Annotated in this window: 87 protein-coding genes, 1 tRNA gene and 1 riboswitch (1 of these 89 only partly in view); of the genes, 47 read left to right on the top strand and 41 right to left on the bottom strand. The window is 35.2% G+C overall.

Going from position 1 to position 115,343, the window contains the following annotated elements; translation table 11 throughout:
* A protein-coding gene (locus BZG02_RS00935; RefSeq protein ID WP_101259532.1) for a Na+/H+ antiporter NhaC family protein crosses the window boundary here: on the bottom strand, window positions 1-580 show its beginning. Its footprint begins 1,367 nt before the window's first position; 580 of the gene's 1,947 nt are visible here — the first part of the coding sequence; it begins with the start codon at window positions 578-580; the stop codon falls past the left edge of the window.
* Window positions 581-730: 150 nt separating this feature from the next.
* Here BZG02_RS00935 and BZG02_RS00930 point away from each other — a divergent pair, with 150 nt between their 5' ends.
* Window positions 731-1,321 (top strand): YqgE/AlgH family protein, encoded by a 591-nt coding sequence (locus BZG02_RS00930; RefSeq protein ID WP_101259531.1) that lies wholly within the window; start codon window positions 731-733, stop codon window positions 1,319-1,321.
* A 16-nt stretch (window positions 1,322-1,337) separates the two neighbouring features.
* On the opposite strand, the gene BZG02_RS00925 is transcribed toward BZG02_RS00930, so the two are convergent.
* The 8 genes from BZG02_RS00925 to BZG02_RS00890 are packed head-to-tail and all read right to left on the bottom strand — an operon-like array spanning window position 1,338 to window position 8,871.
* Window positions 1,338-2,198 (bottom strand): aminotransferase class IV, encoded by an 861-nt coding sequence (locus BZG02_RS00925; RefSeq protein ID WP_101259530.1) that lies wholly within the window; start codon window positions 2,196-2,198, stop codon window positions 1,338-1,340.
* Window positions 2,199-2,200: 2 nt separating this feature from the next.
* Window positions 2,201-2,698 carry a D-glycero-alpha-D-manno-heptose-1,7-bisphosphate 7-phosphatase gene (locus BZG02_RS00920; RefSeq protein WP_101259529.1) on the bottom strand — a complete coding sequence of 166 codons (498 nt, stop codon included), beginning with the start codon at window positions 2,696-2,698 and terminating at the stop codon, window positions 2,201-2,203.
* 3 nt (window positions 2,699-2,701) lie between these two features.
* Complete coding sequence (locus BZG02_RS00915; RefSeq protein ID WP_101259528.1) at window positions 2,702-3,307, bottom strand: rhomboid family intramembrane serine protease; 606 nt, start codon at window positions 3,305-3,307, stop codon at window positions 2,702-2,704.
* Window positions 3,308-3,318: 11 nt separating this feature from the next.
* A complete protein-coding gene (locus BZG02_RS00910) occupies window positions 3,319-5,403 on the bottom strand; it encodes an OmpA family protein (protein ID WP_101259527.1) in 2,085 nt (694 codons plus the stop codon).
* A gap of 4 nt (window positions 5,404-5,407) precedes the next feature.
* Window positions 5,408-6,349 carry a PorP/SprF family type IX secretion system membrane protein gene (locus BZG02_RS00905; RefSeq protein WP_180335585.1) on the bottom strand — a complete coding sequence of 314 codons (942 nt, stop codon included), beginning with the start codon at window positions 6,347-6,349 and terminating at the stop codon, window positions 5,408-5,410.
* Window positions 6,350-6,363: 14 nt separating this feature from the next.
* On the bottom strand, window positions 6,364-7,038 hold the full coding sequence (locus tag BZG02_RS00900; RefSeq protein WP_101259525.1) for a T9SS type B sorting domain-containing protein: 675 nt from the start codon (window positions 7,036-7,038) through the stop codon (window positions 6,364-6,366).
* Window positions 7,039-7,087: 49 nt separating this feature from the next.
* On the bottom strand, window positions 7,088-8,089 hold the full coding sequence (holA, locus tag BZG02_RS00895; protein ID WP_101259524.1) for a DNA polymerase III subunit delta: 1,002 nt from the start codon (window positions 8,087-8,089) through the stop codon (window positions 7,088-7,090).
* Between the two features lie 11 nt (window positions 8,090-8,100).
* Window positions 8,101-8,871, bottom strand: coding sequence for an AMP nucleosidase (locus tag BZG02_RS00890; RefSeq protein ID WP_101259523.1), 771 nt, complete (start codon window positions 8,869-8,871; stop codon window positions 8,101-8,103).
* 63 nt (window positions 8,872-8,934) lie between these two features.
* On the opposite strand from BZG02_RS00890, the gene BZG02_RS00885 reads away from it, so the two are divergent.
* Window positions 8,935-9,399 (top strand): type I restriction enzyme HsdR N-terminal domain-containing protein, encoded by a 465-nt coding sequence (locus tag BZG02_RS00885; protein ID WP_101259522.1) that lies wholly within the window; start codon window positions 8,935-8,937, stop codon window positions 9,397-9,399.
* Here BZG02_RS00885 and BZG02_RS00880 read toward each other — a convergent pair.
* The 4 genes from BZG02_RS00880 to recR form a co-directional block, all read right to left on the bottom strand.
* The gene (locus BZG02_RS00880) at window positions 9,380-9,928 is read right to left on the bottom strand and encodes a GNAT family N-acetyltransferase (protein WP_218972112.1); all 549 of its coding nucleotides are present in this window, start codon (window positions 9,926-9,928) and stop codon (window positions 9,380-9,382) included. The genes BZG02_RS00885 and BZG02_RS00880 overlap by 20 nt on opposite strands.
* Window positions 9,918-12,908 carry a PD40 domain-containing protein gene (locus BZG02_RS00875; protein ID WP_101259521.1) on the bottom strand — a complete coding sequence of 997 codons (2,991 nt, stop codon included), beginning with the start codon at window positions 12,906-12,908 and terminating at the stop codon, window positions 9,918-9,920. The genes BZG02_RS00880 and BZG02_RS00875 overlap by 11 nt, the downstream gene beginning before the upstream one ends.
* Before the next feature lie 327 nt (window positions 12,909-13,235).
* Complete coding sequence (locus tag BZG02_RS00870) at window positions 13,236-14,552, bottom strand: dihydrolipoamide acetyltransferase family protein (protein WP_101259520.1); 1,317 nt, start codon at window positions 14,550-14,552, stop codon at window positions 13,236-13,238.
* Window positions 14,553-14,823: 271 nt separating this feature from the next.
* Window positions 14,824-15,444 carry a recombination mediator RecR gene (gene recR, locus BZG02_RS00865; protein WP_101259519.1) on the bottom strand — a complete coding sequence of 207 codons (621 nt, stop codon included), beginning with the start codon at window positions 15,442-15,444 and terminating at the stop codon, window positions 14,824-14,826.
* A 122-nt stretch (window positions 15,445-15,566) separates the two neighbouring features.
* On the opposite strand from recR, the gene BZG02_RS00860 reads away from it, so the two are divergent.
* The 4 genes from BZG02_RS00860 to BZG02_RS00840 all read left to right on the top strand — a co-directional run bounded on the left by BZG02_RS00860 (window position 15,567) and on the right by BZG02_RS00840 (window position 19,117).
* Window positions 15,567-17,003, top strand: coding sequence for a sodium:solute symporter (locus BZG02_RS00860; RefSeq protein ID WP_101259518.1), 1,437 nt, complete (start codon window positions 15,567-15,569; stop codon window positions 17,001-17,003).
* A 309-nt stretch (window positions 17,004-17,312) separates the two neighbouring features.
* Entirely contained in the window at window positions 17,313-18,146 is an 834-nt protein-coding gene (locus tag BZG02_RS20950) for an FKBP-type peptidyl-prolyl cis-trans isomerase (RefSeq protein WP_218972111.1), read from the top strand.
* Window positions 18,147-18,186: 40 nt separating this feature from the next.
* Complete coding sequence (locus BZG02_RS00845; RefSeq protein ID WP_101259517.1) at window positions 18,187-18,639, top strand: FKBP-type peptidyl-prolyl cis-trans isomerase; 453 nt, start codon at window positions 18,187-18,189, stop codon at window positions 18,637-18,639.
* A gap of 31 nt (window positions 18,640-18,670) precedes the next feature.
* Window positions 18,671-19,117: a cupin domain-containing protein gene (locus tag BZG02_RS00840; RefSeq protein ID WP_101259516.1), complete on the top strand. Its 447-nt coding sequence runs from the start codon at window positions 18,671-18,673 to the stop codon at window positions 19,115-19,117.
* Window positions 19,118-19,665: 548 nt separating this feature from the next.
* Here BZG02_RS00840 and BZG02_RS00835 read toward each other — a convergent pair.
* Window positions 19,666-22,737: a cytochrome c biogenesis protein gene (locus BZG02_RS00835; protein WP_101259515.1), complete on the bottom strand. Its 3,072-nt coding sequence runs from the start codon at window positions 22,735-22,737 to the stop codon at window positions 19,666-19,668.
* Window positions 22,738-23,262: 525 nt separating this feature from the next.
* Between BZG02_RS00835 and BZG02_RS00830 the strand changes: the two genes are divergently transcribed.
* The 5 genes from BZG02_RS00830 to ccsA all read left to right on the top strand — a co-directional run bounded on the left by BZG02_RS00830 (window position 23,263) and on the right by ccsA (window position 28,923).
* Complete coding sequence (locus tag BZG02_RS00830; RefSeq protein ID WP_101259514.1) at window positions 23,263-24,525, top strand: alginate export family protein; 1,263 nt, start codon at window positions 23,263-23,265, stop codon at window positions 24,523-24,525.
* A 36-nt stretch (window positions 24,526-24,561) separates the two neighbouring features.
* Window positions 24,562-25,161 carry a cytochrome c nitrite reductase small subunit gene (gene nrfH / locus BZG02_RS00825; RefSeq protein ID WP_101259513.1) on the top strand — a complete coding sequence of 200 codons (600 nt, stop codon included), beginning with the start codon at window positions 24,562-24,564 and terminating at the stop codon, window positions 25,159-25,161.
* Window positions 25,162-25,180: 19 nt separating this feature from the next.
* Entirely contained in the window at window positions 25,181-26,692 is a 1,512-nt protein-coding gene (nrfA, locus tag BZG02_RS00820) for an ammonia-forming cytochrome c nitrite reductase (RefSeq protein ID WP_101259512.1), read from the top strand.
* A gap of 145 nt (window positions 26,693-26,837) precedes the next feature.
* Window positions 26,838-28,094, top strand: a complete 1,257-nt coding sequence (locus tag BZG02_RS00815; protein ID WP_101259511.1) for a cytochrome c biogenesis ResB family protein — start codon at window positions 26,838-26,840, stop codon at window positions 28,092-28,094.
* Window positions 28,095-28,137: 43 nt separating this feature from the next.
* Window positions 28,138-28,923 (top strand): cytochrome c biogenesis protein CcsA, encoded by a 786-nt coding sequence (gene ccsA, locus BZG02_RS00810; RefSeq protein WP_101259510.1) that lies wholly within the window; start codon window positions 28,138-28,140, stop codon window positions 28,921-28,923.
* Window positions 28,924-29,005: 82 nt separating this feature from the next.
* Here the strand turns inward: ccsA and alaS are convergent, their stop codons facing one another.
* Window positions 29,006-31,639, bottom strand: a complete 2,634-nt coding sequence (alaS, locus tag BZG02_RS00805; protein WP_101259509.1) for an alanine--tRNA ligase — start codon at window positions 31,637-31,639, stop codon at window positions 29,006-29,008.
* A 130-nt stretch (window positions 31,640-31,769) separates the two neighbouring features.
* Here alaS and BZG02_RS00800 point away from each other — a divergent pair, with 130 nt between their 5' ends.
* The 5 genes from BZG02_RS00800 (at window position 31,770) to BZG02_RS00780 (ending at window position 35,638) form a co-directional block, all read left to right on the top strand.
* Entirely contained in the window at window positions 31,770-32,738 is a 969-nt protein-coding gene (locus BZG02_RS00800; RefSeq protein ID WP_101259508.1) for a M23 family metallopeptidase, read from the top strand.
* Window positions 32,739-32,888: 150 nt separating this feature from the next.
* Entirely contained in the window at window positions 32,889-33,224 is a 336-nt protein-coding gene (locus BZG02_RS00795) for a MerR family transcriptional regulator (protein ID WP_101259507.1), read from the top strand.
* Between the two features lie 19 nt (window positions 33,225-33,243).
* A complete protein-coding gene (locus BZG02_RS00790) occupies window positions 33,244-34,338 on the top strand; it encodes a Nif3-like dinuclear metal center hexameric protein (protein WP_101259506.1) in 1,095 nt (364 codons plus the stop codon).
* A 5-nt stretch (window positions 34,339-34,343) separates the two neighbouring features.
* Window positions 34,344-35,180, top strand: coding sequence for a zinc ribbon domain-containing protein (locus BZG02_RS00785; protein WP_101259505.1), 837 nt, complete (start codon window positions 34,344-34,346; stop codon window positions 35,178-35,180).
* Window positions 35,181-35,314: 134 nt separating this feature from the next.
* Window positions 35,315-35,638, top strand: coding sequence for a thioredoxin family protein (locus BZG02_RS00780; RefSeq protein ID WP_101259504.1), 324 nt, complete (start codon window positions 35,315-35,317; stop codon window positions 35,636-35,638).
* Window positions 35,639-35,676: 38 nt separating this feature from the next.
* On the opposite strand, the gene BZG02_RS00775 is transcribed toward BZG02_RS00780, so the two are convergent.
* From BZG02_RS00775 to porU, 4 genes are all read right to left on the bottom strand, one after another.
* Window positions 35,677-36,036, bottom strand: coding sequence for a CoA-binding protein (locus BZG02_RS00775; RefSeq protein ID WP_101259503.1), 360 nt, complete (start codon window positions 36,034-36,036; stop codon window positions 35,677-35,679).
* A 166-nt stretch (window positions 36,037-36,202) separates the two neighbouring features.
* The gene (ispF, locus tag BZG02_RS00770) at window positions 36,203-36,679 is read right to left on the bottom strand and encodes a 2-C-methyl-D-erythritol 2,4-cyclodiphosphate synthase (protein ID WP_101259502.1); all 477 of its coding nucleotides are present in this window, start codon (window positions 36,677-36,679) and stop codon (window positions 36,203-36,205) included.
* Between the two features lies 1 nt (window position 36,680).
* On the bottom strand, window positions 36,681-37,859 hold the full coding sequence (porV, locus tag BZG02_RS00765; RefSeq protein WP_101259501.1) for a type IX secretion system outer membrane channel protein PorV: 1,179 nt from the start codon (window positions 37,857-37,859) through the stop codon (window positions 36,681-36,683).
* Window positions 37,860-37,917: 58 nt separating this feature from the next.
* Window positions 37,918-41,697, bottom strand: a complete 3,780-nt coding sequence (gene porU, locus BZG02_RS00760) for a type IX secretion system sortase PorU (RefSeq protein WP_101259500.1) — start codon at window positions 41,695-41,697, stop codon at window positions 37,918-37,920.
* Between the two features lie 362 nt (window positions 41,698-42,059).
* Here porU and gldJ point away from each other — a divergent pair, with 362 nt between their 5' ends.
* From gldJ to sugE, 3 genes are all read left to right on the top strand, one after another.
* Complete coding sequence (gene gldJ / locus BZG02_RS00755; protein ID WP_101259499.1) at window positions 42,060-43,583, top strand: gliding motility lipoprotein GldJ; 1,524 nt, start codon at window positions 42,060-42,062, stop codon at window positions 43,581-43,583.
* A gap of 98 nt (window positions 43,584-43,681) precedes the next feature.
* On the top strand, window positions 43,682-44,971 hold the full coding sequence (locus BZG02_RS00750) for a UDP-N-acetylmuramoyl-tripeptide--D-alanyl-D-alanine ligase (protein ID WP_101259498.1): 1,290 nt from the start codon (window positions 43,682-43,684) through the stop codon (window positions 44,969-44,971).
* 2 nt (window positions 44,972-44,973) lie between these two features.
* Window positions 44,974-45,300: a quaternary ammonium compound efflux SMR transporter SugE gene (sugE, locus tag BZG02_RS00745; protein ID WP_281253614.1), complete on the top strand. Its 327-nt coding sequence runs from the start codon at window positions 44,974-44,976 to the stop codon at window positions 45,298-45,300.
* A gap of 18 nt (window positions 45,301-45,318) precedes the next feature.
* On the opposite strand, the gene BZG02_RS00740 is transcribed toward sugE, so the two are convergent.
* The 6 genes from BZG02_RS00740 to BZG02_RS00715 form a co-directional block, all read right to left on the bottom strand.
* On the bottom strand, window positions 45,319-46,341 hold the full coding sequence (locus tag BZG02_RS00740) for a glycosyltransferase family 2 protein (RefSeq protein ID WP_101259497.1): 1,023 nt from the start codon (window positions 46,339-46,341) through the stop codon (window positions 45,319-45,321).
* A gap of 39 nt (window positions 46,342-46,380) precedes the next feature.
* Window positions 46,381-47,256 carry a lysophospholipid acyltransferase family protein gene (locus BZG02_RS00735; RefSeq protein WP_101259496.1) on the bottom strand — a complete coding sequence of 292 codons (876 nt, stop codon included), beginning with the start codon at window positions 47,254-47,256 and terminating at the stop codon, window positions 46,381-46,383.
* A gap of 52 nt (window positions 47,257-47,308) precedes the next feature.
* Window positions 47,309-48,109, bottom strand: a complete 801-nt coding sequence (locus BZG02_RS00730) for an inositol monophosphatase family protein (RefSeq protein ID WP_101259495.1) — start codon at window positions 48,107-48,109, stop codon at window positions 47,309-47,311.
* Window positions 48,110-48,121: 12 nt separating this feature from the next.
* The gene (gene mtaB / locus BZG02_RS00725; protein WP_101259494.1) at window positions 48,122-49,456 is read right to left on the bottom strand and encodes a tRNA (N(6)-L-threonylcarbamoyladenosine(37)-C(2))-methylthiotransferase MtaB; all 1,335 of its coding nucleotides are present in this window, start codon (window positions 49,454-49,456) and stop codon (window positions 48,122-48,124) included.
* A 144-nt stretch (window positions 49,457-49,600) separates the two neighbouring features.
* On the bottom strand, window positions 49,601-50,506 hold the full coding sequence (locus BZG02_RS00720; protein WP_218972110.1) for a Ppx/GppA phosphatase family protein: 906 nt from the start codon (window positions 50,504-50,506) through the stop codon (window positions 49,601-49,603).
* 131 nt (window positions 50,507-50,637) lie between these two features.
* Window positions 50,638-51,969 (bottom strand): PhoH family protein, encoded by a 1,332-nt coding sequence (locus tag BZG02_RS00715; RefSeq protein ID WP_101259493.1) that lies wholly within the window; start codon window positions 51,967-51,969, stop codon window positions 50,638-50,640.
* 295 nt (window positions 51,970-52,264) lie between these two features.
* Here BZG02_RS00715 and BZG02_RS00710 point away from each other — a divergent pair, with 295 nt between their 5' ends.
* From BZG02_RS00710 to BZG02_RS00700, 3 genes are all read left to right on the top strand, one after another.
* A complete protein-coding gene (locus BZG02_RS00710) occupies window positions 52,265-53,524 on the top strand; it encodes a bifunctional folylpolyglutamate synthase/dihydrofolate synthase (RefSeq protein ID WP_245868041.1) in 1,260 nt (419 codons plus the stop codon).
* A gap of 59 nt (window positions 53,525-53,583) precedes the next feature.
* Window positions 53,584-53,658: transfer RNA gene (locus BZG02_RS00705), tRNA-Val, on the top strand.
* A gap of 153 nt (window positions 53,659-53,811) precedes the next feature.
* Window positions 53,812-54,468, top strand: coding sequence for a redox-sensing transcriptional repressor Rex (locus tag BZG02_RS00700; RefSeq protein WP_101259491.1), 657 nt, complete (start codon window positions 53,812-53,814; stop codon window positions 54,466-54,468).
* An 83-nt stretch (window positions 54,469-54,551) separates the two neighbouring features.
* On the opposite strand, the gene BZG02_RS00695 is transcribed toward BZG02_RS00700, so the two are convergent.
* The 3 genes from BZG02_RS00695 to BZG02_RS00685 all read right to left on the bottom strand — a co-directional run bounded on the left by BZG02_RS00695 (window position 54,552) and on the right by BZG02_RS00685 (window position 57,625).
* A complete protein-coding gene (locus BZG02_RS00695; RefSeq protein WP_101259490.1) occupies window positions 54,552-54,800 on the bottom strand; it encodes a DNA-binding protein in 249 nt (82 codons plus the stop codon).
* Between the two features lie 97 nt (window positions 54,801-54,897).
* On the bottom strand, window positions 54,898-56,211 hold the full coding sequence (locus BZG02_RS00690) for a sensor histidine kinase (RefSeq protein WP_245868040.1): 1,314 nt from the start codon (window positions 56,209-56,211) through the stop codon (window positions 54,898-54,900).
* 34 nt (window positions 56,212-56,245) lie between these two features.
* Window positions 56,246-57,625, bottom strand: coding sequence for a sigma-54-dependent transcriptional regulator (locus BZG02_RS00685; RefSeq protein WP_101259488.1), 1,380 nt, complete (start codon window positions 57,623-57,625; stop codon window positions 56,246-56,248).
* Between the two features lie 249 nt (window positions 57,626-57,874).
* Here BZG02_RS00685 and BZG02_RS00680 point away from each other — a divergent pair, with 249 nt between their 5' ends.
* The 9 genes from BZG02_RS00680 to BZG02_RS00640 all read left to right on the top strand — a co-directional run bounded on the left by BZG02_RS00680 (window position 57,875) and on the right by BZG02_RS00640 (window position 79,846).
* Entirely contained in the window at window positions 57,875-59,125 is a 1,251-nt protein-coding gene (locus tag BZG02_RS00680) for an efflux RND transporter periplasmic adaptor subunit (RefSeq protein WP_101259487.1), read from the top strand.
* Between the two features lie 4 nt (window positions 59,126-59,129).
* Window positions 59,130-61,478 carry an ABC transporter permease gene (locus BZG02_RS00675; RefSeq protein WP_101259486.1) on the top strand — a complete coding sequence of 783 codons (2,349 nt, stop codon included), beginning with the start codon at window positions 59,130-59,132 and terminating at the stop codon, window positions 61,476-61,478.
* Between the two features lie 24 nt (window positions 61,479-61,502).
* Window positions 61,503-62,186, top strand: a complete 684-nt coding sequence (locus BZG02_RS00670; protein WP_101259485.1) for an ABC transporter ATP-binding protein — start codon at window positions 61,503-61,505, stop codon at window positions 62,184-62,186.
* 81 nt (window positions 62,187-62,267) lie between these two features.
* A complete protein-coding gene (locus tag BZG02_RS00665) occupies window positions 62,268-64,706 on the top strand; it encodes an ABC transporter permease (protein WP_101259484.1) in 2,439 nt (812 codons plus the stop codon).
* Between the two features lie 471 nt (window positions 64,707-65,177).
* On the top strand, window positions 65,178-66,434 hold the full coding sequence (locus BZG02_RS00660) for a hypothetical protein (RefSeq protein WP_101259483.1): 1,257 nt from the start codon (window positions 65,178-65,180) through the stop codon (window positions 66,432-66,434).
* A gap of 311 nt (window positions 66,435-66,745) precedes the next feature.
* Window positions 66,746-76,255: a T9SS type B sorting domain-containing protein gene (locus BZG02_RS00655; protein ID WP_180335584.1), complete on the top strand. Its 9,510-nt coding sequence runs from the start codon at window positions 66,746-66,748 to the stop codon at window positions 76,253-76,255.
* A 32-nt stretch (window positions 76,256-76,287) separates the two neighbouring features.
* On the top strand, window positions 76,288-77,343 hold the full coding sequence (locus BZG02_RS00650; protein WP_101259481.1) for a PorP/SprF family type IX secretion system membrane protein: 1,056 nt from the start codon (window positions 76,288-76,290) through the stop codon (window positions 77,341-77,343).
* A gap of 87 nt (window positions 77,344-77,430) precedes the next feature.
* Window positions 77,431-78,789 carry a choice-of-anchor Q domain-containing protein gene (locus BZG02_RS00645; protein ID WP_101259480.1) on the top strand — a complete coding sequence of 453 codons (1,359 nt, stop codon included), beginning with the start codon at window positions 77,431-77,433 and terminating at the stop codon, window positions 78,787-78,789.
* A gap of 1 nt (window position 78,790) precedes the next feature.
* Window positions 78,791-79,846: an endonuclease/exonuclease/phosphatase family protein gene (locus BZG02_RS00640; RefSeq protein WP_101259479.1), complete on the top strand. Its 1,056-nt coding sequence runs from the start codon at window positions 78,791-78,793 to the stop codon at window positions 79,844-79,846.
* Between the two features lie 45 nt (window positions 79,847-79,891).
* Here BZG02_RS00640 and BZG02_RS00635 read toward each other — a convergent pair whose 3' ends face one another.
* Together BZG02_RS00635 and BZG02_RS00630 are read right to left on the bottom strand one after the other, a co-directional pair.
* The gene (locus tag BZG02_RS00635) at window positions 79,892-81,340 is read right to left on the bottom strand and encodes a monomeric [FeFe] hydrogenase (RefSeq protein ID WP_101259478.1); all 1,449 of its coding nucleotides are present in this window, start codon (window positions 81,338-81,340) and stop codon (window positions 79,892-79,894) included.
* 145 nt (window positions 81,341-81,485) lie between these two features.
* Complete coding sequence (locus BZG02_RS00630) at window positions 81,486-82,985, bottom strand: CCA tRNA nucleotidyltransferase (protein ID WP_245868039.1); 1,500 nt, start codon at window positions 82,983-82,985, stop codon at window positions 81,486-81,488.
* Between the two features lie 125 nt (window positions 82,986-83,110).
* Between BZG02_RS00630 and trxA (BZG02_RS00625) the strand changes: the two genes are divergently transcribed.
* From trxA (BZG02_RS00625) to BZG02_RS00600, 6 genes are all read left to right on the top strand, one after another.
* Complete coding sequence (gene trxA, locus BZG02_RS00625; RefSeq protein ID WP_101259477.1) at window positions 83,111-83,470, top strand: thioredoxin; 360 nt, start codon at window positions 83,111-83,113, stop codon at window positions 83,468-83,470.
* A 340-nt stretch (window positions 83,471-83,810) separates the two neighbouring features.
* Window positions 83,811-84,254, top strand: a complete 444-nt coding sequence (gene trxA / locus BZG02_RS00620; RefSeq protein WP_101259476.1) for a thioredoxin — start codon at window positions 83,811-83,813, stop codon at window positions 84,252-84,254.
* 90 nt (window positions 84,255-84,344) lie between these two features.
* A riboswitch (TPP riboswitch) is annotated at window positions 84,345-84,441 on the top strand.
* 63 nt (window positions 84,442-84,504) lie between these two features.
* The gene (locus tag BZG02_RS00615; protein ID WP_101259475.1) at window positions 84,505-87,009 is read left to right on the top strand and encodes a TonB-dependent receptor; all 2,505 of its coding nucleotides are present in this window, start codon (window positions 84,505-84,507) and stop codon (window positions 87,007-87,009) included.
* 54 nt (window positions 87,010-87,063) lie between these two features.
* Window positions 87,064-87,654 carry a nicotinamide riboside transporter PnuC gene (gene pnuC / locus BZG02_RS00610; RefSeq protein ID WP_101259474.1) on the top strand — a complete coding sequence of 197 codons (591 nt, stop codon included), beginning with the start codon at window positions 87,064-87,066 and terminating at the stop codon, window positions 87,652-87,654.
* Window positions 87,655-87,705: 51 nt separating this feature from the next.
* The gene (locus tag BZG02_RS00605; RefSeq protein WP_101259473.1) at window positions 87,706-88,323 is read left to right on the top strand and encodes a thiamine diphosphokinase; all 618 of its coding nucleotides are present in this window, start codon (window positions 87,706-87,708) and stop codon (window positions 88,321-88,323) included.
* A 262-nt stretch (window positions 88,324-88,585) separates the two neighbouring features.
* Window positions 88,586-89,845 (top strand): hypothetical protein, encoded by a 1,260-nt coding sequence (locus BZG02_RS00600; protein ID WP_101259472.1) that lies wholly within the window; start codon window positions 88,586-88,588, stop codon window positions 89,843-89,845.
* An 80-nt stretch (window positions 89,846-89,925) separates the two neighbouring features.
* On the opposite strand, the gene BZG02_RS00595 is transcribed toward BZG02_RS00600, so the two are convergent.
* Genes BZG02_RS00595 through BZG02_RS00575 form a run of 5 tightly spaced genes read right to left on the bottom strand, consistent with a single transcriptional unit; the run spans window position 89,926 to window position 95,711 of the window.
* A complete protein-coding gene (locus tag BZG02_RS00595; protein WP_101259471.1) occupies window positions 89,926-91,788 on the bottom strand; it encodes a sensor histidine kinase in 1,863 nt (620 codons plus the stop codon).
* A 41-nt stretch (window positions 91,789-91,829) separates the two neighbouring features.
* A complete protein-coding gene (gene dacB, locus BZG02_RS00590) occupies window positions 91,830-93,254 on the bottom strand; it encodes a D-alanyl-D-alanine carboxypeptidase/D-alanyl-D-alanine endopeptidase (RefSeq protein ID WP_180335583.1) in 1,425 nt (474 codons plus the stop codon).
* Window positions 93,247-93,447, bottom strand: a complete 201-nt coding sequence (xseB, locus tag BZG02_RS00585; protein ID WP_101259469.1) for an exodeoxyribonuclease VII small subunit — start codon at window positions 93,445-93,447, stop codon at window positions 93,247-93,249. Before xseB ends, dacB begins: the two co-directional genes overlap by 8 nt.
* The gene (xseA, locus tag BZG02_RS00580) at window positions 93,440-94,858 is read right to left on the bottom strand and encodes an exodeoxyribonuclease VII large subunit (protein WP_101259468.1); all 1,419 of its coding nucleotides are present in this window, start codon (window positions 94,856-94,858) and stop codon (window positions 93,440-93,442) included. The genes xseB and xseA overlap by 8 nt, the downstream gene beginning before the upstream one ends.
* A 52-nt stretch (window positions 94,859-94,910) precedes the next feature.
* The gene (locus BZG02_RS00575; RefSeq protein WP_180335582.1) at window positions 94,911-95,711 is read right to left on the bottom strand and encodes a toxin-antitoxin system YwqK family antitoxin; all 801 of its coding nucleotides are present in this window, start codon (window positions 95,709-95,711) and stop codon (window positions 94,911-94,913) included.
* A gap of 329 nt (window positions 95,712-96,040) precedes the next feature.
* On the opposite strand from BZG02_RS00575, the gene BZG02_RS00570 reads away from it, so the two are divergent.
* Window positions 96,041-96,727, top strand: coding sequence for a hypothetical protein (locus BZG02_RS00570; RefSeq protein ID WP_101259466.1), 687 nt, complete (start codon window positions 96,041-96,043; stop codon window positions 96,725-96,727).
* A gap of 266 nt (window positions 96,728-96,993) precedes the next feature.
* On the opposite strand, the gene BZG02_RS00565 is transcribed toward BZG02_RS00570, so the two are convergent.
* Window positions 96,994-98,547, bottom strand: coding sequence for a hypothetical protein (locus tag BZG02_RS00565; RefSeq protein ID WP_101259465.1), 1,554 nt, complete (start codon window positions 98,545-98,547; stop codon window positions 96,994-96,996).
* A 960-nt stretch (window positions 98,548-99,507) separates the two neighbouring features.
* Between BZG02_RS00565 and BZG02_RS00560 the strand changes: the two genes are divergently transcribed.
* Entirely contained in the window at window positions 99,508-100,263 is a 756-nt protein-coding gene (locus BZG02_RS00560; RefSeq protein ID WP_101259464.1) for a hypothetical protein, read from the top strand.
* Here the strand turns inward: BZG02_RS00560 and dcm are convergent.
* The gene (dcm, locus tag BZG02_RS00555) at window positions 100,260-101,240 is read right to left on the bottom strand and encodes a DNA (cytosine-5-)-methyltransferase (protein WP_101259463.1); all 981 of its coding nucleotides are present in this window, start codon (window positions 101,238-101,240) and stop codon (window positions 100,260-100,262) included. The genes BZG02_RS00560 and dcm overlap by 4 nt on opposite strands.
* Before the next feature lie 307 nt (window positions 101,241-101,547).
* Window positions 101,548-103,449: a molecular chaperone DnaK gene (gene dnaK, locus BZG02_RS00550; protein ID WP_101259462.1), complete on the bottom strand. Its 1,902-nt coding sequence runs from the start codon at window positions 103,447-103,449 to the stop codon at window positions 101,548-101,550.
* A 380-nt stretch (window positions 103,450-103,829) separates the two neighbouring features.
* Between dnaK and panB the strand changes: the two genes are divergently transcribed.
* Together panB and BZG02_RS00540 are read left to right on the top strand one after the other, a co-directional pair.
* Complete coding sequence (gene panB, locus BZG02_RS00545) at window positions 103,830-104,648, top strand: 3-methyl-2-oxobutanoate hydroxymethyltransferase (protein WP_101259461.1); 819 nt, start codon at window positions 103,830-103,832, stop codon at window positions 104,646-104,648.
* Window positions 104,649-104,765: 117 nt separating this feature from the next.
* Window positions 104,766-105,464 carry an RluA family pseudouridine synthase gene (locus tag BZG02_RS00540; protein WP_101259460.1) on the top strand — a complete coding sequence of 233 codons (699 nt, stop codon included), beginning with the start codon at window positions 104,766-104,768 and terminating at the stop codon, window positions 105,462-105,464.
* 167 nt (window positions 105,465-105,631) lie between these two features.
* Here BZG02_RS00540 and cdd read toward each other — a convergent pair whose 3' ends face one another.
* Complete coding sequence (gene cdd / locus BZG02_RS00535; protein WP_101259459.1) at window positions 105,632-106,117, bottom strand: cytidine deaminase; 486 nt, start codon at window positions 106,115-106,117, stop codon at window positions 105,632-105,634.
* A 315-nt stretch (window positions 106,118-106,432) separates the two neighbouring features.
* Between cdd and BZG02_RS00530 the strand changes: the two genes are divergently transcribed.
* The 3 genes from BZG02_RS00530 (at window position 106,433) to BZG02_RS00515 (ending at window position 111,297) form a co-directional block, all read left to right on the top strand.
* Window positions 106,433-107,368: a glucosaminidase domain-containing protein gene (locus BZG02_RS00530; protein ID WP_101259458.1), complete on the top strand. Its 936-nt coding sequence runs from the start codon at window positions 106,433-106,435 to the stop codon at window positions 107,366-107,368.
* Window positions 107,369-107,644: 276 nt separating this feature from the next.
* Window positions 107,645-110,935 (top strand): WD40/YVTN/BNR-like repeat-containing protein, encoded by a 3,291-nt coding sequence (locus BZG02_RS00520; RefSeq protein WP_101259456.1) that lies wholly within the window; start codon window positions 107,645-107,647, stop codon window positions 110,933-110,935.
* A gap of 23 nt (window positions 110,936-110,958) precedes the next feature.
* A complete protein-coding gene (locus tag BZG02_RS00515; protein ID WP_101259455.1) occupies window positions 110,959-111,297 on the top strand; it encodes a hypothetical protein in 339 nt (112 codons plus the stop codon).
* Window positions 111,298-111,721: 424 nt separating this feature from the next.
* On the opposite strand, the gene BZG02_RS00510 is transcribed toward BZG02_RS00515, so the two are convergent.
* Window positions 111,722-112,102, bottom strand: coding sequence for a hypothetical protein (locus tag BZG02_RS00510; RefSeq protein ID WP_143470400.1), 381 nt, complete (start codon window positions 112,100-112,102; stop codon window positions 111,722-111,724).
* A gap of 42 nt (window positions 112,103-112,144) precedes the next feature.
* On the bottom strand, window positions 112,145-112,711 hold the full coding sequence (locus BZG02_RS00505; protein ID WP_101259453.1) for an RNA polymerase sigma factor: 567 nt from the start codon (window positions 112,709-112,711) through the stop codon (window positions 112,145-112,147).
* 542 nt (window positions 112,712-113,253) lie between these two features.
* On the opposite strand from BZG02_RS00505, the gene BZG02_RS00500 reads away from it, so the two are divergent.
* The 3 genes from BZG02_RS00500 to BZG02_RS00490 all read left to right on the top strand — a co-directional run bounded on the left by BZG02_RS00500 (window position 113,254) and on the right by BZG02_RS00490 (window position 115,279).
* Window positions 113,254-113,625, top strand: a complete 372-nt coding sequence (locus BZG02_RS00500; protein ID WP_101259452.1) for a DUF6249 domain-containing protein — start codon at window positions 113,254-113,256, stop codon at window positions 113,623-113,625.
* A gap of 276 nt (window positions 113,626-113,901) precedes the next feature.
* Complete coding sequence (locus BZG02_RS00495; protein WP_101259451.1) at window positions 113,902-114,198, top strand: putative quinol monooxygenase; 297 nt, start codon at window positions 113,902-113,904, stop codon at window positions 114,196-114,198.
* Between the two features lie 43 nt (window positions 114,199-114,241).
* Window positions 114,242-115,279, top strand: a complete 1,038-nt coding sequence (locus BZG02_RS00490) for an L-dopachrome tautomerase-related protein (protein WP_101259450.1) — start codon at window positions 114,242-114,244, stop codon at window positions 115,277-115,279.
* Window positions 115,280-115,343 lie beyond the last annotated feature (64 nt).

Below are 115,343 nucleotides of genomic sequence, written 5' to 3'. Positions count from 1 at the left end.
TTAGCATCGAAAATAGAATGATAGATATATGACCAGTGTCAGCTAACGATTGAAGAATATAGGTATCTGAAATGGCAAATATGGCTTTAAAAAAGGCGCTAAAAATAGAAGCTTCCTGATACGAATAGATGAGTATGGTTCCGGAAAATAGACCTACAAATAATGCCGAAAAAACTTCCTTAAACAAAAGTGCCATAAGAATGGCTATTAATGGTGGAATTATGGAAAGCCATAAAGGAATTGGGTGAATTGTACTTGTGAAAGATTTGCTTTGGAAAGAGATTTGAATTTTCTCTTTTCCTTGAAAAATATGATGAAAAATAATTTTTCCTTCATCTAATTTTGCCAAAATTGGTTGCTTATTCACTTCGATCCAAACACTATCATCTTTAATAGAATTGTGGTTAATATCATCTGTTACAATTGAAATTTTTGTTGCAATATCGGCAATAATTATTTTAGGAAATTTAATGGACAGTTGCGGTGAACCTTCCGTACTTATCTTGTCTGAAGAATATGCTGAAAAGGAAATTAAATGGATAAATAATAGCAGTAAAACTGAATAGATTTGTTTACACATATAGTTATTTTTAGGGGAGCCCTAATATAATAATTTTGTATTCTTTATGCTAATTGTATAAACTGATATCAGGCTATTTCTTATTTGTAAAAACCTTTTTTTACTCGGTAAAATTGGTTATTTTGGATTTGTAAATAAAGGAGAAATACTGTGGATAGCAATTCAGATTTTTTTAGAATAGAAAAGAATAATATTCAACCAGAGAAGGGAAAGGTGCTAATTGCTGAACCTTTTTTAGAGGGACGATATTTTAAGCGCTCTATTGTTTTACTAGTAGAATGTAATTCGGATGGTGCGGTTGGGTTTGTTTTGAATAAGCCAATTAATCTAAGTATCGATGAAGTGCTGATTAATATTGCCCATTTTGATGGGGATGTTTTTATTGGAGGTCCGGTAGATACAAATCGAATTTATTTTCTGCACACCATACCCGACTTACTGCCACATAGTCTGCCAGTTTTCGATAATTTACATTGGGGAGGTGATTTTAGTGTCCTAAAAGAATTAATTGAACAGAAGTTAGTTCAACCCGATCAGGTTCGTTTTTTTGCTGGTTATTCGGGTTGGAGTGTCGGACAACTCGACGATGAAATTAATGAAAACTCATGGATGGTGAGTCAACTTAATGTGGAAGAAATTATGAATTGTAATAATGAGAAACTTTGGGAAAAATCATTAAGACGTATGGGTGGAAAATATAAAATGTGGTCTAACTTTCCCGAGAATCCAGGAATGAATTAGCTTACCATTTTATTGGTTACAAGTTATATTGAAATGTTGTCTGGTTTAATTCTTCTATTAAAAGTTTCGCAGTTTTGTTAAAATACCTTCTTTCCTGATAAGCAACCACCCATTGAATACCGTGAATTGCATTCGTCAGAAAAATTTCATCAGCACCTAAAAGGTGTTCTGAATTTAAAACGCAATCATCAAAAACGGTAATGTTTAAATTTACTGCAGTTTCAATAACTTGTTCCCTCATTATTCCCGAAACGGCTCCACTTTCAATCGAAGGAGTCATTAAAATTCCATCTTTTACCAAAAACAGGTTAGAGCTACAACTTTCCACAATGTTTCCTTTATCGTTTAGTAGCAAACAATCGTCCCAATTCATTTTGTTGCGGAAGTTAGCGGCAAGAATAAAAGGAAGCGAGTTCCCTGTTTTAAATCTCGAAATAAGGTTGTACGACTTTCTCATTTCTTCGTAAATCCCAATCTTTAAGCCTTTCCGATTTAGTAGGTAGTGATCGTTCTCCAAGGGAGAAGTCTCAATTAAATAAGAAATCGAATTGTCTGTTGGTGTGTATAAACCACCATCTTTACGGAAAACACTAAGTCGAATTCTAGTACCTGCAAAGGCTTTATTTTTATTAATTAAAAAAGTAATATCCGTTTTAATTCTTTCATAAAAACCAAACGGGATAATCATCCCCAAGCATTCCATGCCTTTAGTTAGTCGATTAAGGTGTTCGGAAAGAAACTGAATTTCGGTTCCGTTTGCGTGAATGGTTTCAAAAAGAGAATCGCCATAACGCAAAGCTCTGTTTCCTACTCCAAAAAGCAATTCATCTTTTGGGTATACTTTACCATCTAAACAAATTTTTTCTACAGTATTCATTTTTATATTTTTCCTTTCACAATCTGATCGCAATAAACACTAATATTTTCGTTAGAATCAACTTTGATTCCTTTTATTCCTGCAGCTTCGGCGGCTTGAATATCTCTTTTACTGTCACCAATTAGATACGATTTCGAAGCATCAATATTAAAATCGGCAATGGCTTTTTTTATAAAATAAGGACTTGGTTTCCGACATTCACATTTTGCTACACTTTCGTGATGAGGGCAGAAGTAAATCTTTTTTATGGATATTTTATTTTCTTTGAAAATAGCAAGTAGATGGTTATGAACTTTTTCCACATCTGCTTCGGAATAAATTCCTTTAGCAACTCCACCTTGATTGGTTACGATAAATAGGATGTATCCAGCTTTCGAAATTTTTTGTAAGGAAGGAATTATCCCTTCGTTAATTTTAAAATCGGCTACTTTGTAAATATAGTAATGTCCTTCGTCAGAGTTTATTACACCATCACGATCAAGGAAAAGGGCTTTTTGCATCTTCTAAAAATTAAGAATCTGCTGCAAAAATAAGGAGAATAATTGGGGTTTAATAAGGATAGGAAATAGAAATCCGAAAAGTGCTCCGTATAAATGTGCACTATGACCAATATTGTCTATGTTTTTTTTACTCATATAGTAGGAGTAGTACAAATAACCTAAAGCGAAAATTATTCCTGGAATCGGAATAAAAAACATAAAATAAATATTTTCTAGGGGAGCAAAGAAGATCGCTGCAAAAACGACCGCCGAGGTAGCGCCCGAAGCACCAACTGCATTATAATGATAATGTTCGCGATGTTTCCTTAAATCGTAAAGGGTTGAAAACACAATTGCACCAACATACAAAAGAAGAAAATAGACAACTGCCATTGCTCCAAAATAGTAGTTAAAATAAGTCTCCAGTACTCTTCCAAAGAAAAAAAGTACTACCATATTTACCAATAGATGATCCCAGTTAGCATGAAGAAAACCATAGGTAAATATTCGATACCATTCATTTCGCTTAAGAATTTGGTAAGCGTTAAACTGGTATTTGTACAATAGCTCTACCTTATTAAAGGCAGCGTATGATATTAATACAGTAATGGCAATTATAATAATGGTCATTGGTTTTTAGTTTAAAATGCTTCGGTTAGTTTGACAACTAAAGCGGATCTTCCGGAATTATATCCTGCCGATTTATACTGAATACGATTCGGAGTTATGCCTTTAGAAATAATATATTCGGAGGCAACTTTTGCTCTTTGTTCGCAAAGTAGATTATTTTCTTTTCGTCCTTTATCCTGCTTAGTAAATCCACTAATTTCAATAGAGATGTGAGGGTTTACTTTTAATAAACCTGCTAAATTGTTCAGTTCGGCAATTGTGTTTTCTTTTAATTTCCACGAATCGGCATCATATTCTACCCCATATAATTCCATATTTTGGTTGGTAGAAAATTTTTGAAGTTCGATTTGCTCAAATTTGGCGGATTGGTATTGGTAGCTATTAATTACTTTCGTGAAATAGCCCTCTTTTTGGATAATGATATCGTAAGTTTTCGAAGGGTCAATTTCTTGTTCAAAATCGCCATAATCATCGGTAATACAGAATGAATTACTCTTATACGTTTGATTAATTATTTGAATAGAGGCATCTTTTACGGCACGGGCAGAAAATTGATCGATAATATTTCCTTTGAATGGTACCCAATGGGTTGTATCCATAGAAATATTTAATTGCTTAAGCTCTGTTGAATCTGAGGAAGCAAAATAAAGAATTCGTTTTATTTTGTAACCAGGTTTACTAACAATAAAACTGTAATTTTTTCCTTTAAAAATATCAAAAGAAAAAAGTCCGTTCCCGTCTGTTTTTGTTGATTTCTCTCGCGATAAGTTATCCATTAGAGTTACTTCAACATCCTTTAAAGCTTGTTTATTATCGCTGGCAATTAGTAGCCCATTTAAGCTTTGAATTTTTTCAGGATTCTGTATGAATTCAAATATATCATCACTACCATTTCTGTTGGAAGAGAAGTAACCAATTTCTTTGTTTTTTTGGATCAGATATCCAAAATCATCTTTTGAGGAATTAAAAGGAGGTCCCAAATTTACGGGATATGTCCATTCGTTTTGCTCAAAAATAGATTTAAAAATATCTAGTCCACCAAATCCGATATGACCATCAGAAGCAAAATAGAGATAACCATCTTCAGCTATAAATGGAAACATTTCATTGCCATCGGTATTAATAGTAGGGCCACAATTAATGGGGTGACTCCAGCTAAAACCATATTTTCTACAAACATAAATATCTGTACCTCCGTAACCGCCTTCCATATTCGAAATAAAGTAAAGGTGCCTTCCGTCGGCAGAAATACTAGGATGTCCCATAGAGTATGATTGACCTGAGAATTGAAATATCTCTTCTTTATCCCAGTCCCGACCATTGTGTCTCGAGGTGTAGATATTTAATTCCGATTTTCCTTCTAAATTCAGAGTGCCTTTATTTCGAGTAAAAAAAATAAATTTTTCATTGGCACTAAAGCAGGCTGGTCCTTCGTGATATTTGGTATTAAAATCATTCGAAAAGGATTCTGGGTTTAAGAAATTATCTCCTGATTTTTCCGAAAAGTACATGTCTAAAAAATACTCCCCAGTTCTGCCATCAACTTGGTTCGATGTATTGTTTTTGCGTCCCGAAACAAACACAAGTCCGTTTTTGTAAAAACCAGACGCAAAATCCGATTGTGGAGTGTTAAGAGATATCGATTTTATAGAATACAATTGATCATCTTGTAATTCATTAATTAAATCACAGGAAAGAATCAGTTTGCTAATGTTTTTGTCTTCAGGTACTAATTCGGCGTATTTTTCAAAATAAATTTTTGCTTTTTCATAATTACGAACTCTCTTTAGAAGGGTAGCATATTGCAAATAATCTTTCGCATTTACTTCACTGCTCGATACAATACTTTCCAATAGGTAGTTGGCCTCAGTATCTTTTTGCATTTGAAGATAACAATTGGCTAGTTTTCTTTTTGTAGCAATATCTTCTGAGTTTTCGAGATGCTTTTCGTAGTAGTTAGTTGCGGCGGCAAATTCTTTATTATCGTATAAGCGATCGCCCTTCTGTACAAGTTGATTTTGAGCCAAGGAGGAAGAAAGACCTGTAAGAACAAATCCGATTATTAAAAGAAAATGTAAGGTTCGACTTCTATTCATATTACTAGAAATATCTTGGTGATGTAATTTGGCTTTTACGTAATGATAAGTTGTAATTTAATATTATTTCATGATTTGTATAGCCTTTTGTGGGATAATTTCCGTAAGATTTTTCATAAGAGTAAGAAAATCTTAGTTTTTGAGTTAGTTGATAACCGAGCAAACCTGCCCAGGTTCCATCACTTCGGTAACCTGCTCCAACAGATACGCCACTATTGTGTATAAAATCGAGGTTAATATTAATAAGATTAGAGGTTTTATGAGAACCTACAAACAAAACCGATGGAGCGAAATCAATTTCCGAGTTAATTGGCAGGTTAATACCAGCACCAAGGTAGTAGAAAAGCGATTTTGAATCGAAATTCATATTATTTGATATCCCTTCGGTGGAGGGTTGATCGTTCGAAAGTAGTCTTGGAATAGACAAGCTGAAATAGTAATCGGGGGTGTAATAGTAAAAGCCTAAACCAAAATTAGGAACCCAAGTCGATATGTTATTATCGGGAATTAATGCATCGTTAGCACTACTTGGGTTTGGATCATAAAAAGTCAGTTCCGTCCAATTCACTTGTTTATTAATGAATCCGGCCTGCAGTCCCATTGATAGTTTTCCTTCGTGACTAATCTGAATTTGATAGGCGTAGTTAAGGAATATTGCAATGTCCGATTGAATTCCAAATTTGTTTTGATACGCAACAAGCCCTACACCAGAGTTAGTGTAATTTATAGGAGCCTGAAAGGAAACTAATGCTGTTTCCGGCGATCCATCAACTCCTACCCATTGGTTTCGGTAGGCAAGAACAGCCTCCATAAATCCCGTATTACCCGCATAAGCTGGGTTATAAAAAAGACGGTTGTATTTATGATTTGAAAAACGGATTTCTTCCTGTGCCTGTATGTTTACAGAACAAAAAAGAAAGAATATGAACAAAAAAGAATACTTCAATATGCAATTTATTATTAGTACTTAATAACAATATACCCACTCTTCACATACTCTTTGTCTTTAATAATTAATTTAAAGAAATAGGTACCTTTGGGAAGTTTATCACCTGGGCCTAATTTTACACCGGCTTTATTGTAGCCACCATCCCACGCATCGTCATTCGAATAGTTTCTTTGTTCAAACACCTTAGTTCCCCATCTGGAAAATACGATAAATTCATTTTCGGGATAGTTTTCGATTCCTTTAATGTAAAATTTCTCGTTGGTTCCATCGTTGTTGGGAGTGAAAGAACTTGGAATTAGAAGTTCAACCTGATTTGGATCTAAAACATTTACGATTACTAATGCTTTGGCACATTTTTTATTTTCGTTACAAATTTGATAACGAATTGTATCAGTACCAAATGAGTTTTCATATGGATAGTAAATCATTAATGTGTTATTCTCTATTAAATGCATTTTTCCGTACTGATCGGACTGACTCAAGATCGAAATCTCCAGTTTGTCTACATCGGAAAACTTGTCATTTTGTAAAAAATCGACTTCAATATATACTACTTCGGTTGAAAGACTTTTATTGGTAATAGAAACCGTATCGTTCAGTGCAACAGGAGTAGTTTGTCCAAAACTTACTGATGAGTTTAGACAAAATAGTATTGTATATAGGCAAAAGGGTAAATAAAATCTCATAGTTGGGATTTATGTACAACTTATTTATGTTCTTGTTTCAATCAAAAATCTAATGAAGAATTTTAAATATTAATTCTTTTAGTAGATCTCCATGTTTGGTACTTACATCACCAAATCCTTTTGATTTAAGATCATATTCCCGGAGCAGTGCAACTATAGCAACTAGTTTCTTAGGGTTGTAATTTTTTGCTGCCAGCTTATAATCTTTTACAAAATAAGGATTAATCTGTAAGCTTGTAGCTACCATTTTATCATTGGTTTTATTTTTGATAAAATAATACTTCAAAACTTTTGAGAAATACGAGTGTAATAAGGCAATGGTTACAACCATCGGATTATTTTTTTCATTCGTAGCGAAATAGTTTATGATTTGATTGGCTTTAAAAACATCTTTTTTGCCCAATGCATTTTGTAATTCAAAGTTGTTAAAATCTTTAGATATTCCAATATTTTTTTCAATGTCACTAGGAGTGATTGTCTTCGATTCGCTAATATTTATGGTTAATTTACTAATAGCATTGGTAATTTTACCTAAATCGTTCCCTAAAAATTCAGCAAGTAAAAAACAGGCTTTAGAATCAATTTGATAGCCTTGTTTACTGGTGTAATTTTTTATCCAATCGGGAATTTGATTTTCATATATTTTTTTTGATTCAAATAAAATTCCATTTTTGGCAACCTCTTTGGTGAAGCTTTTTCGCTTGTCTAAGGATTTATACTTGTAATTAATTACGAGTATAGTGGAGTGAAGCGGATTTTGTACATAGGATAGAAGTTGATCGATGTTTTTTATGTTTTGAGCTTCGCGAACTACTACCAATTGTTTTTCAGACATCATTGGAAATCTTCGAGCAGTTGTAACTATGGTTCCAATATCGGTATCTTTTCCATACAAAATGGTTTGGTTAAAATCTTTATCCGATTCATTCAATGCATTTTCAATAATGTAATCTGTAATTTGGTCAATAAAAAAACTCTCTTCTCCCATCAAAAAATAAACCGGAGCGTATTCTTTCTTTTTTAAGCTTTTAAGGATATCCTCAAATGTCATATGTTTTCGTGTTAGAAGCGTAAGTGTTTTACTGATTTTTTATTGTGCATGATTTCTTTTAGGGATTCAATTCCTATTCGGATATGTTCTTCAACAAAATTGAGGGTAACGTTAGCATCACTTTCATCCGTTTTTATTCCATCAGAAATCATTGGTTGATCCGAAACTAAAAGCAAAGCTCCCGATGGTATTCCATTGTAGAAGCCAACGGTAAAGATGGTTGCCGTTTCCATATCAATGGCCATCGCTCTGGTTTTCGACAGGTATTTTTTAAATCGTTCATCGAATTCCCAAACCCGTTTGTTGGTGGTAAAAACGGTTCCGGTGTAATAATCTCTGTTTCGGTCCGATATTACCTGTGATACAGCTCGTTGAAGACTAAATGCTGGTAGGGAAGGTACTTCTGGTGGAAGGTAATCGTTAGAGGTTCCTTCGCTTCGAATTGCTGCGATAGGTAGTATAAGGTCTCCTAATTTGTTTTTACGCTTTAGACCACCGCATTTCCCCAAAAAAAGAACTCCTTTTGGTTTAATAGCGCTAAGTAAATCTAAAATAGTTGCCGCATTTGGGCTTCCCATACCAAAATTAATAATGGTAATATTTTCGGCAGAGGCATTAGGCATTGCTTTGTCTTCGCCTAAGATTTCAACCTGATGCCATTCTGCAAAAAGTTCAACGTAATGATTAAAATTGGTAAGGAGTATATAGGGACTAAAATCCGCAAGTTCTCTACCAGTATATCTTGTTAACCAATTTTTAACAATTTCCTCTTTTGTTTTCATGTAGGTTGGGGAATTAAATATCAGGAATAATCTTCTACCTTTATAAGCTATTATAGCAATTTTATGGAAAACTTAAATTTACCAACTTATTCGTTTAAAATAAAATCTGAACTGCAAAGAAAACTAATTTTTGACAGTATTCGAAAGAAGTATGTGGTATTGACTCCTGAAGAGTGGGTCAGGCAAAATTTCATTCAGTATTTAGTATCCGAAAAGCGATATCCAGCGTCTTTAATTGCAGTAGAAAAAAAAGTGGATGTGAATCTTCTTCCGCAACGAAGCGATATCGTTTTGTATAATAGCAATGCAAAACCAATTATTATTGTAGAGTGTAAATCAATAAAGGTGAAAATTACTCAGGATGTTTTCAACCAAATAGCTCGATATAACATGAAGCTACGTGTTCCATTTTTGGTTGTCACCAATGGTTTACAACATTACTGCTGTCAAATGGATTATGAAAAAAGGAGTTTTAAGTTTATTCCGGAGATACCACTTTATGAGGATATTAAGAATTTGCAGGATTGAGTTTTTGCAGGTTGTGTTCATCTAACCAGCCATCTTTTGATCGAATCCAGTCTTTTTTAGTCCCGACAATTTCAAATCCTTGTTTTGTAAATAAGCGAAGACTAATTTCATTGGCACTAGTAATATTGCAATATAACTGATGAACCAGCAAGGTATTGAATGCATAATTACACAATATCTCTAAAGCTTCCGAGGCGAAACCTTTGTTCTTATTTTCGGCGTTATTAATTAAGATTCCAACACCTGCTCTTTGATGAAAGACATCAAACTCAAAAAGGTCTATTAAGCCAATGGGAGTGTTTGAATCAATTAATTCGATAACCAATCGAACTTGTTTCGTCTCAAAAATATCTAGATAAGAGGATTCTAAATATTGTTTTAAGATAAAAATCGAAAATGGTTTGGTGGTATGACTGACTTCCCAAATGGTGGAGTCGTTTTCCCATTTATAAAGTAGTTTTAAATCAGTTGGTTCAAGTGCCCGTAGTCTTATGTTTTTACCTTCGAGAATTTGCATTTTAGTGTTCATTGTACCATTTAATTTCTCGGGTGAAGGCATCTAAATAGCCTTTTTTAGTCACAGAGTTAAGTCTGCTTTTTGCTTTTTCTAAAGAAGAGTATTTCTGAAATGCATATCTGGATAAACCATCATTCCCTTTATAAATTCGAAGACTATCGGTTCCAAGATTATTAAAAAAGGATAGACCTTTGGCATTTCTAAGTGCCATTACCTGGATGGTATAAAAGTTATCTGTTTCATCGGTATTGAAGTTTAATACCTGTTCGCCCGATAGAGATTTTCTTACAAAAGCATCCCAATAACCTCTTTTAAGTACATGTCCTAAATCATTAATAGCGTCTCCTTTGTTTTTATATACCCGATAGGTATAGCGATACAAACCATTTAAATCGGAGAAAACTTTTACATTTTCTAAATCAGCAAAAAAGGATAACGGCTTAGGATTCCGAAGCGCCATAACTTGAATGGTGTAGGTGTCTTTTTCGGAGTATTTCATTCCAGAATATAGCAATTGATCGTTGATTACTGTACGAATAAATGCATCCCAATATCCCATTCGAATTAATCGGTTCATTTCAGTAACGGCATCTTGATACGACTTGAATTTTTTATAGGTATATCTGGTATATCCATCACCTCCGTGAAAGGCTTTTACATTGTCTAAATTGTCAAAAAAGTCTGCTTCAATATAGAGTTTAAGCGCCATAATCTGTATGGTGTAATAGGTTTCACCGCCAGTTTGTTCTTTAACTAAATTATCGTTCGATAAAATTTTAATTTTTGAAGCCGAATATCCTTTCGCAGCAATTTCTTTTCTAGCTTTTGCTGCTTTCTTGTAATCTTTAAACTTACCATAGGTGTAATGATATTTTTTATCAGAGCCAATGGTTTCCTTTACTCCGGCCAGATTTTCGAAAAGTTCTGGTTTCGGAGAATTAAAGTTTCCTAAATCTAAGGTGAATGCTAAGTCGCCAGAATCTATAACTTCCAGTTTTGAATCTTGCGAACTGGCAGTCGATTTTTTAATTAATTTATTTGTTTCCTCGAGAGAAACAGTTTTTTGTTCTTTTATTGCTTCGTCCTTTTTAACTTCCGGTACTATTTTAGGAGTAGTTGTTGTACTTACTGTTTTTGCAGGAAGATCTGGAATTACTGTAGTTGCTTCTTTTTCTTCCTCCTTTTTAGGGCTTAACACCTCTTTTATAACTGGTGCAGGTATAAAAGAATCTATTTTCACCTCTTCAACTGCACTTATTGTGTCATTGATTACTTCCGGACTAATAAATTCTTTATTGTCGGGGATAGAATCTTTTGAAGGGGGAAGGGAGCCAATATCGCTTAGCTTACTTTCATCCAAATCAATTAATTCCAGAGTGTTTGGATAGTCTGGTTCATCCTTAGTTCGTAATGTTAATGGAAGAAGGGTAATTACGCTATGATTTTCTTTATTAGCAAATTCAGGTGGAATATTTAAAACGGTACGAAGGGTTCTGTACCCTTCGGCTACAATTTCAATATCGTATTTCTTACCTGCATCAACAATAAATAAGAATTTACCAGTTGCTTCATTGGGAGTATAGATTCCAATTACATTACCATCTTTACTAACGGTAATTTTAGAATTTAAAACAACTTTACCGCTCGAATTAATCACTTTACCTTTTAGTACAAATAAGCCAGCGTCCTCTTCATTAGGAGTTTTAATAAGAAAAATATCTGTTCTTCCTAGGCTTCCATTTCGGTAGGAAGCAAAGTACGCTCTTTTACCATCAGGAGTAGGAGTGTAGTAAATATCATCATCCGTTGAATTAATTGGGTAGCCAACATTGACTGGAGTAGTCCAACGACCTTTGCTGTTTACACTTTTGAAAATATCCAATCCGCCCATTGTTTTATGTCCGGCGGAACTAAAATATAAGGTTTTTCCATCGGGATGAATAAATGGAGAATCATCGTCGTATTCTGTATTGATAGCTGGGCCAAGGTTTTTTGCACGCCCCCATTTTCCGTTAGGTAGTTTGGTTACGGTGTATATATCCATGCCACCATATCCGCCGGGGCGATTGCTGGAAAAGAAGATGGTTCTGCTATCTGCAGAAATCGAAATATGACTTTCTTTACTTGGAGAATTGATAACAGGTGCAAGTTTTTCAGGTTCACTCCATTCGGTACCATTTAAATGGCTTGTATAAATATCTCCTCCTTCGGATTCCCGGCTGTTTACAAAGCCGGCTTTGTATATATAAAGTTCCTGCCCATCAGCCGAAATAGAGATGGAAGCATCGTGATCGATAGTGTTTAATTTTACGATTCCTTTAGGATCCGACCAAATTCCATTTGTGTTATAGGAGATATAAATATCTTCGAAATATTGACCATCCGCATCAATTTTAGATCCGGTACCGTTTCTTCGGGATGTGAAAACCATGGTGCTTTCATCTGCTGTAACTCCCGGACTATGCTCCGAAAATTCGGAGTTGATTTTATTTCCCAGATTGATAATTGAAATGTTAACTGGGTTTTTCATTAAGTCAATCCCATTTTTACACATTTCAATATTACGCTGAATATCATTTCGAAAGACCGTATTCTGAGGGGAAATAAGCTGTAGTAAATCTTTGTAAACTTTAAGTGCTTCGTTAAATTGGTAATTAGCATGGTAAGCCTTGGCCAAATTAAAGTAAACATCCATTGAAACATTGTTCTTGGAGCTGGTGTATTGAATAGCCTTTTCGATTAGCTCGACTGATTTTTCTTTTTCGGATACAATGTTCAAATAACACAATCCCAATTTAAAATTCAGATCCGCATTTCTAGAGGACTCTTCGAGTAAGTCTTTGTAAATAACCGCTGCTTTTACAAAATTCCGGTTGTCAAGAAATTTCTCGGCAATTTGATATTGTCTTTTTGAGCTTACTTTTTGTTGTTTAGGAGAAGCAAAAAGGGAGTGAGAACTATTTATCCCTATAAAAATAGAGATAAGAACCATAAAAAAAACCTTTAGGGCAAAAGGTGTTTTTTCGTTCAGTTTATGGGCTGTTGAACAGTTTATATGGTTTAAATTAATTAACAATAACTAAATATAGTAGATAAGGGTCAAACTCCAATAACAAATATAATAAAAAAGTAGAATTGTTAATAAAAACTTACAACTTTCTCTGCCATTTTATTATTGTTGCTAAAGTAGTCAATGTTGTGCATTTATACTGTACAAAATATATAATTTTGTTTGATGTTTTGAGGAATAGGCAAGGAATAGGTATAAAAAAACCATTGAAGAAGATTCAATGGTTTTAGATTTATTTAAAAGGAGGGTTTAAATTGTTCGTTTTATATCAAAATTTTCTAAGTTTTCAGCAATTCGTTTTAAAAACATGCCTCCAAGCGCACCATCAACAACCCGGTGATCGTAGGATAGTGATAAAACCATAATTTGTCGAATACCGATGGTGTCTCCATGTGGAGTTTCGATTACGGCAGGTTTCTTTTTAATTGCTCCAACGGCCAAAATTGCTACTTCGGGTTGATTAATAATTGGGGTTCCGGTTGTACTTCCGAATGCTCCTAAGTTGGTAATGGTAAAAGTGCTTCCTTTTATTTCGTCGGGTTGAAGTTTGTTAATTCTTGCTCGATCCGCCAAGTCATTCACTTTTGTGGTTATCCCGACAAGGTTTAATTCATCGGCAGCCTTAATTACTGGAACTATTAAATTTCCACTTGGAAGTGCCGTAGCCATACCAATATTGATATATTTTTTGCGAATAATTCGATCTCCATCAACAGAAACGTTAACCATCGGATAATCTTTTAAGGCACTGGTAACTGCTTCCACAAAAATAGGAGTGAAGGTTAGTTTTTGATTTTCTTTTTTCAGGAATTCATCTTTTACTTTGTTTCTCCAATTTACCAAACCGGTTACATCTACATCAATAAAGGAGGTAACGTGAGGAGATACTTGTTTTGATTTGAGCATGTATTGCGCAATTAATTTACGCATTCGATCCATTTCTATGATTTCTACATTTTCGCCTTCGTAACTTTTGTGCTCGCTGGCAGGTGTAGTAGCTCCTGAATTGATTGGACTTATAGTTGGTGTTGAGGAAGCAAGTTTTACGCCTTGTGATTTTTTATCATTCAGATAGCTTAGTATGTCTTTTTTTGTGATTCTACCAGCTTCGCCCGAACCAGAAATTTGCTTCAATTCGTTGGCATCAATATTTTCTGTTTGAGCAATGTTTCTAACTAGTGGAGAAATAAAATTCCCATCGTCAGTTTTATTACTGATTTGAGGAGCTATTGATTCTAAAAGAACGGGAGCAAAATCTTCAGGTGTCGGCTTTTGTATTTCCTGTTTTGGATTTTCTTTAATTTCTTCGGAGGCAGTATCTTCTCCTTCGGTTGCAAGAATTGCAACTACATCTCCCACTTGAGGAGTATCTCCTTCATTAAATAGGAATTTTACGATTTTACCTGCTTGAGGAGCTGGAATTTCCGAATCAACTTTATCGGTTGCAATTTCCATAATGGAATCTTCTTCCTCAACAAAATCGCCAACTTTTTTAAGAAATTGAGTAATGGTTGCCTCTGTAATTCCTTCGCCCATTGCAGGAATCAGGATTTCTATTTTAGCCATGTTAATGTTGTGTTTTTTTTGATTGTTTTTATTTAGTCTAAATACTACACGAAATTAATAAAATTACAGAAAAGGACAAATGCATCCGAAAATGTTCAAAATCCAAGATTAAGTTGCAAGAAGTTAGTTTGTACTCCGTCGTATCCTGACTATAAGCAATACCAAACAAATGTGCAAAAGTGGCGGAACTACTATGTGTCAAGTGCAAAAAATAACAATAAATATGCATTAAGAAGCTTTTCCCTTTTAGTACGGATCTCCTAACTCTAAGCTATAAATTTTGATTGAATGGAGTTCGGTGTAAGATAGATCTTCCCAAAGTTATTTCATCGGTATATTCCAATTCATCGCCAATGGAAACTCCTCGGGCAATGGTTGTTATGGGCACATTGAATTTGCTCATTTTTTTAAAAAGATAAAAGTTGGTAGTATCGCCTTCCATGGTGGTACTTAAGGCCAAAATAATTTCTTTTGCTTTTCCTTCGCTTACTTTCTGAATTAGCGGCTCAATTTTTAAATCGCTAGGACCAATTCCATCCATTGGCGAAATAATTCCGCCCAAAACATGGTAAATACCGTTAAATTGCTGTGTCCTTTCAATCGACATTACATCGCGAATACTCTCAACAACACAAATGGTTTCATGATCGCGTTTTGGGTTGGCACAAATATCACACAAACTAGTGTCCGAAATATTGTAGCAAGAATTACAATGCTTAATTTCATCGCGCAATTGGGTAATCGAAGCACCAAAAAGATGGACATCTTCTTTGGGTTGATTTAGTAGATGTAAAACTAGGCGCAAAGCTGTTTTTCTGCCTATGCCTGGAAGTTTTGAAAACTCGGCAACGGCATTTTCGAGAAGCTTAGAAGGAAAATTGGTATAACTCATTTTTACGATTGAATCTTTAGTCAACTTCAAAAGTAGCAAAATAGAATTGAAATTAAACCGGACAGGTTTTCGAAAAGCTCTTTGGTTTATGTATTTTTGGTCTTCATTCAAAAATAAAGCCTGTGTCGCCACTTAGCATACTTCTTGTTGTTGTTGGGTATTTTTCCCTTCTATTAATTATTTCCTATTTTACGGGTCGTAAGGCCGATAATAAGGCTTTTTTTGTTGGTAACAAACAATCGCCATGGTATGTAGTGGCATTTGGAATGGTTGGGGCTTCGCTTTCGGGGGTTACTTTTATTTCTGTTCCGGGTTGGGTAGGATCTATCGATTTTACTTACATGCAAATGGTTTTTGGTTACATGTTAGGATATATTGTGGTTGCAAATATTCTGTTACCATTGTACTATAAACTAAATCTGACCTCTATTTATTCCTATTTGGATGGAAGGTTTGGGAAAACTGCCTATAAAACCGGAGCATCTTTCTTTTTGTTATCCAGAACAATTGGAGCCTCGTTTCGATTGTTTTTAATGGCAAACGTGTTGCAAATTACTGTTTTTGAAGCCTGGAATATTCCTTTTTTTGTTACTGTTTTACTCACCATATTACTGATTTGGCTGTACACGTTTAAAGGAGGAATAAAAACCATTGTTTGGACAGATACACTTCAGACTTTATTTATGCTACTTGCGGTTGGTGTTAGTATTTATCTGATTATGGATCGGTTGAATTTGGATATTTCTGGTTTAGCTAATACCATCAGCGAAAGCGATTATTCAAAAGTGTTTGAGTTTGGCGATTGGAAAAGCAAGCAAAATTTCTTTAAGCAATTTTTTACAGGTGCTTTTATAACTATTGTAATGACTGGTTTGGATCAGGACATGATGCAGAAAAACCTAAGTTGTAAAAATCTGGGCGAAGCCAAAAAGAACATGTATTGGTATGGCTTTGCTTTTATTCCGGCGAATTTATTATTTCTGGTTTTAGGTGCTTTGTTGCTTATTTTTGCTCAACACGAAGGCATTCCAATCCCGGAAAGGGGAGATGATCTATTTCCACTTTTGGCAACACAACATTTGGGGCCAGTAGTTGGTTTGTTTTTTTTGGTTGGGCTGATGGCTGCCGCTTATTCAAGCGCCGATTCTGCTTTAACATCTTTAACTACATCTTTTACGGTAGATATTTTAGGTGCAGATGAAAATGATGAGGTTCAGACCAAGAAATTAAGATTCCGCTCGCACCTTTTGTTTTCGCTCTTACTACTTGTTGTGATATTGATTTTTAGGGCTATTAACGACGATTCTGTAATAGCTGCTATTTTTACCATTGCTGGATATACTTACGGTCCGTTGCTGGGATTATACGCTTTTGGCTTGTTTACGAAACTGCAGGTGAAAGATAAGCTAGTGCCTTTTATAGCAATTCTAGCTCCAATTGTTTGTTATATCCTAAAAGATAATTCGATGCATTGGTTTGGAGTAGCCATCGGATTTGAATTGTTGATGATTAATGGTGCTTTGATGTTTTTAGGTTTGTGGGCGATTCGTAGGAAATAATTCAATTCTATATTGCCCCTGCTTCAGATGGGGCATTGAAAATAAATCTCTTACAAAACCAGACAGGTCTATTTACATCATGTAAGTAGACTTGTCTGGTTTGTGTGTGAATCGAACTAAAATACAGTTTCTTCAGATTTGTAAACTGAGGTTTCGCGTTTTAAAATTCCAAATTATTTTGAGGCAAATCGGATTGAAGGTGCTAAGTTGCTTGTCCATAAATTTCAAATTTTTAGGAGCGAATACGACAGTAACCGCCAACATTCCCAGTTTTTACTATATTTGTTTTTCTTAATAAAATAGATAGATATGAAGTATAGCTTATTAGCCTTGTGTTTTGCCTTTTTAGTTTCCTGTTCGAGTTCCGATGATGAAAAAGATTACAGGTTGGAAAATGATGACGAGATTGCAGCTTATATTCTTGCCAATAATTTAGTGGCACAAAAAACGGCTTCGGGTTTGTACTACGTAATAGAAGAGCAGGGAACTGGTGCACAGTTAACTAGTTCTTCAAGTGTAACAGTTACTTACAAAGGTTCTTATACCTCGGGTACTGCTTTCGATGATAGTAAAGGCGAATTGGTCTCGTTTAGTTTGCAAAATGTAATTACTGGTTTTACTGAGGGACTTAGCTATTTTAATGAAGGTGGAAAAGGAATTTTGTTGATTCCTGCACATTTAGGTTATGGAAGTAAAGATTATAAGGAAATTCCTGGTGGTTCAGTACTTATTTTCGAAATAATAGTATACAGTCCTGAGATGATTGCAGAGAAGAATGAAGCTGATATTGTAGCTTATTTGGATGCAAATGATATCAATGCAACAAGAAGCGATACTGGTTTATATTATACTATTGAAGAGGAAGGGACAGGAGTTCAACCTACAGCTACTTCGAATGTAACAGTCGCTTATAAAGGTTACTATTTGGATGGAGAGGTTTTCGATGAAAGTGGTAGTAATGGAGTTTCTTTTGGTTTGAATCAGGTAATTAAGGGTTGGGCCGAAGGGATAACTTATTATAAAGAAGGAGGGAATGGAAAATTATTTATTCCTGCAGCATTAGCTTATGGTAACTACAATTATTCTACTATTCCTGGTGGTTCGGTGCTTATTTTCGATGTAAAATTAATTTCGGTGAACTAATTGAATTTGCGTATTTCTTCAAGCGATAAAAAGAATAAAAATGAAGTATAGTTTATTAGCCATTGTGTTTGCCTTTTTAGTTTCTTGCTCAAGTGGCTCTGAGAAAGATTATTCAGTAATCAGCGAGAAGCAGATTTCTGAATACATAAAGACAAATAAGTTGGAAGCCATAAGGAGTGAATCTGGTTTGTATTATGTGGTTGATGAGGCTGGCGAAGGAGAAAAACCTACTAGTGCTTCAACGGTTCAGGTTGCTTATAAAGGATATTATTTAAATGGCGAAGTTTTCGATGAAAGTAGCGATAGAGGTATTTCATTTCCATTAAAAAGAGTAATAAAAGGCTGGACCGAAGGAATCACTTATTATAAAGAAGGTGGAAAAGGAACACTTTTAGTTCCAGCTCATTTAGGATATGGAAATTACGATACAAATGGCATTCCAGGCGGTTCTGTTTTACTTTTCGATATTCATTTAATCGCTGTAAAAGAGTAATTATTTTTTACAAAATAAAAATAGAAAAAGTATGAAAGCACTTGAAGCCCATCAGGTAATCGAAAGAATTTCTCAATATATCGACCTAAGTGTTATTCCATTTGGGCAAAACAAGCGGTCTGTTGTTCGTGTTGATACTCGAAAGCCAATGTATGGTGGTAATGGCATTGTTTATCTTTTGCAAATGTTCGATGCCGAGGAGTTAATCAACAATCGGATTGGTTGTTTTATGGTTTTTTTAAACAAGCACGATCAAGCCGGATTTCACGATCATGGTCCTCGTGGCGAAGAAGAAATTTACGTGGTAATGCACGGCGAAGGAGAGTATTCCGATAAAGCTGGTGTAGATGGTCAAGTAAGAAGTCACAAAATTACTAAGGGGAACATTACGGCGGTAAGTGGAACAGGTTTTCATTCGGTACAAAACACCACCGACGAACCACTCATTATTTTTGTGATTACTACGAATAAAGCATAGCTAAAAGCTATAAAATATAGGAAAAGGAAGCAGAGATGCTTCCTTTTTTTTTGCTTCTCTCAACATTGAACAAGCAAGCCTGACACTGTGGCAAAGACAGTAGCTAATTACGAATTATAAATTAGGAATTAAGAATTTATTTTGGAGTTTTCGTCTAAAAATCCTCGAGCCTGAAGGGCTCAAACCCCAATAACCCAGGGTAAATGAGCACAGCGAATGTCACCCTGGGCACTAGAGGTAGCAGTACATACCGACGCAAGTAAAATTGTCATTTGGAAAGCATGACTTTTTTGCGTCGGAATAGCAATAAAATAAATTACAAATACGATTTAACCACGAAGAACGGCACGAAGAACACAAAGTTTTTATCTCCCAAAAATAGCAATGATCTGTTTTTTTTTAATTAAAAATTGGAGAATTCATTTTGGAGTTCTGTGCTTAAGAAATAACAATGTTCTATTTGCAACTCTTCCCAAACTTTTAAGAATGATCAAGAGAATTTAAAAAGAGCCTCACGCAAGTGTGAAGCTCTCTATTGTAATGTATTTTTATGCTTCTATTTCTTCGGGGATTGAATTGTGTTTTTTATAGTTGAAGTAAGCAGTTAAGCTTAATATCAAAAGAATTGCAATCGAGTAGTACACCCAAGTTGGAACTGGTACAGGATCTCCTTTTGCGTAAGAATGCATCCCTGCCAAATAGTAGTTCACACCAAAATAGGTCATTAAAATTGAACTATAGCCCCAAACCGAAGCAATATTAAAGGAGTAAACCGATTTTAAACCTGGAATAAAGCGCATGTGTAACACAAAGCTATACACCAAAATACTTACCAGTGCCCAAGTCTCTTTTGGATCCCAGCCCCAGTATCGTCCCCACGATTCGTTGGCCCAAATTCCACCCAGAAAAGTTCCAATAGTAAGAAAGTACAAACCAATAGTCATGGTCATTTCGCTAATGCGAGAAAGGTCGGTTACGGTTCCTTTAATGCGCTCCAAATTTTTCTTACTCTGCAAATTGAATAGAAAAAGGTTGATCATGCCTAAAATAGCTGCTAAAGCAAGAAATCCGTAGCTAGCAGTAATAATTGCCACATGAATGGTTAGCCAATACGATTTAAGTACCGGAACCAAGTTGGTAACCTCTGGACTCATCCAACTTAAATGAGCGACAAAAAGTGTTAATCCGGCAAGCACAGATGTTGCGGCTAAAGCAAAATCTGATTTTTTCACAAAAATAAATCCGGAAAGCAAACAAGCCCAAGCAACGTAGGTCATCGACTCAAAACCATTACTCCAGGGCGCATGACCGGAAATGTACCATCTGGCAGCCAAACCCGTTGTATGTAAAATAAATCCGATTCCTAATATCAGCATAGCGCTTCGCATGATCCATTTCATCGGAAATTTCGGATGGATGATCTGAATCACTAGAAATACGATCAAAAAGAAGCCAATTAGCAAGTAGTAAGGGAATAACCTTTTAAAGATGTTGACATTATTGTATAGAATTTCAATTTTTTGTTTGATTGGGGAAGGAATAACGTTCTGCGCAAATCGGTTTTGATAGGTTTTTATTCCTGCAATGTAATTATCGGCGTTTGTATAATCACCGTTATTTAAGGCTTGTCCCAACATTAACACCGATTTTTTTACAAACAGAGAATCATCGCCCGAAAGATGGATTGGTTCGGTAGGATTGTACCAAGCATGCATGTCGTCATTCGGGTCGGGGAATAGCTTTAAAAATTCGCCGGTAAACACCATGTAAGTAATATTAATTCTTTCATCCACCGAAATAATTTCCTTATCGTAAGCCGAGCGTTGCGATGGTTTTAGCGAATAGGCGTTCTGTACTTGTTGTGAAAGTTTATATTGCCCTTGCACATTTAAAAAGTGTTGGAACGATCCATATTTACCCGAAATACCAAGTTCTTTTGCTAAATCTGCATTTCCAACCTTAATCATGGCAACGGTTTGCCACTGCTGTGGATTTACAATCATACTTAAAAATACCTGTTCGGCAGGATATCCTTGAAATTTATTCTTTTTAGTGATTTTACGAACAATCTCACTGGCCATAGTATTAATTGGCTCGAATCTACCACCATTATCTTGCACCAATAGTTTTCCAAAATCTTGCGATTGTTTTAATGGAACGATTGGTAAAACTTCATTTTGAGCAGATGCAGGCAAAACACTACCAGCAACAAGGAAAGCTAAAACTGCAATTGTTTTTGCGCTTTTCGATTTTGCGCCCAAAGTTTTAAAACGGGTAAACGGATTAATCAGCGACCAAGCCATACCCAACATCAGAATAAAATAACCAAAGTAGGTAATCATCATTCCCCAATGGTCGTGATTTACGGAAAGAACAGTTCCTTTTTCATCGGTATCGTAGGAGGCCTGAAAAAATCTATATCCTTCGTATTTTAGGATGTTATTCATGAAAATGCGATGGTTTTGTTCAATGCCATTTTTTTTGTCGTGAAGAGTTACTTCGCTGGCAAATGACGATGGACTGTTGGAACCTGGATATCTGTCTAAAATAAATTTATTTAATTGCAGCGAGAATGGAATTTCAATATTTTTTGGCCCATAAGCAATCGCAACATCAATACCATTAATTGATAAATTGCTTGGAGCACTCACATAATTTCCAGCGCCTTTCACGATCAATTCTTTGTGTTCGTTTCCACTTTTCACATCAAAAACCAATACGCTAGGAGCATTTTTATCCTCCCCTTGAATGTATTTGTAAATCGCGGCAGGGAAAAAGTTTTTAATAACGATTTTACTACCCTTTAAATCGTATAGTTTTTTAGGCGAAATTACGTGCCACTTGTTGGCATCCATAGCAATCGGATCTCCTCCCATCATACTAACTTCCGAAAAGTCAAAAGGACTGTTCATTCGAAGGCTATCGGTGTAATCAAAAACAACAGAATTTGAATTCGCAGGACCTCCAAAACTTAATAGATTGCCACTAATGTTTTTCTGATCCATGTATTCAAGAGTAAAACTTTGCATTCCCGACATTCCTTCGTTACCAACTGCTACCATTTCCATAATCGGCTTGCCGTTCATGCTTTGTGCAATAGTCGATTGAGCATTAAGAATTAGGGTTCTTAGCGAAATCTCAACCTCCTTATTATCGATATCTAAACGATTATGGTATTCGGTAGTCTTAACCGATGAAACAGTAACTTTTTCGCTCTCTCTATTAATTTGTCCATTCGCTTGTAACTGAACGTCAATAAAGGAACTCATAGTAGTAATTTGATTCGTAGTTTGTCCTTCTCGGATATGCATGTTGCCTTCGTAGCCAATATATCGGGTAACACCTGATCCAATAAAAATAACAATGAATGCCGCATGAAAAAGGAATATAGACCATTTCTCTTTTTTGTAGAGTTTGTAACGGAAAATATTCACTACTAGGTTAATTGCTAATAAAAGTAGTAGGAGCTCAAACCACCAGGCATCGTAAACCAATGCACGAGCCGCAGGAGTTCCGAAATCATTTTCGATAAAGGTTGCAGTTCCAATCGAGAACGCAAATAAAATGATGAGCACTCCCATCATTTGCATAGAGAATAGGAAATTCAGAAACTTATTCATATTTAATAAAATTTTATTTCGTGTGTCAAATTTTATAGCTATTCGGAATAAAGCCTTATGTCCCGTATGTTGCCGAATATGGGAGTTCAAGATACGCTTTTCTTTATAATATAAAAACAGGCCCAATAGTACCTCAGGTGAACATTATAATATGGTTTTTTCATCGAATTCGTGTAACTTGTTGTGAGTAAGATGATCTCTTTTCTAAAGTATGACATTTGTCTTTATTATCGAAGATAAATATCTGTTGTGCCTAGGAAAAATAGTAAGTATTAAATACGATAAAGGCTGTGTTTATTAAGATTAAAAACAAATTAAGTTGGTCCTGTTTGTATAATCATTGGTACGAAAAGCTTGAATATCAAGAATAGTAAAGGATAAAAAGGTATTAAAATTTAAATATAATAAATTTAAATAATCTTCTAATGTTGAAATACATCATTAATCTATTTAGTATTGCATTATAATCTATAGCATTACTGTGTTAATACACAGTTTTTTAATGGAAACCTATCCTAATAAACTATGAAGAATCTACTACGTCTGTTTTTTGTCCTATTTTTAGGATTAGTGCCACTAATAAGTATGGCACAGTTATCTTTTAATGGGGAACTTCGTCCGCGTACGGAGTATCGCCATGGTTTAAAATCCTTATTTAATGCCACCGATGATGCTGCTTTTTTTACCTCTCAGCGCACTCGTCTTAATTTGAATTACAACGACTCCAAATTCCGGGTAGGCTTGTCTGTGCAGGATGTTAGAGTATGGGGAGATGTTGCCCAACTAAACATGTCCGATGAAAATCAGTTAATGTTGCATGAAGCATGGGGTGAGATACTTTTTAACGAAGATTTATCTTTAAAAGTTGGTCGTCAGGAATTGGTTTACGACGATTCAAGAATTTTAGGTAATGTGGGTTGGGCGCAACAAGCCAGAAGTCACGATTTAGCATTGTTAAAGTGGAATACCGACGAAAATGGTCAATTTCATATTGGTTTGGCGGTTAATAATGATAGTGAAGATCTAAAAAGAACATTATATAACACAAGCTACAAAAACATGCAGTTTGCATGGTACAACCGAAAATCCGGGCAATTCGACTTTAGCTTGTTGTTTATGAATGTAGGAATTCAGGTGGATGAAGCAATAGTTGGAGATCCTGAGGATTTAACTTCAAAATACAATCAAACTTTTGGTACGATTATGAACTATCGTCCGGGTAAGATTTCATTAACAGGTTCGCTTTATGCTCAAACAGGAGAACATGCCTCGGGGAAAGATATTAGTGCTCACATGTTTAATGTAGGAATGAATTTTCCTGTAGCTGCTAACTGGAAAGGGAATTTGGGTATTGAAGTGCTTTCGGGTACAGATTCGAACGAAGCTGACGATTATAATTCATTTACTCCCTTATTTGGTACCAACCACAAATTTAATGGTCACATGGATTATTTTTATGTTGGCAACCATGTTGGTACAGTAGGTCTTCAGGATATTTATGGTGGATTAAACTATGCGAAGGATAAATTTTCTTTTGCAACAGCAGTACATGCATTTTCATCACAGGCCGATTTATACAGCGGAACAGAGAAGCAGGATAAGTATTTAGGAACTGAAATCGATCTTTCTGTAGCTTACAAATATTCTGGCAATGTAACGTTTCAAGCAGGTTATTCTCAGATGTTTGCTTCCGATTCTATGCAAGCATTAAAAGGTGGTGACAAAGACGAAACTCAGAACTGGGGATGGGTAATGCTTGTTTTTACCCCTGATTTCTTAAAAAAATAATGCCACAGGCAAATCCTATACTCAAAACTTTTGCTAATGAGAAAACTATTCAAATTTCTAACACCTCCACCACAATGGAAACTGCCGGTTTTGGTGTCTTTGGGAATTTTTGTTGGACTTGGCTTTTATGTGCTTTACCTTTCAAAGGCAGCATCGTATTTGTCCGACAATCCCGAGACTTGCGTGAACTGCCATGTTATGGCACCGCAATTTGCCACTTATCAGCATAGTTCTCATCGCGAAGTAGCTACTTGTAACGATTGTCATGTTCCGCATAACAATGTAATTAACAAGTACTATTTTAAGGCTAAAGATGGCTTGCGACATGCAAGTATGTTTGCCTTGCGAATGGAACCGGAAGTTATCTTTATTTTGGAGGAAGGCAAGAAGGTGGTTCATAACAATTGCATTCGTTGCCACAGTCAAACGCTTACTGATCCAAAATTAGCATCTCAGGTGCCAAATCATGCTCACAATACGCAAGATCGTGTATGTTGGGAATGTCACCGGGAGGTTCCTCACGGACGGGTAAATAGTCTGTCGAGTGTTCCAAATGCTAGAGTTCCACTACCTGAAAGTCCAATACCAGATTGGTTGCAGGAATATATGAAAGAATCAAAATCAGAAAACCAATAAAACCTAAATACAAAAGCATATGAAACCAATACAAGAATCTGTAGGCAAAAAACCAATGTTGGGATGGGCTATCTTCCTGATAACCTTGGTGGTTGTATTCCTACTTGGATTGTTAGCTTCATCAATAATGGAACGTAGAGCAGAATCTGTTTTTGCATATACTCCACAAGTTAAGCACGATCAGTGGGAGCCACGTAACGAAGTTTGGGGGGAGAATTTCCCAAGAGAATTTGAAACTTATTACGAGACATCCGACACTTCATTCCGTAGTAAATACAATGGTAGTGCAATGATCGATATGTTGGAGGTGGATCCAAGATTAGTTGTACTTTGGGCTGGTTACGACTTTTCAAAAGAGTACAATCAAGGGCGTGGTCACTACTATGCCATCGAGGATGTAACAAATATTTTACGTACCGGCGGACCAACAGATGAAAATGATGGCCCAATGCCAGCAACTTGTTGGACTTGTAAAGGTCCTGATGTACCTCGTTTGATGAATGAAATTGGGGTTGCAGAGTTTTACAAAGGGAAATGGGCAGGAAAAGGACACGAAATTGTAAATCCTATTGGATGTGCCGATTGTCACGATGCCGAAACCATGAACTTAAGAATTTCCCGTCCTACTTTGATTGAAGCTTTCGAGCGTCAGGGAAAAGATATTAGTAAAGCAACTCACCAGGAGATGCGTTCATTAGTATGTGCTCAGTGTCATGTGGAGTATTACTTTGATAAGAAGCGCGTTGAAGGAGCTAATTACCTTACTTTACCTTGGGATAAAGGAATGAGTGTTGAGGCTATGGAAGAGTACTATGATGAAATTGAGTTTAGTGATTGGACTCATCAATTGAGTAAGGCTCCAATGTTGAAAGCTCAACATCCAGGATATGAAGTGTACATGAAAGGAATTCATGCCGATCGTGGTGTTTCTTGTGCCGATTGCCATATGCCATACAAATCGGAAGGTGGACAAAAATTTACGGATCACCATATTCAGTCTCCTTTGAATAATGTATCTAACTCTTGTCAGGTTTGTCACCGTGAGGAGACCGATAAATTGATTCAAAACGTATATACTCGTCAGGATCAGATTATTGAAAATCGCGATAAATTGGAAGAATTATTGGTTCGTGCACATGTTGAAGCTGCAAAAGCTTGGGAATTAGGTGCTACCGAAGCTGAAATGAAATCTGTATTAATGGGCATTCGTCACGGACAATGGCGTTGGGATTATGCTGCGGCTTCTCACGGTGGATCTTTCCACGCTCCAACAGAAATTGGTCGTGTAATTTCTACGGGTATTGTTAGTGCTCAGGAGGCGAGAATTTCTTTAGCAAGAATTTTTGCGAAATATGGTTTTAACGAAGAAGTTGCTTATCCGGATATCGCTACGAAAGCTAAAGCTCAGAAATTTATTGGTCTTGATATTGATAAATTAAATCAGGAGAAAGCTGAATTTAAGAAAAATCTTGTTCCTCAGTGGGAGAAAAAAGCGAAAGAACGCGAAAGTACTTATCAGGTGAAAATGTAGTAAACATTTCATTCTAAATGGATGATTAAATGAATATGCCGCTCCATAAGGGTGGCATATTTTTTATATTTAGAGGATTAATAGCCTTTATAAAAGTTATTTTTTCAAGCGTCTAAAACTTTTATCTAATTGGTTGATAGTAGATATGAATAAAAACACAAAAGCCTTATGGCAATCGCCTTGGGGATATTCCGAGAGTTTTTTATTAAGCTTTGGTTTCCTTTTTATCGGATTTGCCCTTGAGTATACAAGTGGTACTAGTTCTTTTGGAGCAATTGTATTTCCTTATAATTTAATTTTTGGAGGTATTTACATATTGCAGATCGTTCTGGTCTATTTTTTTATCCGAAATACAGCAACATTTAAGTTTCTTTCCGGAATACCGGCATCTATAGGTGCAATTGTTGCCTTAAGTGTCTTGGTTGTTATAATGGGAGTAACATCTCAAGTACCTATGCAAGAAAAGGGATTTGTTAACAACTTTGGCTTAAATAGAATCACCAGCTCTATTCCTTTTTTACTCATCAATTTTTATTTGCTTTTTATTCTGGCAATGGTGGTTATTCGAAGGTTGTTTCCGCTAAAATGGAGCAATTGGGGATTTATTTGTAGCCACCTAGGTTTGTGGATTACTGTATTTGCAGCAGGTATTGGATCTGGCGATTTGCAACGCCTTCGCATGGATTTAATTGAGAATAGAATTGAAGGAAGAGCTTACGATGCGAAAGGAAATTATTTTGAATTGCCATTAGCAATTAAATTAAACGATTTTAAAATTGAAGAGTTTCGTCCAAAATTGGCTGTGGTGGATAATACAACGGGAACACTTTATGAAGCCAGCAAACCTTCCCTAATTATGATTGAAGATGGTTTAAGATGTAAGCTTCACGATTGGAAAATTGAGTTGGAGGAGTTTTATGTAACCTCTGGTAGGGCAGGAGACAGGTACTACCCAATTGTCGATTTAGGAGCGGCTCCTGCAGCAAAGGTGAAGCTGGTAACTCCGGCAAAAGATACAATCACTGGTTGGATTAGCTGTGGTAGTTTTAATCGTCCTCACGAATCTTTAAAAATTGATGATCGATTTTCCTTACTGATGACTGTGCCAGAACCTAAAAGATTTTCATCCGAAGTAAGCATTTTTACTCCCGATGGCCGAAAACAGGAGCAAACGCTCGAAGTAAACAAATCGTTTACTGTGAACGGATGGAAAATCTATCAGTTAAGTTACGATGAAAAAATGGGGATTTACTCTAGCAAGAGTATTGTAGAGATGGTAAAAGATCCATGGCAAGTATACGTTTATATTGGTGTGTTTATGATGATGATAGGTGCTGTCTACATGTTTTGGCGAGGAAATAAAGTGAAAAATGAAGAAACAATTAATGTTGTTTCAGATTAAAGCTTAGTGTTGGTAATAATTGTAGCATTTAAAGTTTCGAATAATGATATGGAGCCATTTTTTATTGGCAGCAGGAATCAGCACAGGTACTTGGGTACTGGCTGTTTTTTTGCCCAAGAGGGTATTAATTAGAAATATATTGGTGCTTGCAGGAATTGCGAGTATTGCCATTTTTATAGCCTATTTATGGTTTAGTCTAGAGCGTCCGCCATTACGAACATTGGGGGAAACGCGTTTGTGGTATGCCTTTTTTTTGCCAATAATTGGTTTTTTAACCTATTGGCGATGGCGTTACAATTGGATGTTGTATTACAGTCTGGGTTTATCTTTACTCTTTCTGTTTATTAACTATTTACATCCCGAGAACTTTTCTAAAACCTTAATGCCAGCCTTGCAAAGTCCTTGGTTTGTGCCTCATGTAGTAGTTTATATTTTTGCCTATGCATTCTTAGCGGCCTCCTCTTTGGTTGCAGTTCGTGGTTTGTATCAGGAATATAAAAGCGACTTGCAGCCTAAAGTCATGCTCATGGCCGATAATTTGGTGTATTTGGGATTTGCTTTTCTAACCTTAGGCCTACTTTTTGGAGCTTTGTGGGCAAAAGAAGCTTGGGGGCATTATTGGACATGGGATCCAAAAGAAACTTGGGCATTTATCACTTGGTTGGGTTATTTGGTCTACATTCACCGTCGTTTCCATATGCCAGCAAAATTTAAATCATCCTTATGGATATTGGCTCTCGCTTTTGTAATTCTACTAATTTGTTGGTTTGGAGTAAACTATCTGCCTTCAGCACAGTTTAGTGTGCATACCTACAGTCAGCAACCTTAAAAATATAAGATAAAAAAAAACGCCGTTTCAGTTCGAAACGGCGTTTTTTTATGCTTGTAGCTAAAAGCTTGTAACTAATAGATTATCCTTCAATTTTATGAAGAACCATTTTCTTGGCTACTTCAATTGCTTTTTCCAATCCTTTGGAATCTTTACCACCAGCCGATGCAAAGAATGGCTGACCACCTCCGCCACCTTGAATCTCTTTGGCAGCTTCACGAATAATGGCTCCGGCATTCAAATCGTATTCTTTAACCAGATTATCGGAGAACATGATAGTAATATTTGCTTTTCCATCTAAATCGGCACCCGAAATAAATACCAGGTTTTCCAATTCACCTTTTAGTTGGAATGCAATATCTTTAATATCGCCTGCGCTAGCCGTGGAAATAGGTTCTGCAATAATGTTAATATCTTTCGTTATCGAGATATTTCCTTTCAAATTATTCTTAATCACTTTCAGGCGATCTTTCATAAAGCCATCCAAATCTTTCTTTAAATCTGAATTTTCATTCATTAAATCAGTAATGTTTTTAATCAGATTTTGATTCGATTTAAAGATGCGTTCAATATCCTTTAAGGTGTTTAGCTTATCGGTTATAAATTGTTCAGCTCTTACAGCAGTAATTGCTTCAATTCTTCTTACTCCGGCAGCAATTGCACTCTCCGATGTAATTTTGAAATATCCAATTTGACCAGTTGCCTGAACATGGGTTCCTCCGCATAGTTCAACGGAATCATTAAATTTAATAACACGTACCAAATCACCGTATTTTTCCCCAAACAATGCCATAGCACCAAGATCTACTGCTTCAGCCATGGGAATATTGTTTTTTATTTCGATGGAAGCATTCTCGCGAATTTTTTGATTCACGATTTCTTCTACTTTGGCAATTTCTTCTTCGCTTAGTTTCTGAAAATGAGAAAAATCGAAACGCAAATGATCAGCAGTAACAAGAGATCCCTTTTGCTCTACATGCTCGCCTAAAATAGAACGAAGCGCGTGGTGCATTAGGTGAGTTGCTGTGTGGTTATTTGCAATTAAAGTACGTTTACTCTCGTTAACTTTGGCTTTAAAAACAACGGTTGGATCTTTTGGCAATTCTTTTGTGAAATGCACGATTAATCCATTTTCTTTTTTGGTGTCGACAATAGAGATTTTTTCTCCGTTTGCTTCAAGGTAACCAGTATCTCCAATTTGACCGCCACTTTCACCATAAAAAGGAGTGATGTTGAAAACCAATTGGAACAAATCTTTATCTTTCGAAGAAATTTTGCGGTAACGGGTAATTCTTACATCTGCAGAAAGGTAATCGTAACCAATAAACTCTTCTACATCATCTTTCAATATTTCTACCCAATCGCCTGTTTCAACAGCTGTTGCCGAACGGGAGCGATTCTTTTGAGCTTCCATTTCTTCGTTAAACTCTCTGCGATTAATCACCAAATTATTTTCTTTCAAAATTAATTCCGTTAAATCCAAAGGAAAACCATAAGTGTCATACAATTCAAAAGCTACCTTACCCGAAACAACTTTATAATCTTCCGACTTTGTTTTGTCTATAATTTGATCCAAAAGGCGAATTCCATTCTCAAGAGTTCTAAGGAATGAGTTTTCCTCTTCCATAACCACTTTCTCGATTAACTCTTGTTGTTTTACCAATTCAGGGAAATGATTTCCCATCACTTCAATAAGTACTTGAACTAAACGGTACATAAATGGTTCCTTGAATCCCAGAAAAGTGTAACCATAGCGAACAGCTCTTCTTAAAATTCTGCGAATAACATATCCTGCTTTATTATTGGAAGGCAATTGTCCATCAGTAATTGCAAAAGCAATGGTTCTAATGTGGTCGGCAATTACTCGAAGAGCAATATCAACTTCCGCATTTTTCCCATACTCTTTCGCACTCATTTTTGCGATAGCCTGAATAATTGGTTGGAATACATCGGTATCGTAGTTGGAAGTTTTGCCTTGCATGGCCATACACAAACGCTCAAAACCCATTCCTGTATCAACATGCTGATGAGGCAAAGCTTCTAAAGAACCATCTGCCTTGCGATTGTATTGCATGAATACCAAATTCCAAATTTCAATTACCTGCGGATGGTCATTATTTACTAAATCACGACCTGCAACTAGTTTTCGTTCTTCTTCGCTACGTAAATCAACATGAATTTCGGAACAAGGACCACATGGACCGGTATCACCCATTTCCCAGAAATTATCCTTTTTGTTTCCATTGATGATTTGTTCCAAAGGAAGAAATTTTTCCCACAATGCTGCAGCTTTATCATCTCGACCTAATTTATCTTCATCGCTACCTTCAAAAACAGAAGCATATAATCTTTCTTTTGGTAGTTTATAAACTTCAGTAAGAAGTTCCCAAGCCCAATTAATTGCATCTTCTTTAAAATAATCACCAAAAGACCAGTTGCCTAACATTTCAAACATAGTATGATGGTAGGTGTCGTGACCTACTTCTTCTAAATCGTTATGTTTTCCCGAAACACGTAAGCATTTTTGAGAGTTGGCAATTCGTTTGTATTTTATTGGTGAGTTCCCAAGAAAAATATCTTTAAATTGATTCATTCCCGCATTGGTAAACATTAAAGTTGGATCATCTTTAATAACCATTGGTGCCGAAGAAACAGTTTTATGTTGTTTGGAGGCAAAGAAATCCAAAAATGCCTGTCTGATTTCGTTAGAATTCATCTGTAATTATGTTTTGTTTCACTGAGATTTGTATGCTTAGCTTGCAAAGTTAGATTATTTCCTTAATTTTGTTAGCTGTGGAGGAAAAAAGTTTAGTCTTTTTTCAGTAAATTCAATCTAAAAATATTACATGGCGAAGACTAAGTATCGGTTTAACCCAGAGTCTATTAGTTACGAAAAAGTAGAGGCTAATTTTAAGACGAAAATAATTAACGTTCTTAAGCACATGGCTTCAAGTTCAGTACTTGCTATTGTTATGGTGGTAGTATTGTTCTATTTTTTTGGATCCCCAAAGGAAAGATCTCTCATTCGTGAAAATCAGCAGTTAGTGGCTCAATATACTCGTCTTAATACAGAATTAACGAAGTTACAGAGCGTTTTAACGGATCTCGAACAACGCGACGATAATATTTATCGCGTTATTTTTGAGGCGGAACCAATTCATTCCAATATTCGAAAAGCTGGTTACGGTGGTGTGAACCGATATAGTAATTTAGAGAATCTGGAAAATTCAGAATTGGTTATTTCAACCAGTAAAAAAATTGACCGTATTGCTAAGTCAATGTATGTTCAAACCAAATCATACGATAGTGTTGAGGAAATGGTAAAGAACAAGTTTAAAATGCTTGCGTCAATTCCTGCTATAATGCCTATTGCAATAAAAGATTTTGGAAGAATTTCATCGGGTTACGGTTGGAGAATGCATCCGATTTATAAAACCCGTAAATTTCACGACGGAATGGATTTTAATGGAACCATTGGTACTCCTATATACGCAACTGGCGATGGTGTAGTTAGTTATGTGAATCTAGAAAGAGGGTACGGTAAAAAAGTTGTGATTGATCATGGGTTTGGATACAAAACTGTCTATGCTCATCTCGATGGATATAATGTAAAAGCAGGACAGAGTGTAAGGCGAGGAGAAGTTATTGCATTTCTTGGAAATACGGGCTCATCAACAGGGCCTCATATTCATTACGAAGTGAGGAAAAATAATAGAACAATAGACCCGATTAATTACTTTTTTAACGATTTAACAGCCGACGAATATGACAGTATGGTTGCTTACGCTGCTAACACTGGTCAAACAATGGATTAGTTCTATCGAAGGAAAATCGGAAAACATAAAAAAGTGGCACGAAAAATCTTATTTCGTGCCATTTTATTTGTTACTTTAGATGATAAATTGTTCTAATCGGTTCATTTCTAAACAATTTATTTGGTTTGTGAAATTTAAATCGTAACAATAGTGCCTTACAGAGAAAAAAAAATCGAAAAACTATATTACGCCATTGGTGAAGTAGCTGATATGTTTCAGGTAAATACATCTTTGATTCGATTTTGGGAAAAGGAATTTGATATCATAAAACCAAAAAAGAATAAGAAGGGAAATCGATTTTTCACACAAGCAGATATTGAAAATTTTCACCTAATATTTCATTTAGTAAAAGAAAGGGGAATGACTCTAAAAGGAGCCCAGTTAAAACTAAAAGAAAATAAAGAAGATACAGAAAATAATTTTGCGGTTGTTACTCGTTTACAGGAAATCAAAGAGCTGCTTCTTGAGATTAAAGAGGAGTTGTAATCATTAAATTTTAGTAAAATTGAAAATAAGAGATGTTGTTTCATCGATTGAGGAGATGGCTCCACTAACTTATCAGGAATCGTATGACAATTCCGGTTTGTTGGTCGGTACTTACAACTCAGATGTTTCCGGAGTACTTATTTGTTTAGATGTTGTTGAAAGTGTAGTGGAGGAGGCAATTAAAAAAGGAGTGAATTTAATTATTGCTCATCATCCTATTATTTTTAAGGGTTTGAAACGCTTTAATGGGAGTAATTATGTAGAGAGAACAGTAATTCTTGCCATTCAAAATAATATTGCAATTTATGCAGCTCATACTAATCTTGATTCGGTTAAAGGTGGTGTAAGCGATCGTATCTGCGATTTAATAGGGCTTAAAAATAGGAGAATATTATCTCCGGTTCGCGAAGATCTTTTTAAATTGGTGACCTATGTTCCTAATAAGTTTGCACAAAAAGTAAGAGATGCCTTGTTCCAGGCAGGAGCTGGAAGCATTGGAAATTACGATTCTTGTAGCTATTCCGTTGAAGGAACCGGAAGTTTTAGAGGTGGAGAGAATACAGATCCTTTTGTAGGTGAAAAAGGAAAGTTACATTTAGAACCTGAAGTTCGTTTGGAAATTATATTTCCGAAACATTTAAAAGGCAGAATTAGTGAGGCACTACTTAAAAATCATCCTTACGAGGAGATTGCTTTTGATATATATCAACTCGAAAATGAAAATAAACAGGTAGGCCTAGGAATGATTGGTGAACTTTCAGTTCCCGAAGAGCCGCTTTTATTCTTAAAAAGGATAAAGGAAATATTTGGATCGGCATGTGTAAAGCATACCGAAATAAGTAAGAAGGAAATTAAAACTGTTGCAGTATGTGGGGGGAGCGGAAGCTTTCTGCTTCGCAAGGCAATTAACCAAAAAGCAGATATTTACGTGTCAGGAGATTTTAAATATCATGAGTTTTTTGATGCCGAAGGCAGAATAATAATTGCCGATATAGGACATTATGAAAGTGAACAATTTACAAGAGACGTTTTTTATGAGATTGTTACAAAAAAATTCCCTAACTTTGCGGTTTATATTTCAGAGATAAATTCGAATCCAATAAATTATTTGTAAAACATATGACTACACAAGATCCAAAGGCTTCAGATTTTAAGGATATTTCAGTAGAAGATAAATTGCGCACAATGTACGAAATGCAGTGTGTTGATTCTGAAGTAGACCAAATTAGAACGCTAAGAGGAGAGCTTCCACTAGAAGTTCAGGATTTGGAAGATGAAATCGCAGGTCTTGATACTAGGATTGCCAACCTTAATAATGAGGTAAAAGATTTAGTTGAAACTGTTGCGAAGAAAAAACAAGAAATTAAAGAAGCTGGATTACTTATTAAAAAGTACGAAGCTCAACAAATGAATGTTCGTAACAATCGTGAATTTGATTCTATTTCAAAAGAAATTGAATTTCAAAATTTAGAAATTGAATTGTGCGAAAAAAGAATTAGAGAATTTACTTCCGAAATCGCTAATAAAAAAGCTGTAATTGAAAACTCTGATAAAGTTTTTAGTGAAAGAAAAGCTGATTTAGAAGGTAAAAAAGGGGAGCTTGATGCAATTGTATCAGAAACTCAAATCGAAGAAGAAAAATTGGTTGCTTCTTCTGCATCGTTTAGAAAAAAAATAGAGCCAAGATTGTTAACAGCTTATACTCGTATTCGTTCAAATGCAAGAAATGGTCTTGCTGTTGTAACTGTTGAGCGTGATGCATGTGGTGGTTGTTTTAATAAAATTCCACCTCAACGTCAGATGGATATTCGTTCTCGTAAAAAAATTATTGTTTGTGAGTATTGCGGACGTATTTTGGTAGATCGTTTTATTGTTGATTACGATAACAGTTTAGAGGAAGCTGAAAAAGCAGAACTAGCTGAAAAACCAAAAAGAAGAACTCGTAAAAAAGAATAGTACTATTCTTAATAGGATATAATAAAAGCTGTTTCCATTTTTTTGGAGCAGCTTTTTTTGTAGGAAATAAATTAGGGAGAAGAGTTTTTCGCTGAAGAGTTTATTATTTTAGAAACAGAATTAAAATTTGTAGTATGAATTTGTCTTTGTCCGAATTGAAAGGTTTGCAAGAGAAAAGAGAATCGTTTTATATCTATTTTTCAGCGCCTTCTTGTGGGGTTTGTGAGGCTTTATCACCAAAGCTGAGAGGAATGATGCAAGAGCAGTTTCCTAAGTTAAAAGCTTTTTACATTGATTCTTCTCTGCAACCAGAATTTGCAGCGCAATTGGGTTTGTATACCAATCCTGGTATATTGGTTTATCTGGATGGAAAAGAAGTTTTACGAAGAAGTAGGTCTATAGGGGTATCGCAAGTAGAAGAGGAGATAAGACGTACCTATGAGCTTCTTTTTAATTAGAGACGCCATTATTATAGCGTCTCTTTGTATCTTATTGCTTAATAAACTCCAGTACGAAGCATTACCAACGGACAAGCCTCTTCTGTTTCTATGCCTAAAGCGTTTGCTTTGCGATAGAATTCAGGATTTTCTGTTCCAGGAGGAAATAAAATTCTTTCCGGTTTTAAACCAATAATATAATCGTAATACGATTCTTGATTTTTTGGTGAAAGGTAAACTGCAACAGTTTCCACTTTACTTGCAAAAGGTTGACCAAGATTTATTTTTACATCGGCAATTTTTCCTTCTTTGTTGCCAACAGCAATGGTTTCAATATCGTGCTCACGCAATAGGCGTACGCATTGATTTGAATATCTTTCTTCATTTAAACTGGCACCTATAACAACTGTTTTTCTCATTGTGGGGCGAATTAAATATTTATATATCTATATAAAACAAATATAGCAAAATAGAGAAATTATCAGATATAGAATGGACAAGAATACTAATTTATTTTTCGCAAAAAAAACCTTCCCGAAATTACTTCGAGGAAGGTTTTTAACAAATTAAAACTACTGAGTATTCTTATTTTTGGATTAAAACAGTGGCATATGCTGCAATACCATCTTCGGTACCAACAAAACCAAGTTTTTCCGTTGTTGTTGCTTTTATAGCTAAGTCTTCCAATTCTATTCCCATTACATCCGATAGCACTTTTTGCATTTCAGGAATTATGGGTTTAATTTTTGGTTCTTGTAAAGCTATGGTTGCGTCAATATTTCCAATCGTAAATCCTTTTTCAGCGATCAAACCAACCGTTTCTTTTAGTAGGATTTTACTGTCGATATTCTTAAAATCATTGGAGGTGTCGGGAAAATGATATCCTATATCGCGCATGTTGGCAGCGCCAAGCAAGGCGTCGCAAATGGCATGAATTAATACATCTCCATCCGAATGGGCAATGCAACCTTTCCGATGTGTTAATTTTATACCTCCCAGCCAAAATTCCTCTCCTTCGGCTAATTGATGAACGTCATAGCCAAATCCTACTCTAATTTTCATGTTATTTTAGAATTTTATCGATATTGGCAGTAAGCGTGAATCGTAAAGTGTTTTTTAAAGGGTTATTTTGCGAGGAAGGAATCAAGTAGGAAAAATCCAAATCAAACATATTTAATCTAACGCCTAATCCAGCAGTAAAATATTTTCTGTTCCCTTTATCTTCGTGCTCGTAATAATAGCCTGTACGTAAAGCAAATTGTTCTTGATACCAATACTCTAAACCAAGTGACCAAGTCATTTCTTTAAATTCTTCACTCATTCCACCTGGAGCGTCGGAGAAAGAGCCAAAAACACCGCTCATTACCGATTTGTTGGAGGTTTGTCCGCCAACAATAACAGTACCATTATCTTCGCCATCTTGTAGCGAACCATTGGCTGGTGTTGGAACCAATAACTTATTAATATCAGCAGCAATTGTAAGGGAATTGAAATTATCTAATTCAAATTTAAGAGCAGAACCAAATCTAAGATTGGTTGGAATAAATTCCTTCTCATCGTCGGTAGTATAGCTTATTTTGGAACCAAGGTTGGAAATATTCAATCCCCAAGACCAAAGTATTTCTTTTCGGTTTTGTTTAAATTCTTTTCGATAGTAAACCGAGATGTCTGTTGCAAAAGCGTTACCAGCTTGAGTTTCTACCCCAGCAACATACTGTGCCTGGGTAAGATCAGAGCGAATATATCTAAAAGCAATCGATCCGGATAAATTATCGGTTAATCTTCTTGAATAGGCAATGTCGAAAGCCCACTCATTCGGATTTCTTGAAATTGGAGTTGCGTTTTCACTTTCTAAAAATATTATTTCACCTAAAGTAAAATAGCGAAGCGATGAGGCAAGAACCTGATTTTTATCTAAACGATAGTAGCCGGTTAAATAGGCAAGGCTCATGTCATCAACCAAGTCTCTTAACCAAGGAGTGTAGGAGGCTGCAACTCCGTACTTGCCATCGATCATGGCAAATTTAGCTGGATTCCAATGCATCGAATTAGCATCTGGTGAAGTTGCAACACCAACATCACCCATTGCTCCTGCTCTGGAGTCGGGAGTAATTGTTAGAAAAGGCACGGCTGTTGAAATGTAATTGGCACCTGAAGTTGAGGTTTGCGCCCAACTTGTTTCCATGTTTGCAAATAGCAAAGTGGATAAAAGGCATGTGATTAAAGTTAGTCTGTAATTCATAATAATTTAATATAATGGTCTGCAAATATATTCAATTAACTGTTAAACTTTCTTTTTATTACTTTAGGATTACTAATTTTTGAAATTTATTCACCATTTTTCCATCATCGGCCCTTACTTTTACGCGATAAAAGTATACTCCACGGCCAATAGAATTGCCAAAATCGTCTTTTCCATCCCATGGAATGGGGCCAACACGATTTCCCGATGAATTTACACTAATCTCTATAGTTTTAATTAATTTTCCAGATATAGTGAGAATCTGAATTAAAACATCTAATTCTCGGGAAGATTGATTGTGCTCAAAATAAAAACCGGTATTAGTTGTAAATGGATTTGGATAATTTAAGACATGTTTTAAAATTAAATCTGCATCATCGGCAACTATAAATTCAAGTTGGTTTTCCGATGAATTATTAACATTATCCCAAACTTTAACTTGAATTTCATGTTCACCTGTCTCTAGGTCTGAAAGACGATAGCTAATTTTGCCTTTTTGATAATTATCCAGATCTGATTCGTAGGAATCATTCAGAATTATTGACTGATCTGTTTTTTGGTCGAGTATGGCAGTAATATCATGACCAATGGAATTGCCAAGGGTATTAATGCCACTTGAATCTTGGACAATTGCTAATAATAGGGGAGATGAGCTTGTCATTCCACCTGGAGTAAATTGCTCATCGTCCATATAAAGTTCAATTTCAGGACCAATTTTATCGTTATTTGCATCAGGATTGGTTCCTCCAATTACAATGCTGTTTGTGTATCCTGCAGCATCGGAATTTAAGCTATTGGCATAGTAAGAAATTTTACCATTTCCATAATTGTAGTTGATATCTTTAGGGACGAAAAAACTAAAAGTAAAGTTACTATTGCTAACACTAGCTTTTCCTTTAAACAGAACGCTGTTTTGTTCAGTATACTCAAAAGGATCACCATCATTTCCTCTTGTTGTTTTAATACTTGCTTTGTCGTAAACCGTTGGGTAAACGGTTCCAGTAAAGTCAGTCAGGTTCTCACCTGTGTTTGCAATTATTTCGCCCGAAATAGTCACCTTACTTAATGCTTTTAAGGTATCGGTGGGTTGACTGATATTGATATTATTGATTTGAATCGTTTTGGCGGTATGTTTGGGGTAATTTAATCTTAAAGCAGGATCGCCAAGTAGTGTAAAATTTCTTTTATTTATTCCCGAAGCAGTTTCATTCTTTGTTTTTCGCATAATATCGCCCAAGCGGAGGTGATTGCCATCGGAATCTTTATCAAAAACATGGTGGTAAAAGTTCTGGTTTAAACTAAAATTAGGCGACGAATATACCAAGCGGGTGGTTGTAAAAAGACCAATACCGCCACCATCGTTACGAAGAAGAATCATTTCTCCTGAAGATAGTTTTTTGTAATTGTCAAAACGGCTGAATTCGCAAGTTGCAGTCATGAATAGTGGAAGTTTTGTAGGATTCTTCCAACTTAAAATATCATCGAGCATTAAAATGTGCTCGTGTCCCAGTCCGTTTTCGTTACCATGCCCTGTGTAGTTCATGATTAGACTTCCTTTATTAATACTATTGGCGATTTCTACATTCACATCAGGGTATTCCTGTCCGGCAGAATTAGTGATCTGTTCATAATCGTCAAGAAAAATTCGTTGAACTTTAAATTCCGGATAGTTTGTTTCTACCTGTTCAGCCAATTTATTGGCATCTCTCATGTGGGTGTTATTGTCTTCATCATCGCCAATAAAACAAATTAAACTTCGCCAATCTCCAAACTCTGTATTGTTGTAGTTTAAAATTTTATTGCTTACAATTTGTGCTTCTTCGGTTGTGTTTACGGGGAAACGACCAATGCCAATATCTACTAAACCACTAGCTTCTCCTTCTTCATCGTCTAGCAAGCCAAAAAAATCATCAGTAACAAAAGATTGGGTTGGAATTAAAGAGTTTTCGGATTGATAGGTAAGAATTTGATTGGTATTGTTTTCACGATCCGATTTATTGTCGAAGGAGCCATCACCAAAAAGCAATAAGTATTTAGGCATATCTAGCTCACTACTGGATCGATCGTATAACATTTTTACAAAATTTCGAATAGCGCTTACGTCGGGAGATCCAGATGAAAATTCATTATATATTTCTTCTGGATCAATAACACTAACCTTTAAATTATCTTTAGTTCGATGAAAATCTGCTATTTTACTGGCGTAAGATGAAAACTTTGTCGGACTAATAATTAGCATATCGGTTGGAGCTATAGCATGTAAATTTTGATTTTGAATAGAACCAAGGTTAATTGGTGTTGGAAAATCGCCATTTGGGTCAATAGCGATATATTCTTTTAATAAATTGGCATCTGCAATAAAGGAGGTGCTACTGTTGCTGTAATTTGTAACTATTGATTTTAAAGATGATGGAACAGTAACATCCCAAATTTGAATTTTGTCGTTTGAATTTTGAAGTAAAAATAACGCATTGTTTCCTGCGCCAATGCTTTTTAAATCTCTAAATGCCATTTGATTAGTGGTGAAAATTAAGTTTCTTCTGGCGTTTATGCGAATATAATTTAACCATCCTTTCGAGGAAGGAGAACTTTTTTCATATTCTAAATCTAGATTAATATTGGCTGATGTAGGAATGAATTGATCGAATTTTTTTTCGATCATGCTTGCATAGCTGGATGTGTAACTTCCTGTATTTACCGAGGGAATCTCTACTTCTCCAATTAAATTGCTTTCGGAAAGAAGCTTGAATTGGGATGTTGATGAGGATCGGGCGACAAGATTGGTATTTATTTTTATTGGCTCTCCAGCAACTAAATTTGGAAAGGAAAAACTAAAAGTATAATTGGTAATTACATCAAAAGTAGTTCCAAGCCAAAGTCTTCCACTTTCCAAAAGATTGGTTTCGTCTTCATCAATTACAACGTAATCATCAAATCCTGTAACGTTTATATTGGAAGAGGGCAAAGAGGCTACCGATTGAATAAGTGTTGGACTTCCCATATCGGAACTAAGAAAATAGTAGGAGAAATCGGAATAAAGATGATTTTCGTGAATAAATTCATTGGAGGTTTCATCATATTTCCAGTTTTGTGGTCCTCTAGCATAAAAAAGAATGAAATCACCCGAATTAAAGATGTTATCACTTCCTTTTTCCATATAAATGGGATTGTTAGGAAGATCATCAAGACTAGTTGCTGCATTCATTTTTGGCAACATACCTCCTCCCGAACCATAAATTCGAATTGATTCTGGATTTGAAATCCCCATTTCAATTAACTGAGAATAGGTAATTTTATGCACAGCTGTTGTGTCAACCGAGATTTTTACCCATTTTCCCGATTTAAGAACAGAACTAGTAAGGTAATTTTTATTTTGAAGGTTTGTTTTTGTTTGATTTTTGCTTTGTAATTTGAATGAGAATCGAATCAATTTTTCCAATTGACCATTTTGTGGATTTTTTCGCAAGGGGATAAAGTTTATTTGTTGATAGGTTTGTTTTCGAATAGTACGGCTGTTAATGGAAGGTTTTATGTCGTTGGGAATGCTTTTATTTCGTAAAATTTGCCTTTCAGTGGAACTTAACAATTTAAATTCCGTATCAAATAACTCAACGGTGAATAATTCATTGGTTGAACCTGTTAATTGTAGGTGCGAATATTCTGGTAACCAGGAGTTTTTTTCATCCAAAGAGGCTCCGGTAAAAGTTAGCGTATTGATTTTTTCTCCATTCGGATAAGTAATTAGATTTTCAGACCAATCCAATTCGATTGAATTGGTAGTTTGTGAAAAAGAGCTGAAACTAGTAATGAAGAATAGGGATAGGATTAAATAACGCATATATAATGGCAGTAATTTTTGATTTTATTAAATAAATTACCAATTCCCGAGAATTGCAAACAGTGCAAAATAAGCAAAAGTTAAGACAAAGTCGAGCAAATAGATTAAGATAATAGGTATGATTTTGTTGGGGATAAAGGTTTTTGTTATTTTAAAGTTTGTTTTGTATCAGGCAGTTAGGAGTATAGAGGTGTTTTATTAATTGCTTATTCTACATTTAGTCTTTGTTTTGGATAGGAATAATTTGCTGAAAATGTTAAATAATTTTATAAAAAAGTAAAATTAAATACAATAAACTCTCTACTCTTTTAGTTATATTTGTTGAGTTAAGTATTTTTGAGATAAACTACATTCAATCTATTATGAAATTAAGATCGAGCATTATTCTCTTTGTTTTTGCAATTTCACTGATGATTTTACCATCTTGTTCGAAAGTGAAAAATCTTGTTGGAAAAGGAGAAAAATCTAAAACCACAGGTTGGGCTTATAATGAGCCTGAGAATGGAGGTTTTGAATATCATAGCGGCTTTCAGCAAGAAACAGGTCCTGGTCTGAAATTTGTTCAGGGAGGTACATTTACTATGGGAAGAACACAACAAGATGTAATGTATGATTGGAATAACGTTCCAAGAAGAGTTACAGTCCCTTCTTTCTATATTGATGAATCTGAAGTTCGAAATGTTGATTATTTGGAATATTTACATTGGATTAAGAGAGTATTCGTTTCTTACCCAGAAGTGTACCGAAAAGCATTACCAGATACTTTGGTTTGGCGCGATGAACTTGCGTATAACGAACCATACGTGAATAATTACCTTCGTCATCCAGCTTACGGAGAGTATCCTGTGGTTGGTGTAAGTTGGGAACAAGCGGTAGATTTTTGCGAGTGGCGTACCGATCGTGTTAATGAAAGAATCCTTATTGATAGAGGAATTTTAAAAGACGATCCAACACAGCGCGATGAGAATAATTTTAATACAGCTGCATATTTAGCAGGCCAGTACGAAGGTGCTGTTAATAAGAATCTTACAGATTTGAATCCAGATAACGAAGAAAGATCAGTTCGTTGGAGTGATGGTATGTTACTTCCTAAATATCGTCTTCCTTCCGAAGCAGAGTGGGAGTATGCTGCAACTGCATTAATTGGAAATTCAATGGATGAAAGAATTACCGATCGTAAGATTTTTCCTTGGAACGGACATTGGGTAAGAAATGATGAGAAAAAAGTTCGCGGTCAAATGATGGCCAACTTTGCTCGTGGACGTGGGGATTACATGGGTACTGCTGGTGCTTTAAATGATGCTGGTGATATTACTGTCCCTGTAAATTCATTTTGGCCTAACGATTTTGGATTGTATTGTATGGCTGGAAATGTTAGCGAATGGGTTGCTGATGTTTATCGTCCAATGTCTTCAGATGATATTGCTGAATTTAATCCTTATAGAGGTAATGTATTTAAAACTGCCGTGAGGGATGAAGAAGGAAATATAGCTGAAAAGGATAGTTTGGGAAGAATTCGTTATAGAAATCAAAAAGATGAAGAATTAGTAGGTCGTGAGAACTACAAAACTGCTGATAATAGAAATTACCGTGATGGAGATGTGGAGTCAAGTATTGTTTCCGATTATACATGGAATAATCCAGAACATCAGGCTGCAGGTTCAAGTCGTATGTACGTTCAAGGCAGAGGCCAAGGAGGAAGCGATTTCAGTTCTATGGTAACCGATGATTCTCGGGTTTATAAAGGTGGTTCTTGGAAAGATCGTGCTTTCTGGATGTCGCCAAGTGCACGTCGCTTTATGAATCAGAAAGAAGCTCGTGATGATATAGGATTTCGATGTGCAATGACACATGTTGGACATCCTGCAAATAAAAAAACGAAGTAGATATTCTTAAATATTTTTAAACCCCATCTCTAAAGGATGGGGTTTTTTGTTGGAAATTATTAATTTCGTTTTTTGAATTAAATCTGAAAAAGAATACAATGCAGTTGTCCAATATTTACCTTCATTTTAAGGAGCATCCAATAATCGTAACCGATACTAGAAAGGTTGTTTCAAATTCTATTTTTTTTGCTTTGAAAGGCGAAAATTTTAATGGAAATAAATTTGCGAAGGCAGCAATCGAAAAAGGCTGTGAATATGCTATTGTCGACGAAAAAGAGTATGCTGTTGATTCTCGTTTTATTTTGGTGGCGGATGTTTTAACTACATTGCAACATTTGGCGAGAGAGCATCGAAGACAATTAAATATCCCGATTCTTGCCATTACTGGTACGAATGGAAAAACAACAACAAAGGAATTGGTTCATGAGGTTTTGAGCCGTAAGTTTAAAACCGTTGCTACGATTGGAAATTTTAATAATCATATTGGCGTTCCTTTAACCCTACTTTCCATGAATGAAGAGACCGAATTTGGTATTGTTGAAATGGGAGCTAATCATCCGGGTGAAATTCGACAATTATGCGAAATTGCAGAACCAAACTATGGCATGATTACAAATGTTGGGAAAGCTCATTTAGAGGGGTTTGGATCCTTTGAAGGGGTGATCAATACAAAAAAAGAATTGTACGACTTTCTTTTGACTAATGGGGGAAAGGTATTTGTTCATTCTGATAATCATTACCTTACAGAAATGATGAGTGGACAGGATTTTATTAGTTATGGAAATTCTGAAGATGCATTTTCGAAGGCAAAGTTTTTGCAGGCGGAACCATATTTGGTTTTGGAAATTAGATCGGTGGTTGGCAAACTGTATATAAAAACAAAGTTGGTTGGCGCTTATAATTTCGAAAATGCATTGGCGGCAGTTACTGTTGGTAGGTATTTTAAGATTGATGAGATTGAAATTAAAGAAGCTTTGGAACAATACGTACCAAGTAACAATCGATCTCAATTAAAACAAACAGAAAAAAATATTTTATTCTTAGATGCTTATAATGCTAATCCAACAAGTATGAGAGCGGCTATTGAAAATTTTGCAGGCATGTCTCGTAAGAATAAGGTGCTTATTTTAGGCGATATGTTGGAGCTGGGAGCTGATGCCCAAAAGGAACATTTGGATTTGTTAAATCTGATAAAAGAGCGTGAATTGAAGTCGGTATTTTTAGTAGGGGATATTTTTTCGGAAGTGAATGTGGAGGAGAAGTTCAAAACATTTAAAAGTGCTTCCGATTTAGTTGTGGAGCTGGATAAAACAGAATTGCGTGATCAGTACATTCTGATTAAAGGATCTAGAGGGATTCGTTTAGAACAAATAATAGAAAAACTATAATTATGGCTATTGCTTGGATGTATTTGATTATTGCCGGATTATTTGAAGCCGTTTGGGCTATTGGATTAAAGTATGCAGAAGGATTTACCAAATTTTGGCCTAGTGTAATTACGATTGTTGCAATGGCAATAAGTTTGTACTTTCTGGCTTTGGCAATAAAAACCTTGCCTTTAGGTACTGCTTATGCTGTTTGGACAGGAATCGGAGCATTTACGACTGCTATTTTAGGAGTGGTTTTGTTTAGCGAACCAATTCACTTTTCCAGAATATTCTTTTTATTGTTGCTTTTGGTGTCGATAATTGGTCTTAAATTTACCGCGGCCAACTAATTAAGAAATTATATTTTTTTAGAAGGAAATGTCGGAAAAATGCTTCTTCTTTCTCAGGTAAAAATCAAAAACAATACTGTTTTTATACATTTCCTGATGATTTATTTTAGTCGCAAGAGGGCTTAGTCTTTTGCGTTTTTCCCTCATTTTAGAGAGCATAGCGTAGTAGGATAGATGAGCTTTGAAAACAGCAGCGAAATTTGAAAATTCACCACTTAAAAGAAATTTTATAGCTGCAATACCATCTAATATCATTCTTTGGAACAGAATGGTGCACAATTTATTTTTAGGTAAATTTTTATGCAACATAAATAGATTGTTGCGAAAATTTAAATAAAGTTTTCTGGAGCTATGGTTTGGTAATGTTGCTCCACCAACGTGATAAACTGTTGATTTCGGCTCAACAATTATCCGGTGGCCTTGGTTTTTAATTCGCCAGCACAAATCAATTTCTTCCATGTGCGCAAAAAAGTCACCATCCAATCCGCCAGTTTCTTTGTAAATAGAGGCGCGAATAAATAAAGCAGCACCACTAGCCCAAAAAACATCCAATTCCGAGTTGTATTGGTTGTTATCAGTTTCTATCTGATCGAGTATTCTTCCCCTGCAAAAAGGATAGCCTAAATAATCAATGAAGCCTCCCGAGGCACCGGCATATTCAAATTGAGTTTGCTGGTAATAAGCCTTAATTTTGGGTTGAGCTGCGACAATGCTAGAATCTTTCTCGAATTTTTCATAAATAGGATCCAGCCAGTTCTCTGTAACCTCAACATCCGAATTTAAAAGTACAAAATAGCGATGAGAAAGTTGCTCAAGAGCTTTGTTGTAGCCATTGGCAAAGCCGTAATTTTCAGTAAGTTTAATAATTTGTATAGTAGGAAATTGATTCTCTAAAAATGAAATAGAATCGTCACTGGAAGCATTATCGGCAACAATTACATCGGCCCATTCCCGATTCGAGTGAGCTACTACTGAAGGAAGAAATTTCTCTAACAAATTTCTTCCGTTCCAGTTAAGAATTACAATTCCAATTCTATTCATATTGTTCTTAACGAAGGTTACTCTTGTGATTTTTAAAATTTAATCTTCTTTTTTGTGTTTCCAACGTCGATGTGACCATAGCCAGTAAGCTGGGTTTTCTTTGATGATATCTTCAAGAACACGAGTGTGTTTTTCGCTTATTTCGAATTCTTTAGTTTCTTTTGGATTGTCAAAAAGAGGAATGAAATCAACTTCATAGTAGCCTCTTTTTATTTTATTCATCTTAATAAAAACAATTGCTTGGTCTAGTTTTTTCGCAATTCGTTCGGTGCCAATTAAAATAGCAGTGTCCTGATTTAGAAATTTAGTCCAGTAATTAATGCTGTTTTTATTAGGTGTTTGGTCGCCAAGAAAAGCAGTTGCAGTGTGTTTGTTTTCGTTACGATATCTCATCATGGTACGCAAAGTATCGTTCTTTGCCACAGGTATAGTTCCAAACCTTCTTCTTATTTTAAGAAACATTTGATCAAAAACCTTATTGTGAAGAGGTTTGTAAATTGGAAGATAATAGGCATCTTTCCAAAGAGCAAAAGAGGTTAGCCATTCCCAATTTCCATAATGACCTAATACCGTAATTACATTTTTATTTTGGGCTTTGTAAATATCAAAGATTTCTGGATTCAGGAATTTGCAACGTTTTTTCATTTCCTCTTCACTAATGGACCACATTTTAATTGTCTCTATAAATGTGTCGCAGAAATGACTGTAAAATTCTTTTCGAATACTACAAATTTCCTTTTCTGATTTTTCGGGAAAAGAATTATTGAGGTTTTCGGTAACTACCTTTCTTCGATAGCGAAGAATGTAATACACAATGAAAAATACAATATCAGAAAATATATAAAGAATTGGAAAGGGGAGATAACTGATTAACCGAACCAATCCGTAGATAATATAAGACAGAAATTTTATCATTTAGAGTAAGGATTTTTAATAATCGCTGAAAGTATAAAAAAAAACGACAGCTTTAGTTAATCATGTATTTATTAACAATATTTCTGAATTCGTCGTGAATGGATGCATTGCTGGCAATTATTTCCTTTCCAAAAATATAATCATTGCCTTTTTTAAAGTCGCAGACTTTACCACCTGCTTGCTCTACTAAAAACGATCCTGCTGCAACATCCCAAGCATGAAGACTATATTCGTAAAATGCTTCGAATCTGCCACAGGCAACATAGGCCAAGTCGGTAGCAGCAGAACCTGGTCTACGAACTCCGTGCGAATGAATAATGAAGTATTCCAAAGAAGCCATAAAGGTTTTTAATTGGTTGTAATCGTAGTATGGAAAACCAGTTGCAATTAGGCTGGAGTCGATCGAATTGGCTGTCGAAACAGAAATCGTTTGTCCATTTAAATAGGCTCCATTTGCTCCTTTCCAGGAATAAAAACACTCATCGAGGCTAATTTCATACACCACGCCCAGCACAATTTCGTTGTATTCTTGTAAGGCGATGCTAACTGCAAAAGGAGATAAACCATGAATGTAGTTGGTTGTTCCATCTAATGGGTCAATAATCCAATTGTAGTGCTCTGCTCGATGCGTTTCCGTTCCTTCTTCGGCAATAAAACCAGCATCGGAAAGAATAAGCTTCAATTCTGCAATAATTTTTTCTTCTGCTGTTTTATCAACATAGGTTACAAAATCGTGCATTCCTTTCACTTCAATACTATCCGATTTAATTTTACTTTGTTGCTCTTTTATGAATAAACCAACTTTTCGGGCAATGTCATTCGTTTTAAAACAAAGTTCTTTAAGATCGATCATGCTATTCTACTTTTATTGCAAAATTGGTTTAAGGTTGAATCGTAATTCGTCAATAACAGAACCAGAAACATTACCATTTGAATTTACTTCGTGCAAGTTAACAAATGTTAGTTCGTTACTTAGGTTTTGATTGTATGGAATTTCGACTTTTATGTAATTTTTTGTAAATCCGTACATTTTTCCATGATCGTTATAAGATTCGAATAGAACTTCTTCCGATTTTCCTAAGTTTGCCTGATAAAAGTCTTGTAACATTTTCTCCGAAAGAATTTGAAGCATTTTAGCTCTTCTTTTTCGTTCAGGAATAGGAACAACCTCCTTAATTTCTAAGGCTTTGGTACCTTGTCTTTCTGAGTAGGGAAACACATGTAACTGACTAATTGGCAATTCTTTAATGAATGAGTAAGCATCTTCAAAATCTTGTTCGCTTTCACCACGACTTCCAGCAATTACATCCACACCAATAAAGGCATCAGGAAGTAAGGATTTAATTTTTTCGATACGTTGGGCAAATAATTCTCTATCGTATCTTCTCTTCATCAGTTTTAAAACTTTATTAGAACCGGCTTGAAGAGGTAGGTGAAAATGGTTGACAAATTTTTCTGATTGAGCTACAAACTCGATAATTTCATTGTTTAAAAGATTGGGTTCAATAGAGGAGATTCGGAAACGACTAATACCTTTTACTTTTTCAAGCTCCTTAATTAAACCGAGAAAAGTTTCGTTGGTGCTTTTTCCAAAATCGCCAATGTTTACACCAGTTAGAATAATCTCTTTTGCACCTTTTTTTGCAACTTCTTCGGCTTGTTGAACCGTTTTCTTGATACTCATATTTCGACTATTTCCTCTGGCATATGGAATAGTACAATAGGTGCAATAGTAATCGCAACCATCCTGAACTTTTAGAAAACAGCGAGTTCTGTCTCCCATCGAATAGGAGGAATGAAAATCTTTCACCGTAGCAACTTCACAAGGATGTAGTTCGCCAGTACCTTTCTTTTCAAGGTGATCGATGTATTTATGAATGTTAAATTTCTCGTTGGCTCCTAAAACAAGGTCAACACCTGGAATCGCAATAATTTCATCGGGTTTAAGTTGTGCATAACACCCAATTACTGCAATAAATGCATTAACATTAGTTTTAATTGCTTTTTTGATGGCTTGTCGGCACTTTTTGTCGGCATGATCTGTTACAGAGCAAGTGTTGATAACATAAATATCAGCTTTCTCTGTATGCTTAACTGTTTCGAATCCCATTTCTTTAAAGGAACGGCCAATGGTCGATGTTTCCGAAAAATTAAGCTTGCATCCTAATGTATAGAATGCTACTTTTTTACCTTGCAACATAATTTCTTCCCTTCTTGCTGATGATTAGCCAGATGCTGATAGACAACCTAAGGCTAAAATAAATGAACTATTTCAAATTAGATTTGAAATAGTTCAAACTATAGAAAATATTTTGTTGCAAATTTAGGAAAAAAGAATTGCTTTTTAGCCTCTTAGAAGGTTGTTCGAATTATATTCCTTATACAGTTGATGAACAATACCATCGGTAACACCAATTTTAGGGACGTGTATTATTTCCGCATTTGCCCATTCCATAATGCTTAGGAAAATTGTTGCTGCTGGAATAATAACATCCGCTCTGTCGGGATTCATATCGTAGTTAATCATTAACTCCTCGTAACTATACTGTTTAAGGTCATAGAAAATACTCTTAAATTCCTGATAAGTAATGAATTTTTCTTTTTTTGGAGTTGCGAGTTTTACCAATCTGTTAATGTTACCACCAGATCCAATCAGTTCAATATTTTCGCAACTAGGGCATACATCCAGTAAGCATTCTTTGATGCGAACGAATTCATCTTTTGGCACACAATCTCTAAGAATTTTAATTGTTCCCACATTAAAGGATGCAGAAAATTTACAAATTCCTTTTGAAAAAAGGGTTAGTTCGGTGCTTCCACCACCAACATCTACGTATAGATAGTCTTTTGTTGGATCTAGGGAATCAGCAATTTTATTGTCAAAAATAATACTTGCTTCCTCTTTTCCACCTATCACATCAATTTTGATGCCTGATTCTTTTTCGATTCGTTGAATGATTTCGGCACCATTTGCAGCTTCTCTCATTGCGGAAGTTGCACAGGCTCTATAGTTCACTACCTCATGAACATCCATAAGGTTTCGAAAAGCCTTCATGCTTTTAATTAATTTTTCGGCTTTATCGGTAGAGATAAACTTTTCGATAAAGGTGTCGGTTCCCAAACGAATGGGAACTCGCACCAATGATGATTTTTTAAAGTGAGCATTACCACCTTCTTCCAGCACATTCATAAACAGCAATCGGATGGCATTGGATCCGATATCAATGGCGGCAAATTTCATTATTTTCATAAAGAATATATTTAGATGTTCAGCGAAAGAAAACAAGCCGTAACAAAAGAGGCTATTTTCCAGAAGCGATCAAATGTACAGGTTTCAGAATTTAATTTAAAAGAAATTTCTCAGTATTGCAATAAATATATTTACAGAAGGTGACTCGCCAATTCGGCAAGATGACTTCGTTCCCCTTTTATTAGATTTACATGTGCAAAAACATCCTGTTCTTGCATTCTATCTGATAAGTAAGCTAAGCCGTTCGATTTTTTATCCAGATAAGGAGAGTCTATTTGTTCAATATCTCCTGTGAATATCATTTTAGTTCCTTCTCCTGCTCGTGTAATTATAGTTTTAATTTCATGAGGGGTAAGGTTTTGAGCCTCATCAACAATAAAGAATGTATTAGATAAGCTTCGTCCCCGAATATAGGCTAAAGGTGTAATTTGTAACCTTTCCTCCTTTAATAATTCGTCAATTTTAAGGTTCTCTTTACTGTGGATATTAAATTTGTGTTTAATCACGCTTAGGTTGTCGAAAAGAGGTTGCATATACGGGCCTATTTTTTCTTTAGCATCGCCTGGTAAATATCCAAGATCTTTATTTGCCAAAGCGACGATTGGTCGGGCCAAGAAAATTTGATCGTATAAATCGATTTGTTGCAGAGCTGCAGCTAAGGCAACTAATGTTTTCCCAGTTCCGGCTCGTCCGGTTAATGCAACTAAGGAAATTTTTGGATCCATAAGTGCATGGAACGAAAATGTTTGTTCTGCATTTCGAGGATAAATTCCATAGGCATTAGGTTTTTCAACTCGGGATATTGTTTTTTCAACCGGATCGAAATGAGCAAGAGCACTCGAGGAATTATTTTTTAAAATAAAATATTTATGACCTTTGATTGGGTTTTCAAATCCAAAATCAGCCTCAGGAATCCCTTCGTTTGATTTGTATAGGAAATTAATTTTTTCATCATCAAAATCCTCTAGTGTTGTAATTCCCATGCTAATTACATCGTCGAGATCTTTCACCTGATCGTTCTTATAATCTTCGGCAGGAACGCCTAAAGACTTGGCTTTCATTCTTAGATTAATATCTTTGGAAACCAAAATAACCTTTTTATTGTCGCTGTGGTTATGTAGATACTCGGCAATGGCTAAAATTCTATGGTCCGGAATATTTTCCTGAAAGGATCTTTTCATTTCGGGTGAAAATTCTTTTCCTGTTTCCACCGATAGTTTGCCTAACTTAAGACCCAAAGGAACTCCCGAAGAAAAAAGTAAATCTCCAGAGATTCGGTCTAATTCCCGACTGAATTCTCGTGCATGGAAGTTAATCTGATCATTTCCTTTTTTAAATTTATCCAGTTCTTCCAAAACTGTTATGGGAATTACAACATCATTTTCTTCAAAATTATAAATGGAATTAAAATCGTGAAGAATAACATTTGTGTCGAGAACGAAAATCTTTTTGAGTTTTGCCATAATAAATGGTGTTAGAGGTGAATTTTGACTCGCTTTTTGTGTCGGTTCTATTTGCTGTTAGTACAAATTGCTACGGTTTAAAATGTTAGCTGATGAAAAGTGATTTTGAATCGGGTAATTTCATTTAATTAGATTTTGTGATTCAAAAAAGCAGTAGTAATTAATAGTTTTAATTTAGTAATTTTTGTAGGAAATTCAACCTATTAACAAAAAATTTAAGAAATTTTATTCTTCTTTGTACCAACATCAAAATTGTAGCGAGTAAGAAATGAATTACCAAGAGACTTTAGATTATATGTTTACTAAACTGCCTATGTTTCAGCGTACTGGGCAAGCAGCATATAAAGCCAATTTAGATACTACTTTGGCTTTGGATGACTATTTTAATCATCCTCATAAGAAATTTAAAACAATTCATGTTGCGGGAACGAATGGGAAAGGTTCTGTTTCTCATACTCTTGCTTCTGTTTTGCAAGCTTCTGGATATAAAGTGGGTTTATATACTTCTCCGCATTTAAGAGATTTTCGAGAGAGAATAAAGGTGAATGGGGAACTTGTTTCGGAAGACTATGTGGTTGAATTTATTCGTAAATATCAAACTAAATTTGAAGAGTTAACTCCCTCTTTTTTCGAGATGACAGTAGCGATGGCTTTTGATTTTTTTGCAAAGCAAGAGGTGGATATAGCGGTAATAGAAGTTGGTTTAGGTGGAAGGTTGGATTCTACGAATATTATTAGTCCGGAACTTTCTGTGATTACAAATATTAGTAAAGATCATACTAATTTGTTGGGAACCGAATTGGTACAAATTGCTGGGGAAAAAGCTGGGATTATAAAAAAAGGCATTCCTGTAGTAATTGGCGAGAAACAGGAAGAGGTGATGGATGTTTTCTTGAAATTTGCAGCTGCTAAAGGTTCCGATCTACTATTTTCTGAGGATCAGTATAAGTTTCAATCATCAGAATTAATAAATGGCAAAAGAAATTTAGTTTATCAGTCTGCAGCAAATAATTCAATTGTTAATTTGTCCTGTGATTTAGTGGGATGTTATCAAATTAAAAATATTAGAACAGCTCTTTGCGTATGCGATCAATTAAAAAGTAGGGGCTGGGCAATTTCTGATCGTTCCATTCAACAGGGAGTTTCAGAGGTGGTAAAAAGAACAGGTTTGCTAGGACGCTGGCAGACAATAGGTAGAGCACCAAAAGTGGTGTGTGATACTGGACACAATGTTGCGGGTATTAAAGAAATAATAGAGCAAATGGAATCGTTGGATTACGGAAAATTGCATGTTGTTTTTGGAGTGGTAGATGATAAAGATATTAACGAAATACTTGAATTATTGCCGAAGAATGCAAGTTACTATTTTAGTCGTGCCAATATTCCTAGGGCATTAGATCAAAATATTCTTGCAAATAAGGCGAAAGCATGCGGATTAATTGGAAATACGTACTTATCTATAAAAATAGCATTAGAGGCCGCAAAGAAAAATGCGCAGGATAACGATTTGATTTTTGTAGGTGGAAGTACTTTTGTTGTTGCAGAAGTTGTATAAACAAAACTGCGATTTTTATTGCTGTGCTTATTTTTTCTGTTTAGCTTTGCAAGCTTTAAGGGCGATTAGCTCAGTTGGTTCAGAGCACTTGGTTTACACCCAAGGGGTCATAGGTTCGAATCCTATATCGCCCACATTTATAAAGAATTATTATACTATTCTTTGCAGTGTCCCCAGCGCCATTTATTTAAAAATTAGATTTGTATAACAAAATAATCATTAAAGGAATTTTTCTTTAATGAAAACTTGGTTATTTTTGTTTTCATTTAAGGTGTAAGTAAAAAATTATGGTTCAAAGTTCAAAGAAAATTCAGGTGGTTCCTGAGCCAACTATCAGGCGTATGCCGTCGTATTTGGCATTTGCTGAAGGCTTATTAAGAAAGGGGCAACAGTTTGTATCGTCTACTCAGATTGCAAACTATATGAATATAGACCCTACACAGGTCACAAAAGATTTATCCTATACAGCTATCGTTGGAAAAACAAGAGTAGGTTACGAAGTAAAAGCATTAGTAGAAGTTCTATCGGAATTCCTTGGATTTACGGTGATGGATAATGCTTTTCTTGTGGGAGCCGGATCTTTGGGTTCTGCATTATTACACGATAGTGGTTTATCGCATTTTGGTTTAAATATCGTTGCTGCCTTTGATGTTAATTCTTCTACTATTGGGAAAAAAATTAATGATATTGAAGTTTTTCATATCGATCAATTTCGTGATTTGTCGCAAGAAATGAATGTGATAATGGGGATTATTACCGTGCCCGCAGAAAATGCACAGACTGTTGCTGATTTGATGGTGGCATGGGGAATTAAAGCCATATGGAATTTCACTCCTGCACGAATAAAAGTGCCCGATGATATTATTGTTCAAAATACAACCCTATATTCTAATCTGGCAATTATTTTTAATAAATTGCATAATGATAGAAAAGAGACTCGTTAAGTGATTGTATTTAATGGATAAAAAACAGGGCTGTTGAATTATTTCAATAGCCCTGTTTTTTATTTATTAATGTGTTAATTTAATTAAGGCTTTTCTAAAAGATTAATGGCATGTTCTAAAATAGTTGTATCATCTAGTTCTACAACACCTCCATCGGGACCTTGTTCTACATGAATCCCAGTAATCTCACCTCGATCAAAATTTGTTCCCCCAAAATAATTTCTGACGGTTTCTACTTCTAATTGTAAATCTTTTGCAATCCTTCGCATGCTTCCCTCTGGCAATCGATCTTTAATCTCTCTTAACTCATTGAATGTGATTGTTTTAGTCATATGCTTTTAAGTTTTAATTAAAGTTTAGAAACTGATTTGCCTTCTAAATTTAGCGAAAGAAATTGTTAATTTAAAATTATTAGCGTGTTAAATCATGTTAAAATGTAAGTGTGAAACTGGTTTTTTCGTTTGGAATTGACTGTGCTGTAATGGTTCCTCCGTGCAATCGTAATATCTGTTTCGAAAGGCTAAGTCCAATTCCCGAACCTTTTGGCTTGGTTGTGAAAAAAGGAATAAATACTTTATCAAGCACCTCTTTTATAATTCCTTGGCCATTATCGCTAATTTGAATAGAGATGCGACCTCTTTTATTCATAAATGCTTTTAGTTCAATTTCTGGATGCTCTGTGTGTTCCAATGCGTGTATAGAGTTTTTAATTAAATTGATTAGAACTTGTTCCAAAAGCTGTTCGTCGGCAAAAAGTTCGAGACTTTCTGGATTGATACTAATTTCACACCTAATTCCTTTTCTTTTTATTTCCTCCTCCATTAAACGATGAATGTTGTTGAAGAGTTTTTGTACCTGGAAAATGCCAAAATTTGGTTTTGGTATTTTGGTTAGGTTTCGATAGGTGTCAACAAAATGAAGAAGTCCCGAGCTTCGTTTGTGAATTGTTTCAAGTGCTAGCTTTACCTCGTTTAGAGTCTCCAAATCTTCATCTTGAAATTTATTGGTGTTGTTCTCCCCAAAGTTGTCAAGAATTGTAGTTAAAGTTGTCGATAAAGAGGAGATTGGTGTGATTGAATTCATAATTTCATGCGTAAGCACACGAATAAGTTTTTGCCACGATTCAATTTCCTGTTCTTCCAGTTCGTATTGGATATTTTTTATAGAAACGAGGATAACCTGCCGGTTATTAATTTTAAACTCGGTGGCGTAAATGGCGAGTTTTAGAATATCTTCGTTATCAATTACTTTAACCAGAGTATTTTCTCCATGTTTAAGACTTAATAAGCAAGTTACAAGCTCCTCGCTGAAACGACTTAGGTCTTGTATTTGTTTTAGGCTGCTTACCTGAAAAAGTTTTTTGGAAGCATTGTTAATCATTTCAACTTTTCCATCGCGGTGAAATGCAATTAAACTAATTCCAATGTGTTGAATTACAGTTTGTAGATAGAAATAGTGTTCTTCTTTTTCGGCTCGTATTTTCTGAAAATCAGTTATTACGGCATTAAAAGATTCCTGTAATTTATCAAAGGAACTTCCCAAACCTTGCACCTGAAAATTTCGCGTAAAATCAGAATATCGAATCGATTCAAGGAAATTTTTAAGTAGGCGATTGGTTTTTTCAACGTATTTAATAATTTCATAAATTTGATAAACAATTGCAAGGAAAGTGAGACTTGCAGTAAAGTAAAGACTTTTTTTTGCAAGCAAGTAAAATAGTAAGAATATCGTGGCTGAGAGCACGATAATTCTTATTATAAAATTAATTCGAAAGCTTTTATAAACCATATTTTTCTAGTCTTCGATAAAGAGATGTTCGCGTAAGCCCTAATTCTCCGGCGGCTTTAGATATATTACCCTTATTTGTTTTCAATACTTTTTGTATGATATTCTTTTCAACCTCTTCTAAGTTATAGGAGTCGAATTCAACATCATCCTGTCCATTTCGTTCAATGCTTACCTGAAAATCCGATGGATCAAGATTTCTGTCGTCTGCCATAATTATAGCGCGCTCCATTAAATGTTGAAGTTCTCTTACATTTCCTGGCCAACTGTAATCGTATAGCTTGTTCAGGCATGCTTTAGAGAGTGGATTAATGCTTTTTTTATATTTTTTAGAATAGATATCGAGAAAATGATTGGAGAGCAGAGGGATGTCCTCGTAGCGTTCTCTTAAAGCCGGAAGATTTATTTCAACCGTATTGATTCGGTAAAGAAGATCCTGACGATATCTGTCTTCGGATGCCATTTGTTTTAGTTGCATGTTGGTGGCACAAATTAAGCGAATATCGATAGGGATTGGTTTGTTGGATCCCACTCGAATTACTTCTCTTCGTTCTAAAACGGTTAATAGTTTGGCTTGCATGGGTAAACTTAAGTTTCCTATTTCATCTAGAAATAGAGTGCTTCCAGAGGCTATTTCGAATCGGCCCGGACGATCGGCACGTGCATCTGTAAATGCCCCTTTTACGTGTCCAAATAGTTCGCTTTCAAATAAATTTTCATTAATAGAACCAAGATCGACACTAATAAACACTTCATCTTTTCGAGCTGAATTTCGATGTAATGCCCTGGCAACTAGTTCTTTGCCAGTCCCATTTTCTCCAAGAATCAATACATTGGCATCGGTAATTGCCACTTTCGTGATTGTGGTGAATACTTGTTGCATTTCTGGTGACGTGCCAATAAAGTCGTTAAAGGGTTGATCAAGAACTGCATTAAGTTCTTTTTGTTTTGTTTTTAATTCTTTGACTTCATTTTTCGACCTGCGTAGTTTTATTGCAGATGAAATGGTTGCAAGCAGTTTTTCGTTTTGCCAAGGTTTTAATATAAAATCGGTAGCACCTGCTTTAATTGCTTTTACAGATTTTTCGATATCACCATATGCTGTAATGAATAAGACAACAGCTTGGGAATCAATTTCTAATATTTTATTTAGCCAATGATATCCTTCCTGACCGCTGATAGCATCTTTTGTAAAATTCATGTCAAGAAGCACGACATCGTACTGATCCTGTTTCATGAGTTTTGGAATCATTTCCGGATCCGATTCTGTGTGAATTAATTCTACATGTTGTTTAAGAAGCAGTTTTAATGAAAACAATATGTCTTCATTATCATCAATTGCTAGTATTTTTCCGGTTTTTTGATCAGCCATAATATAAATTAATTTGATGTTTCGGGCTTTTATGCTTATTTCAAAATTCAAGTTATCATTAAAAAATTGAAATTAAAAGAAAAATGTTCGTATGCGTACAGTCTTTGTATTGTTTTCGTTCACAGTTGTATGAAAATCAGTAAGTTTGACTTTTTTAAAAAGTTGTTAATCAATGTTAAAAGTATTTTGGCATGAAAGTGGTAATGTTGTTCTTGTGTTTGAAAAAGGATTAAAAAAGGCGAATGGTATATGGATAGAATTATTGAAAAAAAATCATGGTATCTCATAAAGAAGAATTGGTTTTTAGCAGGAGCCATATTGGGTGTTGTTGTGTTGTACACTGCATTTTTAGGAGAATCAGGATCCCAGTTGAAGGTAGATAGAGAGAAAATTATTATCGCCGATGTGAAATCCGATTATTTTCAGGAATACATTGCAAGAACAGGAACCGTGAATCCAATTACAACTGTTTATTTGGATGCCATTGAAGGAGGACGTGTAGAGGAGGTGTTGCTGGAAGAGGGAAGTATGGTGAAAAAGGGAGATGTGATTCTTCGATTGAGTAATTCGGAGTTGAACCTACAAATTTTAAATTCGGAAGCGAGTTTTACCGAACAAGTAAATAGATTAAGAGATACTCGATTGAGTATGGAGCAGGATCGATTGAATATAAAGAGAAGTTTATTGGATATCGATTTAGATTTAGCAAAGAGTAAAAGAGCTTATCGACGAAACAAAATTTTCTTCGAAAAGGATTTGATTTCCCGGGAAGAGTTTGAGGAGTCGAGCGATAATTATAACTACTTTCAAAAAACCAGGGATTTGCTTTTGGAAAGACAAAGAACCGATTCACTTTCCCGTTCCATTCAGATTCAGAGATTAGAAGCCAATTTAAAAAATATGGAAAATAATTTGGAACTGGTTCGGGCAAAGCTCCGAAATTTAAATGTTAAAGCTCCTGTTGATGGTCAATTGGGATCCTTAAATGTAGAGTTAGGAGAGTCGAAGTCGAGAGGGCAACGTTTAGGACAGGTGAATGTGCTGGATAATTACAAAATAAATGCGATGGTTGATGAGCTTTATATTGTACGATTAAGTAAGGGATTGAATGCTAAATTTAGTTTTAGCGGTGTGGATTATAATTTAATGGTGTATAAAGTTTATCCAGAAGTAAGAGCTGGTCAGTTCGAAATTGATATGAAATTTGTTGGTGATCTGCCTCCTGGAATAAGAACGGGACAGACATTTAGAACGAAAATTGAATTGGGCGAACCTCGCGAGGCTGTTTTGATTCCAAGAGGAGGATTTTTTCAGAGTACGGGTGGACAATGGATTTTTGTGATGGATGCTAGTGGAGCATTTGCAACAAAACGAGCAATTAAATTAGGGAATCAGAACCCGATGTATTATGAGGTGTTGGAGGGATTACAAGCGGGAGAAAAAGTAGTTACAAATAGTTATGAAACCTACGGGGATGTGAATAAATTGGTATTAAAGTAAACGGATGTTAAAGATATTATTGAATACTGTTTTACGAAGTTTGTATCGGCAAAAAGCTTATTCTTTAATGAATATTATGGGATTGGCAACGGGTGTTACTTGCACATTGCTTATTTTAATTTGGGTAGAGTATGAAACAGGATTTGATAAATTTCATGAAGAAATCGATCATATTTATAGTGTTTATGAGAACCAAAATTATGCCGATGGAGATGTTTTTTCTGTTTATTCAACACCGGCACCGCTTGCAGAATCTATAAAAAAATCGTTCCCGGAAATTAAATATGCTACCAGATTAGTTACTACCTTGGGACAATTGGTTCTTTCGGTGGGAGATAAAAGTTATGTAGAAGATGGTGGAAAAATTGTTGATGATGATTTCTTTTCTATTTTTTCTTTCCCAATTCTAAAAGGGGAAAAGAAGCATCCTTTTCAAGAGGAAAATTCGATTGTACTTACCGAAAAGTTGGCCCAGAAAATGTTTGGAGAATCGAATCCAATTGGAAGAATGGTGGAATTAAATTCAAAGTTTAGATGTAAAGTGGTTTCGGTAATTCAGAATCCGCCAGCAAATTCATCGGTAAGTTTCGATTTTATTCTTCCATTTCAATTTTTTGAGAAGTTATGGGACTACGATTTAAATGATTGGCAGGCAAATACGTTCCATACTTTTATAAAGGTAGAAAAGGGAGTGGCTTCGGATAAATTAGCGTTGCAACTACAAACTTATATTAAAGATAGGGTTCCGAATTCGAATGTGGAATTAGCTCTTCAGGCTTTTGTGGAGTATCATTTGTATGCTATTAATGCAAATAAAGCTGGTCCCATTTGGTATGTAAGAGTGTTTTTAATAATAGCAGTGTTAATTCTGTTAATTGCGTGTTTTAATTATATGAATTTGGCAACAGCCAGATCCGAGCGACGAGCAAAAGAGGTTGCTATTCGAAAAGTAGTAGGAGCTCAACGAAATGGATTGGTAGGATTGTTTCTTGGAGAATCGATTTTTTTCGCCTTAATATCCTTGGGAATCGCTATTGTGTTGGTAGAATTATTATTGCCTGTTTTTAGTGAACTTACCGATCGTAATTTAGCTTTGGGAATTAATAACATAAAGTTTTTACTTAGTGTTTCGGGTATTGTGATTATAACAGGAATTATATCAGGAAGTTATCCGGCCTTATTTCTATCTTCTTTTTTACCGATTCAAGTTATTCGTGGAGTTTCAAGAAAAGATTCTGCCTTACTAAGAAAAGTGTTAGTGATTATTCAATTTAGTATGTCGATAGCACTGTTTGTTTGTTCAGGTATTATTTATCAACAGCTTAATTTTTTGCAGCAATCGGATGTTGGTTATAATCGTAATGATTTGATATATATTGAGATGTCGGATGATTTTAATGTCATTTATCCGAAACTAAAAAGGGAGCTCATTAAAATTCCTGGAATTTATTGGGTAACAGCAGCAAATCAAATGCCTGTTAATTTTACCAATTCAACTTGGGATGTGGGATGGCCTGGAAAAACAGAAAATTCTGAAGATATTCTATTTCAATTGTCTTTTGTGGATTACGATTTTATTGAAACCTTTGAGATGGATGTAATTCAAGGGCGAGGATTTTCCAGGTTGCAGGGCGAGGATAGTTTGAAATTTATTATTAACGAATCGGCTGCCGAAAAGATGAATATGGTGAATACCATTGGAGAACCGTTGCGAATTTGGAATTATTCTGGAGAGGTGATTGGTATTGTAAAAGATTTTAATTTTAGGAGTCTGCAGGTTGGAGTGGAGCCACTAATCATGATGCGAAATCCGGATACATTTAAATATATTGGGATTCGAATTGGAGAAGATGTGGAACCTACCCTAAATAAAATTAGAGCAGTATGGGATACTACAGTTCCCGATGTTCCTTTTACTTATCGGTTTTTAGAGGAAGATTTTAAATACTTTTATACGGCTGAATCGAGAATGAGTAAAATATTTGTTTCGTTCACATTGATTGCTTTTGTAATTTCATGTTTAGGTTTATTTGGTTTGGTTTCGTTTGTAACCGAACGTAAATCTCGCGAAATGGCGCTTCGGAAGGTGTTTGGAGCTAGTATGGATACAGTATTTCAATTGTTATTGAAAGAGTTTTTTAAATGGGTGTTATTTTCCAATGCTGTTGCTTGGGTTCTTTCTTATTTTGTGATGGAGTGGTGGCTAAAAGGTTTTGCATATCGAATAGATATTGGAATAGGAATTTTTATTTTAGCTGGGTTTGTATCTTTATTGATAACCTTTGTTACCGTTTATCAGCAAATATGGAGATTAGCGTTAAAAACTCCGGCACATGTGCTAAAATACGAATAGGTGTTTGTTTAAATTGAAGTAGCTATGATTAATACGAAAAATTTAATTAAAATTTTCAGAACCGATGAAGTGGAAACTACGGCATTAAATAATGTGAATCTGGAAATTAATACGGGAGAATTTGTTGCTATAATGGGACCATCGGGATGTGGGAAGTCAACCTTGCTCAATATCATTGGATTGCTTGATAATCCAAGTGAAGGAGAGCTGCATTTTAATGGGTTTCGGGTAGAGAAATATACCGAGCGACAAAGAACAAATTTAAGAAAAGAAAATATTGGTTTTGTTTTTCAGAGTTTTAATTTAATTGATGAGTTAACTGTTTTTGAGAACGTAGAGCTACCATTGTTGTATTTGAAAGTATCTGGAGCCGAACGAAAAAGAAGGGTGAATGAAGCATTGGAACGAATGAATATTGCTCATAGAGCAAAGCATTTTCCTCAGCAATTATCTGGAGGACAACAACAAAGGGTTGCCATAGCAAGAGCTGTAATTTCTAATCCAAAATTAATTTTAGCAGATGAGCCAACCGGTAATTTAGATTCAGCCAATGGCGAAGAGGTGATGAATTTGTTAACACAATTGAATGAGGAGGGAACCACAATTGTAATGGTAACTCACTCTCCTTCAGATGCCGATAGAAGTCATCGTATTATTCAACTTTTCGATGGTCATGTGGTAACTGAAAATATGAGGCAGAAACTTTAAAAGAGAATGTTGTATTTTCGACATGTGGTTTTTTCTTCTCTTGATTTAAGATTGAGCTTCGTACTAATTAATTGAACAGGTATGTTTAAGAATTTCTTCATTAACCTTTTTCGAAATTTTTCCAGAAACAAATTTTATACAAGTATAAATGTTGTTGGTTTGTCGGTAGGCTTAATGTGTACCATTCTGATTCTGCTATTTGTACAGGATGAATTGTCCTACGATAAATACAATGTAAATCACGAACGGATTATTCGATTAGGATCGGATTTTACCTTGGGCGGAAATAGAGATCGTATTGCTACCTCTCCCTTGCCTTTTGGGCCAACTTTTGCTGAGGAATTTCCTGAGGTAGAACAGTTTGTACGTTTTCATGCTTCGGGCAAACAACAATTTAAGTATGGCGAAAAAGAGTTTTACGAAGAACGAATTTCCTATGTTGATTCATCTGTTTTTAAGGTTTTTAGCTTTCCGTTGTTAAAAGGAAATCCTGAAAAGGCGCTTACGCAAGCTTATTCAATAGTATTGAATGAAACACTGGCAAAAAAATATTTTAATGATGAGGATCCAATGGGCAAGGTACTGCTGGTTGGCGAAAATGTACCTTACACCGTTAGTGGAGTGATGAAAGATCTCCCGTTGAATAGCCATTTCAAATTCAACGCTTTTTATTCTATGAAAAGCTTGGAGAATATTCGTGGTGCCGAAGAATTTAATAGTTTACAACCTGTTTCATTTTGGTCTTTCAGTAGTTATACTTTTTTGTTGTTGAAAGAAAATACAGAGAATGAGGCCATTCTTGAAAAGTTTCCAGCTTACTATGAGAAATACATGAGGAAACTTGGTGATCAATTGGGCGTTTCCTACAAGCTTATTATTCAGCATCTTGGTGATATTCATTTGCGCTCGCAATTGCAATGGGACGCTCCAACTGGGAATATAAAATATATCTACATTCTTAGCGCGATTGCTATTTTTATTTTATTGATAGCCAGTATAAACTATATGAATATGGCAACCGCACGATCGTCGAAACGTGCCAAAGAAGTTGGTATCCGTAAAGTGGTAGGAGCGCAAAGAGAAAATATCATTCGTCAGTTTATGATGGAGAGTATCTCCTTAACTGTATTCGCGCTGATAATAGCTTTAATATGTGTGGAGCTACTGTTGCCAGTGTTTAATCAGTTGGTGGGAAAAGATTTGGTATTGAGTGTTGTGGGTACTCCGGAGGTGATTCTCTTTAATATTATTCTGGCAGTAATCTTGGGTATTTTTTCGGGAAGTTATCCTGCCCTTTATTTGTCTTCAATTCAGCCAATTAGTATTTTAAAAGGAATAAAAGGGAACGCTAACTCTAATGGATTTTTACGAAAATTGCTTGTTATCTCCCAATTTACGGTATCGGCAATAATGATTAGCGGAACTATAATTGTTGCTTCTCAGTTTCTATATATGAATAATATGGATGTGGGGTTCGATAAAAGTAATGTTGTGGTTGCAGTGATGCGCGATTCGGTGTTACGGACCAAAATTGATGCATTCAAAATAGAGCTAAAGAAAAATCCAAATATTAAGGCGGTAGCCACTTCTAGTTCGTTGATTGGTTTTGATGGTTCAAAATCGGTTCATTTGTTCGAGAGTAAGGAAGGGATGGAGGAGTATGCATTAAATTTTAATGTAATTGATTTCGATTATATTGATTTAATGGAAATGGATATCCTGGAAGGAAGAAGTTTTAGTCAGCAAATAGCTTCAGATACCGTTAATGCCTTTATCGTTAATCAGGCAGCCGTAATTAAATTTAATTGGGGCGAAAATGCCTTAGGGAAAAAGCTTCAGTTGGGAGTAGATGTGGATGGAGTAGATGAAGGTGGAGAGGTTCAGTTGGGCGAAGTAATAGGAGTGATGCGCGATTTTAACTATCAGCCGCTTAAAGATTTAATTGAGCCAATGAACCTCATCCTCTCCGAAAATCCAAACCACAGAAGGGTTTTGCACGTGAAAATAAATTCCGAAAATAGAAAGGAGACCTTATCCTATATCGAGAAAGTTTGGAATCAATTCTGTCCCAATATGTCATTCGATTATTTCTTTTTAGAAGATCGGATGAGAGAAAATTACCAGGACGAAGAAAGGTTAACATGGATATTTTCCATCTTTTCTTTAATCAGTATATTAATTGCCTCTATGGGATTGTTTGGTTTGTCCTCATTTATGGCAGAGCAACGAACCAAAGAGTTGGGAGTGAGAAAAGTATTAGGCGCGTCGGTAGGTAAATTGGTGTATTTACTAACAGGGGAGTTTATTCGTCTGATTATAATTGCTAATATTTTGGCTATTCCAATATCCTATTGGGCTTTAAATATATGGTTGAGCGATTTTCCCTACCATATTTCCATAGGTATTTGGGTGTTTATTGTTACTATAATTGTTTCCTTAGTAATAGGACTATTTACCGTTGCATGGCAATCGTACCGAGCAGCAACATCCGATCCTATTAAAGCAATTAAATACGAATAAAACTTAAAAGTGCGATTGTTGAAAAGTGGTGCCTAATATTTTAAACCAAATGCATATTAAAATTAAAACTAAATTCCTTGAACGATAACACTTAAATGAATAAGTCAACTTATACCAATTTAATTTCAAAAGTATCTTCAAATAAAATGGAATAATTTTCTGCTGTATCAAGACAAAAAAGTAAGAGGTAGCCAAGTTAGCTTGCATCTTTTTTAACAAAGATACAGCGGAAAAGAAACATTTTATAAGATGTTTTTTGATGTTGATTTGGTATTAAAGTGAGTTATCTCTCTGTATATGAATGGGAAGATTTTAAACTTTTTGGAGCGACTAAATTTTTTAATCATTTGTTCCCAAACAATCTACGAACCTAAAAAAAACACCCAAATATTTTATTTACTTGCCGTGTAACTTTTGCTGTAAGTGTTCGTCTTAAGAACGGAAAGCACAAATAAATTAAAATCGGGAAGTATGAATTATTTAGCAAAAAATATATTTTTCCTTTTTCTCATAACTCAATCATTTTTGGGAACATTTTCTGTTTCGGCTCAATCTTACCCATGCTATTTATATGGCAGTGTCACTACAATCGATGGTGATGTGTATAAAGGTGCCATTCGTTGGGGCGATGAAGAGGTTTTTTTAACAGATTTATTTAATGCAGAAAAAGAGGAGAATCCTTACCTAAAATACCTTCCTAAGTCTCAGATTGATAAAGATCAGGAGAAATATATGAAAAAGAGAGGTTGGGATCGTTTTGAGTTTGCTTTCGACGATGAAAGAAGAAATTTAACTAGCGTTTACGATCGGAAATTTCAATGTCGCTTTGGCGATATAAAATCAATATCTGTTACTGGAAGTGAATCGGTAAGTTTAGAGCTTAAAGATGGAAAGTTTATTAATTTACGTGGAGGTTCAAATGATGTAGGAACCAAAGTTTGGGTTATTGATCAGGAATTGGGATTGTTAAAAATAGATTGGGATCGTATTGATATTGTGAATTTTGAAGCACCTATACTTAGTAATGTTGAGAATTTTGGGGAGCCTGTTTATGGCAAAATTACCACCACAAAAGGAGAGTTTACAGGTTTTATTCAATGGGATCATGATGAGCGTTTGGCAGGAGATAAATTGGATGGTCGAGGTCGCGACGGTGACTTATCCATTACTTTTGATAAAATTAAAGCCATTGAAAAAACAGAGAATGGAAGTCGAATTACTTTGCACTCCAATCGACAATTCGAATTAACAGGAGAGAATGATGTAAATAAATACAATCGAGGAATAATAGTTAGTATTCCAAAGGTTGGCCGAGTAGATTTTTCCTGGAGTCATTTTCTTTCTTTGCAGCTACTACCTCTTACCAAAAATGTTGCAGATTGCTTTTCAGAATTTAGGGTATCGGAGCGTTTGTTCGGTACATTAGTTACAAAGGATGGTAAAATATTTAAAGGAATTATTGTTTATGATTTAGATGAGGCAATGGATTCTGAGATTTTAAATGGATTAAATGATAAATTGGAATTTTCTATTCCTTTCAGAAATATTGGAAGTATTCAACCAATGGCATACAATTATTGTCTTGTTGAACTCAAAAATGGAATGAAACTATATCTTGGCGATCAATCCGATGTTTCTAATAAAAATGCAGGAGTAATTGTTTTTGAAAAGGAAGATAAGTATCAAAATTTTAGGTGGGAAGATATCGAACGTATCGATTTTATGTGAATAATACCACATTTATATACCTAATCCCATTATGATTTTTTCAATAATGGGATTTTTTTTTATTTAATTGTTATGTTTATGCTTATCAAGGTTTAAGATATTTTAAATGAAACTATCACGTAGGTAATGTGTTAAAATAAGACTTCAAAGGAATAAAATATTATGGACTAATAAATAATATGTTGAAATTTTTCGCCAAATTTGAAACTTATTTATTTTTCTCTCGTCAAAACAAAAGATTCTTTAACACTAAGAATATATGTTTCTGCCTAAGTCAATTAGGCTGTCGATTTATAGGAAAACCGATTGTTATGAAAAGAAATGGAGCAAGTCTACTACTAATACTATTTTTACAATTAATATGTTTATCTGCGGAAGCCAGTGATTTCTACTGGATTGGTGGTTCGGGTAACTTTAACGATATACAGCATTGGAGCGATCAGCCGGGAGGTAAGGTGAACCCAGGTGCTTTGTTGCCCGATAAGGATGATAATGTGTATTTCGATGAGTTCTCTTTTCCTGATGCAGGAGCAGAAGTAGTAATTACAAACGTGGCGCGTTGTTTAAACATGTATTGGGGCGATGTAAAAAACATGCCTACTCTTAAAACCGATAGTAATTCTGCACATTATCTGGTTATATACGGAGGAGTACAGTTCAATACGAAGATGGTTCTCGATTTGGATCGTCCGCTTTATTTTAGAGCTACAACTCTGGGTAACGTTATTGATTTTGGAGGAAATAATTTTAATGGAGATATTCATTTCGACAACAATGGAGGCTGGAGAATTACCAGTGATCTGAATTTGCTGGATAATACAGTCTATTTTAATCAAGGAACTTTAAGTATTGAAGCAGAATTAACCTGTGGAAATATTTTATCAGAGAATCCAGTATCCAGAGAGCTTTATTTAAATTCATCCGTAATTAATCTCCAAAAAAGCGGAGAAGTTGTTCTTTCTATTCAAACCGATAATTTAAATCTTTATCCCGGAAATTCAAAAATCATTGTGAATTCATCCAATTCTACCATCGAAACGCTTGGTAGTAAGCGGGTTGATTTTTACGATGTTTTGTTTTTAGGAGATCATGGAGCAATAGAGAGTAATGTTTTATTAACCGCTTTTAACGATGTGGTTTTTGATCTTAACGGAAGTTTAAAAGGAGAAAATGATTTTGAGAATTTAACCTTTACCTCTGGATATACTTATTCCATATTAAGTGGAACACAGAATGTAAAAACAAAATTTGAAGCGTTAGGAGAATGTTATGCTTTTATCTCTTTAGTTGGAGATGTGAGTGGAGGAACCATAAAAGCAACAACAGTTAATCTAGATTATCTGAAAGTTAAAAATATAAATGCTTTGGGTGCTGCAATTCCTTTTATTGCAAATAACTCATACAATTTAGGCGGAAACAATACAAACTGGACTTTTCTGGCTCCATCCTCAGCAGATTATACATGGGTTGGAACAGCAGGCGATGGCATGTGGGGAACACCAACTAACTGGAATTCAGGCTGTGTGCCGTCTCGAAATAATAGTGTGATAATACCAGCTACCCATGTAGTTACAATTGATATACCTGCCGAATGTAAAGGCCTTTCGATTAATGATAATTCTACTTTACAAGGAGCTGAAAATATAGAAATTTTTGGATCTCTTGCTGCAGGGAACTGCACTTGGAATGTTACTGGCGAAACTCAATTTAATGGAGATGCGACCAATACTATTGCATACAATAAAAGCTTCGTTGGCCCTATTGCATTTATTGGGGATGGAGAGTGGACGCTTACCACAGATATTACTGTTGCAAATAATTTAGAATTATTTAAGGGAACTTTGCATGTGAATGGAAAGAAGTTAAGTGTTGGAGAATTTATTTCTACGAGTGCATATCTTCGGGAATTAGATTTGACAAATTCTAAGATGGATATCACCGATGGTGTTTCCAAAGCTTGGAATGTTTCGGGTAGTAATTTTTCCATACAAAGTACCAATTCCGAAATTCGCTTAATTTCGGATGCTGCAGAATTTTATAATAATTCTTCCGATTACATTACTTACGGGAAAGTAATTTTTAATTATCCCGATGGTCAAGTGTTTTTAACCAACGAAGGAGCGGCACAACCAGCATTTGAATCATTAGAATTTAAAGGGGGTGCCAAGTTGTATGGTGATCATCAGTTTGATCAAATAATTTTTAATAAAGGAAAAGATTATTTATTCCAAGCAGGTAGCAAACAAAAAATATCTATAGCCGATGGATTAATTGCTCATGGTACTTGCTCCGATTATATTTCGTTTAAAGGAGTTGGTGGTATTGCATATTTCGACTGTGATGTTTCCTCAAGCGATCTTTATCGACTAAGAGTTGAAGATGTTAATGTAATTGGTGGTATTGGCACTTTAACCGCAAATGAATCTATTGGAATTTCCGGTTACGATGGATGGGTTTTTCCCGACGATTTAACAGGAACAACCATTTATTGGACAGGAAATGTGGATAACGATTGGTTTACAGCAGGCAACTGGGAAGGTGGATGTTTACCAAACAGAAAGGATATCGTTATTTTCGATGATGCTAAGGTATTAAAGACCTACGATGTAAACATATCCAAAAAAAGTGGATCGGCGGAATGTTTAGATATGATTTGGACAAATGCCAATTTAATGAGCTTTTCAGGAGATCAGCCAATATCTATTTTTGGAAGTTTAGATTTTTCGGGCATGGTAAATGCCAATTATTCCTTTTCAGGCGATTTTTATTTCAAATCAGAAAATGTTGCAACTATTAATGCGGGAGCAGTTGATTTGCTTAGTGATCTACTTTTTCAAGGAACACAACAGGATGATGATACTTGGAAGGCAGGAAGCTGGACTTTGCAAAGTGCATTAAAAACAGCTGGTTCTATTGTTTTAGAATATGGAGATTTGATTTCTAACGATCACAATATGGAAGCGATTAGTTTTGTTTCCAATTTTGGTGTTGATAATGTAAGAGAGTTAAGCTTGGGAGCTTCGAAATTTAGATTGGAAACATTTGAGATTTCACCCGATGGTTTTACTTTTAATGCTGGCACTTCAGAAATAATATTTACCAAAGAAGGAACTTTAATTGTTTCTAGTGGAGCAGTGCCAGTAGTTTTTTACGATGTAACTTTCGAAGATACCGAGGGGAACGCAAATGTAAATAATTATTCGAGTGATGTTTCATTTAATAACATTATAGCAAACAGTAATACCTATTTTAGCTATACTGGTTTTTCTGCCGCAAGTATTCAAATGGCTGTTGGCAAAACTTACTCGTTCGAAAGTAGTCGGACTTATGTATTAGGGAATGTAATTGCAAATGGAGCTTGCGAAGGAACTATTGATATTACTGGTTCTCGTTCCGATGCTGCAATTTTTAAAGCAAAAACAGGTGTAACCAATATAACTGTGAGTTCAGTTAATATTTTAAATGTGAATGCAGAGCCCGCAGATACATTTGTTGCGAAAGCATCTATAAACTTGGGAGGAGCAGATGGTTGGAAATTTGAAGATGAACCTTTAGGAACAAACTTGTATTGGGTAAATGGAACAGGAAACTGGGATGACCCAAATCATTGGTCAACGGTATCTGGTATTAAATCAGGTGGTTGTGTGCCAACAGCAAAAGATAATGTGTTTTTTGATGATGGTTCGTTTACAGATACAGAACAAACTGTTTATACTGGTGCAAGTGATATTCGTTGTAGAACAATGGATTGGACGGGATCTGAAGCTGCAAGACCAAATTTTGAAATGGGAGCGATCGATATTTCTGGTGTATATATATATGGATCCCTTATTTTCAATTCAGCAGTAGATATTAATTTATCGGCAATGGTTGATTTCTATTTTAGAGCAACCGAAGCACAAGTGATAAATACATTTGGATATGTATTTCCAAATATTGTTGAGTTTGATGGAGATGGTGGAGAGTGGACTTTATTGGATAACATGACCATGGAAGGAGATTGTTTTATTCGATACGGTAAATTGATAACCGATGGTTTCGATTTGGAATGTAAAAGTATTACTTCTTCTGATTTTACAGACGATATTAATTCTAGAGGTTTAGATATTCGAAATTCAAAAATAGTTATTACTGGCAAAGATGATGATTTGAATAGATCATTGTATTTGAATCTTGCTAATATTGCTGGAGATCAAGTTTTTGAATTTTTATCAGATGGTAGTGAAATTATATTTACTTCTGATGCCGAAATCGTAATTTTAAGATCAACATTAAGTACGATTAGTTTTAATAAAATAATTTTTGAAAAAGAGGGTATACTTAACGGTGGAAATGTAGGTGGAAATATTCCATACATTAGTTACATCCATTTTCAAGGAAATGGTAAAATAAAAGGAAATAATAAATTTGGAACGGTTGAATTAGGCCGAGGATTTGAGTTTGAATTTCAGAATGGAAAAAATTACGAGATGGATTTCCTTCTTGCTGAGGGAAGTTGTTTTGCTCCAATTTCTTTGCATTCCGATAAAGATAGTAAACAAACTACCATATTAGCCGCGAATAATGTGGTTGGTGATTTCTTGGAATTAAAAGATATTAAAGGAGATGGAGCTGCTGGAGCAACTTATACCGCTACCAATTCCTTCGATTTAGGGAATGTTACTGGCTGGACTATTGATGGCGCTATTGCTCCAATCGCTTTATACTGGGTTGGAAAAGGAGCAGACGATAGCTGGCACAATCACGAAAATTGGAGTCGTACTCAGGATGGTAGCGAAGAAGGTTGTGTGCCTACTTTAAACGATGACGTGTTTTTTACAGTGAACTCCTTTTTAGGAAGTAAAATAGTAGAACTAAGTGCTGCTGGGAAATGTCACAGCATGACTTGGTACGATGATATTGATCCGGATGCTGATTTTAGAGTGGATGCAAATCTACAAATTGCTGGATATATGGACTTAACCGAAACCATGTCGATGAATATGCATGGAGTTTTCGAGTTTGTTGGAGATGGATTAGCAGGAAATAAAATTGTTGATTTTGCCAATAAGTCGATGGATGGTGATGTTATCTTCGATGGCGATGGACAAACTTGGGTTTGGAATTCCAGCTTACTAACTTCTGGAGATTTATATTTGGAAAGTGGTTCTGTAAGTACAAATAAGAATGATTTTACAGTTGGAAGATTTAGTTCGCTATCATTAAGCGATCCTTATGCAGTTCGCAAGTTCGATTTAAGTGGTTCATTAGTAACCGTTACTTCCGATTTGGATAATGCATGGAATATGATTGTAAATACAGATGGAGGACTAGAATATATTACCACCGATGTTGGAATGACATTTCAAAATGGCGGAGGTATCTATTGTGAAACAGATACAGAGGTAAGTTTTGGTTTTGTTGATTTTATAAATAATGGAATTATTAAAATTGAAGGCACTGGGAAAGGTGATTTTAAATCGGTTAGATTCTTGGAGCAAGGACAGATTTATGGAGATAATACCTTCACGAATTTGGAATTTACATTGGGATACGAAAACAATATCATTGAATCAGGGAAAACAATTACCGTTATTTATGATTTGAAAATGGAAGGCGTGCGTTGTTCGTATGTTTTCTTAAGGTCAAGTACTCCAGGAAGTATGGCTTATATTAATAAACCATCTGGTTTGTTCGATAAAATTTACAATGCATCCTTAACGGATATTGCTGGATCTTCAGGTTCAGGAGGGGTTCATCCAGTTCGCTATGCATATGATGATAATGGTGGAAGTAGTACTGGTTTTACTCTATTGACTGAAGATGCAGATGGTGATGGTTTTGACGATGAAAATCCACCTTCGTTTGAAGAAAGTTTTGATCAGGCTCGTGAAGAATGGTGTAGTGATGTTGCTGTTTTAGATCATGTTAAAAACTTTCCTATTAATAGTACCACAACATTTCAATGGTATTATAGTGTGGATGGAGTAGCACCATACTCAATATTAGCTTCTGAAACAAATACAGTAATTGAAGTTTCAACATCTGGATTTTATAAGGTTGATGTGATTTATGGTGAAAATACTGTTGCTAAAGATGGTTCTTTGTGTCATATAGAATCGATTATTGAGGTTCAGTTAGGTGCCAAATCAAATGTTTCGCTAGAAATTACTGCGAATAATGTAAAGTGTTTTGGTCAAGGAAATGGACGAATTGTTGCGAAAGTTTCAAATGTTCAATATCCTGAATATAAATTTTTCTGGGAAGATGAGGATGGAATCGATTTTTCTTCTTCAACATCAACCAATAAAACAAATTGGGAAAGTACAGCTTTAAATTTAGCTCCTGGTAAATACAATATTACTGTTGCTGATGGAAAGAACTGTGAATTCGATACAGTTGTAAATATATTTGATGCTTACGAATTGTTAGTGGATAGTATCAAAACTAAAGACTTAACTTGTTTTACAATTCCTACAGGAGAGATTTTAGTTGCCGCTTCGGGAGGAACAGGAAATTTATCTTATTTCTTGGATAATATTGTGCAAGCAAGTGAAAATATGACAGGATTATATTCGGGTGATTACAAAGTACACGTATCAGATGCAAATTTGTGTGCAACTCCAGAACAGGATGTTATCGTAAATTCAAATCCTGAGATTGTAATGAATTTGAATATTAGAGATACGATTAAGTGTTATAATGATAATAACGGATCGTTTAATCCGATTATTGCAGGCGGTGTTACTGATTATTCTTACGCTTGGACCGGACCTTCTGGTTTTACGGCTACAACAGCAAATATTTCTGGTTTGGCAGGAGGAACATATGAATTAACTGTAACTGATGCCGTGAACTGTACTTCGGTTTTAAGCAAGGAACTAGCAGAACCACAGGAATTAATAGCAAATGAATTAACGATTGAGGCTGCAAATTGTAATGGCGAAAGTTCTGGTGAAATATTCGTGGAAGCAACCCAAGGAACTCCAGGATATAATTATTATTTAGATGGAGTAGAAAGTACAACAGGAATATTCTCGAATTTAGCACCTAAATCTTATGCTCTTCGAATTGTTGATGCTAATTCGTGCGTATTAGAACAGAATGTAACCGTTAGCGAACCCGGAAAAATAGGTTTCTTAATTGAAGATGTTGTGTTGCCTAGCTGTAAAAATACGAACGATGGTATTATACGAATTTCTCCTTATGGTGGTAATAGCGGGTATAAATATAGTTGGTCAGGGCCTAGAGATTATCGAGCTTATTCTCAGAATATTGAAAATATTGTTGCTGGAGATTATAGTTTGCTGATTACCGATAAAAACAATTGTTCTTCGGAAGATGAAGTCGATTTGAATTTAGGATTAACGATTCAACTAGGTTTAGTTGTAGAGCAGCATATTTTGGTTGCAGGAACTAATAATGGTATTCTGGCTATTGAAACTTTGGAAGGAACAACTCCTTATAGTTTCACCGTAACAGGACCTAACGGATATTCTTCGGTTAGCCCGAATGATTACGACGACAATAGTTTCTTAATTGAAAATTTAGCGGGAGGTGTATATACTGTTGTTGCAACAGATGCTTCGGGATGTTCTACAGTAAAAAAATCGATAATAATTAAAGAACCAGGAAGCACATTTGCATATATTGAAGAAAAACAAGCAGTTGGTTGTTCGGGAAGTCCGGTTGGGGAATTAAAAGCACATGCCACTGGTGGTGATGGAACATTTGCCTATACTTGGTCAGGACCAGCAGGTTATACTGGTTTCGGGGAAATAATTTCCGGATTAGCTGCTGGAATTTATACGCTAACAGCAACATCGGCTGGTCAATCGGCGAGCAGTACTTACGAATTAATTGCTCCCGATCCTTTACTAGCGAGTGTTGCAAATGTTAAAAATGTTAGTTGTAATAATGCTGCAAATGGAGAGATTGAATTGGATGTAGATTTTGGAGATGCAAACTACACAATTGCATGGACCAATGGAACTGGATTTTTGTCGGGAGCCAAACATATTCTGGATTTAGAGCCGGGAACATACGATTATACAGTTACTTCGGAATATGGATGTTCTGTATCTGGAAGTGAAGTAATTACAGAGCCATCTTCCTTAGCACTAACAGTTACACCATTTGATATTACTGCAGAAGGTTTGCGTGATGGAGTAATCACAGCAAGTGTTACAGGAGGAACTACTCCTTATATTTTCTTGATATCAGGACCGAATGGATATTCTTACGCTGAATCTTCAAATTTTTCAGGAAGCATTTCGGTGAATGGTTTGGAAATGGGGGTTTATGAGGTGGTTGTTTTAGATGCGAATGAATGTAGAACTGAAGATTCGAAAAAGATTCATGAACCAGAAAAACTATTACTTTTCACGACTAAGATTACAGATGTTACTTGCCCTGGTGGAAACAACGGTGCAATTGATGTGGATATTTTAGGAGAAAGTGATCCTGCAAATGTAAGCTACTCGTGGACTGGTGATAACTATTTTAGAAGTACAGATAAAAATGTGTCTGGATTAAAAGCTGGTAGTTATATTGTTACTGTATACGATACTGCTGGTGATCCAGGATACGAAAGTCAGAGTTTGCAGGTTGTGGTTAATGAACCCGATAAGTTAGTCGCTGAATTTTGGAAGGAAGACATTTCTTGTCCGGGAATGAAAGATGGTTATATAAATATACATCCACAAGGGGGAACGCCAAGTTATACCTATTTATGGGGAGGACCAGGAGTGACGCCAACTAGTGAAGATCAGCAGGGACTGGAAGAAGGAACCTATACCGTACAGATAACAGATGCAAATAGTTGTAAATCAGAAATAACACCAATTAGTATTGTTGAGCCAAAGCAGGTTTTAGTAACGGTTGCTGGTTTTTCTGAACCATCCTGTTATGGTTTGGAAGATGGTTGGATAAAGCTTAATATTTCGGAAGGTACTGGGCCATATGTAATTAATTGGGATAATTATGGTAGTATCACCAAAGATATATTTGATATAGAAGCGGGTGATTATTCATTTGTTGTTGTTGATAATAATGGATGTGAGACTTCGGATAGTAAGTTATTGAACCAGCCGGATACTTTAATTGCAGAAATTAATGTCTTCCATGGTCCAAATTGTTTTGGTGAAAAATCTGGAAGTGCTACAGTGGATATTTCAGGAGGAACTCCAAATTATCTAATCGAATGGTCGAATGGACAGGAAACGGATATAGCTTCTGATCTAGCTATTGGTACTTATGATGTTAAGGTAATTGATGAGCATGGTTGTTCGGATGTTGCCAGTGTGGAGCTAGTTCAGCCAGACGATTTGGTTATCAAAGTGGAGGCAAGTCGTCCAACAACAATTGATGCTAATGATGGTTCCATTCGAATTGATGTGACCGGAGGAGTTCTTGATTACACCTTAAATTGGGAGGATCAGGATTTGAATCTTTATTCGGGATCAAGCATTGAGGATTTAGGAAGAGGAACTTACCATTTAATAGGATATGATTATAATAAGTGTCCGATAGACTCAACAATTGTACTTGAATATTTATATGAGAATAGAATAAAAATACCAAAGGCATTTACACCGAATAATGATAGTTATAATGATTATTGGGAATTAGAGAGAATCGAGTTTGTACAAAACCTTAAGATTGTAATTTACGATCGATGGGGAAAAACAGTTTATAAATTTAGTGGAACAGGTAATCAGTACCGAGGCGACCCATGGACAGGTGCCGATGGAAGTACTAATTTACCAATAGGTTCGTACTATTATGCTGTAGAACTAGATGATGAAAAACCAATACTGGGAACTGTTACAATTCTCCGTTAATTAATATTATTAAACCTGACCCTTAGAATCTAATGAGAATAACAATAATTCTAGGAGTGCTACTATTTGTATTCACTCAAGGAAAAGCTCAACAATTACCACTGTACAGTCAATATGTCGAGAATGGATTTTTACTAAATCCAGCAATGGCAGGAAGTCGAATGTATTCACCTTTGCGTTTAAGTTTACGGCAACAGTGGTCGGGGGTAGAAGGGGCTCCTGAAACGCAAGCCTTGAGTTTTAATAAAAATATGAGTAACAAATGTATTACCTGTAATGTGAAAGGGAATCCGTTATCGCGGCGAAATAAGACAAGTGGGGTTGGTTTGGGAGCATATTTTTTTAACGATAAGGCAGGAGAAGTTGCAAGAACAGGGATTGAGTTTTCATATGCTTATCATTTACAACTTTCGAAAAGTACATTGGGACAAACAGGAACAAAGCTTTCCTTTGGATTAGGTGGTGTTTTTTACCAGTTTAAGTTCGATAAAAGGTACATACCAGTTAATGATCCAAAAGCTGGTCCTGACGAAGTATCCTACGTTCCTGATGCTAATTTTGGGGTTTACTTATACAACGATGATTATTTTGTAGGAGCATCCGCTGCGCATTTGTTTGAGTCTTCGGTTAAAATGGGAGACGATAACATCGATGATAATATCATGATGCGTCACTTTTATGCAACTGCGGGTTATACTTTTCATTTAAAAGATTTGGTTGATTTGGAGCCTTCGGTGATTGTTCGTAAAACCATGGATTCGGATATTTATTACGATGTGTCGATGAAATTGTATATTAATCATTTTTGGATGGCTGCTTCCTACAGAACAAACGATCAGATTGTTGGTATGGTTGGTGTAAATTATAACCAATATTACATAGGATATTCGTACGATCATTATACAAACAATTTAATTGCTGATAGTAGTGATGGAACGCATGAAATTACCTTAGGAATTAATTTCGATATCCCGAATAAGATGAAACGGGAAAGCAGGTTGAGAGAAAGAAGAGCTGCTGATCGTAATTTTAGTAAAACTAAAACTTCGCGATATAAGAGAAATAGCAAAAGCTATATTTTCTTTTAATAAATTTTAGAAAAATTTGAATCCGGTATTTTTACATAAAATACCGGATTTTTTATATCTTCAAGTTCGATTTTAATAAAACAAACTATGCATTTTTATCGTTTTCTTTTTTTTATTGCCATTTTCATTAGTCTGGTTTCCTGCGATAAAGAGGAGCAGTTTACCACCGATCCTAATTTTAGATTGTCATTTTCTACAGATACATTAGATTTCGAAGCTCTATTTACTGGATTTGGTTCTACTACCAAACAAGTAAAGGTGAAGAATACTTCCTCCAATAAAGTTATTATCTCCCATTTATACCTGCAAAATTCGGAGTCAGCTTATCGATTAAATGTAAATGGAATTCAGTCGAACGATTTGATGGATATTACACTGGATGCGAAAGACAGTCTGTTTATTTTCGTGGAGGTTGATCTTCAAGCAAAAAATGAGGATGCTCCACGTATGATGGAAGATCACTTGGTGTTTGCAGTAAATGGCAATTTGCAGGGAGTGGTTTTAAAGACTGTTGCGCAAGATGTTTACGTAATTGATACAGATATTCAAGAAAATGTTATTTGGACCGCAAATCGGCCTTATTTGCTTACAGAGTCTGTTTGGTTGGACAAAGGAATCGACCTTATTGTAGATAAAGGAGCACGGGTTTATTTTAAAAAGAATGTGGCACTGCATGTGAAAGGGAATTTAGAGGTGACGGGAAGTTTTCATCAACCTGTTTATTTCGGTAGTTCTCGATTGGATGAATCGTATAAAAATATTCCCGGTCAATGGAATGGAATTTATTTTTACGACGAAAGCACTACTAGTTACCTTAGTCATTTTATCCTCGAAAACGGCATTAGTGGTTTGAATTTTACCAAAAGCAAATTGGATAAGAATCCTGTAAGGATAGAGTACGGAGTCATAAGAAATTTTACAGGGAATGGATTACAAGCTTCTAATTCCAACATTACTGCTCATGATATGCTAATAACTAATTGTGGCGAGGAATGTGTTCTTTTAAAGGGAGAGGGCTCCTATCAGCTAGTTCATTCTACACTATACAATTCTTGGTTTTTTTCAGCCCGATCGGCGCCCATAATCTCCTATAATGGCAATAGTGAAGATGGTCTAATTATTAGGAATTGCATAGTAGAGGGAAATAGACTCAATGAATTGGATGCAGAGCAAGCAGAAACTGTTTTGTTGCAGCATTCTCTTCTAAAATTAGGCAATTCGGCTCAAACTACTTTTGCATCCTCTTTAAACGAATGTTTATTTAATGAAGATCCGGCTTTTATCAATGTGAACGAATTTGATTTTAATTTAAGTGAGCAATCACCAGTTATAAATAAAGGAAGTGCCGCATATATAGCGACTTGTATTTTCGATTTGGCCGGTAATCGCAGGGATCAAGATGTTGCACCAGATATGGGTTGTTACGAATTTTTTGAAACAGAATAGAATGAAACGTATCGTGCCACTAATGATCGGTTTGTTGTTTTGCGTGAATTTTACTTTTGCACAAACGGTAATCGATGGATCGGAAGAGGGAAAACGAGGCGATTTTAGACTGATGTTCTATAATGTGGAAAATTTGTTCGATTGTTTTGATGATAGTCTCACTTTAGATAATGAATTTCTCCCAATGGGAGAGAGAAACTGGACGTGGGAAAAATATCAGAAAAAAAGCCAAAAAATTGCGAAGGTGATATTGGCAGCAGGAGGATGGGAGTTCCCCGATTTAATCGGACTTTGCGAGGTTGAGAATAGATTTGTTTTGGATGGTTTATTTAAAATTGGATATTTAAACAACACAGGATATCAAATTATTCATCGCGAATCGCCGGATAGAAGAGGAATTGATGTTGCTTTAATTTATCAGCCAGAAACTTTTCACCCAATTGACACCTCTTTTCTTCCTTTAATTTACGAGGGAGATAGCATCTCTACCACTCGTGAAATACTATACGTAAAAGGCAAAACAAATACCGACGATACTTTACATGTATTTGTTAATCATTGGCCATCGCGTTGGGGAGGCCAGTTAGAATCTGAAGAGAAACGGATTGGTGCAGCAAAGTTGGTAAAAAAGAAAGTCTCCGAAGTTTTCGAGGTTCATGCGAACGCATTGGTCGTAATTATGGGCGATTTCAATGATTATCCGGATAACCGATCCTTACAAATAGAATTAAATGCTTTAGCACCAAAAAATGAGTTTTGCACGAATAAATTGTACAATTTGGCTTATCCTTATTTAAATAAAACAGGAATAGGAAGTCATAAATATCAGGCGAAATGGGGAATGCTCGATCAATTTATTGTATCGGGAGCTTTGCTTAATAAATCAGGTGTTTTGTATTGCGATCCTGAAAATATGAGTCTTTTTAAACCTGATTTTTTATTGGAAACCGATCGTACTTATTTTGGACAAAAGCCTTTTCGAAGTTTTGTAGGCTATAAGTTTAACGATGGTTTTAGCGACCATTTGCCTATTATTCTTGATTTATGGAGAAAATAAAAATGGCTGCAGATATAATTCCACAGCCATTTTTTTTTAGTTTATTTATTCTGCAGCAATAATATCTGCAAGATTTTTTTCGTATAATTTTCCACCTGTTTTTGGATCAAAATTGGAACTTGGACCTGAAATACAACCACCTTCACAAGCCATAACTTCAATAAAGTTACCACTGGTTTTACCTGTTTTGGCAAATGCTTTCAGCATGTTTATCTTCTTTTTATCAAGTCCATTTACAATAACCGGTTTAATGTTAACGTAAGGCTTAAGTTCAAGAACCGATTGTGCTACACCACCACTTGCTGCGTAAGCTCTACCATGATTAAGAATGCTTTTGTCCAGATTAATAGCGTTCTCTATTTCCATTTCTACTTTCCAACCTTTAAAAAGGGCCGATAATTCCTCAAAAGTCATTACGTAATCCACATTAGGATCATTCATTCCTTCGCGACGTTTGGCAATACATGGCCCAATAAATACAATTTTTGCATTAGGATGTTTTTCGCGGGCAATTTCAGCAGCATAATACATCGGGCTCTTAGTGGTCGAAACGTATTTTTTCATTTCAGGAATGTGCTTGTCAACTGCCGAAACGTATGCTGGACAACAAGATGTGGTCATGAATGGAGCTTTAGCTTCCAAACGTTCCAATAATTCATCTGCTTCTTTTACGGTAGTAATATTGGCACCTTTAGCAACTTCCATTACATGAGTAAAACCAAGTTTTTTAATGCCTCCCAATACATTTTCGGTACTCGTACGAAATTGTCCAATAATAGCAGGAGCAACAATAGCAATTGTTTCCTGTTTTTCATTTTTAATCGATTTCATCACATCAATAATCTGCGAGTTCTCCATAATAGAACCAAAAGGACAAGCAGTAATACATTTACCACAATCAATGCATTTTTCATCATCTATGCGTTCAATGCCATATTCATCTTTTGTGATTGCTCCAACCGGACAAGCATTTTCGCAAGGAACAGGCATAAATATAATGGAATGGTAAGGGCATACACTCATGCAAATACCACAATTGATACATGTTTTTGGATTAATTTGAGCTTGGCCGTTTGCGTTCCAGCTAATGGATTCTTTCGGGCAATTCATCATGCATGGATGAGCCACACAACCTTTACAAAGATTGGTTACGATGTAGCTATTCTTTACACAAGAGGTACAAGCTTCATCAACAACCGTTAATATTTTATTAATTGGGTTTTCTCTTAGGAGAGCTTCTTCGGCGTAGGAAGCCAATGTTTTAAGCTCATCGGTATATTCATCCAAATCGAAACCTAAAAGAGGAATCAATTTTTCTTTTATAATTACACGTTCTTTAAAAATACAGCAACGATCCGAGTTTGAGTTCCGACGTGGAGCCATTTCAAGAGGGATTCTATCTAATCCTTCAATTAACTTGTTTTCATTAAAAAGATCTGCCATTCTTGCTAAAAGATCTCTTCTGATAATCATTGTATTATCAACGTATGCCATTCTAAATTAATTTATGTACGCATTGGTTACTAGTTTTTTCAGCGTGCAAAAATAGATATTATTGTTTGATTTTATGGTGCTATTTTAGAAAGCACCTGTTTTTTTGTCAAAAAAAAAACCTTTGGGGTAAGCCAAAGGTTCATTTTTACTGGTTTTTTTTAATGGGCTCAAGCCCTAATTCTTTTCCTTTTTTCAGCATAAATTCATAAGCCGCATCATGTTCGTTGGGAATAACACCATCGAGTATGGCTTCTTTTATTGCCATTTTAATATCACCAATCATTCTACAGGGCGATAAATTAAAAATTTCAATAATTTCCTGTCCATCAATCGGTGGTTGAAAATTGCGCACCGAATCTTTTTCCTCTACTTCCTTAAGTTTCCTTCTAACTAGTTGAAAGTTATCCAGAAATTTCTTTACTTTTTCTTCATTCTTTGAAGTGATATCGGCTTCGCAAAGTTTCATTAATTCATCCACATCATCGCCGGCATCAAATAGCAATCTACGAATAGCCGAGTCGGTAACTACTTCTTGAGCCAATACAATAGGGCGCATATGAAGTAATACCATTTTTTGAACAAATTTCATTTTTTCGTTCAAGGGTAATTTCATTTTTTTAAAAATGCCAGGAATCATTTTTTCTCCAATAAAATTGTGAGCATGAAAAGTCCAACCGATTCCATTCACAAATCTTTTTGTATTTGGTTTGGCAATATCGTGCAGTAGAGCAGCCCATCGTAACCAAAGATTATTCGAATTGGGAGTTAATTGATCTAGTACTTCAAGGGTATGGTAAAAATTATCTTTATGGCTGATTCCATTTTTAGTTTCCCGGCCTTTTAATCGAACAAATTCGGGAAATATTAACCTTAATAAACCCGTCTCATCTAATAGTTTAAAGCCAATAGAAGGTTTTTCGGAAAGAATAATTTTATTTAATTCTTCAATAATTCTTTCTTTGGAAATAATAGCTATGCGCTCTCTATTGTTGCGAATGGCTGCAAGAGTTTCTTTTGATATGGTGAAGTTAAGTTGTGTTGCAAAACGGATCGCTCTCATCATCCGTAAAGGATCGTCAGAGAAAGTAATCATTGGTTCCATGGGCGTTTTAATGATTTTACTTTTTAAATCATTAATGCCATTAAATGGATCCAGTAATTCACCAAAATTATCGTGGTGTAAGCTAAGCGCTAGCGCATTAATTGTAAAATCTCTTCTTTTTTGATCGTCGTCTAAAGTTCCATCTTCCACAATTGGATTTCTGGAATCCCGGTTGTAAGATTCTTTTCGGGCACCTACAAACTCTATCTCTAAATCTTTGTATTTAAGCATTGCAGTCCCAAAGTTTTTAAAAACGGAAACTTTGGATACTCCGGCTTCCTTTGCTACTTTTTGAGCTAGATCAATACCACTGCCAATAACTACAATATCAATATCTTTTGATTCTCGTTGTAAAAATAAATCTCTTACAAAACCTCCAATGACATAACTTTCAAGATTTTCGCGGGTTACAATTTTGGAGATAATGGAAAATATAGGGTGTTTTAAATGTTCTTTCACTTTACTTTTTTTCAAACAGTTTTTTTCTAATGGATAGGCATTAGGAGTATTAATTGACAATTCCTGAGTCCTTTTCGCTGACAAAATTACAATTATTTAAATAGAATCTATAAAAATAAGAAGATTTTGAATTTGGCATATAAATTGTAAGATGTAAATATGTATATTTATACATGTAAAGTGATTGTATTATTTTAATAAGAAAAGTTATGGTAGAACATTTAACAGTAGAAACATTTAAAGCGAAAGTATTCGATTTCGAACAAAATAAAGATTGGAAATTTGAAGGAGATAGACCTTGTTTGGTTGATTTTTATGCAGAGTGGTGTGGACCTTGTAAAACAGTAGCTCCTATTTTAGAAGAGTTAAAAGAAGAGTATGGCGACAATTTGGATATTTACAAAATTGATACGGAAAAGGAACGTGAATTAGCTGCAATGTTTGGAATTCAGAGTATTCCATCCTTGTTATTTATTCCTAAAGATGGTCAACCACAAATGTCGCAAGGTGCTATGTCTAAAGAATCATTTAAGCAGGCATTCTCTGAAGTTTTAGGAGTAGGAAAATAACATTAGTAAAGTTTAAAATTTTGTTAAAGCTCATCAATTATAAGGATGGTTATTAAAAAAATGTCATTTTTGTAGTGGAGTAAAAAACAAAAAGAAGTTGAATGAGGGGTTGTTCGGATAGTGGGTTACCTCTGTAAATGAATAAATATGAAACGTCCATGACAAGGGTGTTTTGACATACAGGGAGATGATTATTCCAGCATGGTAAGTTCCATATGGCAACTAAAAAACAAATTATAATCATATGAAACGTCCATGTACAAATCTTTCTACACACAGGGAGATGATTATTCCAGGATGGTAAGTTCCATATGGCAACTAAAAAACAAATTATAATCATATGAAAAAGATATTTTTTTTATTGGTGGTAACAATGCTAAGTCTGAATGGCTTTTCTCAAGCAACAAATGAAGTTATTCACTTGGATGACAATAGTTTTAAAGAAAAGATATTCGATTTTGAGAACAGTAAAGAATGGACTTTTAAAGGCGATAAGCCGGTAATAGTCGATTTTTATGCAACTTGGTGTGGACCCTGTAAAAGAGTTGCTCCAGTGCTGGAAGAACTTCAAAAAGAGTACGGTAATGACATTCAGATTTATAAAGTAGATACGGATAAATCTCCATCAGTTTCAAGTGCATTTGGAATAAGAAGTATTCCTAGTTTTTTGTTTATTCCAGCTAATGGAAAGCCAACAATGGCGCAGGGAGCTTTGCCAAAAGAAACTTTTGTAAAAGCTATTAAAGATGTTTTGGGTGTTAATGCTCCTGAATCAATTAAATAGGAATAAAAATAATAAAACTTACGTTTTAAAGAGAGTCGGCACTTAGCCGACTCTTTTGTTTTTGTACAATTTCCGATTACCTTTGACGCGAAATCACAGTGGGGTGCCTTAAATAACAGGCTGAGATCATACCCTTTAAACCTGATCCGGATAATGCCGGCGTAGGGAAAACTGCGAATTAACTTTTCGCCAATCTGATCTTATTACAACCTCATTGCAATATTTTATTAACCTTTTTAACTTATAAACAATGTTTACAAGAAAAATGAACTGTGTTTTACGCAGAGCTAGCGTGTTAATTTTATTGCAATTTGTATGTTTTGTCGGATTCTCTCAACTTACCCTAACAGGTAAGGTTACCGATAAAGCAGGGAAAGCACTTCCGGGTGCTACAATTGCAGTAAAAGGAACTTATTTAGGAACCGTTGCCAATTCGAATGGCGATTACAAGTTTCAGAATTTGAAAGAAGGAGACTACAGCTTTGTAGTTTCATTTTTGGGTTATCAAAGTGCACAAAAAGAAGTGAAGTTGAACAAGTCGGAACAAATTGATTTTACATTAGAAGCATCTGCCATTTTGGCTGGTGAGGTTTTGGTTGCGGCAACTCGAGCTGATTTTAAAACGCCAGTAGTTGTTACTAACGTAAGCAATGAAGAATTGTCAAAGAGAAATTTGGGACAAGATATTCCTATGCTTTTATCGATTACACCTTCATTTGTAACAACATCAGATGCTGGATCAGGTGTTGGTTATACTGGTTTTCGAATTCGTGGATCTGATGCCAATCGAATTAATGTAACCATTGATGGAATTCCATTGAATGATTCTGAATCGCATGGAGTTTATTGGGTGAATATGCCTGATTTTACTTCATCTTTAGATGACATTCAAATTCAGCGTGGTGTAGGAACATCAACTAGTGGTGCAGGTGCTTTTGGTGCTAGTATTAATATGCAAACTCAGAATGTGAATGCTCAACCTTATTCTGAAATTTCTAGTTCTGCAGGCTCATTTAATACATTCAAAAATACAGTTAAGTTAGGAACAGGACTTAAAAAAGGTTTCGCTTTTGATATGCGTTTATCAAAAATTACTTCTGATGGATTTATTGATCGAGCAAGTTCTAATTTGCAATCGGCTTATTTCTCGGCAGGTTATTATGGGGAAAGAACAAGTATAAAAGCCAATGTAATTGTTGGGAAAGAAAAAACATTTCAAGCTTGGAATGGGGTGCCTAAAGTTCGTTTAGAAAATGATGAAGCTGGTATGCAACGATATGCTGATCATTGGTTATTTAGTAGTCATGATGAGTCAATAAATATTGAGACTCTTGCACATATGAAAGCTTCTAATTCCAGAACTTATAATCAGTATACTTATAAAAATGAAACTGATAATTATTGGCAAAAGCATTATCGTTTGTTCTTAACACACTTATTTGCTAATAATGCAAAATTCAATATGGCCTTTCATTATACTCAAGGTGAAGGTTATTACGAGCAGTTTAAGAAAAATGATCCGTTGAATAAATATGGTTTGGCTCCAATTGTAATTGGATCAGAAACGATCGAAAAAATGGATATTATACGTCGTAAATGGTTAGATAATGATTTTTACGGAACTGTTTTCTCATTTTCTAAAAAGACAGATTTTGTAGATTTAGTTACTGGTGGTGGCTGGAATAAATATGAGGGTGACCATTTTGGAGAAATTCGTTGGATGAAGAATGCTGGTGATGTATTCTTAGGAGATAAGTACTACGACAACAATGGAACAAAAGAAGAGTACAATGCTTATGTGAAAGCAAATGTTTCTGTTGATAGTCATATTAGTTTGTATGCCGATATACAATTAAGAGGTATCGATTACAAAATAAAAGGGGTTGATGATAATTTAAATGCTGACAAAACTGCCTTTAGGGATATTACTCAGAAACATGATTTTTTATTTTTTAATCCTAAGTTAGGTTTGAATTATGAGATCAATGAGAGTCATCGTCTTTTCGTTTCCTTTGCAATAGCTAATCGCGAACCCAATAGAGGTAATTACATTGATACTAAAGATGGAAAAATTCCAACTAGTGAGCGTTTATATGATTATGAATTAACTTATAAATTTAACAAAGCTAATTTCTTACTCGAAGCCAATCTATTCTATATGGATTATAAGGATCAGTTGGTTTTAACAGGTGGTGTTGATGATGTTGGTTCTCCTCTAATGATGAATGTTGATAAGTCTTTTCGTAGGGGTATTGAGTTAAGTGCAGCAGCAAATATCACAAATTCATTTGCATGGAAAGGGAATGTATCTTTGAGTGAAAATAAGATCAATAACTTTACAGAAGGTGTTGAGAATTGGGATGAAGGAGGCAATACATTAACTAATTTAGGGGAAACTAATATTGCTTTTTCACCTAATGTAATTGCTAATTCAATTTTTTCTTATAATAAATCAGGTTTTGGCGTTCAGCTTATAGATCAATATGTGGGTAAGCAGTATATCGATAATTCATCGAGTAATGATAGAAGTTTAGATGCTTACACGGTATCGAATATGAACTTTTCGTATGAGTTTAAGCCTAAATTTGCAGAGAGTATAAAATTCAACTTTTTGGTTAATAATATATTTGATGCTGAGTACGAGTCGAATGCTTGGGTTTATTCATACATTACTGGAGGAGAGCGTTTTGATATGGATGGTTATTTTCCACAAGCAGGAATTAACTTTATGGCTGGTGTAACAGTAAGATTTTAAATAAATTTGTAGGGACACAACATCTTGTGTCCCTACAAAATATATCTCCAAAATATGAATTGGATACTTGATAATATCATCGAAATTATTGGAACCATTGCAGGTTTAATCTTCCTTTATTTGGAAATCAAACAAAATAAATGGTTGTGGCCGGTGGGGCTACTTACTTCGATAATGTATATTTATGTGTTTTTTGTGGCTAAGCTTTACGCGGATATGTCACTTCAATTCTACTATGTATTCATTAGTATTTATGGGTGGATTGTGTGGTCGAAAGGAACGACTAAAAAAGAACTTCCGGTAAGAAGATTATCCAAGGAATTGTTTTTGATTCTTTTTGGAGCAAGTATGCTTATTTACATTGCAATTTCCTTTGTGTTAGTTAATTATACCGATGGATCGATTCCTTATTGGGATGCTTTCACAACGGCATTAAGTATTGTGGCAACCTGGATGTTGGCACGTAAAATATTGGAACAATGGTTGGTTTGGGTAATTGTAAATGCAGTCTCTTTGGGCTTATATCTTTACAAAGGCTTGTATCCAACTTCTGTTCTTTTCTTTTTTTATACTGTTTTGGCAGTAGTTGGCTATGTGCAATGGAAAAAAGATATGCATTTTACCGAAGCAATTTCCCATGAATAATTACTTTTGTGCTTGGTAATATTCAAATTCTGAAAGATTTAGATTAAAAACATGCAAAAGAAAGCGGTAATTCTGGCTAATGGTTCATTTCCTACTCATAAAATTCCTTTACACGAATTAAAAACTTCAAAATACATTGTTTGTTGCGATGGCGCAATTAATAAATTAGATGAAGCAGGTTTCGAACCCTATGCAATTGTTGGTGATCTAGATTCTTTAAATCCTGAAATGAAATGGAAATATCGTGAGATTATTCACCATTTTGCCAATCAGGATACCAACGATTTAACCAAAGCCATTAATTGGTGTCTGGAAAACAAATTTTCTCAGGTTACTATTGTTGGTGCAACCGGACAACGCGACGATCATATGATAGGGAATGTATTTCTTCTGCCTGAATTTGCCAAAAAAATAAAGGTGAAAATGCTTACCAGTTACGGTTTTTTTACTCCCATTCTTCGTTCAAAAAATTTCGATAGTTATACCCGTCAGCAAGTCTCAATATTTTCCCCAAACCCGGAGACTCTTATCTCTACGGCCAATTTACGATATGCATTAACCGAGCAAAAGCTGGAAATGATGTATCAGGGAACCTTAAACGAATCGATGGGAGACAGTTTCCGAATTGAGTTCGACGGAGGACCATTAATTATTTATCAGGAATATTGAGATATCTGCATGATAAATAATTCTTTATTTTTTTGAAATTCTTTTAAAATGCTTTGTTAGGTTTTTGTAAGTATTTGATTGTTAAGATGATTTGCTTAATATGTGTTTCGGTATAAAGATCTGAAAATAAGCACACTGCAAATCGATCTAATATCTCACATCTAAAATCTAACGATTTTATTGCAAATGGAAAGCTGTTTTATAATATTCTTATACCATATATTCCTGTTTATCTTTGCCGAGCAAAAAACTAATAAAATCTATGAGAAAAATTAACTACCTACTACTTTTAATGCTTTTTTGTGTTGGCATTCCTACTGGTAAAGCGCAAGAGAAAAAACAAGATATTTCGGTGAAATTTGGCGGTTTTGCGCATTCATTATTCACTTACGATACACGTCAAACAGTTTGTGCCCGAGAGGGATTTATTCTATTATATCCAAAAGATGAACTTTTAGATGGAAGTGGAAAGGATATGAACCAAGGAGCTGTTTACAATATGGCTGTTATTCAGTCGCGTGTAAATGCAAAAATTAGTGGTCCCGAAATTTTAGGAGCAAAAACGAACGGCTTATTAGAGGCGGAATTTATTGGAAATGCAGAATCGGATGTGAATGGATTGCGTTTGCGTCATGCCTTTGTAAATTTAGATTGGGGAAAAACCTCCTTACTAATTGGGCAAACCTGGTCTCCTTTATTTGTGGATGAAGTATTTCCAGGAACTGTTGGAGCCAATGCTGGTTTACCATTCAAAGCCTTTGCTCGTAATCCGCAGTTGCGTTTAACACACAAAACAGGACATTGGAAATTATTAGCAGCTATTGCGTCGGAACGCGATTATACAAGCACCGGACCCGATGGGGCAAGTAATAAGTATTTAAGGAATTCGGGATTGCCTATTTTCCAAGCTTTGGTGCATTATTATGCAGGCAAACATCTATTGGGTCTTAGCGCCGAGTTTAAAAATATTAAACCATCGTTAACAAGTACAACAGGTACTGCATCAACTAATGATTTAATTAATTGGAAGAATGATGAAACACTTTCATCGTGGGCTGTAGTTGCTTCCTATAAGCTTAAATTACAGGAAATTACATTTAAGACACAAACTACCTATGGAACCAATTTAACAGATGTGTTAATGCTGGGTGGATATGCAGCGAAAAGTGTAAATACTATGACTAATGAGGCTAGTTATACAGGAATAAAAGTTTTAGGTACTTGGGCTGATGTTTCGTACAATAAAAATAATTTTGAGTTGGCATTACTTGCTGGATATTCGAAAAACATGGGTGCTGATGAGAAGGTTATTTCGAGTATGATTTATAGCCGAGGAAGTGATATTGGTGAGTTGTACCGGATCGCACCGCGTGCATCCAAGCGAATTGAAAATTTAAAATTAGAGTTAGAAGTTGAATATACTGCAGCTGCCTATGGTGATATTACCGAAAAAGCAGAAGTAGAGAATACCCATTGGGTTGGAAATACTCGTGTTTCTGTAGGAGTATATTATTTCTTTTAATAAAGATGAATATAAATAGATTGAAGGCGAACAGATAGGTTCGCCTTTTTTATTTTGTATAATCTAAAATTAACTTGCGACTAAAAGGGAATGGTAAAGTAAAAAGTAGTTCCCTCGTTAAGTTTCGAAGTAAACCATATTTCTCCTCCCAGCAATTCCACTAGGCTTTTACTAATTGCTAAGCCCAATCCGGTACCGCCATAGGTTCTTGTATCTGCATTTAAATCCGCTTGACGAAAACGGTCAAAAATAATTTTTTGTTTGTCTTCCGATATCCCTATTCCTGTATCTGTTACAAAAAAGCGCAGATAATCTCCTTTTATATCATATCCAATTTCAATGGTTCCTATACTCGTAAATTTTATCGAATTCTCGATCAAATTATTAAAAATTTGAAGCAAGCGCATACTGTCTGTATTAAATTCGATGATGCTTTTATCTGCTGGAAGTGTTGTTAGTAGCGAAAGTTTTTTATTGTCATGCAATTCTATTATAGCTGCATAAGCTTCATTCAAGTTTACGAATAAATCGTTTAGAACGCATTTACTTTTTACAATTTTTAGTTGGTTGGTTTCAATTTTCGAGATGTCTAGGATATCACTAATTAAACGCAATAGATACTTCGTGTTTCTTTGAATTATTGCAATAAAACGGGTTCGTTTTTCTCTTTCTACGTCATCGGCAGATAATAGGTCTGTAAAGCCTAAAATGGCATTCATTGGAGTGCGAATTTCATGCGACATATTGGCCAAAAATGCAGATTTCAGTCTGCTCGATTCTTCTGCTTCCTCCTTTGCAATTTTCAGATCTTCATGGTTGGCTTTTATTTCTAATAAATGTGCTTTTTCTTTTTGTGTGCGAACTTTTCGTAAATGCATATTAATTGTCATAACAATAATGATAATTGTTAGTAGAATTAATACGGTTAGGGTTAGAATAACTATTTCTTTATTTTCGTGAACAAAACTGTATGGTTCATTTATTATCCGCGAATTCTTAGGTAAATTCGATCTATTTATATTGAAATGAGTTAGTTCCTTGTGGTCGAAACAATATTCATATGCCGCCAGTTTAGCAGGAATATCATTTATATTAGTACCAGTAAGTATTTCTTTTGCCATTTCGGAAACTTGTTTTCCTTGCTTCTCACCAGAAATTAAAGCTCCTCCAACTGCACCCAGATTCATATAAAAATCCCAGATACTATAAATAGGTACCTTACAATAAGGCTTTGCTTTGATAAAACTGGTTTCGTAGGTAATATAGTTTCCATTGGCTTCTCGGTTGTAAACCAGATAAAGCACAATACTTCCTTCTTTCAGAGCGGATAATTGTGATTGCAAATCGCAAATAGTAGGAGCCTTAATAATTCGATATGGAATAGGATCTTTCATGTGCTCCAAATCTTCCGATAAAGCTTTTATTAAGGTAAGTCCGGTTGTAGATTGATCTGCTACAACCACTAACTCTTTACAATTAGGGTGATTGTTTTTGATAATAGCAATGGTGGAACAGAAATGCAGGGTTTCAAAAACACCACTATATCCTTTGGGAACAGTGGTAATAGAGTTAAGTCCGGAAAATAAAGCAGGAACATCACCAAAAATTTTCTCTTTATATTTTAGCAGGAAATCGTAGGCATTATTATCCGTAGATATAATTAAGTCAAACTTTTTATTCTTATATTTTTCCTGATAAAAATTGGCAAGAAGATTCAAATAATCTTGCGAGTAATATCTTTTGGTATCCATATCTTCGATATAAATCGAGTAGGATAGTTCTGTTGAAAGTTCTCGTTTGATGCTGGATACAATGGAGTCGGTCCAACTTAACCCATTGTGATAGGAGTTTAGCACCAAAATATCTTTTTGATTGGAAGAAATTCCTTCGAAACAAAAAGATAAAAGTAAGAATGCAATAGATAGCAACTTTATAATTCTCATATTATAATAAATTGGGATCAGTAAGCAGGTGTAGTCGGAAGTTAATAATTATAAAGTTGATTTAAAAGGATTAGAAGTTTATTATTTATAGTAGAAGTACTGCAGGAGTAATTGTTAATTAAAATTGTTACGGCAAATTCTTTTCCATTTTTTGTTTGTAAATAACCGCAATAGGTTCTAACTCCAGTCATCGATCCGGTTTTAGCTTTCCAATTGCCAAGTAAATTACTGTTTTTACCAAAAGACTTTAAAGTTCCCGATTTTCCAGCAACAGGTAAGGAAGAGGTAAATTCACCGGCATATTTACTTCGATACATGAATTGCAAAAGCTGATCGAAAAAACCAGCAGAAACCGCGTTAAAATGCGAAAGTCCGCAACCATCGTAAAGGGAGATATACTTGGTAGGGAGATCTTCTTTTTCCCAGAAATTTTTAACGGCATGAATGCCATTTTCCCAACTAGCTTCCCCAAATTCTTTTGCTCCAATCTCGAAAAGCAGCTGATCGGCAAAAAGGTTAATGCTTTTTTGATTGGTAAGCTTTATAATTTCTTTTAGTTTAGGCGACAAAAGACTAAAAAGGATTTTCCTTTCCTTACTTGGAATTACCATGTTTTCGATAGAGATGCTTTCCTCCAGAATCGATTTGTTTAAGGCTTCGAGTAAACTATTTTTAGGATGCAAAAGAGCTCCTTTTACCTCAAATTCGGCTCTGTTTTGTGGAATACTTCCTTCAATTCTTCGTTGATTGCTGGTATTTCCACCAAAAATATAAGCCAAATCGCGATTTAGAACAGAACTTTTTACCTGATTATCGAAAATTAAGCCAGTAGTATTGGGTACTGTTCTTACTAATTGTGTTTGAGAACCAGCTTTTCCTGATGAAAAGAACAGACTGTACCAATTGTCCTGAAAATTGAGTGCGTTGGGAATTGCACTGTAGTAATTTCCAATGTCTTCCCAGATCCAGGTAGCTGGTATTTTCGCTTGAATGTAAGTATCGTCGGCAATTAATTTTCCTTGTATTTTTTTTATGCCAAGTGCTTTTATTTGCTCGGCAATTTGTTGTGTAATTGTTTTATCGGTTTCAAAATATTTCGACCCCAGAGTAGGATCTCCAGCACCTCTTACAATTACATTTCCATTTAACGTTCCGTTTGCAAGTATTTCTCCGTCGGTTTCTATTGATGTTGTAAATTGGTAATTACTACCCAAAATTTCCAGGGCAGCGGCTGTGGTAATTAATTTTTGTGTGGAAGCTGGTGTTAAGGCCAAATGAGCTTGATTTATTGCCAAAACAGCACCGGTTTTCACATCAGAGATTACCATTCCAATTCCTGCCGAATAAAAACAGCTATCCTGCGCAAAATCATCTACATACGTTTGCAAATCATGCTTTTCAGCTTTTTGCGCCTCGCAAGAAATCCCTATAAGGGAAACAATAAATACAAGCAACAATTTATTCATCCATCTCATTTAAAATTTTTTCGACTTCTTTCTCTGTATTGTGAAGCTTCTCTTTGCAAATTACTAGAAGTTCCGAAACACGTTTCACCTTGTCGGATAAATCATCCACATCCAGTTCGTCATTTTCAATGGAAGCAATGGTTTCTTCAATTTCGGTAATTGCATCGCGATAGCTTGTTTTCTTTTTAGCCATTTGTATTTAATTTAGTTTTTTGTGTTTTCTCTTTTTTATTGATTTTTTGAACCTGACTTTCCACGCTTCCGTTTGCAAATCGGGTTTCAATTATATCTTGCGACGATAACTGATCAATATTTTTTATTATTCTGCCTTCTTTCAAACTTAAGGTATATCCTTTTTCTAGAATATTATTTGGATTCAAATACTTTACCGATTGTTCGAATAAGCTAATGTTGTGTTTTTCTTGCTCAACCTGTCGCTTAATTTTTGTTTGAATCGCTAGCTGTAGTTGTTTAATAAGCGTTTTTTGATTCTCTATTCTTCGTTGGGTAGAATGCTGAAATTGTGCATTTAATTTTTGTTGCAAATGAAATTGATTACCAGTTAGATGTGTGCCTGCATTTTTTAAACGTTGCTTGGCTAAGTTTAACCAATTCGATTTTCGTTCCAGTATTTGACTTACCATTGGGGAGAATTTGTTCGTTAAATGAACTAATTTTTCCGATGAGGATAAAAGAACTTCATTCACTTCTTCTAAAAATTGCTCGCGTAAGCTATTCTGATATTCTCGGCACTCGTCGAAACAATCAATTAAAAATTCGGCAGCGGCAGTTGGTGTTTTTACCTTGGTATGCGCCACTAAATCAACAATCGTTTCATCTCTTTCGTGTCCAATACCCGATAGTACTGGAATAGGGAATTGTGCAATGTTAAAAGCCAGCCAATAGCTATCAAAGCAGTTTAAATCTGCTTGCGAACCGCCACCACGAATAATCACCGCAATATCAAAAATAGCTTCGTATTCATTTATTTTATCGAGAGCAGCAATTATCGATTCTTCGGCATTATTTCCCTGCATAATAGCGGGAAATAACTTATAATGAAACTTGTAGCCGAACGTATTATTTTCCAGTTGGTTTACAAAATCTTCACACCCAGCAGCAGTGGGAGAGGATATAATGGCAATGCACTTGGGAATTTCAGGAAAAATCAATTCCTTATTCATATCCAACACTCCTTCTTCATCTAAACGAGCAATTATTTCTCTTCTTCTTTTGGCCATATCACCCAAAGTGTAAGTGGGGTCAATGTCTTTGATATTTAATGAAAAGCCATAAATTTCTTGAAATTCAACATTCACATTTACCAAAACCTTTATTCCTGATGAAAACGGCTGGCTAGTTGTTGTTTCAAAGTAAGGTTTCAGCATTCGAAAAGTATACGACCAAATAGTAGCTTTTGCTTTCGCGATAATTTGGTCGCTATTTTCATCTTTTTCTACTAACTCTAAATAACAATGTCCGTTTTGATTGTATCGCAACTCACTAATTTCGGCCACGATCCAAACGCCCGAAGTAAATGTTTCGGAAAGGATATTTTTTATTTGCTGATTCAGTTGAAAAAGACTGATTCCTTTTTGGCTCATTTGCTTGCGCTTAATGAATTAGTAATTAGGAGAGTGATAGATGCGATTTTGTTTATCTTGATTGCAATCGAAGATAGGAATCGGGATCATTAACAAATTTTTCAGGATCGACAAATTTGTCTTTTTGCTGTTCCATTTCCTGCAATTTATCCTGCTGAATTTTATCCAATTCATCCTGATTATTAGCGATTCCATTTTTATAGTCTATCTGGAAAAGAAGCTCGCCTTTTTCAGAATAGAAATCCCATTTTCCATCGCGCTTGTTATTTTTATAAGTGCCACTAAATTCGATTACACCATTTGTAAAATACGATTGTGTAATGCCATCTAAATTATCAGATATGTATTTTGCTTCCAGATAAACTTGACCATTTTCGAAAAATCGTTTCCAGATACCGTTTCGTTTTCCATCGGAATAGTTTAGTATTTCGGCAGGTTTCCCATTTTTAAAGTAGTAAATACTTTCACCAGCCTTAATTCCATTATCAAAAGTCTCACTTGCCCTAATGTTGGTGTCTTTATCAAAATACACCCAAATGCTATCCTTTTTTGATTGAATAAAATTTCCTTTGGCAATTAATACCGCAGATTCATTGTATAAACTTGCTTTTGTTTTTTTTCCTTGATCGGAAAAGAACAATTCTGCTTTTAATAATCCGTTGGAATGAAAACGCTTCATTTCTCCAATAGGGTAATTATCTTTAAAAGTTCCCGAATACTGAAGTTTGCCATTGGCATGTTTTTTTTCCCAAATGCCTTGTTTGTAACCTTGCTCGTCTGTCTTATTAATTTGTTGCGCAAAGTTGAACAATGGCAAAAAGAGAAAAGCTAGTAAAAGTATTTTTTTCGTCATCTTATTTTTATTGGATCTATACAAAACTAATAAAAGATTGATTGATGCTAAAAAAAAACAGATAGCTTTTCCCATTAAAATCAATACGTTTTAAGGGGCGTTTGTAAAAACATGTTGTACATCATTTTCGATATTTTCCCGATCGTACTGATTTTTTGTATTTTATGTGTCGAAAATGATGTGAATTCATGTAATTATGTAATGAATTTGGTACAGATTATTTCTCAAGTATTTGTTACTGTTTCAAAAAAATTCTGTAAGTGGTGAGATAGAATAACAGTAAAAAATGAGAGTGTTAAAATGTATGCATAACTAATAAAATTGGTGGTATGGAAACAATAGATTTTCCTTTTAGTTTTGATGAAATGCCCGTGGCGGCAAAATTTCTTTTGGACAGTTATTCTAGAGACATGTCCGATTTCAATAGATTGTATCCGATATTTGATGAGAAGTTTAAAAATCGCTTAAACGAGCAAATTAAGCGTGCAAAAGAGTACGTATGTTGTGGCCCCGAAGGAGTTCAAATTCAAAACTTGCGTTTTGGAATTTATAAACGAATAGAATCTTTAAATAGTATGATGTTGGAGGTTCAAGATAATTTTCCCGTGTCGCGAATTAAGGAATTCGATAAGATTGTCGAGATTATTGAAAAGAAAGATTTAAAAGCGATATTGAAAGTAATTCCAAAATTTGTAGTGCAACTGGAAGCGAATATTCCTCGCGAAAATGCCGAAGTAACCCAAACTATTATCGATCGTATTTTGATGCTTTTCCAAGTGCTTAAATTAAATAAAATTGAACTCAATCGTTTGTTGAACTCGAGAGGATTGTTAAAAGAGGAAGTTTTTCGTTGTTTGAACAATTTGTGGGCAACCATGCAAGATATTATGGAAATTGGACAGGATTTGTATAAAAAATCCGATCCAATGAAATGTGTCGAGTACGAATCGAACTATTTAAAAATGAAAGTGAAAAGCTTTTGGATGCATACTAGCGAAGATCTAGTTGCATCGTAATTTGTTTTAATAATAACTAATTCGCAACGCCCATTTTGAACCTTCAAAATGGGTTTTTCTTTCTAAATTTTAAATTGTTTTGTTAAGACAGTTTTAGCACTTAAGTATAAGAGCTATGATTTAATGTAAAATGCTTTTGAGACAATTTTTGGAGGACTTTGTTTTGTAGATTTCGATAGTTGTAAAAAAAGTATTTCTACATTAAATTTTAATATAGAAATACTTATAAAAATTACTCTTATAGATTTAAAATAAATTTGGTTTAATTATCGGACTCTTTTTATTGTCATGGTTTCTATGGTGTTGCCATTATTATATTTGAATCCATGATGATTGATAGTTGTTTTACTCCAATCTATAGAATAACCGTAGCCTTCGAAATTTGGATCTACATCTTCACTACTGATATCAACGGGAGCTATCGATGGAATATTTGCTATATATTCAGGATATGCACCATTTATTTTATCAACTGTTATTTTATTAAAATATTCGTCTGGCATGCATTTAGCAAATTCTGGCCAATAACGACATTGTGCATTATCACCAAAGGTTACGTCAACATTTCTTACGAATGATTGGGAATTAAAATGACCTGGAGTAAGTGTAACAGTTAAATTACCAGATGAATCGTATCCTTTCGCATAAACTTTTGTGCCATTTTTTGTTTCTTTATATACAAAACCAGCATGTACTTGTATTCCTTCTTGACAACTTACAGCATTTACTTTTTCTATGCAAATTGTTCCTTCACATTGTTGTGAGTGAGGGGATATCATTACTGCAGCAGCACCATTTTCACATTTTAAATTATGTCCTGTAATATCAAAAATTCCACCTTCGTTAAAATTAGAATATTGATTCATTAGGTTCCATCCTGTTTCTAAACGATAACACACTCCACCTTTTGAATAACAATTTTCTGCATGAATTTTTCTTGCTGTTTGAAGTTGCATAAGACCATAACCAAAATGACAATTGAATGAACTTAAATTACCTACATAACCATCTGTTGGTCTTGGAAAATCTGTATGATCGGCTGGATCCGCTGGACTGAATCCAATACAACAGTATTGTGTTTTGTGATCGTAGAAGTTGATATCACTTATTATGAAATGTTCAACTTTACTTAATGAGATAGAAGTAATGCCGGTTTCCCAAGTAGGAATATCTATTCTAGCCCTACCACCTTCGATACCTCTAATACCTACATTTTCTATTTTATTATTTCTTTTATCTCCTAGATTAAACATAGTGATTTTGTTCTTTGAGCCACCTGCAGTGTAAGGTTTAAATACTGCCCCAGGTCGACATGCAATCATTATATTGCTTCTCAAATTAATTTCCTTAATAAAATATTCACCTCTTGGTATTATTAAGATACCACCATGCTTATTGCTATTCTTAAAACCAGAAATAAAATCTAAAGCTGTTTGAAGTTTGGAACTTTGATCGGTATTAGAATTTGTACTGGCATTAAAATCTGCTGCAAAATCATATACGTCATTTTGAGTATGAGGTATTTTGTTTGTAAGGTCAAGGGAGTTACGATTTTTTGTAATGCCTTGCATTGTGTTCGCATTGTAACTATCTACACCATTTGTGTTAACTGCATTCCATTTTACAGATAAACTTTCAATGCATGCTTTTAAAAGAAATTCAGGGATTGTGCTTTTATTTCCAAGTATTGAATCAGATGTAAGATTACTTTCGAGTATATAATCATCTGCTAGTAACTCATTTTTATCCGAACAATTTAGAAGTAAAAAGCAAAAGGATAAGATAAGGGGAATGGAAAAAATAATTTTTAAATGTTTCATGTTTTTTAATAATTTAATTTAAGAGTAATTTATTTAGTCGTTTTTTAATTCTGTTTAGCATTGTTAAATGCTTCGATTAAATTATGTATTATTAATGAGTGAAACAATGATTATTATTGCGTTAGATAAAATATTTACCAAAAGATACATTCTATTTATCCTCCGATACAAAGCACCTTTCACGATTCTGGTTTATGATAATTATAAAACTTAACTGAGAAAGGATTTATAGAGAGATAGGTTTTTCATGTCACGAAAGTGGAATGGAGGATTAACAGTGCTCTATTTTTGAGTTTAAAATAGGAGGGGTTTCATCTGGTTTTAAAAAAACATTATTTAGAATGATAGTTTATATTCCTTATTTAGCATTTATGTAATTAATAAATAGATATATACTATTTTTAGGGGGTGGAGGTATTTTTATTTATTCAAACTTGTCCTTTTTTAATATACTTACTAATGAATTGATTTCCCTAGTTTGTAGTTACTAATAGTATAAAGTTATTTTTTTTTGAAATAAAAGATTAATGTGCGTAAGGAGTTCCTGTGTTTTTAGAATTTGGAGTTTTTTTTTTGCGTATTTTTAATTGTTAAAATACTTTATTGTTTTAATGATATCTATTTATGATTCGGAATATCCTTCTAGTTGTTACTTTGTATGATTTAATCATAAATATGAATTGTAAATAATATGATTTTACACATATAAAAACATAACTTATAGAGAGGTGCAGATCCTGTTTTTCTTAATATTTAGTCGGTTTCGATCAAAAATAGCGGTTTTATATATTTTTTGATGTTCTAGATATAGAATAACTTCAGAATTGTCGAGTGGACCGCATTCGAGAAAAAATAGAGAATTGTAAAGCGTACAGGAACCTATCCTGTTTTTAAAAAATAGGAGTAGTAGTAATTTCTGTATTATAAATTTCAGTGAAGTACTCAGTTTAAATCAAAGCAATGAAATTAGAGTGTAAAAATTCTGTCGATTATTATATCAGCTGTAAAAGTGATTTTAAGGGGATTTTTATCGATAAAAGTGTGCTGGTTACTTGTTTCGATTTTGCCTGCAATGTGGTTTTTGGAGATGGACATCATCGAAAACATCGTTCGGGAGGACAGTATTCCAGAAAAAATGGAGAGTTGTTCGCTAATACTTTTCAAGGGAAACTAGCCGAATTTGTTACTTACCAAGAGTTCGTGAAAAATGGTTTTTCCGGATTAAAAAAGCCCGATCTAGGAGTTTACGGAAAAGGGATTTGGGACGATGCCGACTTAGAGTATCGGGGTAAAAAAATAAATATTAAATCGGCAGCATTTTTTTCCAATCTGTTATTGCTCGAAGCTAAAGATTGGAACTCCGATGGAGAATACATTCCTAATTTGGAAAATTCATCTTGTCAGGATTATGATTTCTTTTTGCTGGTTAGAATTAAACCCGATCTTAAAAATAGGCTTCGGAAACAGAAACTTTTTTATACGAATGAAATTGATCTTGACCTTTTGAAAGAGATGATATTAGGAGAGCAGTGGTCTTTCGATTTTGCTGGTGTTTGTAGCCAGCAGACAATAAAATACATTATTCGTGAAAATTACCTCTTGCCTCAAAACTCCTTGTTAAATGGGAAAATTAAAATGGATGCAGACAATTACTACATCCAATGTGGCGAGTTAAAAGATTTCGATTTTTTGGTTCGCGAATTACAGAAGTTCTAGTGGCTACTAATTTTACAATCAATCCCATTAATTGCTTTTTGAATATTTCCGGCAATTTTCTTAATAACCGGAACACTAACCGAGTTTCCTGCTTGTTTGTACAAATGCGAGTTTGCAATTTCGGGTAAAATATAAGTATCAGGAAATCCCTGAAAGTTAAAACATTCTTTGGGTGTTAATTTTCGAATTCCAAACTCTGTTTTTATTAAAGGTACATTGTGTCCACCAGTGCCCATATTGGCAGTTAAAGTCGGACAAACATCCGATTTATTTTCTCGCACATATTGTCTTCGAAACTGATATACGGTATCATCTCTTGTGATATCGTTTTGTAGCATTTCAAACATGTACTTATCTTCCCGATAATAAAATTTCTCTTCCACTTTATTTTTTAGAAATACACTTTTAACCTTCTTGGTTAATTTTTCTTTGGCCGGAAAGTCGAAATACTTATAATTTTCTGGATATACATTTTTATCGAAGGCAACGATAAAAATTCGCTCCCGGTTGTGCGGAATATTGCCGTAATCTTTTGTGTTTAGTACTTTGGACTGAAAAGAATAGTTTCGCTTTTCAATTTCGTTCTGAATTACTTTAAAGGTATTCCCTTTATCGTGACCAACCAGATTTTTTACATTCTCAAAGAATAAAACTTTGGGTCTCATTTCATCTACAAAATCGAGCATTCTAAAAAAATGATTTCCTCTGTTATCGCCAAATCCTTTTCTATATCCGGCCACCGAAAAAGGCTGACAAGGAAAACCACCAGCAAGCACATCTATTTTGTTTAAGGAGCTAATATCAATTTCCATGATATCGCCCTCAATCAGTTTATGAGAAAAATTTTCGCGATAGGTAATACAAGCATTTTTGTCGTATTCATTGGCCCAGGAAATGGAAAATCCTGAGTTTTTAAATCCCAAACAGATTCCACCTACTCCTGCGTATAAACTCCCAACTGTTAATTTGTTCTTCATAAATCGATTTAATAGTTTGCGAAAATAGGGGTTTTTATTGAAATATAAGAACGGAAATTGACTAAAGGGTGAAGGAAAAGAAAAAAGCAAGCTGTTAAATCTAACTCTGGAGTTGGCATGGGATTTAGAACAAGGCAGACTAAATTTTAGGAACCAGCTGCGGTATTTTTAAGTAGAAAGAAATAAGCCATGCGAAAACATAAGTTTACGTGCACACTTTATGGGATACTGTTTTTGAATGGAAAACCCCGGTAAAACAATGTTTTACCGGGGTTTAATTATTTTTGACTATTCTTTAAATAGCTTCTTATTTTACTTCTTCGAAGTCTACATCAGTTACTTCGTCGTTTTTGCTTGCACCTTCAGCTTGAGGTTCGCCACCTGGCTGACCAGCTTGAGCATCTTGTGCTTGTGCGTTATACATCTCTTGAGAAGCAGCCTGAAATACAGTGTTTAACTCTTCAAGTGCAGTATTACATGCTGCAACATCCTGAGCTTTGTGAGCTTCTTTCAATTTGTTTAAAGCATCTTCGATTGGTTGCTTTTTATCAGCAGGAAGTTTATCGCCGATTTCTTTCAATTGCTTTTCAGTTTGGAAAATCATACTGTCAGCTTTATTCAAAGTATCCACTTTTTCTTTTGCTTGATTGTCGGCAGCTTCGTTTTCTTTTGCTTCCTGTCTCATTCTTTCAATTTCTGCATCAGATAATCCTGATGAAGCCTCGATACGAATACTTTGCTCTTTTCCAGTTCCTTTGTCTTTCGCAGAAACATGAAGAATACCATTCGCGTCAATATCAAAAGTTACTTCAATTTGAGGAATTCCACGAGGTGCTGGTGGAATACTATCTAAATGGAAACGACCAATTGTTTTATTTCCGTTTGCCATCGGACGTTCTCCCTGAAGAATATGAATTTCTACAGAAGGCTGGTTATCAGCAGCAGTTGTAAATGTTTCCGTTTTCTTAGTAGGAATAGTTGTGTTCGACTCAATTAATCGGGTCATTACACTTCCCATTGTTTCAATACCTAATGAAAGAGGTGTAACATCTAAAAGAAGTACATCTTTTACCTCACCGGTAAGAACACCACCTTGAATTGCGGCACCAACAGCAACAACTTCATCAGGATTAACACCTTTTGAAGGAGTTTTTCCGAAGAAAGTTTGAACGATGTTTTGAATAGCTGGGATACGAGTAGAACCACCAACTAAAATTACTTCGTCGATTTCTGATGTAGAAATACCAGCATCTTTAAGAGCTAATTTACAAGGTTCAAGAACAGCTTGAATTAATTTGTCAGCTAATTGTTCAAATTGAGAACGAGACAACGATTTAACAAGGTGTTTTGGAATACCATCTACTGGCATAATATATGGCAAGTTGATTTCAGTACTTGTAGAACTAGAAAGCTCAACTTTCGCTTTTTCAGCAGCTTCTTTCAAACGCTGAAGAGCCATAGGATCTTTACGCAAATCAATTCTTTCCTCTTTTAGGAATTCTTCAGCCAACCAGTCAATAATAACTTGATCGAAATCATCACCACCAAGGTGAGTATCACCGTTAGTTGATTTTACTTCGAAAACACCGTCGCCTAATTCCAAAACAGAAATATCGAAAGTACCACCTCCAAGGTCAAAAACAGCAATTTTCATATCCTGATCTTTTTTATCAAGACCATATGCCAAAGATGCTGCTGTTGGCTCGTTAATAATTCTTTTTACTGTAAGACCAGCAATTTCGCCAGCTTCTTTAGTAGCTTGACGCTGAGCATCGTTGAAATATGCAGGAACTGTAATTACAGCTTCAGTTACTTCTTGTCCCAAATAATCTTCAGCAGTTTTCTTCATTTTTTGAAGAACCATTGCCGAGATTTCTTGTGGAGAATATTTACGATCATCGATAAGAACACGAGGAGTGTTGTTATCACCTTTAATTACTTTATAAGGAACACGACCAATTTCTTTAGTCACTTTGTCGAATCCTTCTCCCATGAATCTCTTGATAGAAGAAATCGTTTTTGTTGGATTTGTAATAGCCTGACGTTTTGCAGGATCCCCAACTTTTCTTTCTCCGTTTTCTATAAAAGCAACAATAGATGGTGTTGTTCTTTTACCTTCGCTATTAGGAATAACAACAGGCTCGTTACCCTCCATTACAGAAACACAAGAGTTGGTTGTTCCTAAGTCAATTCCAATTATTTTACCCATTTTTAGTATTTATTTAATGTTCTAAATTCTTTTTAATTGTTTGGGATGTTTTTTTCATCCGCTTACAATTTATCAAAGCCTGTGCCATTAGTTATTTTGCCAAAAGAATTGTTATTCTGGCATCGACAGGTAAATTCTTGGCTCTTCTCATGACATGTTTTCTGCCAAAAAGACAGAAAAACTTGTTTTTTTTAGGAAGAGAGCTGTGGCACGAATGAGCTTTTGTCCGAAGATTTTTTTGTTTTAGTATTGATTTTTCCCGTTTTTGCCTTTCTTATTTTATCTTGTTGCTTTTGCCTTATTTTATACCTTTGCAATAAAATATTTGTTTATTACAGACAAGGTTTACGATACCTACTTAACGATCAAAAAAATTAAAAATGTCAATTCATAAAGAATCCGCAAAGAGAGTTACTACACATGTACTTTCTGAAATGAAGTTGAAGGGCGAGAAAATCTCTATGCTTACTTCCTATGATTATTCTATGGCACTAATTGTTGATAGAGCAGGTATAGATGTGATTTTGGTTGGCGATTCGGCGTCCAATGTAATGGCTGGTCACGAAACCACTTTACCAATTACTTTAGATCAGATGATCTATCATGGTGCATCGGTTGTGCGGGCGGTACAAAGAGCATTAGTTGTAGTCGATCTTCCCTTCGGAACTTACCAGGGAAACTCAAAAGAAGCTTTAAATTCTTCTATTCGAATTATGAAAGAGGCTAGTGCCGATGCGGTAAAATTGGAAGGTGGCCGTGAAGTTTTAGAATCAGTAAATAGAATTCTTTCTGCAGGAATTCCAGTAATGGGACACTTAGGTTTAACGCCGCAATCAATTCATAAATTTGGAACTTACGCAGTTCGTGCCAAAGAGGAAGAAGAAGCCGAAAAATTAATTGAAGATGCAAAATTGTTGGAAGAGGCCGGTTGTTTTGCGCTGGTATTAGAAAAAATTCCGGCTAGTTTAGCTACCAAAGTTGCCGAGAGTGTCGCCATTCCTGTTATTGGAATTGGTGCTGGTGGAGGTGTTGATGGTCAGGTTTTGGTATTGCATGATATGTTGGGAATCACTCAGGAATTTTCTCCTCGATTCTTACGAAGATATCACAACCTATTTGCAGAAATTCAAGGAGCAGTAGAAACCTATATTGGGGATGTAAAGTCAAGAGAATTTCCGAACAAGCGGGAGCAATATTAAAGGATAAAGAGCTGAAAACAAGTCGGGAAGATCAAGTATCCATCCGATGGTAAGTATCAAGTCTTTTTCTTACCTTTGCGCGCTTTCATTTGAAAATTAAATAAATAAAGAATACCAATGGCTAAAGAACAATTGGATATATTATTCGAAGACAATCATATAATTGCCGTAAATAAAAGGTGTGGTGATATTGTACAGGGTGATAAATCGGGCGACGAACCTTTAAGTGATAAGGTAAAAGCCTATATTAAGGAGAAGTACAACAAACCTGGAGATGTATTTTTAGGAGTACCACATCGAATCGACAGACCGGTTAGTGGGGTGGTTTTGTTTGCAAAAACAAGCAAAGCATTAACCCGCTTAAGTATCATGTTTCAGCAAAAGGATAAGGAATTCAGTAAAATATATTGGGCAATTGTACAAAATTGTCCACGACTTGAGGAAGAAACGTTAACACATTACTTGTTAAAAAACGAGGAGAAGAATAAAACGAATGTGTTCGATAAATTAAAGCATGGAGCGAAGGAAGCAACTTTGGAATATAAGTTAATGACTCGTACTCAGAATTATTTTATGCTCGAGGTTAAATTACACACCGGGCGTCATCATCAAATTCGTGCACAGCTGGCTAAAATTGGTGTTCCCATTCGTGGCGATTTAAAGTACGGAGCTCCCCGATCTAAAAATGGTGGAGGCATTGGCTTACATGCAAGAGAAATATCTTTTATTCATCCAGTAAAACAAGAGCCAGTTCGAATTGTAGCTCCTGTTCCTAAGAATGATAATTTGTGGAGAGAATTGGCGAGTCAGTTATAAGCAAATGATTCTTAAAAAGAATTTAAAATGGCTAAATCATCAGCAAGTGCTAACGATTTAGCCATTTTTCTTTTGTTGTAGAACTTAGGCCTACAAAGTGTTTAATTTTGCAATTTTTCGATGGGAAGCAATAAATAAATATCCAACAAAACTACAAGTAGCCTCTTTTATTCATTCAGCATATCTTTTTCGAAATACAAGGGAAGCATTTCTTTAATGTTTTCAACAACTCGTATTTTTTTTTCACCAGATAAAATCATTTTAATTGGTTGATTAAAACGGGCTTCGGTTTCTAATAATACCTGTCGGCACGAACCACAAGGTGGAATAGGATTATCTAAAAAACGATCATTTGTACGTGCCGTAATTGCAATTGCCTTAACAGCTACATCGGGAAATTTTGAGTTAGCATAGAACATCGCAACACGTTCGGCACATAGGCCAGACGGATAAGCAGAATTCTCTTGATTATTGCCTTGAATGATCTCTTTATTATTGAGTAGAATGGCAGCGCCTACACTAAATTTTGAATAAGGAGAATAGGAACGTTTGGCGGCTTCTTTTGCGTTTTTTATCAACTCTTGTTCTTCCTGTGGTAATTCATCCACCGAATTATATTCGAAAACAGTTGTAATTATTTGAGTTTTCTTCATGTTTTGACTGTTTGTTCAGATCGTTTAAGGATAATTAGTGTGCCTTGAGCAGGAAATGAAGCGTAGTGCCCATTTCAAAAGGCAAGTAAACCAATACTTTCTGAAATTTAAACATTTTTTCAATAATTATACTAAGCAAGCAATAATAGGCGTTTTTTACACTAAAAACAGATTGTTAATTAAATTATTTGTTTAAAGTAACGGAGGATAACAGGATTGTTATATTTTTATGGTTGTTTTGGAAATCGCGACTAATATATTAATAAATAGATTGATTTCCCATTTTTTATACATGATTCAAATAATCTTAATTGAATGAAGAAAGTTTTTTTATTTATAGTAGTAGGTTTTGTGCTGGCAACATCGGTTTTTGCAAAGGGATTAAGTAGAAAAGAATACATCGAAAAATATAAGGATTTAGCGGTTCGGGAAATGTTGAGAACCGGAATTCCAGCTAGTATTACTTTGGCGCAAGGATTATTGGAATCCGGAAACGGGAATTCATTATTGGCAACAAAAGGGAATAACCATTTTGGAATTAAGTGTCACGATTGGGTGGGGCCAAGTATGAAAATGGATGATGACCATAAAAATGAATGCTTTAGAAAGTACGATCATGCATACGATTCTTATAAAGATCATTCTCAGTTTTTAACTACGCGTTCGCGTTATGCCTTTTTGTTTCAGTACGATTCGAATGATTACAAACGTTGGGCTCATGGATTAAAAAAGGCTGGTTATGCTACCGATCCTCAATATGCGCATCGATTAATAAAGATTATTGATGAGGAGAACTTGCATCAACTCGATCAAAAAGGAAAAGGTAACGATTTGATTATTGAAAAACCTACAGGAACCGATTTAGCAGATATTGATTCTGATTATGAAATTGATCCTTTCGGAGCACGATTGGAAATTGCGAACGGCATACATTATATTGTCACTAAAAAAGGCGATACATTCTACAGTATCGAGAAAAACTTAGGGGTGAATCAACGAAAATTGTTGAAATATAATGATTTACCTAAGAATTACATTTTACAGTTGAATCAGAGATTATATTTGCACAACAAGCGAGGAAGAGCTGCTAGAGGTTACAATTTTCATCGTGTAAAAGAAGGCGAAAGTTTGTACAGTATTGCACAGGAATACGGAGTTCGATTAAAGAGCCTTCGAAGATTTAATGATATAGATGAGGATTATAGGCCTCAGTTGGGTGAAAAAATTTATCTAAGAAATAAAAAGAGATAATAGTTAAAATTCGGTTCGAGAGAATCGGATTTTTTTTTTGCCAAAGAACTTACTGTTTCTGGAATATTCGGGTGCTGCCACAATGTATTAACTGGAAAGGGATGTGACAGATACCCAATTGAAATTAGGAGATGGGCTGTAAAAATTAACTGAATATTTAGGATAATATATTGATATCCTGTAAATTCAAGCATCAAAAAACACACACTTAATAGAAAGTCTGGGAGCGGTAAAAAGGAACACTTACAGGCTTTATTATACCTTAAATTATAACTCATGAATACCTTACAAAACTTGAAGAAAGGGGTTTTTTCGTTGTTGTTTTTGGGAATGCTGATTCAGCCCGGATTCCTACAGGCAAAAAAGAAAACAACCGAACCAAAAATGGACACTTTAATCAATTCTGCATTGGTTAGTGGTTTAAAATTCAGAAATATTGGTCCTGCAACAACATCAGGACGTATTGCTGATTTTGCTGTCAATCCAAACAATCATAGCGAATACTATGTGGGAGTTGCTAGTGGTAATATTTTTAAAACGATTAATAATGGAACTACCTGGATGCCGGTTTTCGATAAGTATGGATCTTATTCTATTGGAGTAGTGACTATGGATCCGAACAATAGTAATGTAGTTTGGACAGGAACAGGAGAGAATAATCATCAGAGAGCTTTAGCCTATGGCGATGGAGTTTATAAAACCATGGATGGCGGTAAGAGCTGGAAGAATATGGGATTGAAAGAATCTCGCCATATTGGTGGAATTGTTATTGACCCTAGGAATTCGAATATCGTATTTGTTGCCGCAGAAGGTTCGGCTTGGGGCCCCGGTGGCGATCGTGGTTTGTACAAAACCATTGATGGAGGAGAAACTTGGAAGAAAGTATTGGAGATAAGTGAAAATACAGGAGTTAATAATGTAGTTATCGATCCTGTTGAGCCAGATATCATGTATGCAACATCCGAACAGCGTCGTCGTCATGTGTATGGAAAAATAAATGGAGGTCCAGAATCTGCAATTTATAAATCGACCGATGGAGGTGAGAATTGGAGAAAACTAAAATCAGGATTGCCAAGTGTGGATATGGGAGGAATGGGAATTGCCGTTTCGCCGGTAAATCACAATTACGTGTATGCAATTATTGAGGCTGCAGAAGATAAAAGCGGATTTTTTCGATCAACCGATAGAGGAGAATCGTGGTCGAAAATGAGTGATCATGCAAGTAGCGGACAATATTACAACGAGATTTATTGCGACCCTATTGATGCGGATAAAGTGTATTCGGTAGAGACTTACACCCATTTTACCGAAGATGGTGGAAAAACTTGGACCAAGTTAGGTCTTAAAGACAGGCACGTGGACGACCATGCCATTTGGATTGATCCAAGCGATACGAATCATTTCATGATTGGTGGCGATGGCGGTATCTACGAAAGTTTTGATGCGGGCGAAACCTATGTTTTTAAATGCAATCTTTCTGTAACTCAATTTTACCGCGTTCAGGTGGATAATGCATTGCCATTTTATAATGTTTACGGCGGAACTCAAGATAACAATACCCTTGGCGGACCTTCTCAAAATATCAGTAAAGAAGGTGTTGCCAATGCCGATTGGGATCCAATTCTAGGTGGTGACGGATTCTGGGCTCAAATAGATCCAACAGATCCGAACATTGTATATTGCGAATATCAGTATGGAAATTTATATCGTTACGATAAAAAAAGTGGTGAGAAAATTGAAATTAAAGCACGTGAACCAAAGGGCGAACCAGCTTATAAATGGAATTGGAATGCACCCGTAATTATTAGTCATCATAAAAATACCCGTTTGTATGCAGCGGCCAATAAGCTGTTCCAAACCGATGATCGTGGAAACACCTGGAAAGCTATTAGTGGTGATTTAACAACGGGTAAGGATAGAGATTCATTTAAAATAATGGGACAATATTGGTCGGCCGATGCAGTAAAAAAGCACGTGTCTACCTCGCAGTTTGGAACCATTATTTCCTTGGCAGAATCTCCATTAAAAGAGAATTTATTATACGTAGGAACCGATGATGGATTGATTCAGGTAAGTGATAATGGAGGAGGGCAGTGGAAAAAATATGCTGCTTTCCCCGGAATTCCGCAATATACTTATGTGAGTGATTTATTGCCTTCGAAACACAATGAAAATGTAATTTATGCTTCGTTTGATAATCGCAAGCGCGATGATTTTAAACCTTACCTTTTAAAGAGTACCGATAAAGGGAATTCTTGGGTAAATATAGCTGGGAATCTTCCGGAAAACGGAACGGTTCATACTATTGAGCAAGATTTTATGGCTCCTGAATTGCTGTTTGTGGGAACAGAATTCGGGGTATTCTTTACAAAAGATGAAGGCAAAAACTGGATACAATTAAAAGCGGGTATTCCTACAATTGCCATTCGCGATTTAACCATTCAGAAACGAGAAGGCGATTTGGTAGCTGCAAGTTTTGGGCGTGGATTTTTTATTTTGGATGATTATTCCCCTTTACGAAGCGTAACATCAGAAATGATAGAAAAAGATGCCCAGCTTTTCCCTGTAAAAGATGCTTTAATGTACATTCAAAAGGGAGGAAAAGGAAGCATGGGAGCTACTTATTTCACGGCTCCAAATCCTGAATTTGGTGCAGCTTTTACCTATTATTTAAAAGAAGTACCAAAAACTGCCAAACAAATCCGTCAGGAAAAAGAAAAAGAGCTACTGAAAGCAGGCACTTATATTCCACAGCCAAGTTGGAAAGAGATGGAAGAGGAAGCTAAAGAGGTAGCGCCATATCTTGTTTTTGTTGTGAAAGATAAGGATGGGAACGAAGTAAGAAGATTAACTGCTAAGGCTCAAAAGGGAATTAACAGAAGCAATTGGGATCTTCGTTTTCAGTCTTTATATCCTGTAAAAGACGAGGAATTTGTACCTACCAAAGAAGCAAAATCGGGAATGTTGGTAATGCCGGGAGTTTATCAGGTGGAAATGGGAATAGTAAGCAAAGGTGAATACAAACTATTGGCAGATGCCGTTCCTTTTAAAGCGGTAACTTTAAACAACACAAGTTTGCCAGCCGAAAATCGTGCCGAATTGGTTGCGTTCCAGCAAAAAGTGGCAAATATGTCGCGAGCCATTTACGGAAGTATGCAACTGAATAATACCTATAAGAATCATATTAATGCAATAAAAATGGCTTTGTTGCAGACACCTGGTGCGGGAGCAGTTTTAAGTACAAAAGTGAACGATTTACAACAGGAAGTAGATGCAATTGATTTCTTATTTAATGGGGTAGAAGCACGTGCCAGTGGGGAAGAAATTCCACCAGCACAAATTCCAATTTCCGAACGGATAAACAATATTGTTGGTGCACATTGGGCCAGTACATCGGGAGTAACCCAAACGCAAAAAGAGCAATTTGAAATCTTAAAAGAGGAATTTCCAGTTGCTTTAAAACGACTACATGCTGTTGCCGATGAAATGAAGCTGGTAGAAGCCGAATTGGAAAAGACAGGTGCTCCATGGACACCGGGTAGAGTACCAAGTTATAAAATGGAGTAGTATAAATTAGTAAGTAGAAAACTATGAGAGTTTATTTAATAGGGGTGCTAGTTATCCTGATACTAGGTGGTTGTGCTATGACACAAACTATTGTGGAGGTTCCAGCAAATGTGAATCTTCCCAAGAAGGCATTGTTTCTTTCTCAATCGGGTACTGAATCGAATTTGTTACAAACCTTAATCGATTTGGAGAATAATGAGATGGTGGTGCTGACCTATAATAATGCCTATATTATTAATGTTACTAGAACAGGTATCTTTTTAAATCCTGAAGATTACAAACAGTTTAAAGTAATTGGAACAGATGCTCCTTTCAAAAGGGATGTGGAAGAGGAGGAAAACCTAGAATCTTCCGAAGAATAATAAACTAAAATGGGGCAATCTAATCGCAGATTGCCCCATTTAATTTACGACCTCATCCTATCCTTCTCCTGAAGGAGAAGAGAACACATCTTCAATTTTATTTGTGAGAATATAGGAGATTTGTTGATCCTGTTTTTATTTGGAGAGAGACTCCCTTTCGCGCTTAGGAGAAGGGGTTGGGGGATGAGGTTTTTTTGACGAATTAAAAATTCTTAACTCCCACACCTCACAATTACAAATTGGAGGTAGCAAGAAAGTACTAGTATGGTTTAGTATTCGGCACGCTCCTGTAAATTTGCAATTTACAGGTTTTGAGTGTTGAGATCTGTGATCTCCTTTCAATATCTGCATTTACATTTGGTGCCCCGACTCAAAGTCGGGTTGCCAATAGTAAGATAAAGAGAACATGTTTATTTTCAGCAAGCTATTTATCCAATTGATCCTTCGTGCGACTAAGTAGAAGTACGTCGGCTATCTGAATCGAAAGAATACAAAGCACACCAAACAGAACAGGATATTTGTAAGTGAAAATCAAATCGAGAATTACATCTATCTTCGTCGATTTTAAATAGTAAAGCAATCCAAAGGCGATGCCGGGAATCCCCAAATAGCCCAAAGTCATCATTATTAATCGCAACAGAGCCTCCCTAACCGATTTTTGTTTTTCGACCTTTTCGGTAACAAAATCAGCAAAATCATCAGGTATCGAAACCGAAAAATCCTGCTTAAGACTATCCTTAAGCAACTCATCAATCAGCTTCAAGTCATCTAAATCCCAATTTTCTTCTGTATTTTCGAAATTCATATTCATATCTGTATTAAAATCTCATACCTCACATTTCGCATTTCAAATCTCAAAATTCCTACTCAGTTCGCTCTTTTCCAGCATCTCTTTTAGCAATTTCCGAGCTCTAAATATATAATTTTTCACCGTTCCCTCAGGCAATCCGGTAATTTCAACAATCTCACTGTATCCATATTCTTCCAAATGATACAAACTCAAAATCGTTTTGTATTTAGCCGGCAGTCGGTCCACCATTTGTTTTACCATATCCTTCAACTCTTTTTTCTGAGTCAATTGCTCCGGATTTTCATCCGAAACTCTGCTGTGCTGCATCAATTCATATTGCGATTCTCCAATATCCACATCCGGTTTTCGCTTTTTTAAATGATTCACCGAAACCCGATATGCGATGGTTGCAATCCAAGTCGAAAGCTTCGAATCACCTCTAAATTCGGGCAATTTCTGATGCACCTTTATAAAAACTTCCTGCGCCACATCCTTCAAATCTTCCTGCTGATTCAACAATCTTCCGGCTACATGAAACACCAATCGCTCATATTGCTTCACCAAATATCGGAAAGCTTGAGGATTGCCATTACAAATTTGTTGTATCAGCTCGGTTTCGTTCATCTTTGATGGAGTAGACAAGCACTCCCTTTTATTTGTTGCACGATAATGTAACTAAATTTAATTTTCTTTTAGGCGTTCCCCTTCGGGTCGGGTCATCTGCTATTACTCCTCGTTCGTACCTCCCTGCGGGGTAACCGCTTCTACCCCTAACGCACGCCAGTATTATAGAGAGTATTTCTAAAGTTAGCTTATTTTTCTATTCCACATCCAAACTACAATATTGCCGTTGTAATCCAGAAAAAAAACAAAAATTCATTATGAATACTTATTGAATGTATGGCTCCTTTGGAGTCATATGTATATAGATGTTGTATTTTATAGACCTACGACCTCACATGGGGTCGAATCTGCTTTTAGGGATAAGCAATACGATATAGAAATAGCCACAACCTAGACTCATAGAGTTCTTATACGTATTCTTAATTCTCACACCTCCGATTACAAATCTGCGGAAGCAAGAAAAAAATATAACTTTTTGCAACATTCTACAAAGCACTATGGTCTAATAGGCAAAACACATTCAGAAACTTAAAACTTAAAATATGAATTTAGGAGAATTATTAATGGCGGCAGTGGTATTCTTTAGTATTATCACTTTTGTGAAAACTTTATCGGCGCATTTTTTAAAGCGTAAAATAATTAAAACGGGTCACTTCGAGCGAGCAGGTATTTTAGACCAGGATGCAGAAGTTGAAATAAAGAAACAAGTGAAATACGATCAATATCCAGCTTTAAAGTGGGGATTAGTTGCATTTTTTGGAGGAATAGGTTTTATTGTAATGGAAGTATTGGCATCCTACAATCCTATGTTTAAACAGTACGATAGTGCGATGCCTTACGGAATCTTTTTTGTTTCAATATCGATAGGTTTCTTGTTGTATTACCTTATTATGAGCAAAAAAGTAAAAGAATAGTCTGTTTTCAATATTAATATTTTTAACAAAGCCTTCATCAGATTTTTCTGGCGGAGGCTTTTTCTATTGTATTTATATTGTGAGTAGTGTGTGAAAATTGGCTTTAAATAGATTTTAAACTTATAATTAAGAGTATTTAGGGCTTATTATTTGCCTTTAGCCAATAATTGTACAATTTATCCCATTTCAATTACAATATATCTTCTTCTGGCATGACTTAAATTTGTAGTATCAATTTTAATAAACTATTTACAAAAAAAAATAATACAAAAAGTTATGAAGAATCAAACTTTAACCATCGTTGCTAGAATTTTAGTAAAAGAAGAAAAGAGAGAATTTGTAAAAGCAGAGTTGCTAAAGTTAATTGATATTACTCGTGCAGAGGACGGATGTATTCGTTACGATCTACATCAGGATAATGATAACGAAAACTTTTTCTTGTTCTACGAGAAGTGGGAAAATAGAGAATTATGGCAGAAGCATATGCAGAACGAACATTTAGCGCAATATTTGGAAGCAACAGAGGGTGCTGTCGAAGAGTTTATTGTAAATGAAATGTCACTAATAGCTTAAGTCGGGTCGAATAATATTTAATGATTTTAAAAAAAATAAGAAGATGAAAAATAGCCTATCAAAATTATATTTAGTAGCCGTTCTGGCTTTGTTTGCGACAAACAACACAAATGCTGAGACTTCGAAGAATAAAAATACAGAAAAAGTTAAAGTAGCCGAAGTAGTTGTTTCTTCTGAAACGGTAAGAGCAGGAAACATGGCAATTACAGAGTCAGGCAGAATGTTTGTTTCTATTAACCCACTAATGGGTGCTGATGTAAGAGTTTACGAAGTAGATAGTGAAGGAAAAGGAAAAGCCTATCCGAACGATGCATATTCTAAAGGAGCCAATTCCAGCATTAAAGCAATTATCGGAATTAGAGCCGACAGTAAGGAAAATCTTTGGTTGTTGGATATGGGTGCTAAGCAATTTATTGTTTGGGATACTAAAAACGAGAAGTTGGTAAGAACTATTGCCATTCCTGAAGAGGTAGTCACTCCGGTTAGTTTTCTACAAGATTTTGTGATCGATGAAAAGAACGGCCGTGTGATTATTGCTGATATGACACAGGGAGATTTGAAAAGTGCTCCAACTCCTGCCTTTATTGTGATTGATACAAAAACTGGAGAAGCAAGAAGAATGGCAGAGAGTCATGCTTCTATGATGCCTGATTTTGAAGGAGGATTTGCTTTAAATCCAATTGCAATTGATCCTAATTTTAAGTGGGTATATTTTGGTGCTTTGCATGGTAAAAAAGTTTATAGAGTTCCTGCTAAAAGCTTTGATTCCAATGAGGAGTTAACAGCAGGTATTGAAGATTATGCTCCAAAATCATACAGCGATGGTATTGCTGCAGACAAAAAAGGAAACGTATATGTAACCAATATCGAGAAGCAAGAGCTAGGGGTAACTAATAAAGACGGATACAAAACTATTGCAACTTTGCCAGAAGGACAAACATGGCCTGATGGATTAGAGATGGCTAAAGATGGATATTTATACAGTACCGTTGATCAACTAAACAGAGTGCCTGCTCTTAATAATGGGAAAGATGATAGTGTTGGACCATTTATAATTGTTAGAACAAAATTGTTAAAATAGCCTATAAACTAAAGAGCTTATTAACGATTTTGAATCGGTTTTATAGAAATAACACTAAATCAAA

This window comes from Labilibaculum filiforme (assembly GCF_002843315.1).
Classification (GTDB): Bacteria; Bacteroidota; Bacteroidia; order Bacteroidales; family Marinifilaceae; genus Labilibaculum; species Labilibaculum filiforme.
This window is presented reverse-complemented; position numbering and strand designations above follow the sequence as displayed.

What these genes read in the sequence shown, in the direction of transcription:
- BZG02_RS00515 (WP_101259455.1), top strand. Translation starts at nt 110,959, where the DNA reads ATGAGAGTTTATTTAATAGGGGTGCTAGTTATCCTGATACTAGGTGGT.
- BZG02_RS00700 (WP_101259491.1), top strand. Translation starts at nt 53,812, where the DNA reads ATGGTTCAAAGTTCAAAGAAAATTCAGGTGGTTCCTGAGCCAACTATC.
- BZG02_RS00830 (WP_101259514.1), top strand. Translation starts at nt 23,263, where the DNA reads ATGAAGAATCTACTACGTCTGTTTTTTGTCCTATTTTTAGGATTAGTG.
- BZG02_RS00775 (WP_101259503.1), bottom strand. Translation starts at nt 36,036, where the DNA reads ATGAGAAAAACAGTTGTTATAGGTGCCAGTTTAAATGAAGAAAGATAT.
- recR (WP_101259519.1), bottom strand. Translation starts at nt 15,444, where the DNA reads ATGAGTTATACCAATTTTCCTTCTAAGCTTCTCGAAAATGCCGTTGCC.
- holA (WP_101259524.1), bottom strand. Translation starts at nt 8,089, where the DNA reads ATGACATTTGAGGATATCCTTAAAAGCTTAAAAAAGAAAGAATACGCT.
- porV (WP_101259501.1), bottom strand. Translation starts at nt 37,859, where the DNA reads ATGAATTACAGACTAACTTTAATCACATGCCTTTTATCCACTTTGCTA.
- BZG02_RS00600 (WP_101259472.1), top strand. Translation starts at nt 88,586, where the DNA reads ATGAGAAAAATTAACTACCTACTACTTTTAATGCTTTTTTGTGTTGGC.
- BZG02_RS00720 (WP_218972110.1), bottom strand. Translation starts at nt 50,506, where the DNA reads ATGAAAATAATGAAATTTGCCGCCATTGATATCGGATCCAATGCCATC.
- BZG02_RS00870 (WP_101259520.1), bottom strand. Translation starts at nt 14,552, where the DNA reads ATGGCTAAAATAGAAATCCTGATTCCTGCAATGGGCGAAGGAATTACA.
- BZG02_RS00670 (WP_101259485.1), top strand. Translation starts at nt 61,503, where the DNA reads ATGATTAATACGAAAAATTTAATTAAAATTTTCAGAACCGATGAAGTG.
- sugE (WP_281253614.1), top strand. Translation starts at nt 44,974, where the DNA reads ATGGCTATTGCTTGGATGTATTTGATTATTGCCGGATTATTTGAAGCC.
- BZG02_RS00730 (WP_101259495.1), bottom strand. Translation starts at nt 48,109, where the DNA reads ATGATCGATCTTAAAGAACTTTGTTTTAAAACGAATGACATTGCCCGA.
- BZG02_RS00660 (WP_101259483.1), top strand. Translation starts at nt 65,178, where the DNA reads ATGAATTATTTAGCAAAAAATATATTTTTCCTTTTTCTCATAACTCAA.
- trxA (WP_101259476.1), top strand. Translation starts at nt 83,811, where the DNA reads ATGAAAAAGATATTTTTTTTATTGGTGGTAACAATGCTAAGTCTGAAT.
- cdd (WP_101259459.1), bottom strand. Translation starts at nt 106,117, where the DNA reads ATGAAGAAAACTCAAATAATTACAACTGTTTTCGAATATAATTCGGTG.
- BZG02_RS00900 (WP_101259525.1), bottom strand. Translation starts at nt 7,038, where the DNA reads ATGAGATTTTATTTACCCTTTTGCCTATATACAATACTATTTTGTCTA.
- BZG02_RS00560 (WP_101259464.1), top strand. Translation starts at nt 99,508, where the DNA reads ATGAAATTAGAGTGTAAAAATTCTGTCGATTATTATATCAGCTGTAAA.
- BZG02_RS00615 (WP_101259475.1), top strand. Translation starts at nt 84,505, where the DNA reads ATGTTTACAAGAAAAATGAACTGTGTTTTACGCAGAGCTAGCGTGTTA.
- BZG02_RS00500 (WP_101259452.1), top strand. Translation starts at nt 113,254, where the DNA reads ATGAATTTAGGAGAATTATTAATGGCGGCAGTGGTATTCTTTAGTATT.
- BZG02_RS00815 (WP_101259511.1), top strand. Translation starts at nt 26,838, where the DNA reads ATGAATAAAAACACAAAAGCCTTATGGCAATCGCCTTGGGGATATTCC.
- BZG02_RS00735 (WP_101259496.1), bottom strand. Translation starts at nt 47,256, where the DNA reads ATGATAAAATTTCTGTCTTATATTATCTACGGATTGGTTCGGTTAATC.
- BZG02_RS00680 (WP_101259487.1), top strand. Translation starts at nt 57,875, where the DNA reads ATGGATAGAATTATTGAAAAAAAATCATGGTATCTCATAAAGAAGAAT.
- BZG02_RS00650 (WP_101259481.1), top strand. Translation starts at nt 76,288, where the DNA reads ATGAGAATAACAATAATTCTAGGAGTGCTACTATTTGTATTCACTCAA.
- BZG02_RS00880 (WP_218972112.1), bottom strand. Translation starts at nt 9,928, where the DNA reads ATGAACACTAAAATGCAAATTCTCGAAGGTAAAAACATAAGACTACGG.
- ccsA (WP_101259510.1), top strand. Translation starts at nt 28,138, where the DNA reads ATGATATGGAGCCATTTTTTATTGGCAGCAGGAATCAGCACAGGTACT.
- BZG02_RS00740 (WP_101259497.1), bottom strand. Translation starts at nt 46,341, where the DNA reads ATGAATAGAATTGGAATTGTAATTCTTAACTGGAACGGAAGAAATTTG.
- BZG02_RS00800 (WP_101259508.1), top strand. Translation starts at nt 31,770, where the DNA reads ATGGCGAAGACTAAGTATCGGTTTAACCCAGAGTCTATTAGTTACGAA.
- xseA (WP_101259468.1), bottom strand. Translation starts at nt 94,858, where the DNA reads ATGAGCCAAAAAGGAATCAGTCTTTTTCAACTGAATCAGCAAATAAAA.
- mtaB (WP_101259494.1), bottom strand. Translation starts at nt 49,456, where the DNA reads ATGTTGCAAGGTAAAAAAGTAGCATTCTATACATTAGGATGCAAGCTT.
- BZG02_RS00495 (WP_101259451.1), top strand. Translation starts at nt 113,902, where the DNA reads ATGAAGAATCAAACTTTAACCATCGTTGCTAGAATTTTAGTAAAAGAA.
- BZG02_RS20950 (WP_218972111.1), top strand. Translation starts at nt 17,313, where the DNA reads ATGAAGTATAGCTTATTAGCCTTGTGTTTTGCCTTTTTAGTTTCCTGT.
- BZG02_RS00575 (WP_180335582.1), bottom strand. Translation starts at nt 95,711, where the DNA reads ATGACGAAAAAAATACTTTTACTAGCTTTTCTCTTTTTGCCATTGTTC.
- BZG02_RS00640 (WP_101259479.1), top strand. Translation starts at nt 78,791, where the DNA reads ATGAAACGTATCGTGCCACTAATGATCGGTTTGTTGTTTTGCGTGAAT.
- BZG02_RS00540 (WP_101259460.1), top strand. Translation starts at nt 104,766, where the DNA reads ATGGCTAAAGAACAATTGGATATATTATTCGAAGACAATCATATAATT.
- BZG02_RS00840 (WP_101259516.1), top strand. Translation starts at nt 18,671, where the DNA reads ATGAAAGCACTTGAAGCCCATCAGGTAATCGAAAGAATTTCTCAATAT.
- BZG02_RS00675 (WP_101259486.1), top strand. Translation starts at nt 59,130, where the DNA reads ATGTTAAAGATATTATTGAATACTGTTTTACGAAGTTTGTATCGGCAA.
- BZG02_RS00570 (WP_101259466.1), top strand. Translation starts at nt 96,041, where the DNA reads ATGGAAACAATAGATTTTCCTTTTAGTTTTGATGAAATGCCCGTGGCG.
- BZG02_RS00505 (WP_101259453.1), bottom strand. Translation starts at nt 112,711, where the DNA reads ATGAACGAAACCGAGCTGATACAACAAATTTGTAATGGCAATCCTCAA.
- BZG02_RS00645 (WP_101259480.1), top strand. Translation starts at nt 77,431, where the DNA reads ATGCATTTTTATCGTTTTCTTTTTTTTATTGCCATTTTCATTAGTCTG.
- dnaK (WP_101259462.1), bottom strand. Translation starts at nt 103,449, where the DNA reads ATGGGTAAAATAATTGGAATTGACTTAGGAACAACCAACTCTTGTGTT.
- dacB (WP_180335583.1), bottom strand. Translation starts at nt 93,254, where the DNA reads ATGAATAAATTGTTGCTTGTATTTATTGTTTCCCTTATAGGGATTTCT.
- BZG02_RS00875 (WP_101259521.1), bottom strand. Translation starts at nt 12,908, where the DNA reads ATGGTTCTTATCTCTATTTTTATAGGGATAAATAGTTCTCACTCCCTT.
- BZG02_RS00925 (WP_101259530.1), bottom strand. Translation starts at nt 2,198, where the DNA reads ATGAATACTGTAGAAAAAATTTGTTTAGATGGTAAAGTATACCCAAAA.
- xseB (WP_101259469.1), bottom strand. Translation starts at nt 93,447, where the DNA reads ATGGCTAAAAAGAAAACAAGCTATCGCGATGCAATTACCGAAATTGAA.
- BZG02_RS00685 (WP_101259488.1), bottom strand. Translation starts at nt 57,625, where the DNA reads ATGGCTGATCAAAAAACCGGAAAAATACTAGCAATTGATGATAATGAA.
- BZG02_RS00520 (WP_101259456.1), top strand. Translation starts at nt 107,645, where the DNA reads ATGAATACCTTACAAAACTTGAAGAAAGGGGTTTTTTCGTTGTTGTTT.
- dcm (WP_101259463.1), bottom strand. Translation starts at nt 101,240, where the DNA reads ATGAAGAACAAATTAACAGTTGGGAGTTTATACGCAGGAGTAGGTGGA.
- BZG02_RS00710 (WP_245868041.1), top strand. Translation starts at nt 52,265, where the DNA reads ATGTTTACTAAACTGCCTATGTTTCAGCGTACTGGGCAAGCAGCATAT.
- BZG02_RS00715 (WP_101259493.1), bottom strand. Translation starts at nt 51,969, where the DNA reads ATGGCAAAACTCAAAAAGATTTTCGTTCTCGACACAAATGTTATTCTT.
- BZG02_RS00920 (WP_101259529.1), bottom strand. Translation starts at nt 2,698, where the DNA reads ATGCAAAAAGCCCTTTTCCTTGATCGTGATGGTGTAATAAACTCTGAC.
- BZG02_RS00780 (WP_101259504.1), top strand. Translation starts at nt 35,315, where the DNA reads ATGAATTTGTCTTTGTCCGAATTGAAAGGTTTGCAAGAGAAAAGAGAA.
- BZG02_RS00510 (WP_143470400.1), bottom strand. Translation starts at nt 112,102, where the DNA reads ATGAATTTCGAAAATACAGAAGAAAATTGGGATTTAGATGACTTGAAG.
- BZG02_RS00695 (WP_101259490.1), bottom strand. Translation starts at nt 54,800, where the DNA reads ATGACTAAAACAATCACATTCAATGAGTTAAGAGAGATTAAAGATCGA.
- gldJ (WP_101259499.1), top strand. Translation starts at nt 42,060, where the DNA reads ATGAAATTAAGATCGAGCATTATTCTCTTTGTTTTTGCAATTTCACTG.
- BZG02_RS00915 (WP_101259528.1), bottom strand. Translation starts at nt 3,307, where the DNA reads ATGACCATTATTATAATTGCCATTACTGTATTAATATCATACGCTGCC.
- BZG02_RS00910 (WP_101259527.1), bottom strand. Translation starts at nt 5,403, where the DNA reads ATGAATAGAAGTCGAACCTTACATTTTCTTTTAATAATCGGATTTGTT.
- BZG02_RS00665 (WP_101259484.1), top strand. Translation starts at nt 62,268, where the DNA reads ATGTTTAAGAATTTCTTCATTAACCTTTTTCGAAATTTTTCCAGAAAC.
- BZG02_RS00655 (WP_180335584.1), top strand. Translation starts at nt 66,746, where the DNA reads ATGAAAAGAAATGGAGCAAGTCTACTACTAATACTATTTTTACAATTA.
- BZG02_RS00890 (WP_101259523.1), bottom strand. Translation starts at nt 8,871, where the DNA reads ATGAAAACAAAAGAGGAAATTGTTAAAAATTGGTTAACAAGATATACT.
- BZG02_RS00785 (WP_101259505.1), top strand. Translation starts at nt 34,344, where the DNA reads ATGACTACACAAGATCCAAAGGCTTCAGATTTTAAGGATATTTCAGTA.
- trxA (WP_101259477.1), top strand. Translation starts at nt 83,111, where the DNA reads ATGGTAGAACATTTAACAGTAGAAACATTTAAAGCGAAAGTATTCGAT.
- BZG02_RS00605 (WP_101259473.1), top strand. Translation starts at nt 87,706, where the DNA reads ATGCAAAAGAAAGCGGTAATTCTGGCTAATGGTTCATTTCCTACTCAT.
- BZG02_RS00530 (WP_101259458.1), top strand. Translation starts at nt 106,433, where the DNA reads ATGAAGAAAGTTTTTTTATTTATAGTAGTAGGTTTTGTGCTGGCAACA.
- porU (WP_101259500.1), bottom strand. Translation starts at nt 41,697, where the DNA reads ATGCGTTATTTAATCCTATCCCTATTCTTCATTACTAGTTTCAGCTCT.
- BZG02_RS00845 (WP_101259517.1), top strand. Translation starts at nt 18,187, where the DNA reads ATGAAGTATAGTTTATTAGCCATTGTGTTTGCCTTTTTAGTTTCTTGC.
- BZG02_RS00595 (WP_101259471.1), bottom strand. Translation starts at nt 91,788, where the DNA reads ATGAGAATTATAAAGTTGCTATCTATTGCATTCTTACTTTTATCTTTT.
- BZG02_RS00885 (WP_101259522.1), top strand. Translation starts at nt 8,935, where the DNA reads ATGGAAAACTTAAATTTACCAACTTATTCGTTTAAAATAAAATCTGAA.
- nrfA (WP_101259512.1), top strand. Translation starts at nt 25,181, where the DNA reads ATGAAACCAATACAAGAATCTGTAGGCAAAAAACCAATGTTGGGATGG.
- BZG02_RS00565 (WP_101259465.1), bottom strand. Translation starts at nt 98,547, where the DNA reads ATGAAACATTTAAAAATTATTTTTTCCATTCCCCTTATCTTATCCTTT.
- BZG02_RS00750 (WP_101259498.1), top strand. Translation starts at nt 43,682, where the DNA reads ATGCAGTTGTCCAATATTTACCTTCATTTTAAGGAGCATCCAATAATC.
- ispF (WP_101259502.1), bottom strand. Translation starts at nt 36,679, where the DNA reads ATGAAAATTAGAGTAGGATTTGGCTATGACGTTCATCAATTAGCCGAA.
- BZG02_RS00490 (WP_101259450.1), top strand. Translation starts at nt 114,242, where the DNA reads ATGAAAAATAGCCTATCAAAATTATATTTAGTAGCCGTTCTGGCTTTG.
- panB (WP_101259461.1), top strand. Translation starts at nt 103,830, where the DNA reads ATGTCAATTCATAAAGAATCCGCAAAGAGAGTTACTACACATGTACTT.
- BZG02_RS00635 (WP_101259478.1), bottom strand. Translation starts at nt 81,340, where the DNA reads ATGGCATACGTTGATAATACAATGATTATCAGAAGAGATCTTTTAGCA.
- alaS (WP_101259509.1), bottom strand. Translation starts at nt 31,639, where the DNA reads ATGAATTCTAACGAAATCAGACAGGCATTTTTGGATTTCTTTGCCTCC.
- nrfH (WP_101259513.1), top strand. Translation starts at nt 24,562, where the DNA reads ATGAGAAAACTATTCAAATTTCTAACACCTCCACCACAATGGAAACTG.
- pnuC (WP_101259474.1), top strand. Translation starts at nt 87,064, where the DNA reads ATGAATTGGATACTTGATAATATCATCGAAATTATTGGAACCATTGCA.
- BZG02_RS00835 (WP_101259515.1), bottom strand. Translation starts at nt 22,737, where the DNA reads ATGAATAAGTTTCTGAATTTCCTATTCTCTATGCAAATGATGGGAGTG.